93 protein-coding genes, 6 tRNA genes and 2 riboswitches (1 of these 101 running past the window's edge) are annotated in these 96044 nt (G+C 57.2%); of the genes, 12 read left to right on the plus strand and 87 right to left on the minus strand.

Translation table 11 applies throughout. The features are described 5' to 3' along the window. The 6 genes from HMPREF9166_RS05160 to serA all read right to left on the minus strand — a co-directional run. Positions 1-2784 carry the 5' portion of a glycoside hydrolase family 2 TIM barrel-domain containing protein gene (locus tag HMPREF9166_RS05160; protein WP_009443008.1) on the minus strand. The gene continues 348 nt to the left of window position 1, outside the view, so the window shows 2784 of its 3132 coding nt (coding positions 1-2784); it begins with the start codon at positions 2782-2784; its stop codon lies off the left edge, out of view. A gap of 54 nt (positions 2785-2838) precedes the next feature. Further along, positions 2839-4260 carry a glycoside-pentoside-hexuronide (GPH):cation symporter gene (locus HMPREF9166_RS05165; RefSeq protein WP_009443009.1) on the minus strand — a complete coding sequence of 474 codons (1422 nt, stop codon included), beginning with the start codon at positions 4258-4260 and terminating at the stop codon, positions 2839-2841. Between the two features lie 12 nt (positions 4261-4272). Beyond that, positions 4273-4878, minus strand: a complete 606-nt coding sequence (locus HMPREF9166_RS05170) for an AAA family ATPase (RefSeq protein ID WP_006689985.1) — start codon at positions 4876-4878, stop codon at positions 4273-4275. A 228-nt stretch (positions 4879-5106) separates the two neighbouring features. Then, positions 5107-5814, minus strand: coding sequence for a purine-nucleoside phosphorylase (deoD, locus tag HMPREF9166_RS05175; RefSeq protein ID WP_009443010.1), 708 nt, complete (start codon positions 5812-5814; stop codon positions 5107-5109). Between the two features lie 385 nt (positions 5815-6199). Further along, positions 6200-7069 carry a zinc metalloprotease HtpX gene (htpX, locus tag HMPREF9166_RS05180; protein WP_009443011.1) on the minus strand — a complete coding sequence of 290 codons (870 nt, stop codon included), beginning with the start codon at positions 7067-7069 and terminating at the stop codon, positions 6200-6202. 144 nt (positions 7070-7213) lie between these two features. After that, on the minus strand, positions 7214-8794 hold the full coding sequence (gene serA / locus HMPREF9166_RS05185) for a phosphoglycerate dehydrogenase (RefSeq protein WP_039981069.1): 1581 nt from the start codon (positions 8792-8794) through the stop codon (positions 7214-7216). A 255-nt stretch (positions 8795-9049) separates the two neighbouring features. Between serA and HMPREF9166_RS05190 the strand changes: the two genes are divergently transcribed. From HMPREF9166_RS05190 to HMPREF9166_RS05205, 4 genes are read left to right on the plus strand one after another with little or no spacing between them, the layout of a single operon-like run. Further along, the gene (locus HMPREF9166_RS05190) at positions 9050-9982 is read left to right on the plus strand and encodes an ABC transporter permease (protein ID WP_009443014.1); all 933 of its coding nucleotides are present in this window, start codon (positions 9050-9052) and stop codon (positions 9980-9982) included. Next, on the plus strand, positions 9976-10815 hold the full coding sequence (locus HMPREF9166_RS05195; RefSeq protein WP_009443015.1) for an ABC transporter permease: 840 nt from the start codon (positions 9976-9978) through the stop codon (positions 10813-10815). The genes HMPREF9166_RS05190 and HMPREF9166_RS05195 overlap by 7 nt, the downstream gene beginning before the upstream one ends. Positions 10816-10837: 22 nt before the next feature. Next, positions 10838-12355, plus strand: a complete 1518-nt coding sequence (locus HMPREF9166_RS05200; RefSeq protein WP_009443016.1) for an ABC transporter substrate-binding protein — start codon at positions 10838-10840, stop codon at positions 12353-12355. Beyond that, a complete protein-coding gene (locus HMPREF9166_RS05205; protein WP_009443017.1) occupies positions 12356-13975 on the plus strand; it encodes an ABC transporter ATP-binding protein in 1620 nt (539 codons plus the stop codon). A 23-nt stretch (positions 13976-13998) separates the two neighbouring features. Here HMPREF9166_RS05205 and HMPREF9166_RS05210 read toward each other — a convergent pair whose 3' ends face one another. The 13 genes from HMPREF9166_RS05210 to HMPREF9166_RS05270 all read right to left on the minus strand — a co-directional run bounded on the left by HMPREF9166_RS05210 (position 13999) and on the right by HMPREF9166_RS05270 (position 25825). Continuing rightward, entirely contained in the window at positions 13999-14676 is a 678-nt protein-coding gene (locus tag HMPREF9166_RS05210; RefSeq protein ID WP_254655007.1) for a hypothetical protein, read from the minus strand. 203 nt (positions 14677-14879) lie between these two features. Continuing rightward, positions 14880-16526 (minus strand): hydroxylamine reductase, encoded by a 1647-nt coding sequence (gene hcp, locus HMPREF9166_RS05215; protein WP_009443019.1) that lies wholly within the window; start codon positions 16524-16526, stop codon positions 14880-14882. Positions 16527-16632: 106 nt separating this feature from the next. Next, positions 16633-17445: an NTP transferase domain-containing protein gene (locus HMPREF9166_RS05220; RefSeq protein ID WP_009443020.1), complete on the minus strand. Its 813-nt coding sequence runs from the start codon at positions 17443-17445 to the stop codon at positions 16633-16635. A 15-nt stretch (positions 17446-17460) separates the two neighbouring features. After that, positions 17461-18387 carry a DMT family transporter gene (locus HMPREF9166_RS05225; protein ID WP_009443021.1) on the minus strand — a complete coding sequence of 309 codons (927 nt, stop codon included), beginning with the start codon at positions 18385-18387 and terminating at the stop codon, positions 17461-17463. Continuing rightward, the gene (locus HMPREF9166_RS05230) at positions 18387-19292 is read right to left on the minus strand and encodes a choline/ethanolamine kinase family protein (protein ID WP_009443022.1); all 906 of its coding nucleotides are present in this window, start codon (positions 19290-19292) and stop codon (positions 18387-18389) included. Before HMPREF9166_RS05230 ends, HMPREF9166_RS05225 begins: the two co-directional genes overlap by 1 nt. A gap of 53 nt (positions 19293-19345) precedes the next feature. Beyond that, positions 19346-19879, minus strand: a complete 534-nt coding sequence (locus tag HMPREF9166_RS05235; RefSeq protein WP_009443023.1) for an ECF transporter S component — start codon at positions 19877-19879, stop codon at positions 19346-19348. A gap of 121 nt (positions 19880-20000) precedes the next feature. Next, on the minus strand, positions 20001-20684 hold the full coding sequence (locus HMPREF9166_RS05240; protein WP_009443024.1) for a cytochrome c biogenesis CcdA family protein: 684 nt from the start codon (positions 20682-20684) through the stop codon (positions 20001-20003). 27 nt (positions 20685-20711) lie between these two features. Beyond that, positions 20712-21251 (minus strand): TlpA disulfide reductase family protein, encoded by a 540-nt coding sequence (locus HMPREF9166_RS05245; RefSeq protein ID WP_009443025.1) that lies wholly within the window; start codon positions 21249-21251, stop codon positions 20712-20714. Positions 21252-21264: 13 nt separating this feature from the next. Beyond that, on the minus strand, positions 21265-22008 hold the full coding sequence (locus HMPREF9166_RS05250) for a 16S rRNA (uracil(1498)-N(3))-methyltransferase (RefSeq protein WP_009443026.1): 744 nt from the start codon (positions 22006-22008) through the stop codon (positions 21265-21267). Continuing rightward, positions 22005-22958 carry a 50S ribosomal protein L11 methyltransferase gene (prmA, locus tag HMPREF9166_RS05255; protein WP_009443027.1) on the minus strand — a complete coding sequence of 318 codons (954 nt, stop codon included), beginning with the start codon at positions 22956-22958 and terminating at the stop codon, positions 22005-22007. Before prmA ends, HMPREF9166_RS05250 begins: the two co-directional genes overlap by 4 nt. Positions 22959-23149: 191 nt before the next feature. Then, the gene (locus tag HMPREF9166_RS05260; RefSeq protein ID WP_009443028.1) at positions 23150-23530 is read right to left on the minus strand and encodes a desulfoferrodoxin family protein; all 381 of its coding nucleotides are present in this window, start codon (positions 23528-23530) and stop codon (positions 23150-23152) included. Between the two features lie 143 nt (positions 23531-23673). After that, positions 23674-25260, minus strand: coding sequence for a glycosyltransferase family 39 protein (locus HMPREF9166_RS05265; protein WP_009443029.1), 1587 nt, complete (start codon positions 25258-25260; stop codon positions 23674-23676). A gap of 193 nt (positions 25261-25453) precedes the next feature. Beyond that, positions 25454-25825 carry a PTS glucitol/sorbitol transporter subunit IIA gene (locus HMPREF9166_RS05270; RefSeq protein WP_009443030.1) on the minus strand — a complete coding sequence of 124 codons (372 nt, stop codon included), beginning with the start codon at positions 25823-25825 and terminating at the stop codon, positions 25454-25456. Positions 25826-26100: 275 nt separating this feature from the next. Here HMPREF9166_RS05270 and brnQ point away from each other — a divergent pair, with 275 nt between their 5' ends. After that, on the plus strand, positions 26101-27489 hold the full coding sequence (brnQ, locus tag HMPREF9166_RS05275) for a branched-chain amino acid transport system II carrier protein (RefSeq protein ID WP_009443031.1): 1389 nt from the start codon (positions 26101-26103) through the stop codon (positions 27487-27489). 54 nt (positions 27490-27543) lie between these two features. On the opposite strand, the gene HMPREF9166_RS05280 is transcribed toward brnQ, so the two are convergent. From HMPREF9166_RS05280 to codY, 5 genes are all read right to left on the minus strand, one after another. Continuing rightward, on the minus strand, positions 27544-28149 hold the full coding sequence (locus HMPREF9166_RS05280) for a DedA family protein (RefSeq protein WP_009443032.1): 606 nt from the start codon (positions 28147-28149) through the stop codon (positions 27544-27546). Positions 28150-28230: 81 nt separating this feature from the next. Beyond that, a tRNA-Phe gene (locus HMPREF9166_RS05285) sits at positions 28231-28306 on the minus strand. Between the two features lie 11 nt (positions 28307-28317). Further along, positions 28318-28394: transfer RNA gene (locus HMPREF9166_RS05290), tRNA-Asp, on the minus strand. Between the two features lie 5 nt (positions 28395-28399). Next, positions 28400-28474, minus strand: a tRNA-Glu gene (locus HMPREF9166_RS05295). A 130-nt stretch (positions 28475-28604) separates the two neighbouring features. Then, on the minus strand, positions 28605-29435 hold the full coding sequence (gene codY, locus HMPREF9166_RS05300; RefSeq protein ID WP_009443033.1) for a GTP-sensing pleiotropic transcriptional regulator CodY: 831 nt from the start codon (positions 29433-29435) through the stop codon (positions 28605-28607). Between the two features lie 339 nt (positions 29436-29774). On the opposite strand from codY, the gene rpmB reads away from it, so the two are divergent. Then, positions 29775-29966: a 50S ribosomal protein L28 gene (rpmB, locus tag HMPREF9166_RS05305; protein ID WP_009752959.1), complete on the plus strand. Its 192-nt coding sequence runs from the start codon at positions 29775-29777 to the stop codon at positions 29964-29966. 154 nt (positions 29967-30120) lie between these two features. Further along, a complete protein-coding gene (locus tag HMPREF9166_RS05310) occupies positions 30121-30669 on the plus strand; it encodes a carbonic anhydrase (RefSeq protein WP_009752960.1) in 549 nt (182 codons plus the stop codon). A gap of 43 nt (positions 30670-30712) precedes the next feature. Here HMPREF9166_RS05310 and HMPREF9166_RS05315 read toward each other — a convergent pair whose 3' ends face one another. The 12 genes from HMPREF9166_RS05315 to HMPREF9166_RS05370 all read right to left on the minus strand — a co-directional run bounded on the left by HMPREF9166_RS05315 (position 30713) and on the right by HMPREF9166_RS05370 (position 42008). Continuing rightward, positions 30713-31447 (minus strand): M48 family metallopeptidase, encoded by a 735-nt coding sequence (locus HMPREF9166_RS05315; protein ID WP_009752961.1) that lies wholly within the window; start codon positions 31445-31447, stop codon positions 30713-30715. After that, on the minus strand, positions 31444-32349 hold the full coding sequence (gene hslO, locus HMPREF9166_RS05320) for an Hsp33 family molecular chaperone HslO (RefSeq protein WP_009752962.1): 906 nt from the start codon (positions 32347-32349) through the stop codon (positions 31444-31446). The genes HMPREF9166_RS05315 and hslO overlap by 4 nt, the downstream gene beginning before the upstream one ends. Before the next feature lie 6 nt (positions 32350-32355). Then, a complete protein-coding gene (gene yfcE / locus HMPREF9166_RS05325; RefSeq protein ID WP_009752963.1) occupies positions 32356-32919 on the minus strand; it encodes a phosphodiesterase in 564 nt (187 codons plus the stop codon). A 4-nt stretch (positions 32920-32923) separates the two neighbouring features. Further along, a complete protein-coding gene (gene ribE / locus HMPREF9166_RS05330) occupies positions 32924-33388 on the minus strand; it encodes a 6,7-dimethyl-8-ribityllumazine synthase (RefSeq protein WP_009752964.1) in 465 nt (154 codons plus the stop codon). Between the two features lie 12 nt (positions 33389-33400). Next, positions 33401-34018, minus strand: coding sequence for a DJ-1/PfpI family protein (locus tag HMPREF9166_RS05335; protein WP_009752965.1), 618 nt, complete (start codon positions 34016-34018; stop codon positions 33401-33403). Positions 34019-34035: 17 nt separating this feature from the next. Next, entirely contained in the window at positions 34036-35250 is a 1215-nt protein-coding gene (locus HMPREF9166_RS05340) for a bifunctional 3,4-dihydroxy-2-butanone-4-phosphate synthase/GTP cyclohydrolase II (protein WP_009752966.1), read from the minus strand. A gap of 222 nt (positions 35251-35472) precedes the next feature. Further along, a complete protein-coding gene (locus tag HMPREF9166_RS05345; protein ID WP_009752967.1) occupies positions 35473-36108 on the minus strand; it encodes a riboflavin synthase in 636 nt (211 codons plus the stop codon). Positions 36109-36117: 9 nt separating this feature from the next. Continuing rightward, positions 36118-37221, minus strand: coding sequence for a bifunctional diaminohydroxyphosphoribosylaminopyrimidine deaminase/5-amino-6-(5-phosphoribosylamino)uracil reductase RibD (gene ribD, locus HMPREF9166_RS05350; RefSeq protein WP_009752968.1), 1104 nt, complete (start codon positions 37219-37221; stop codon positions 36118-36120). Between the two features lie 308 nt (positions 37222-37529). Continuing rightward, positions 37530-37670, minus strand: a riboswitch (FMN riboswitch). Positions 37671-37706: 36 nt separating this feature from the next. Beyond that, complete coding sequence (dhaM, locus tag HMPREF9166_RS05355) at positions 37707-38093, minus strand: dihydroxyacetone kinase phosphoryl donor subunit DhaM (protein ID WP_006690129.1); 387 nt, start codon at positions 38091-38093, stop codon at positions 37707-37709. Position 38094: 1 nt separating this feature from the next. Beyond that, entirely contained in the window at positions 38095-38766 is a 672-nt protein-coding gene (locus tag HMPREF9166_RS05360; RefSeq protein ID WP_009752970.1) for a TerC family protein, read from the minus strand. A 10-nt stretch (positions 38767-38776) separates the two neighbouring features. Next, complete coding sequence (htpG, locus tag HMPREF9166_RS05365) at positions 38777-40726, minus strand: molecular chaperone HtpG (RefSeq protein WP_006690131.1); 1950 nt, start codon at positions 40724-40726, stop codon at positions 38777-38779. An 88-nt stretch (positions 40727-40814) separates the two neighbouring features. Continuing rightward, a complete protein-coding gene (locus HMPREF9166_RS05370; protein WP_039981632.1) occupies positions 40815-42008 on the minus strand; it encodes a glycosyltransferase in 1194 nt (397 codons plus the stop codon). A gap of 180 nt (positions 42009-42188) precedes the next feature. Between HMPREF9166_RS05370 and HMPREF9166_RS05375 the strand changes: the two genes are divergently transcribed. From HMPREF9166_RS05375 to HMPREF9166_RS05385, 3 genes are all read left to right on the plus strand, one after another. After that, positions 42189-42491, plus strand: coding sequence for a hypothetical protein (locus HMPREF9166_RS05375; RefSeq protein ID WP_009752972.1), 303 nt, complete (start codon positions 42189-42191; stop codon positions 42489-42491). Positions 42492-42574: 83 nt separating this feature from the next. Next, a complete protein-coding gene (locus tag HMPREF9166_RS05380; protein ID WP_009752973.1) occupies positions 42575-43309 on the plus strand; it encodes an SIMPL domain-containing protein in 735 nt (244 codons plus the stop codon). After that, positions 43296-44435 (plus strand): acyltransferase, encoded by a 1140-nt coding sequence (locus tag HMPREF9166_RS05385; RefSeq protein WP_039981076.1) that lies wholly within the window; start codon positions 43296-43298, stop codon positions 44433-44435. The genes HMPREF9166_RS05380 and HMPREF9166_RS05385 overlap by 14 nt, the downstream gene beginning before the upstream one ends. 64 nt (positions 44436-44499) lie before the next feature. Here the strand turns inward: HMPREF9166_RS05385 and HMPREF9166_RS05390 are convergent, their stop codons facing one another. The 25 genes from HMPREF9166_RS05390 to dapF form a co-directional block, all read right to left on the minus strand. Continuing rightward, complete coding sequence (locus HMPREF9166_RS05390) at positions 44500-45606, minus strand: DegT/DnrJ/EryC1/StrS aminotransferase family protein (RefSeq protein WP_009752975.1); 1107 nt, start codon at positions 45604-45606, stop codon at positions 44500-44502. Between the two features lie 26 nt (positions 45607-45632). Next, positions 45633-47252, minus strand: coding sequence for a glycosyltransferase (locus tag HMPREF9166_RS05395; protein WP_009752976.1), 1620 nt, complete (start codon positions 47250-47252; stop codon positions 45633-45635). Between the two features lie 15 nt (positions 47253-47267). Then, positions 47268-47462: a chloramphenicol acetyltransferase gene (locus HMPREF9166_RS12915; RefSeq protein WP_009752977.1), complete on the minus strand. Its 195-nt coding sequence runs from the start codon at positions 47460-47462 to the stop codon at positions 47268-47270. Between the two features lie 7 nt (positions 47463-47469). Then, a complete protein-coding gene (locus HMPREF9166_RS05400; protein ID WP_009752978.1) occupies positions 47470-48225 on the minus strand; it encodes a hypothetical protein in 756 nt (251 codons plus the stop codon). 17 nt (positions 48226-48242) lie between these two features. Then, positions 48243-49442 carry an acyl-CoA reductase gene (locus HMPREF9166_RS05405; protein ID WP_009752979.1) on the minus strand — a complete coding sequence of 400 codons (1200 nt, stop codon included), beginning with the start codon at positions 49440-49442 and terminating at the stop codon, positions 48243-48245. Further along, positions 49426-50505, minus strand: coding sequence for an acyl-protein synthetase (locus HMPREF9166_RS05410; RefSeq protein WP_009752980.1), 1080 nt, complete (start codon positions 50503-50505; stop codon positions 49426-49428). The genes HMPREF9166_RS05405 and HMPREF9166_RS05410 overlap by 17 nt, the downstream gene beginning before the upstream one ends. Beyond that, positions 50495-51910, minus strand: a complete 1416-nt coding sequence (locus tag HMPREF9166_RS05415) for an AMP-binding protein (protein WP_009752981.1) — start codon at positions 51908-51910, stop codon at positions 50495-50497. The genes HMPREF9166_RS05410 and HMPREF9166_RS05415 overlap by 11 nt, the downstream gene beginning before the upstream one ends. Before the next feature lie 32 nt (positions 51911-51942). Further along, positions 51943-52185 (minus strand): hypothetical protein, encoded by a 243-nt coding sequence (locus tag HMPREF9166_RS05420; protein WP_009752982.1) that lies wholly within the window; start codon positions 52183-52185, stop codon positions 51943-51945. Beyond that, positions 52182-53228 carry an N-acetylneuraminate synthase family protein gene (locus HMPREF9166_RS05425; protein WP_071586077.1) on the minus strand — a complete coding sequence of 349 codons (1047 nt, stop codon included), beginning with the start codon at positions 53226-53228 and terminating at the stop codon, positions 52182-52184. The genes HMPREF9166_RS05420 and HMPREF9166_RS05425 overlap by 4 nt, the downstream gene beginning before the upstream one ends. After that, a complete protein-coding gene (locus tag HMPREF9166_RS05430; RefSeq protein WP_009752984.1) occupies positions 53221-55026 on the minus strand; it encodes a thiamine pyrophosphate-binding protein in 1806 nt (601 codons plus the stop codon). The genes HMPREF9166_RS05425 and HMPREF9166_RS05430 overlap by 8 nt, the downstream gene beginning before the upstream one ends. Positions 55027-55046: 20 nt before the next feature. Further along, positions 55047-55529 carry a 3-hydroxyacyl-ACP dehydratase FabZ family protein gene (locus HMPREF9166_RS05435; protein ID WP_009752985.1) on the minus strand — a complete coding sequence of 161 codons (483 nt, stop codon included), beginning with the start codon at positions 55527-55529 and terminating at the stop codon, positions 55047-55049. A gap of 14 nt (positions 55530-55543) precedes the next feature. Then, on the minus strand, positions 55544-56632 hold the full coding sequence (locus HMPREF9166_RS05440) for an FkbM family methyltransferase (RefSeq protein ID WP_009752986.1): 1089 nt from the start codon (positions 56630-56632) through the stop codon (positions 55544-55546). 13 nt (positions 56633-56645) lie between these two features. After that, on the minus strand, positions 56646-57680 hold the full coding sequence (locus tag HMPREF9166_RS05445) for a 3-oxoacyl-ACP synthase III family protein (protein ID WP_009752987.1): 1035 nt from the start codon (positions 57678-57680) through the stop codon (positions 56646-56648). A 17-nt stretch (positions 57681-57697) separates the two neighbouring features. Further along, the gene (locus HMPREF9166_RS05450) at positions 57698-58462 is read right to left on the minus strand and encodes an SDR family NAD(P)-dependent oxidoreductase (RefSeq protein WP_009752988.1); all 765 of its coding nucleotides are present in this window, start codon (positions 58460-58462) and stop codon (positions 57698-57700) included. After that, positions 58459-59487 carry a 3-oxoacyl-ACP synthase III family protein gene (locus tag HMPREF9166_RS05455; protein ID WP_009752989.1) on the minus strand — a complete coding sequence of 343 codons (1029 nt, stop codon included), beginning with the start codon at positions 59485-59487 and terminating at the stop codon, positions 58459-58461. Before HMPREF9166_RS05455 ends, HMPREF9166_RS05450 begins: the two co-directional genes overlap by 4 nt. After that, positions 59487-59711 (minus strand): hypothetical protein, encoded by a 225-nt coding sequence (locus HMPREF9166_RS05460; RefSeq protein ID WP_039981080.1) that lies wholly within the window; start codon positions 59709-59711, stop codon positions 59487-59489. The genes HMPREF9166_RS05455 and HMPREF9166_RS05460 overlap by 1 nt, the downstream gene beginning before the upstream one ends. A 21-nt stretch (positions 59712-59732) precedes the next feature. Continuing rightward, complete coding sequence (locus tag HMPREF9166_RS05465; RefSeq protein ID WP_009752991.1) at positions 59733-60368, minus strand: transferase; 636 nt, start codon at positions 60366-60368, stop codon at positions 59733-59735. Then, complete coding sequence (locus tag HMPREF9166_RS05470) at positions 60365-62074, minus strand: B12-binding domain-containing radical SAM protein (protein WP_009752992.1); 1710 nt, start codon at positions 62072-62074, stop codon at positions 60365-60367. The genes HMPREF9166_RS05465 and HMPREF9166_RS05470 overlap by 4 nt, the downstream gene beginning before the upstream one ends. Before the next feature lie 96 nt (positions 62075-62170). Next, positions 62171-63355: a methionine adenosyltransferase gene (gene metK, locus HMPREF9166_RS05475; RefSeq protein WP_006690135.1), complete on the minus strand. Its 1185-nt coding sequence runs from the start codon at positions 63353-63355 to the stop codon at positions 62171-62173. 87 nt (positions 63356-63442) lie between these two features. Next, positions 63443-63549, minus strand: a riboswitch (SAM riboswitch). Between the two features lie 59 nt (positions 63550-63608). Continuing rightward, positions 63609-64811, minus strand: coding sequence for a bifunctional phosphopantothenoylcysteine decarboxylase/phosphopantothenate--cysteine ligase CoaBC (gene coaBC / locus HMPREF9166_RS05480; protein ID WP_009752993.1), 1203 nt, complete (start codon positions 64809-64811; stop codon positions 63609-63611). Between the two features lies 1 nt (position 64812). Further along, positions 64813-65043 (minus strand): DNA-directed RNA polymerase subunit omega, encoded by a 231-nt coding sequence (gene rpoZ, locus HMPREF9166_RS05485; protein WP_006690137.1) that lies wholly within the window; start codon positions 65041-65043, stop codon positions 64813-64815. Positions 65044-65058: 15 nt separating this feature from the next. Beyond that, positions 65059-65652, minus strand: coding sequence for a guanylate kinase (gmk, locus tag HMPREF9166_RS05490; RefSeq protein ID WP_009752994.1), 594 nt, complete (start codon positions 65650-65652; stop codon positions 65059-65061). Further along, the gene (locus HMPREF9166_RS05495) at positions 65649-65900 is read right to left on the minus strand and encodes a DUF370 domain-containing protein (RefSeq protein WP_009752995.1); all 252 of its coding nucleotides are present in this window, start codon (positions 65898-65900) and stop codon (positions 65649-65651) included. Before HMPREF9166_RS05495 ends, gmk begins: the two co-directional genes overlap by 4 nt. A 3-nt stretch (positions 65901-65903) precedes the next feature. Continuing rightward, positions 65904-66785, minus strand: coding sequence for a YicC/YloC family endoribonuclease (locus HMPREF9166_RS05500; protein WP_009752996.1), 882 nt, complete (start codon positions 66783-66785; stop codon positions 65904-65906). Further along, a complete protein-coding gene (gene dapF / locus HMPREF9166_RS05505; RefSeq protein ID WP_009752997.1) occupies positions 66782-67621 on the minus strand; it encodes a diaminopimelate epimerase in 840 nt (279 codons plus the stop codon). The genes HMPREF9166_RS05500 and dapF overlap by 4 nt, the downstream gene beginning before the upstream one ends. Before the next feature lie 373 nt (positions 67622-67994). Here dapF and HMPREF9166_RS05510 point away from each other — a divergent pair, with 373 nt between their 5' ends. Next, the gene (locus HMPREF9166_RS05510) at positions 67995-69749 is read left to right on the plus strand and encodes an NFACT family protein (RefSeq protein WP_039981082.1); all 1755 of its coding nucleotides are present in this window, start codon (positions 67995-67997) and stop codon (positions 69747-69749) included. Between the two features lie 63 nt (positions 69750-69812). Here HMPREF9166_RS05510 and HMPREF9166_RS05515 read toward each other — a convergent pair whose 3' ends face one another. The 14 genes from HMPREF9166_RS05515 to HMPREF9166_RS05580 all read right to left on the minus strand — a co-directional run bounded on the left by HMPREF9166_RS05515 (position 69813) and on the right by HMPREF9166_RS05580 (position 83481). Next, positions 69813-73577: a PolC-type DNA polymerase III gene (locus tag HMPREF9166_RS05515; protein ID WP_009753000.1), complete on the minus strand. Its 3765-nt coding sequence runs from the start codon at positions 73575-73577 to the stop codon at positions 69813-69815. Further along, the gene (locus tag HMPREF9166_RS05520; protein WP_009753001.1) at positions 73574-74143 is read right to left on the minus strand and encodes a lytic transglycosylase domain-containing protein; all 570 of its coding nucleotides are present in this window, start codon (positions 74141-74143) and stop codon (positions 73574-73576) included. Before HMPREF9166_RS05520 ends, HMPREF9166_RS05515 begins: the two co-directional genes overlap by 4 nt. After that, positions 74136-74738, minus strand: a complete 603-nt coding sequence (gene coaE, locus HMPREF9166_RS05525) for a dephospho-CoA kinase (RefSeq protein WP_009753002.1) — start codon at positions 74736-74738, stop codon at positions 74136-74138. Before coaE ends, HMPREF9166_RS05520 begins: the two co-directional genes overlap by 8 nt. A gap of 3 nt (positions 74739-74741) precedes the next feature. Next, positions 74742-77366: a DNA polymerase I gene (gene polA, locus HMPREF9166_RS05530; protein ID WP_009753003.1), complete on the minus strand. Its 2625-nt coding sequence runs from the start codon at positions 77364-77366 to the stop codon at positions 74742-74744. Continuing rightward, a complete protein-coding gene (locus tag HMPREF9166_RS05535; RefSeq protein ID WP_039981084.1) occupies positions 77363-77872 on the minus strand; it encodes a cob(I)yrinic acid a,c-diamide adenosyltransferase in 510 nt (169 codons plus the stop codon). The genes polA and HMPREF9166_RS05535 overlap by 4 nt, the downstream gene beginning before the upstream one ends. Before the next feature lie 79 nt (positions 77873-77951). Continuing rightward, a complete protein-coding gene (gene ndk / locus HMPREF9166_RS05540; RefSeq protein ID WP_009753005.1) occupies positions 77952-78365 on the minus strand; it encodes a nucleoside-diphosphate kinase in 414 nt (137 codons plus the stop codon). Further along, positions 78365-78895 carry a gamma carbonic anhydrase family protein gene (locus HMPREF9166_RS05545; RefSeq protein WP_009753006.1) on the minus strand — a complete coding sequence of 177 codons (531 nt, stop codon included), beginning with the start codon at positions 78893-78895 and terminating at the stop codon, positions 78365-78367. Before HMPREF9166_RS05545 ends, ndk begins: the two co-directional genes overlap by 1 nt. Positions 78896-78953: 58 nt before the next feature. Continuing rightward, positions 78954-80186 (minus strand): HD domain-containing protein, encoded by a 1233-nt coding sequence (locus HMPREF9166_RS05550; protein WP_009753007.1) that lies wholly within the window; start codon positions 80184-80186, stop codon positions 78954-78956. A 387-nt stretch (positions 80187-80573) separates the two neighbouring features. Further along, positions 80574-80650, minus strand: a tRNA-Ile gene (locus tag HMPREF9166_RS05555). Positions 80651-80763: 113 nt separating this feature from the next. After that, positions 80764-80838, minus strand: a tRNA-Gly gene (locus tag HMPREF9166_RS05560). Between the two features lie 4 nt (positions 80839-80842). Continuing rightward, positions 80843-80917 (minus strand) — tRNA-Gly (locus HMPREF9166_RS05565). Between the two features lie 219 nt (positions 80918-81136). Next, on the minus strand, positions 81137-81388 hold the full coding sequence (locus tag HMPREF9166_RS05570; protein ID WP_009753008.1) for a DUF86 domain-containing protein: 252 nt from the start codon (positions 81386-81388) through the stop codon (positions 81137-81139). Beyond that, the gene (locus tag HMPREF9166_RS05575) at positions 81372-81668 is read right to left on the minus strand and encodes a nucleotidyltransferase family protein (protein WP_009753009.1); all 297 of its coding nucleotides are present in this window, start codon (positions 81666-81668) and stop codon (positions 81372-81374) included. Before HMPREF9166_RS05575 ends, HMPREF9166_RS05570 begins: the two co-directional genes overlap by 17 nt. A gap of 94 nt (positions 81669-81762) precedes the next feature. Then, positions 81763-83481 (minus strand): methyl-accepting chemotaxis protein, encoded by a 1719-nt coding sequence (locus tag HMPREF9166_RS05580; RefSeq protein WP_009753010.1) that lies wholly within the window; start codon positions 83479-83481, stop codon positions 81763-81765. Positions 83482-83661: 180 nt separating this feature from the next. Between HMPREF9166_RS05580 and HMPREF9166_RS05585 the strand changes: the two genes are divergently transcribed. After that, the gene (locus HMPREF9166_RS05585; protein ID WP_006690154.1) at positions 83662-83991 is read left to right on the plus strand and encodes a hypothetical protein; all 330 of its coding nucleotides are present in this window, start codon (positions 83662-83664) and stop codon (positions 83989-83991) included. Positions 83992-84034: 43 nt separating this feature from the next. Here HMPREF9166_RS05585 and HMPREF9166_RS05590 read toward each other — a convergent pair whose 3' ends face one another. From HMPREF9166_RS05590 to kdsA, 12 genes are all read right to left on the minus strand, one after another. Beyond that, complete coding sequence (locus HMPREF9166_RS05590) at positions 84035-84820, minus strand: response regulator (RefSeq protein ID WP_009753011.1); 786 nt, start codon at positions 84818-84820, stop codon at positions 84035-84037. After that, complete coding sequence (locus HMPREF9166_RS05595) at positions 84813-86516, minus strand: sensor histidine kinase (RefSeq protein ID WP_254655009.1); 1704 nt, start codon at positions 86514-86516, stop codon at positions 84813-84815. Before HMPREF9166_RS05595 ends, HMPREF9166_RS05590 begins: the two co-directional genes overlap by 8 nt. Positions 86517-86647: 131 nt before the next feature. Then, positions 86648-88312 (minus strand): iron ABC transporter permease, encoded by a 1665-nt coding sequence (locus HMPREF9166_RS05600; RefSeq protein ID WP_009753013.1) that lies wholly within the window; start codon positions 88310-88312, stop codon positions 86648-86650. After that, positions 88309-89409, minus strand: a complete 1101-nt coding sequence (locus HMPREF9166_RS05605; RefSeq protein ID WP_006690158.1) for an ABC transporter ATP-binding protein — start codon at positions 89407-89409, stop codon at positions 88309-88311. The genes HMPREF9166_RS05600 and HMPREF9166_RS05605 overlap by 4 nt, the downstream gene beginning before the upstream one ends. A gap of 79 nt (positions 89410-89488) precedes the next feature. Next, positions 89489-90544: an extracellular solute-binding protein gene (locus tag HMPREF9166_RS05610; protein WP_009753014.1), complete on the minus strand. Its 1056-nt coding sequence runs from the start codon at positions 90542-90544 to the stop codon at positions 89489-89491. Between the two features lie 139 nt (positions 90545-90683). Further along, a complete protein-coding gene (lptB, locus tag HMPREF9166_RS05615; protein WP_009753015.1) occupies positions 90684-91403 on the minus strand; it encodes an LPS export ABC transporter ATP-binding protein in 720 nt (239 codons plus the stop codon). Between the two features lie 12 nt (positions 91404-91415). Then, positions 91416-92111, minus strand: a complete 696-nt coding sequence (locus HMPREF9166_RS05620) for an LptA/OstA family protein (protein WP_009753016.1) — start codon at positions 92109-92111, stop codon at positions 91416-91418. Next, complete coding sequence (gene lptC / locus HMPREF9166_RS05625) at positions 92108-92656, minus strand: LPS export ABC transporter periplasmic protein LptC (RefSeq protein WP_009753017.1); 549 nt, start codon at positions 92654-92656, stop codon at positions 92108-92110. The genes HMPREF9166_RS05620 and lptC overlap by 4 nt, the downstream gene beginning before the upstream one ends. Beyond that, the gene (locus HMPREF9166_RS05630; protein ID WP_009753018.1) at positions 92653-93570 is read right to left on the minus strand and encodes a lysophospholipid acyltransferase family protein; all 918 of its coding nucleotides are present in this window, start codon (positions 93568-93570) and stop codon (positions 92653-92655) included. Before HMPREF9166_RS05630 ends, lptC begins: the two co-directional genes overlap by 4 nt. A gap of 17 nt (positions 93571-93587) precedes the next feature. Next, positions 93588-94145 (minus strand): HAD family hydrolase, encoded by a 558-nt coding sequence (locus tag HMPREF9166_RS05635; RefSeq protein WP_009753019.1) that lies wholly within the window; start codon positions 94143-94145, stop codon positions 93588-93590. Continuing rightward, complete coding sequence (locus HMPREF9166_RS05640; protein WP_009753020.1) at positions 94145-95125, minus strand: SIS domain-containing protein; 981 nt, start codon at positions 95123-95125, stop codon at positions 94145-94147. The genes HMPREF9166_RS05635 and HMPREF9166_RS05640 overlap by 1 nt, the downstream gene beginning before the upstream one ends. Positions 95126-95134: 9 nt before the next feature. Next, complete coding sequence (kdsA, locus tag HMPREF9166_RS05645) at positions 95135-95962, minus strand: 3-deoxy-8-phosphooctulonate synthase (RefSeq protein ID WP_039981088.1); 828 nt, start codon at positions 95960-95962, stop codon at positions 95135-95137. Between the last annotated feature and the right edge of the window lie 82 nt (positions 95963-96044).

The raw sequence follows: 96044 nt of genomic DNA on the forward strand, positions 1-96044 counted from the left end.
GAGACGCGCACCGCGATGGCGGTCGGCGTAGTTCTCCTTCGGGCCATAGCCGTAGTAGCGGATGCGGTCATAGTCCGCCGCGAGCGTAAAGAGCATCGCAAAATCCGGCAGCGCGGGCATCCCGTCCGTCGGTTCGTAGTCCAGTGCGACATCCACCGCGCCCGCAGCGTCCACCGTATACGTGACCGTGCAATGGGCGGCGGGCTGTGCCGCGAGTGCATAGGTAAAGCGCACGGTAACGCGCGCGGCACGCCGCTCGCCTGTTCCCGTCTTACCAAAATAGCCGTCAATGACGGTGAGCGGCGCATCGTCCGTGCTCCACGCGATCTGCGTGCAGCGGCGGTAGAGACTCGCGAGCTTCCACTGCGCCGTATCCGCCGGCGCACCGCAGCCGTAGTCGTTATCCGTCGGCGCACGCCAGAAACTCGGCTGCGGCAGTTCCTCGATCAGCTCGCGCCCGCCATAGCGGTAGGAGACGAGATTTCCCTGCGCACTCGAGAACATGAGGGAAAAGCCCGCCCCCTGCACGCCGAGGTTGATGTCGCTCACGACGATGCGCAGATCTCCGCAGGCGCCAAGCGGCACGCAGTATGGTGCGGCATCACAGCTCTCGAGAACATCCAAGAGGCGCGTTGCCGCTCCTTCGGGCGGTACGACGACCGCCTGTCCAAAGGCAATCTCATAGCCGACAGGTGCCCACAGCTCCTCATACCTCAGGCAGAGCGACGCCGTCAGCACATACTCCCCTGCGCCGAGATACGGCATCTTGGAGAATGCCATATCAATGAACTTCGTCTCTCCGGGCGCCACGGAATGTCCCAGCTGCCGCGTCTCCCAGACCTTTCGCCCGTCGAGGAGGAGCGTCATCCGCAGCTCATAGAGAGCCGCATCGGAGAAGAGGCTCTTGTTCTCGATCTCCACCCCGTTCCATGCAGGGCGCAGGGTGAAGTCCTGATAGTTATACTTCACCTCCTGCAGCTTCGCCGTCGCTCGGCGGTCGGCAAAGAAAATGCCGTTGCCGCTGAAATTGTAGTCCGACGGACGGTCGCCAAAGTCGCCGCCGTAGAGGAATACCTCCTCCCCATCGCGTCCGCGCCGACGGATCGCCTGATCGCCGAAGTCCCAGATAAAGCCGCCCTGATAGAGCGGCTCGCGCTCTGCCAGCTCCGTGTACTTGTGCATGCCGCCGCAGCTGTTGCCCATCGCATGCGTGTACTCACACGCGATAAAAGGCTTGTCCCGATGCTTCTTCAGAAAGGCCTCGATGTCCGCCGCCTTCGTATACATCTGGCTCTCCATATCGCTCGACATCGGATAGCTGCGATCCCAGAAAATCCCCTCGTAGTGCACGAGTCGCGTGGGGTCAGCACGGCGGAAGTACGCGCTCATCTCGTAGATATTGCGCCCGCCGCAGGACTCGTTGCCGCACGACCAGATCAGGATGCACGGATGGTTCTTGTCGCGCTCGTACATCGACTGTGCACGGTCGAGCACGGCGGGCAGCCACTCCTCATGATCGCCCGGCAGACTGTTCGCATCCTTTTCGCACGCGCCGTTCCTCATCCACGAGCCATGCGTCTCGAGATTCGTCTCGTCGATCACATAGAAGCCGTAAAGATCCGCGAGCTCATAGAGGCGGCTGCTGTTCGGGTAATGTGACGTGCGGATCGCGTTGACATTGGCACGCTTCAGCGCGATGAGATCCTGCTCAAAGAGCGCAGGATCCATCGCCCGCCCATGGTCGCAGTCGAACTCGTGACGGTTGACGCCCTTGAACACAATGCGCTTCCCGTTGATCTGCATCAGTCCGTCGCGCAGGCAGAACTCACGGAAGCCAACGCGTATGCGTACGACCTCCTGCAGCGTCCCCGCCGCGTCGCGCACACGAATCAGAAGATGATAGAGGAAAGGATACTCTGCGCTCCACAGGTGCACACAGAAGGGCTCTCCCGAAATCGTATGCGTCTTTGCGAAGATGCACGCCTCATCCTCCCATATACAGTCCCCATCCTCGTCGCAGAGCAGGATCTCGACGTTCTTCTCTGCCGCATCACCGAACGTGAGGTGCACATCAAGCTGTCCGTCCGTGTATCCGTCCCGTTCCATCGGCATTGCACGGACAGCGACATCCTCGATGTGGTGCTGCGGCTTTGTATAGAGCGTGACATCACGGTAGATCCCCGAGAACCGCCAGAAGTCCTGATCCTCCAGCCAGCTCGCGCTCGCGTAGCGGAACACCATCGCCGCCAGCTTATTTTCGCCTGACACGAGATACGGCGTCAGATCGAAGTCCGACGGCGTGCAGCTGTCCTCGCTGTAGCCGACAAAATGTCCGTTGAGATAAAGGGCGAGTGCCGCATCGACACCGGCAAAGGAGATGAACACATTGTCCCAGCCCTCGGGTACGGCGAAGTACTTCACATAGCAGCCGACGGGGTTCTCCCGCGTCGGAATCTCCCCCGGCACGATGCTCTCGTGCCCGTCCCACGGATACGTCGTATTCGTATAGTGTGGGACGCCATGCCCCTCCATCTGGATGTGCGCGGGCACATGGATCGTCTCCCAGTCATGGCAGTCGTAGTCCGCTGCCGTAAAGCCCTGCGGGATGGCGTCGATGTTCCGTGCATAGGCGAACTGCCAGACACCGCCAAGCGCACGTTCAAAGGACGATACACCGCGCGCGAGCTCTGTCTCATCGCGGTAAAAACGATGATCGCTGTGGGCGGGCAGACGATTCTCCGCGAAATAACGCGGGTCGCTCAGTTTGCTGAAATCAAAGCTCATCAGAAACCTCCATTTGGCAAAGAAAGCGGCCGCAAACGACCGCTTCCCATCCTATTACTGATTCATCTCATGCCACTTGTCTTCGAGCTCCTCGACAATGCGTGCGTGCTCCGCCTCCGTCAGCGTCACCTTCGCGCGGTAGATCACCGTACCGATCAGGATGAGCATAAACGGAGCCGCAAACATCACGAGTTTGAAGTTGAAAAGGTTCTCCGGCGTAATCGTCGCCGCCGTCGCACCGCTCGTCATGCCGACCCAGATCGCCGTGATGCCGATGAGGCCACCCGTGACGGCGCCCGCAAGTTTATCCACCAGCGGACGCACGCAGAGGACAAGTGCCTCGTCACGATGTCCGAGCTTCAGCTGACCGTATTCCACCGTATCCGTGATCGTCATGAGCACGACGAGGAAGATCAGCGGCTGCGGGAGGGCGAAGAGACCGGCCGCAAAGAGCGTCATGATGACGCTCGTCCCCGCAAGCGCATAGAGGATGATGCCGATCAACATCACCGAAACCGAGCCGAAGAAAAGCCGCCGACGGCTGAACTTCATCGTAAGCGTCGGGAAGAGTGCCACGGCGAGCAGTCCAATGATAACATTGATCACGCCGAGGAACGAGAACTGCTTCGCGTCGCCGAGCACATAGATAAAGTAATAGAGGTTGAAATTATTGATGACATTCTGCCCAAGAACAAAAACAAGATACGCAATCGCCACCCAGAGCAGCTGATCATTCTTCAGCAGGATGGAGAACACATCCTTGAACGACGTCTCCGTCTTGTTCTCGCGCAGGGCGGAGGTCTCCTCCTTCGTCCCGAGGCCGAGGATCACCGCGCCGAGCGTTGCAATGCCGCCGCCGATCACGGCAAAGGCGAACCAGCCCGTCCCGTCGCCTGCACCGCCGTTTTCATTCAGCGAGAAATAGAGGACGACGGGCATGACAATCGCCGTAATCATCTGCGCGCCGAACACCGAGCCGATACGTGCATACGTCGCCGTGATCTCGCGCTCATGCGAGTCAAACGAGAGCGCGGGGATCATCGACCAGATCGCAACATCCTTTGCCGAGTAGAACACGTCCATGATGAGATAGATGAGAGCAAAGAGCACGAGGTAGAGCATCGGGTTCGACACCGTCAGGCCGCCCATATCCGTGAAGAGAATCGCGAGCGAGATCGCCGCAACGAATGCACCGACGAGCACCCACGGCTTGAACTTGCCCCAGCGCGTCTTGGTCTTATCAATCGTATTGCCGATAAAGGGATCAATGAACAGCTCGGCGATACGCAGAACGAGGATGATCGTCGTCACAATGCCGATCATATAGGCATCGTGCTCATGGTTGTCGGAGTGGAACAGATTGCTCGTGACGAAAATCATGAAGTACGTCGCCAGCATCATGTAGAACACATCGTGCCCGAACGTACCGCAGGCATAGGCGATGCGTGACCAGAACTTGCTCTTCGGAGATGCCATAAGAGTTCCTCCTTACCCCTTTACCGCATGCATATAGGCGATGATGCCGTCCGCGATCTGCGCAAGCGGTGCACGCCCCGTCTTGACCACGAGATCGTAGTTCGCGCCGTCGCCCCACTTGCGCCCCGTGTAGTAGTCGTAGTAGCGCGCGCGCTTCTCGTTCTCGCGGTTCAGCTCCTTCAGCGACTTCCCCTCGTAGACCGTCCGTCCGCGCTCCTCACGGAACTCATCATCTGCGCAGACGAAGATCGAAAAAACATCGTCGCGCTTGCGCAGTGCATAGTCCGCACAGCGGCCGAGGAAAATGCACGGGCCGTCATCTGCGAGCTTGCGCACGACATTCGACTCTGCCATGAACATCCCCTGACTCGACTCCCCCATCGCCATGCCAAAGGAATGAAACGGAATGAAGCGTGACGAGAGCGGTTTCACCGTATTCTCGAGTTCCAAGAGATCCCTCTCGTTCAGATCGTTGATCCCAAGCTTTGCCGCCGCCATGTGCACGATCTGACGATCGTAGAGATGCACGCCGAGTTTCTCCGCAAGAATCTCAGCGAGCTCACGGCCACCGCAGCCATACTGACGGCCGACCGTGATGATGAACTTCTTCTCCTCCATGCAGTTCCCTCCTTTAAATGGATGCAGCATCGTTATGCGCGCGATGTCGCTCCTTCCAAAACCGCTATAGTAAACGTTTACATTTACGGTTTTTATTATACGATATGTTTTTCAAAAATGCAAACGTTTTCTTTTTGAAATCGCGAAAAAATGATTACGTTTCCACACAAAAATAACGCACGAGAATCGCGTTCCCGTGCGCTGTTTGTGTGATGCTGTCTTTGTCTATTACCCGACTGCTGTCTCAAGGGCAATCTTGATCATATCGTTGAACGTCGTCTGCCGTTCCTCCGCCGTGCATTTCTCGCCCGTCAGCAGATGATCGCTCACGGTAAAGAGTGCGAGTGCCTGCCGCCCGTACTTTGCCGCAAGGGTGTAAAGTGCCGCCGCCTCCATCTCCACAGCGAGCACACCATAGGCGCGGAGTTTGTTGTTGTCGATCTCCTCATCGTAGAAGCGGTCAACGGAGATCACATTGCCGACGCGCACGGGGAGATTCATGCGCTTTGCATTCTCCACGGCGGCAGAGAGAAGCTCGTAGTCCGCGAGCGGCGCATAGTTGATCGAACTGCCGAAGATGCTGCGGATCATGCCCGAGTCCGTCGTCGCGCCCTGTGCGATGAACACGTCGCGCAGCTTTATCTTCTCATGCATCCCGCCGCATGTGCCGACGCGGATGAGCTTCTGCACGCCGTAGCAGTCCATCAGCTCATTCACATAGATCGAGATCGACGGCATCCCCATGCCTGTTCCCTGTACGGAGACGGGTACGCCATGATATGTCCCCGTATACCCGAGAATATTACGGATGGACGTGTACTCCTTCGCCCCATCGAGAAAATGTTCCGCGATGTACTTCGCACGCAGCGGATCACCCGGCAGCAGGATGCGCTCCGCGACCTCTCCCTTTTCGGCAGCAATATGCAGTGAACTCATTATCGTTCTCCTTCCTTAGTCCTCATCATCTGCGGCAAGCTCTGCCTCCTCCTTGATCCTTGGATCAACACGCGCATGCAGATTCGCCGATTTTGCGAGCATATACCATCCTCCTCCTGCTAGGCTTTCATTATATGATGATGTCAGGGCAAACGCAATAAAGGAAGCACTGATAAATTCAGCACCGTCATCTTAGCGCATCTTTTTTGCCCGCTTTTTGCCCGCGATCCTCCACATAGCTTTGGCTATGCGTCCGGTTTGCCTCCTCAATCGGACGAAAAAATCTACGCCAATCTGACGGACTTCATTTTATCAGCGATTCCTAAATGGAATGCAAAAAGTCTCGAACACCACAGGAATCGGTGTCCGAGACTCTTACATACACTCAGCGAATGTGCATCCGCTGTGCCTGCTCGCGCAGACGCGCGATGCGTTCCGCCGTCGCGGGATGCGTCGAGAACAGGCTCTTGAACGAGAAGTCATGTCCCGCGAACGGGTTGATGATGCACATGTGTGCCGTCTCCGGCGTCGCCTCTGGGAGCGGTGCGCCGTGCACGGCATAGTACTCGATCTTTTCGAGTGCCGCTGCGAGGTAGTTCGGGTTGCCGCAGATCTCTGCGCCGCCCTCATCCGCGCTGTACTCACGCGAACGCGAAATCGCCATCTGGATGAGCGCCGCCGCAATCGGGGCGATGATCGCCGTTGCGATCATTCCGATGATGCCGCCGCGGTCGTCGTCGCTCGAGCGTCCCGCGCCGAAGATCGCCGCAAACTGGGCGATGTTCGCCGCGTAGGAGATCACGGTCGCCATCGTCGCGGCGATGGTCGAGATGAGGATGTCGCGATGCTTGACGTGTGCCAGCTCATGCCCGAGCACGCCCGAGATCTCGTTGTAGTCGAGGACGCGCATCAGCCCCGTCGTAACGGCGACAGCCGCATGGGACGGATTGCGCCCCGTCGCAAATGCGTTCGGCGCGTCCTCATTGATGATGCAGACGCGCGGCATCGGAAGCCCCGCGTTCTCCGCGAGCTTCTCGACCAGGCCGTAGAGCTCCGGCGCATCCGTGCGGTCAATCTCCCGGGCATTGTACATGCGGAGCACCATGCTGTCGGAGAACCAGTACGAGAAGAAGTTCATACCAACCGCGATGATGAGCATGATGGTCATGCCTGTATGTCCGCCGAATACGCCGCCAAGGGCGACCATCAGCGCCATCAGGAGCGCCATGAGCATTGTTGTTTTCAGTGTGTTCATAGCTTCATTTCTCCTTTATCTGTCAAATCTTTGTCCTTTTGACTATATCATACAGTGCATTTATGGAAAAAGGCTGAAATCTTCGCAGGGAATCGCTGATAAAGGATACGCCAATCTGGCAGCCCCCATTTCATCAACGATTCCTTAAATTGCATCGAAATTGACCAACTTTGCATCAAAGATGCCCTCGACGGCGAGCACGCGCGCAAGTACATCGTCGGAGATGTCGTGATCGATGGTGAGTACCATGATGTTCATACCCTTGCGATCGGACTTTCCCACCTGCATAGAGGAGATGTTGATGCCTGCCGCGCCCATGATCGAGCCAATCGTGCCGATGACACCGGGGCGGTTGATGTGCGGGCAGATGAGAATGCGTGCGTGCGGGTCAACGTCGACACGGAAGCGGTTGATGCGAACGATGCGCCCCTCCTCACCGAAGAGCGCGCCCTGCACCTCGGAAGTGCCGCCTGATGCCGTCACGCGCACGGTGATGAGCGTCGAGTAGTGCGACGTCTCCTTCTCGCGAATTTCAGAGACCTTGATGCCGCGCGACTTCGCCACACTCGGTGCGTTGACGTAGTTGATCTCGCTCTCGAGGATGGGGTTGAGCATCCCCTTGAGAATGGCCGTCGTGAGGAAGCTCGTATTGACCTCAGTGATCTCGCCGTTGTAGACGACCTCGACCTGCGAGATGGGTCCCTCGGCGAGAGAGCACGCTGTACACCCGAGCTGTTCGGCGAGCGCGATGTAGGGGCGGATCACACGCATGACTTCCTTTGAGACAGGTGCCATGTTGACCGCCGCGAGCACTGGCTCACCGCGCAGTGCGGCACGGATGCCCTTTGCCACGTCCACTGAGACGCCGATCTGTGCCTCTACCGTGGACGCGCCGAGGTGCGGCGTGAGGACGATGCCGGGCACGCTGCGCAGGGGGCTGTCCTCCGCGAGCGGCTCACTCTCAAACACGTCGATCGCCGCCCCTGCGACGATTCCCTCGCGCACGGCCTCGGCGAGATCGTGCTCGTTGATGATGCCGCCGCGCGCGCAGTTCACGAGGCGGACGCCCTGCTTCATCCGCCGCATCTGCGCCATGGAGATCATGCCGCGCGTCTCCTTCGTGAGCGGCATGTGCACCGTGATGAAGTCCGCCTGCTCGATGATGTCATCGAGCGTCCCGACGGTCACGCCGAGTGCCTTTGCCCGCTCCTCGTTGATGTAGGGATCATAGGCGATCACATTCATGTCAAAAGCGAGGGCGCGCTTTGCGACGCCGCCGCCGATGCGCCCCATGCCGATGACACCGAGTGTCTTGCCGCGCAGCTCAACGCCGACGTATGCCTTGCGGTTCCACTGCCCCGCGTGCATGGTCGCATCCGCTGTCGGGATGTTGCGCGCCATGGCGAGCATCATCGCGACTGTATGCTCCGTCGCGGCAATCGTATTGCCGCCCGGCGAGTTGATGACGATGATGCCGCGCTCCGTCGCCGCCTTTACGTCAATGTTGTCCACACCGACGCCCGCGCGCCCGATGATCTTCAGTTTCCCCGCGCGTTCCAGGACGTCCGCCGTCACCTTCGACGCCGAGCGTACCATCAGCGCATCATAGTCTCCGATCACATCCAGCAGTTCCTCATGCGAGATCTTATCGCGCACATCGACCTCATAGTCCGTCAAAAGGCCGATTCCCTCAGGTGAAATCCCATCCGCAGCCAAAATCTTCATCCGTATGCCCTCCCCCGTCCTATCATACACAGTAACGCCCCTATTATAGACAAAAGAAGAAAACAGGTCAAATCTTTTCGGCAGACGACCGTACTCCTTCACAATATACATATCGTATTATTCTGAGAAGAATTATCAAATGGTATGGAATATTTTTATTTCTCGTTGACAATGTTCGACGCGTGACGATATACTAATTTTCATCTGGTAAGACAGGAAAACCTTCTATGATATTTCTCGTGGAAAGAGGCACACATGACATTATCCGCTCTCGTGCGCCGCTGCGCACAGTTTATTCCCGTATTCTTCGGCATCACCGTGCTCTCCTTCACGCTGATTCACCTTGCACCGAGCGACCCCGTCAGCGTGCGTCTCTCGCTGGGCGGCATCGCCGTCGATCCCGCAGCGGCAGCACAGATGCGCACGGAGATGGGGCTCGACCGCCCGCTGTCCGTCCAGTACGGCGACTGGCTCATGCGTTTTCTCCACGGAGACATGGGGACATCCTACCGCAGTGACCGCCCCGTTTCCGCTCTGCTCCTGCAGGCGCTCCCCTACACGCTCACTATAGCAGGCAGTGCGATGCTGCTCACGCTCCTCATCTCCCTGCCGCTCGGCATCGCTGTTGCCGCGTATCGGAACAGTGCGCTGGACTGCACCGTCCGTTTCCTCACCTTTATCGGAAATGCCGTGCCGAGCTTCATCGTCGGCATTCTCCTCATGTTTCTGTTCTCCTATCAGCTCGGATGGATCCCCGTGCTCGCCGGCAATTCCCCCATCGGCATGGTGCTGCCGACGGCGGCGCTCGCGCTCATCATGTCGGCACGCTACATTCGGCAGATCCGCGCGGTGGCCCTCGACGAGCTCGCCAAGGACTACATCATCGGCCTGCGCGCGCGCGGAATACCCGAACGCCGCATTCTATTTGGAAATGTCCTCAAAAATATCATGGGCGTCGTCATCACGCTGACCGCCATCTCCGTCGGCTCTCTGCTCGGCGGCGTGGTCATCATCGAGACACTCTTCAACCGCCCCGGCGTCGGCAGTCTCCTCATGGCGGCGATCAGCAGCCGTGACTACCCCGTCATCCAGGCGGCCGTCGTCTGGATGGCACTAGCCTACTTTGTCGTCAACCTGCTCACCGACCTCTCCTATCGCCGTTTCAACCCGAGGATCAGGGGATGTTGAGGAAGGCCATGCTTGCCGCGCATAAAGCCCCGCTTCTCCTGCGTCTCCTCGCGGTCGCATCGGTACTCATCCTCGTCGTCAGTCTTTTTGCAGCACAGCTCGCCCCATACGATCCGTACGCCACCGATCCGCAGCTGATCCTGCAGCCGCCGGCCGCTGCACACCCCTGCGGAACGGACAACTACGGCAGAGATCTCCTCTCACGCATCCTCTTCGGCGCAAGGACATCCATCGGCGCCGCTCTGCTCATCATCCTCATCGCAGGCACGGGCGGCAGTCTCATCGGACTCCTCGCCGGGTTCTTCCGCGGACGCACGGGTGCCCTGCTCATGCGTATAACGGACATCGTGCAGGCATTTCCGAGCCTCATCCTCGCGATCGCCGTCGCTGGCATCCTCGGGGGCGGACTGATGAACGCCATCCTCGCCCTCATGCTGACAACATGGACGCAGTACGCACGCCTCGCGCGCAGCATGACGCTGGCAGCAGCAGAAGAGACATACGTACAGGCGGCATGGCTCTCGGGGTGCAGCAGGATGCGCATTCTATTCGTGCACATCCTGCCGAACATCGCGGGGACGCTCATCACCACTGCCGTCATGCACATCAGTACGATGATGATGGGGCTTGCCGCGCTCTCCTACCTCGGGATCGGCGTCAAAATTCCCGATGCCGAGTGGGGCGCCATGATCAGCGAGGGACAAAAATATCTGCGGCAGGCACCGTGGGCAGCACTTGCACCGAGCATCGTCATGATCTCCGTCATGATGGTATTCAATCTCTTCGGTGATGCCCTGCGCGACCATCTCGACCCAAAGATGCGAAAGCTATGATTTTCCCACAGGAGGAAGAACAATGAACAAGATGCTCAACCGCCTATGCGCACTCGGACTCGCCGCGCTCTCCTTTGCCCTCCTCGGCTGCGGCACACAGAATGCGGCAACCGGGAAAAAAATCATCCATGTCGGCGGAACGCTCGACGTAACGGACAGTACGATGGATCCCGCAAAGGAGTGGGCAGGCTGGTTCGTTCTGCGCTGCGGCATCGGCGAGACACTGTTTCGTCTGGATGACGAGATGCGTCCGCAGCCATGGCTGGCAGAGCGTGCCGAAAATATCAGCCCAACCGACTGGCGCATCACGCTAAAAAATAACGTTGTCTTCTCCAATGGGGAAAAAATGACCGCCGAGAAAGTCGCTGCCTCTCTGCAGCGCACGGCGGAGATCAATCAGCGCGCCGCATGGCTTCGCGGGGCAGAGTACACAGCGGATGGAGACGTCCTCGTCATCCGGACAAAAGAACCGTATGCGACACTGGTGAACGACCTCTGTGACCCGTACGCCATCATCCTCGATGTCGCAGGCACGGAGGATTTTGACCAGGCGCCCGTCGCCACGGGGCCATTCACCCTCGCCTCCTACGAGCCGTACCTCTCCGCCGTCATGACACGCAATGAGCACTACTGGGATGGTACGGTACGTGCAGACGGGGTGACCTACACAAAGATTCCCGACCCTGCCGCCCTCGCCATGGCCCTCGAGAGCGGAGAGATCGACGCCGCCCTCGACCTCAGTCCCGAGAACGCGGAGACGATTGCCGCATCGGACAAATTCACCCTCGTCCGCACGCCGCAGACACGCGTCTACCAGCTCTATATGAACCTCGACCGTCTCACTGATCCAGCCGTGCGCACGGCGATCATGTGCGGCATCGACAAGGACATCATCGGAACGCAGTACCTCAAGGGTGCAATGACCGCCGCGAGCGGAGCCTTTCTCCCATCGACGCCCTACCGCGCCCCGGCGCCGCTTTCCTATGATCTCTCAAAGGCGCATGCATGCCTCGCTGCGGCGGGCTATCAGGACAGCGACGGAGACGGCATCGTCGAAAAGGACGGCGTTCCGCTCGTCATCGGTCTCAGTATCTACCGCCGTCTCTCCTCTGAGGCCATCGCTACGGAGATGCAGGCGCAGCTCCGCCGTGTCGGGATAAAGATCGAGGTGCATCCGCACGAGAAGTCCACCTTCTTTAGCAGCGGCGACTTTGACCTCGGTATCTACTCCGTCGTCACCATGCCGACGGGCGACCCCTACGCCTTCCTGCGTGATGCGGTGGGCAGTATGGGCGTCGCCAACTATGGGCACTACCGCAGTGCCGCCGCAGATCAGGCCCTGACGCAGCTCGCGGTCACCTTTGATCCCGCACAGCGCATCCAGCTCGTCAACCAGATCCAGCAGCAGGTGATCGACGATCGCGCGATGGACTTCATCGGATTCAACACCATGCAGGTCGGCATGGCAAAGGGTGTGAGCGGTCTCCTCTCTACTCCCTCGGACTACTATCAGGTCACCAAAGACCTGGACAAAGAATAAATGGCTGAAAAACTCGAATGTCATGGGACGCCTCCCCTCCTGCGCATCGACGGGCTATGCGCAGGGTACGGGGACAGTGCCATCCTGCACGACATCACCCTGCAAGTCGCGCCGGGCGAGGTGCTCGGCATCGTCGGCGCGAGCGGCAGCGGAAAATCCACCCTGCTCAAGGCAATCATGGGCATACGCGAAACGGGGCTTATCCGCCGCGCGGGCACGATCCGATTCGACGGGCGCGACCTGGCTGCGTGCACAGCGGAAGACTACCGCCGTTTGCGCGGGGCGGAAATGGGCATCGTATTTCAGCATGCAAATACGTCACTGAATCCGACGCGCCGCATCAGGACACAGTTTTCCGAGGCGCTGCGGGCACACGGCACATTCACAGATGCGGAGATCACGGAACGCGCGGCAGAGCTCCTGCACCGCATGGGCTTTACCGACGCCGATCACATCCTCGACGCCTATCCTTTCGCACTGTCGGGCGGGATGGCGCAGCGCGCCGCGATAGCACTCGCACTCGCCCTGCGGCCGCGCCTCCTGCTCGCCGACGAACCGACCTCGGCACTCGATGCCGCACTCCAGCGGCAGATGCTCCAAATTCTGCGCACCCTGCGCGACGAGGACGACACAGCGATGCTCCTCGTCACACACAATATCGGCGTACTGCGCCACATCGCCGACCGTGCCGCCGTCATAAAGGACGGGCGCATCATCGAACAGGGCGCAACGGCGGAGCTGCTGATCCATCCGCAATGTACGGACACGCAGAATCTGCTTTTCTCTATCCCCCGGATTGGCGATCCATCACCGAGTTCATCCCACACACAGGTCATCCCCCAAAAAGGCACGCCCTGTGCAAGGCCTCCGCTCCTGCGCTTTGAAAACGTCTCCATGCACTTTGATGAGGATGCCGCACGGACACAGGCAATCGATGCCATGACGTTCTCCCTATATGAACGCGAACGCCTCGGTCTCGTCGGCGCAAGCGGCAGCGGAAAGACCACTGCAGCGAAGCTCCTCACAGGACTGCTCACCCCGACAGAGGGACGCATCCTGCTCGCGGGGAAAAACGTCGTCGGCGCATCGGGCCGTGTGCGCAAAGAGCTCTGCCGCCGTATCCAGATGGTGTTTCAGGATGCACATGGCTCGTTCAACCCACGCCGCAGCATCGGTGCAGCGATCGGCGAGACCATCTGTAACCTCTGCCCGTCCGATACCCAGTCCGTCGACCGCCGCGTCGCCGCCCTCCTCAAGGAAGTGGAACTCCCGGCCTCCTACGCCGCGCGATACCCGCACGAGATCAGCGGCGGCGAATGTCAGCGCGCCGCCATCGCACGCGCGATGGCAGTATCCCCTGACATCCTCATCTGTGACGAAGCGACCTCGGCACTCGATACCTGTGTGCAGGAGAAAATCATCACGCTCCTCCGTCGCCTGCAAAAAGAGCACGGCATGAGCCTCCTCTTCATCTCCCACGACCTCCCCCTCGTCAGCTCCATCACCGATCGCATCCTCATCTTGCGGCACGGACGCATCATCGAACAGGGCAGAACGGCAGACATCCTGCGGGCACCGCACGAGAGCGATACCAGGGAACTGCTGCACGCCGTATTATAGGGAAGCACTGATAAACAAGCTCCCTATCTCCCCACCGCGTAAAAAATCACATGCGTGCCATCCTCAGAAATACCGATGATATCCGCACGCGGGCGGTCAAAATCATCGCTGCTGTTCCACACATAGAAGGCATACTTCCCCGTCAGCTCCTCCCACTTCGCCGGGTGCGGCGTATAGTCAAAGAAAATGCGCTGCCAAAGCGGAAGCGCGGCAAAGCGCGGAAGCACCTTGCTCTCGTCCACCACGATCCGCGGCACACGGATCGTATTGTTGACATAGGGATGCCGCGTGCGCAGTTCTGAGCGCTCGCGCCCCTGCAGCTCATATTTGCGGATATTTTCCTTCGTATCACCAAAGGAAAGATACGACTCATCCCATCCCCGCCCAAAGCTGACGCGGCTCCACACCGTGACATCATACGCTGTCGACGGAATCTCATGCGGGAAAAAATCGCGCCGTATCTCCGCATAGTTCTCCCGCCCATTCGGCGAGAAATCGGAATAGAAAAAATACCCGATAAAGATCGATGCCGTCATGGCTCCGACCACACAGAGCGAAAAAGCGATGCCGATCATCAACTGGCCCCAGTCGCCAAGCCTGCGCCCGAGGAAATAGACCAAGAGCGTGAGGAGCGCCATCAGGACAGCGACATAGGCAGAGCCAAAATCTTGGATAAATCCACAGCAAAAAAGACCGATCACCAAAAAGGCCGCTGGCGGACGAAATGCACGCAGATTCTCCCATAATATCTGTGCAATACGAAAAAACCTCCTGAACCTCTGCATAACCTCCTCCTTACATTTTCTAATCTCTCTATCATACGTATCATATCATAAACACAACAATAATAAAAGCGTCTGCCATGCACGACAGACGCTTTTTTCAAAAATCAATGATGGCTGGCTTATACCGCCGCACCCTCGATACCGAACGCTCTCATGTCATCCGCCACATTCGTGATGCCGCCGATGCCGAACGTCTCCACAAGCACCTTTGCCACATTCGGCGAAAGGAATGCGGGCAGCGTCGGACCGAGGTGGATGTTCTTCACGCCGAGGTGGAGCAAGGCAAGCAGAACGATAACCGCCTTCTGTTCATACCACGCGATATTGTATACCACGGGCAACTTGTTCACATCGTCGAGACCAAACACTTCCTTCAGCTTCAGTGCGATGAGGGCAAGCGAGTAGGAATCGTTGCACTGCCCCGCATCAAGCACACGCGGAATGCCGCCGATGTCGCCGAGATTCTTCTTGATGTACTTGTACTTCGCGCAGCCGGCCGTCAGGATCACCGTATCCTTCGGCAGTGCCTCAGCGAAGTCCGCATAGTACTCACGCGACTTCATACGGCCGTCGCAGCCCGCCATCACGACGAACTTTTTGATCGCGCCGCTCTTGACGGCCTCGACTACCTTGTCCGCCACAGCAAAGACCTGCTCATGGGCAAACCCGCCAACGATCTCGCCCGTCTCCAGCTCCGTCGGAGGTGCACACTTCTTCGCGCACTCGATGACAGGCGTGAAATCCTTCTCGCCGTTCACGAGGGGAATATGTGTGCAGCCCTCCACACCGACCGCCGCCGTCGTGAAGAGACGGTTCTTGTAGCTGTCCTTCGGCGGCACAACGCAGTTCGTCGTCATGAGGATCGGCCCGTTGAACTTCTCGAACTCCTCCTTCTGCTGCCACCACGCATTGCCATAGTTGCCGACGAGATTGTCGTACTTCTTGAACTTTGGATAGTAGTGCGCAGGGATCATCTCGCCGTGCGTGTAGACATCGACGCCCGTCCCCTTCGTCTGCTCGAGGAGACGCTCGAGATCCTTGAGATCATGACCTGAGATGAGAATGCCGGGGCGGTTTCTGACGCCAAGCTTCACCTTCGAAATCTCGGGGTTGCCGTAGCTCTCCGTATTCGCCTTGTCAAGGAGCGCCATGCCCGCAACGCCCCACTTGCCCGTCTCAAGGACAAGCGCCGTCAGCGCATCGCCGTCCAGCGAATCGTCGAGGAGTTTTGCGAGGGCGCTCTGCAGGAACGCATCCACTTCCTCATTCTCATAACCGAGTGCGTTTGCATGCTCCATGTACGCCGAAAGTCCCTTCAGGCCGTACATCGTCAGCTCACGCAGACTGCGCACATCCTCATTCTCCGTTGCGAGCACGCCGACCGTCTTGGCCTTCGCCGCAAAGTCCGCACGCGCGCCCGTCCACTGCGCCGCCGCCGGGAGACTCGACACATCGCCAAGCTCACGCAGGAGCTGTGCCTTCAGCGCGAGGCTCTCCTCGATCACATCCATGATCGCCTCGCGGTCAAAATTGGCATTCGTGATCGTCACGAACAGATTCATCGTAATGCGGTGATTCGTCTCCACTGAGACCTTCTTGCCCGCCGCACGCAGCGCCGTCGTCACCGCACCAAGCCCCTTCGTGACATAGACGAGGAGATCCTGCATTTCCGCGACATCCGGTTTCTTGCCGCAGACGCCCTGCACTGTGCAGCCCTTGCCGCCAGCCGTCTCCTGACACTGAAAACAAAACATCTTAGCATCCATAGATAACTCTCCTTTGCGAAAATCCACATTTCTTGTGTCCGATTATAGCAAAGGGAATACTCCATCGACGTAACATATGTTACTAGAGAATAATCAATAGTAGTTCTCAGTTTATGTAATAGTCCACTGGGAATCCTTCATCAAACGCCTGTATATCCGCCAATGTATCAAATTCATAAATGATGCCGTCCGGGAACTCACGCCGCTCAAGCGCGAGTTCCTCAATATGGCGCATATAGAACTGCTCCCAGAGCAGACCGCGCACGGATGGATCCTGCTCATACACCTCGCGCAGGAGCGCAGCAAAACGCGCGCTGAACGCCCGCGAGAAGTATGCCTGCCCGAGCATATACCATCCATGCGCTCCACCGATCTGCACCTCGGTGATGCGTCCATTGCCGTCCACGGTGAGATAGTACTCCTCGCTGGGTGTATCGCCATACACCGACGCATAGTAGGAGCGGTAGACATACGGTGTAAAAACATTCTCCGTAAAGTAATTGTCTGCCGAGCATATATAGGTATTATCGAGCACGTCGAGCACACGAAAAATGGACGACGTATTGTTGCAGCAATGATAGTCCTCATTGTCAACCAGATGAATGTGCGGATCCGATGCCAGATAGGAAAATTGTTCCTTCAGATATCCGACGACGAGAAATATGTCTGCAATTCCCGCCGCGCGGAGCTGTGCGATCTGACGCTCGACCAGCACCTCACCGCGGACGCGCAGAAGCCCCTTCGGCGTATGGTCTGTGATGGGCGCAAGACGACTGCCATAACCCGCCGCCATCAGCACCGCATTTGTCACGCGATAGGGGGCAAGGCGTTCCGCTGCCTGTGCCCGCCGCACGGCATCATCCGCATCAAGCGATGCGATTGCCGCATCAAATGCATCTTTGGTCATATCGTCTCCCATGCCTCAATCATCGGCTCATTCAGAATGCGGATACAGCGATACAAGAAGGACTCCGAGAAAGACGAGGCCGCAGCCCAGCACCATCTGTCCCGAGATCTCCGCCCCGGCAATGCCCCATTGCAGCAATACGCCCCATATAATATAGGTCGCATTCGTCGCCATACCGCGCGCACAGCCGATGGCACGATTGACCGCATACCAGAGAAAATAGGACGCGCCCGCAACAGCGCCCGCGGCGGCTAGGGTCATAAAGGACAGAGAAGCTGCGGAGAGTGCATTCAGAAGAGCATCGTCCGAGAAAAAGACCAGTGTGATCCCCAGCAAAACCATTCCTGAGATGCACTCACGCAGCGTGATGGCAAGATCCGGCTCGATGTCCGCCATGCCGCGTACAGCCAGCACAATCTCACCGCCCCAGCAGAGGGCGGCAAGGAGCGCACACGCCATCCCCGGGAGAAGGAGCAGCGGCGCACGATCCGGTGGCACAGCCCCCGTGATCACTCCGCCGGCAACAGCAAGAACGATACCAATCCCCATGCGCAGGGTGACCTGCTGATGCAGGAGCAGGCGCGCCAAAAGGCAGCCAACAACAGGATAGAGGGCCGAGAGCGCCAGCGCATAGGTCGGTCCCGCCCACAGGATGCCAAGGCAGTAGGAGAGTTGTCCAATCGGCCCGCCAAGCAGTGCGGCAGCACAAAGAAAAGCACCGGAACGGCTGATGACCATACGCATCGAATGCAAAGTGCCGCGAAAACCGTTCATAAGGAGCAGAAAAACTGCCGCGCTCGCATCATTGACTGCCGTACAGGCAAGAGGAAAAGCGATGCCGACGGCAAATCCCGCTCCTGCTGCCGTCGCACCAACATTATACAGATAGTTGTTGCATCCCCAGAGAAGCCCGCTCACAACGCCGAGCATCACCCACATCGGATACCGTACCATCACAGCATCTCCCACTCTTTCCGCGCTTTGACGGCGTATTCCTTAGCGAAGCGGAACTGACTCTCCTCGTATGGGCCGAACGTCACGCCGAGCGAGCTTTTATAGACACTCCAATCGTACCAGAGAAGTCCTCCCACCGCCATATAGGTATGGACACGTGCACGCAGCAGCGCATCAAAGCCCTCCGGGAAGTACGCCGCGATGAGCTGCTCTGTCTCATCTTCATGATAGTCGGCATAGATGGCGAACATGGCGATGTCAATCAGCGGATCCGACAGCCCTGCATACTCCCAATCGATCAGATAAGGCCGCTCCCTTCCCTCCACAAAGAGAAAGTTATCCGAAACTGCATCAATGTGACAGAGTATCTCCGCCCCCGCCAAAAATGAAGCAACAAAAGGGCGAAGAGAAAAGACCTGCTCGCGCACCGTGCGGTACACACTGCATCTGCATTTCTTCTCCGGCATCAGCGTCTCATAAAAGAGGAGCTCGGCAAACGGGTCAAATACTTTCACTCCGCGCAGCCTGCGCTCATGAAAAGAACGCAGTGCCTCCATGCAGGAAGTAACTTCCTGCTCATTATGGGGGTCACAGACATGGGAGTGCTCATAGTAACGCGAAATCTTATACCCCGGCTGCGTACTTAGTGTCACGATGCGCTCCGTGATGCCCGTGTCAGCCAGGAGCTCATAGACTGCCTTCTCGTTTTCGCGGTCGATCAGGCGCTCCGTCCCCTCTCCATTGCAGCGAAAAATATACTTTTTCCCATCCGCGGTAAAGAGGAACGAATCATTTGTCATGCCTTCCTTCAGCGGCAGAAGAATCCCTTTGGCGGCACTCTGCCCAAAATGCAGGCGAATCGTCCGTCGGATCAACTGCTCCTGTGACTCATTCATCGAATCCATTCCTCTTTCTTGCGCATTAGGGAAGCACTTTCCTGTACCCTACTGTTCCGCTGTCACCACCGCGGAATATGCTCTCGAAGGGCAGGCACCAGAAGGAGTGCAAGGATGCTGTTCGCGATACCCTCGGCAATGAGCCCCGGTGTGGAGGCAAGTGCCGCCGCCATGCCGTCGTAGAGGATGGCTCCTGCGAGGGTATATCCTGCCGCCATCCAAAGGCTTGCGAGGAGAAAGGCCGCCGCGCACCGCGCGCGTCCCGCCGGAACAGCACTGCTTCGTACCAAACGGCAGACGATCTCCGCCATGATGAGCTTGATGAGGATGGTCGGCCCTGCCCACAGTGCAAAGCCGCCGAAAATATCCGCCATCGCTGAGCCAAGGCACGCGGCGAAAAGGACGCTGCGGCGCGGTGCAAGCACGGCGAGCAGGAAGATCACGGCATCGCCGAGATGCGCGTAGCCGAGCGGAATCGGTATATGCGGCACATAGGTCGCCACAAAGACAAGAGCTGTCATCAGCCCCGTAAAGACAATCTCACGCATGGAAAATCCTGCGGCATTTCTTTCGTATGTTTTCATATCTACCTCCATGAATACACTGTCTATACTATACCATACCACACACTGTCTTAAACTTCAATGAGAAAACGGTCTCCCCTCATATTGAAGGAAGACCGTTGGTTCAAACAACATGGATAAAATTAGCGATTCCCTAAGACAAAATCCGAACGAGATAGCTTAGTCCATCCGCCCAGAGCAGAATACCAAGGAGGATAAGCACGACGCCCGCTGCCTGCTGAATGCGCGGCAGATACTGATAGAAGCCACGCAGCTTCATAATATGGCGCCGCCAAATCACAGCGAGGAGGAAAAACGGCACGGCAAAGCCCATGCTGTAGACGAGGAGCAACAGAGCCCCCGCCCCGACGGTCGCCGCGCTGCCTGCATAAAGCAGGATCGTTGCGAGCACAGGACCCGTGCACGGCGTCCAGCCGAGTGTAAAGCCACACCCGAGGAGGAATGCCCCGCCGACGCCGTCAAAGCCGCGCCGCTGAAAGGGGCGATACTCGCGCAGAAGGAGTGGGATGCGGATCCATCCCGTCATGAAGAGTCCCATGAGTATGACGAGCAGCGCCGCGCCCTGCCGCAAGATCTCCTGATAGGAGAAAAGCCATGCGCCGAGGAGGGATGCCGTCGCCCCAAGCAGGACAAAGACGACGGTAAACCCTGCCAGAAATGCCGCTGTATTGACGTAGAGACGCTGTGCCTCCCGCCCGTCCTGTCGGCTATTCTTCGCCAAAATCAGGGAAAAGGTCGGCAGAAGGGGCAGGACGCAGGGGGAGAGAAAGGAAAGCACGCCCGCGAGGAATGCGCCGCCGAGGAGGGTCAGTTCCATGCGGTGTGCCCTCCAACGACGAGGCTATCAGTATTTATTGATGACATCTTCCAGCTCCGCCTTCGTCACGCCGCCCGTCTTGCGGTAGATCACCGTTCCCTCTGCATTCACGACAACCGTTGTCGGGATGGCACGCACGCCGTAGAGCGCCGCCGCCTCCCCCTTTGCATCCAGTACAACGGGCAGCTCTGCCTGCCGCTCCGTCAAAAACTTCTGAACTGCGGGGGCCTCCTCCTGCAAGTTGACGGCATAGAAATCCACCGTCTCCCGATGCGTCGCATAGAACGCCGCGAGATCGGGGATCTCTGCCTGACAGGGAGGGCACCACGTCGCCCAGAAATTGATGATGTAGGGCTTGCCCTTCGCCTCGACAGCAACGTCCTCGCCCGTGAGATTCTTCACGGCAAACTTCGGTGCCGCCTCCCCCACGAGCCCGTGTCCTGCATTCTGCGCCTCCTGCGTCTGCGCGCCCGCAGCACGCCCTTCATCGGCCGCACTGCTGCTTCCGCAGCCCGTGAACACACTGAGTGCGACGAATGCCGCCAAACATATTGTATACTTCTTCATTGTTGTTCCTCTATTATGTATCAAGATTTCCAAGTTCATACTGCGTCACGGCGAGTGCTGTGAGCGATGCCGTCTCTGCCCGCAGAATGCGGTGTCCCAGTGAGACGGACTGCCCGCCAGCCGCCGTAACCGCCGTTGCCTCAGCGGGGGAAAAGCCCCCCTCCGCACCGACGATGAGCGTCACGCGCCGCGCCTCTGTTCCGCGCAGTACCGTGCGCATCGACTGCCGCTCCTCCTGCTCATAGCAGAAGACCGTCGCTGTATCCGCGGCATCGATGTACGCCGGATCCCGCAGCAGCTCCGTGAGTGAGACGATCGGCGCCACTCTCATCAACATCCTGCGTCCGCACTGCTTTGCCGCCTCATCGGCGATCTTTTGCCAGCGTGCCGCCTTTACCGCCGTCTTCTTCGCGTCATAGCGCACAACGACGTGCTCCGTCACGATGGGACACACGCATACGGCACCCAATTCCGCCGCCTTTTGGACGACAAAGTCCATTTTTTCTCCTTTGAGGAGCGCCTGCACAAGGATGACCTCTCTGCCCTCTGTCTCCACAGGCAATACGCGCTGCATACGGAGGTGCACGGCATCACGCGCGAGTTCCGTGACCGCCATCTCCGCTGCCTGTCCTGCCGCGTCGACAACCGTGATCACGTCGCCGATTTGGGCGCGCATGACACGGGCGAGATGATGGGCGTCGCCCCCCGTAATGGCAATATCCTCCGTTAGCACGCCGGGATAAAATACCTGTCTCATGCCTCTTCGAGATCCGCTGTACGGCGGATGATCATCGCCGCCCACTCCTTTTCACAGGTCATATCGAGCACGGTAAAGCCGTGTTCCTTTGCCGCCTGCTCCACATCGTCGATGCGGTCGTCGATGATGCCCGAGGCGAGCAGGACACCGCCCCGCGCCAGATGTTGGTCCAGCTGATCAAACAGGCGGATGATGATATCTGCGATGATGTTCGCCGTGATCAACTCGGCCGGCGCCATTCCACAACATACAGCGAGAAGATCGCTCTGCAGAGCGACGACGTTCGTGACGTGGTTTTGTTTGATGTTTTCCTCGGCGACGGAGACTGCAACGGGATCGTAGTCCATGGCGATCACCTCGCCCGCACCGAGTTTCGACGCCGCAATCGCGAGAATGCCCGAGCCGCATCCCACGTCATAGACGCGCATCCCCGGGCAGACAACGTGCTCAAGCCAGCGCAGACACATCGCTGTCGTCGCATGTGCCCCCGTTCCGAATGCCGCCCCGGGGTCGAGATCGATGACGATCTCATCCCCCAACGGCGTATATTCCTCCCATGTCGGGCGTACAACGATGCGCCGCCCGACCTTCTCAGTGTGGATATACGCCTTCCACGTCTCCGCCCAGTCCTCATCCGCGACAAAGACATGGGAAACTGTCCCTGCTCCGATCGGAGCATCGGCTCGACGCAGCCCTTCAATGCGCTCCGTGAGGGTGAGGAGACTGCTCTCGAGCCGCTCATCCTCAGGCAGATAGGCGCGCACCGTCACAGTTTCCGTGTCCTCGGCACGCGGCAGATCGGTATAGTCCCACAGCCCTGCATCGATGTACGTATTCACGAGAGACGGATCATCGATCTCCGTCCCCGCAGCGCCCAGCTCCATCAGAATATTCCCGATCAGATCTGCGCCCTCATGCGTCGTCACAACACTCACCTGTGCCCAGCGCATACCATCGCCCCCCGTCGCCGTTCTTCTGCATCGCTCATGCGATAATTTTATTATACATGAGTACAGAGAGAATTGCGACTGATTTTTCATTTGCACAATCCAAGGGGCTGTTTATCCGTGCTTCCTAAAACAGCCGCCGCACAAACGTGCAGCGGCTATCCATGTTCAAGAGATCACGGATAAACTAAAGCTCAGATCTCTGCCTGCCAGAGTCCATGGAGATTGCAGTAGGCAAGCACCTTGACCGGCGCATCGCCGTCAGCGAGACGAAACGTAACGGTCGGTGCATCCACTGCCGTGAGATTGACACGCTGCGTGCCGCGCTTCGTGACGAGCATCACCCAGTTGATGAGATGCTCCTCCGTCATCGGATGCGCCACCGAGCCAACGCTGACCGTCACCTCATGCTTCGCCGCATCGTAGGTCGGCACGGGAACATGCTTCTCCTGTGCCGCATCGACCGTGTTCGGCTTCAGCTCCTTCAGCGGCGTATCGCCGCACGCAAGAGAGAGTGCCTCATCGCCGTAGACCTCAACAACATGGGATTTTCCCGCAAGATAAAATACTGACATAAATATCCTCCTAAATAATTAATAATACACAGCAAAGTCCTAAATGTGGAGTATCAGATGCCATAGATATGATCTATTTCATCTTTCACAAATAATAATTCTCCACAAAATAGAATTATCCTTCTTTGGTTCAAAAAAATTTTTTATGGCCCGTCATCGCGGAAGATGCAGAGTCCATCCTTTTCCTCCACGAGCTGCCAGCGCTCCGCGCCGAGTTCCTTGATCTTGCGTTGGTACATAAAGTCACGCATGATGATGTACTTCGGGCGTGGATCGTCCCGTATCGCGGTGAGCTCCTCCGGCTGATTGACATCCGCCTCAAGTCCCGGGATATCCGTATAGAGCATCACGCCGGGGCGCAGCTGCTTATCGATGTAGAGGACGCGCCCCTCCTCCTCGGCGGAGGGATGATACGCTGCTGCGTAGTCGCGTGCAACCTGCTTGACGCTAAAAATTCCCTCGACAGCCGGCATCATGACGCCGAAGCCGATGACCATCGTCACCACGGCCATGATGACGTGCAGCCATGCGGCAAGCATGAGGCGATGCGAGGCGGTGATATGGTAGATGATCGCCGCACCGAGGATGAGTGTCAGCGTCCCCAGCCAAAGTCCGCCCTCCGCGAGCTGTGGAAGCCCGTCTCCCGCAAGCAGCCACCCAATCCCCATCACGAGAAAGAGAACGGCACTGCCGCCAGCCCAGCCGAAATGTGTCTGTCGCCAGTCGTCGAGCATCTGCGCGAGGTTCCAGCCGATGATGGTCGCAAGCGGCGGAACGAGGAGCAGCATATAGGAGACCTGCTTGGTCTGGGCAAACGAGAAAAAGACAAAGACGAAGATCCACCAGACTTGGAAGAACGCAAGCTGCTCCGCCTCCTCACCGAAGCTGTGACGATAGGCGTTCTTGACCGACTGAATGAGCAGCCCCGTCCACGGGAAAAAGCCGAGCAGTACGACGGGGATATAGAAATACCAGTGGTCGCGCACAGGATGGAGCGGATGCGCAAAGCGGCTGATGTTGTGAAAGCCGATAAAGTCGTGAATGAACGGCATCCCATGTACCGTATACATATAGACGTACCAAGGCATACCGACAAGCGCGGCAAGCAGCACGCCGCGCAGGACATGCATGCGGAGCAAAAGCTCCAGCTGACGCGTAAGCAGCAGGTAGAAGAAGATAATGCCGCCGGGGAAGACAATACCGATCGGCCCCTTCGTCATAACAGCAAGTCCGCAGCAAAGGTACATCAGCCAGTACTGCCGATGAATGAATAGGAAGAGTGCCGCCGTCATGAAGAAGAGCAGCGTCGTATCCGTGACGGACGCCTTTCCCATATACATGAGAAAGACGCTCGTCCCCGTGATCATGCCCGCCCAGAATCCCGTACGCGCACCGAAAATACGCGCCGACGCCAGTGCGGTCAGAAGAACGGAACCAATCGCCATAAACGATGCCGGCAGGCGTGCCGCAAGCTCACTGAATCCGCCGAACAACTTGAGCGACGCCACAACCAGCCAGTAGAAGATGGGCGGCTTGTCGTACCAGAACTCATTGTAGATGCGCGGCGAAAGATAGTCGCCAAAGCGGATCATCTCCTTCGCCGTCTCCGCATAGACCGGCTCATCGGGATCGAGCAAAGCCAATCCGCCGATGCCGTAAAAGATCTGAAACGAGACCACCGCGAGCAGGACAAGATAGACCGGCCACGCAAGATTTTTCTCATCGTTCATGCAGATATGCCCCCATTACATTTCAATCCCCTGCATTGTACCATAGAAAGATATGTTTTTGAAATCATTTGACGTCCCTACACCGGCGATACTCGCAAACCGCACGCAAATCATGTGCACTGTGCGTCGAGCATCTGATGTAGAATGCAAAAAGAAGCCGCCGCATCTGCGGCGACTCCCTTGGACGCATCGGTTAGTGGATTTCGATCGTCACGCCCATCTTGATGTCGTCCTTGACGAGAGGAGCATCGCCTTGCAGCATGATGCAGCCGGGGCGTTCGGGTGTATCGCCGCCCTTAAACGAAAGCGTGCAGTGTCCGAGCTCCCGCAGCGTGTGCAGCGCCTCATCACCGATCGCCGTGATTGTGAATACCTTATCGCCGATAATCAGCGTATCGCCGACAGCGGGATCCGCGTTGTAGTTCGCAGGCGTGTGCAGCACAGAGAATTCTGCCAGCTCCGCAGGTGCATTATTGTTAAAGATGATGATGAAGTTGGCATTCGGATCATCCAGGAAAAGAAGGGATTCCTCACCGATGCTCGTAATTTCGCAATAGAATTTCATACTGCCTACTCCTGCCTTTCACCATACGGGACAGAAACGTCCCCCTTACGCCTGTTTTACGTCACAACGTTTCTGGTCGAGACCAATCCTCTCCGTGGCAGGACCACAAATCAGATTATCATCGTTATCAGTTGTATCATACTATATATTCGCCGATTAGTAAAGGAACCACGGATAAAATGAAGGGATAAAGAGATAAAATTATTCACGGCATATCCCATGAAATGGCGTCGATGCTTTCTTGACATACCGACCCAATTCTGTAATAATGCAAATTGAACTATTTTATCGAAATTTTTGGATATGATTCGGAGGGATCAATCATAAACAAGTTAAATAAAAAGGATCTTTTGACGCTCGGATTTATGATGTTCTCCATCTACTTCGGCGCGGGAAATCTGATCTTTCCGCCCGCACTGGGACAGGCGGCAGGTGAGCATACCCTGCTTGCGATGATCGGCTTTATGGCGACGGGCGTCGGTCTGCCGCTGCTCGGCATCACGGCGATCGCACTGACAGGCGGGGAATATACGCCGTTGCTGCGCGAAAAGACATGGCCGCGCTTTGCGACGGTGCTGCTCATCCTGCTCTATCTCATCATCGGCCCGCTCTTTGCGATGCCGCGCACCGGCGCAGTCTCGTTTGAGATCGGTATCCGCCCGTTCCTCACGGAGGAGAATTTTGCACTAGGGCAGCTGATCTACACGGCGATTTTCTTTGCTGCGTCCTACTATCTCTCGTTGAACCCGAACAAGATCATCGACCGCGTGGGCAAGATGCTGACCCCTGCCCTACTCGTTGTTCTCTTTATCCTCTTTGCTCAGGCGTTCCACGCGCCGCTGGGGAACATCCTTGCGCCGACAGGCGCCTACCTAGAGGCGCCATTCGCACAGGGATTTCAGGACGGCTATCAGACAATGGATCTACTTGCCTCGATCGCCATCGGTGCACTCGTGACGAATGCGATTCAGATGCGCGGGATCACAGATCGCCATGCCATCGGCTCGGCCTGTCTGATCTCGGGACTGATCACGGTGACGCTCATGACGGCGGTCTATGGATCGCTCGCCTACATTGGTGCGACAAGTGCCTCGGTACTGGGGCAGTCAGAGAATGGCGGGCAGATCCTCGCGGGTGCCGTCGGGATTTTCTTCGGCGCATCGGGCAATCTGCTGCTCGCCGTCATCATCGGGCTGGCGTGTCTGACAACGTGCTGCGGCATCACGTCGAGTGCTGCCCTGTTCTTCAACAAGCTGCTAAAGGGCCGCATTTCGTACGAACGGCTCCTTCTGATCTCCATTCTGTTCAGCTTTGCCGCCTCGAACATCGGGCTGACCCAGATCATTACGCTTGCCGTGCCCTTCCTCGTCACGATTTACCCGCTCGTCATCGTCTTTGTGATTCTCTCGCTCTTTGATTATTTCATCGGCTGGCGCAAGAGCATCTATCAGGGAGCGATCTCCCTCACGCTCGTGTTCTCGCTGATCGATGGGCTGCATGCCGCGGGGCTGTGTCCGCCGGCACTGCATGAGCTGCTGCGTCAAACCATTCCCCTCTATGGGATCATGATGGGGTGGGTCTGTCCCGCCGCCATCGGTGCACTCATTGGACTCTGCGTCTCGCTCTTTCAGACAGCGCCGGCGCCCAAGGAAGCAGATACATAGACATAAAAGAGGGCTTGTTGTACGAAATTTGCAGTTTCGTGCAACAAGCCATTTTTATTTTCTATTCTTCTTTCTCCGCCAGCGCAGGTAGAGGACGACAATCACAATGACGGCGACAACGACGAAGATCATGCTCGCCTCGTGTCCGTATTCCATGAGGTCGGTCCAGCTCTCACCGAGCACCATGCCGGCGTAGAGGATCGCCGCCGTCCACGGGAGCGCGCCCGCAATCGTATAGAGGAAGAAGCGCTTCGGGTCGACGCGGGCGAATCCTGCCGGCAGCGAGATAAAGGTGCGCACGACGGGAAGCATGCGGCTGAAGAATACGGCCTTCAGTCCATACCGATCAAACCAATCCTGTGCGATGTTCACGTGTGACTTCTTGATAAGGAAATATTTTCCATACTTGTCCACGAAGGGACGTCCGCCGCGCGCACCGACCTCATAGGCAAAGAGCGAACCGAGGAGTCCGCCTGCCATCGCTGCGAGAAGTGCTCCCTCGAACGACATGTGCCCCGCAAAGATGAGATATCCGGCAAAACCAAGGATCAGCTCACTGGGAATGGGAATGCACGCGTTCTCCGCCGCCATAAGAATAGCGACAGCAACATAGCCCCACGAGGCAATGAATGAAAGAAATATCTGCGTAAAATGCTCCACAGGGATGCTCCTTCAAGACAGAGAACGTCCAACAAAAAATCCCCAGTGCGTACACGATGCACCGGAGACTCAGCTACAAGGTGGTGCCTCAGAGCGGAATCGAACCACTGACACGGGGATTTTCAGTCCCCTGCTCTACCAACTGAGCTACCGAGGCAAAAGGAAAAATGGCGACCCGAAGGGGACTTGAACCCCTGACCTCCGCCGTGACAGGGCGGCATTCTAACCAACTAAACTACCGGGCCGTTCCTGGTGACGCGTACGGGATTCGAACCCGTGAAGCCGCCGTGAAAGGGCGGTGTCTTAACCACTTGACCAACGCGCCGTATCCGCGCTGTGCGGCGGATGATCCTTGCAGACCATCCGCCGCACATTCACGAACGCCATTATATGGGATTTTACCCCACTTGTCAACAAATTTTATTTACAATCTACATACAATATAAAATCCGATCTCAGAGCGTCATCCCGCTGCCAAGATTCGCCCACTGAACATCAGCGGCGTACTCTTCGAGTTCCGGCAGTTTCTCCATGAGATACGAGTTCGTGACACGCACAAAGGTGCCCTTCATGCCGAGTGACTTCGACTCGATGACACCGGCGGACTCGAACTTGCGGAGTGCATTGACGATGACTGAGCGCGTGATCTTTGCCTCGTCGGCGATCCGCGATGCGATGAGCCTGCCCTCGAACTTCCCTTGGCTCGCGAGCTCCTGCAGAATCGCATGTGCCGCCTTGCGCTCAGAGTACGAGAGTGTCTCCACCGCAATCCGTACCGCCTCGCGCTGACGTGCTTCGATCTCGTTCTTCTGTGCCGTGTCGCGCAGCATCTCCATGCCGACGACGGTCGCACCGTACTCGCTGAGCAAGAGATCAGGGTCGCCGAACTCCTTCTTGGCATTCGACACAACGAGCGTCCCGAGACGACGGCGCGGTCCATAGATCGGTGTAACGACAATGTTCTGTTCATGGAACAGCTCTGCCATCTCTTTCTCGAAGGACGCGCCATCCGTTCCCACACGGATGTTGGAACGCGTCTCCTCAAGTCGGTTGAGCCAGTCCACGAACTTGCGCGGGAACTGTCCCAGCTCAATCGCCTCATTCGTCATGAGGTCGTCATTATCATCATAGAACGCATAGCCGCAGATGCGGCCTCCTTCGTCGGTGATATAAACGTTTGCCTCAAGGACGTTACTCAGTACACGTGAAATCCCGTCATACTCAACGCTTTCCGAACGTTGGAGCAGACGATTGATTTGCCGCGTCTTTCCCAGCAATGTAATCATCTGTATCCCCCTCTTTCCCGAGCTGCACCCTTACAGCTCTGCGAAACGATAACCACACCCCGCAAGATACATTTTTCCTTCATATTTATCATACTACATTTTTGTAAAATTTCAAGAAATACTTGAATGTTTTCCCTCTTCCATTGATAAAATTATTCTATCTCTTTATAGTTCAGTGTGATAATTTCGAAAAATCTGTCTTATTTGGGGTGGAGTTCATTCGATCAAGAATCTCTTAGAATTTTTTCTATGACACCTTGCTTAACGGAGAGAATCATAGTATAATGACACGGTGTTTGCGTGCGGCTTGAGTGAAGCCCACGTTGAGGAGGTGTAACAATGGCAAGTGTATGCGAGGTCTGCGGCAAAGGGATGATGAGCGGCAACAATGTGAGCCACTCCCATGTAAAGACGAAGCGTAAGTGGAAGCCGAACATTCAGCGCGTCCGCGCCCTGGTCAAGGGTGAGGTCAAGCGTGTCAATGTATGCACGCGCTGCCTGCGTTCCGGCAGCGTCGAGCGTGCTGTTTGAGCGAATACGCGCATAGAAAAATCCGTCTGTTTAAGAAATCGCTGATAAGATGAGGTATGCCGGTTTGGCGTGCAAAGTTTATCCGTGTTTTCTTAATTCGGGCGGTTTTTTTATAAGAAATTGCAGTGATATCGGAGAGAGAAGGGGTTCGCCAATGGGAACAAATGTCACAGAGATCCGTGCAGCAAATGAGCGCTACGTCGCCACATTCGGCGACAAAGGAGGGCTATCACACGATCCAACGCGGCGGTTTGCCGTCGTCACCTGCATGGACTGCCGTCTCGACCCGGCAAAATTTGCGGGGATCGCGGAGGGCGACGCGCACGTGATCCGCAACGCGGGTGGACGCGTATCGGACGATGTGATCCGCTCGCTGCTGATCTCCTACAAGATGCTCGGCACGAACGAGTGGTTCGTAATCCAACACACGCACTGCGGGATGCAGGGCCTCACCAATGAGGCGATATGTGCGCGATTCGAGGAGGATGCTGCCGCGCACGGCGGGGATGCCGTCGAGGCACACTACATCGACTTTATGCCAATCGCAGGAGAGCTTGAGGAGAATCTCGTCCGCGATGTGCGCCGCCTGCGCACGCATCCGCTCGTCCCCGCATCCATCGTGATTCACGGCTGTATCTACGACGTGCACACGGGACGCCTGATCGTCTCGGAGGAAGCGGAGAAGATCGGCGCAGCAAAATAAAAGGGAATCCGTGCAATAAAAAACGCTCCGAACGGAACGTTTTTTATTGCATCTCACTGTTTTCCCGAGCCCAAGTATTTAGTACCTTCTTTACTTCACCCCAGTCAGGGAAATAGCGATCCATGCGGGCGTAGAACTGCGCGTTGTGCCCGCGCACCCATAGGTGCGTGAGTTCGTGCATCATGACATAGCGCAGAGCACGCACGTCATACTGTACCAGCTGCAGATTGAGCGTGATGTAAGCCGTCCGCACATTGCAGCTGCCCCAGCGTGTCTTCATCGCGCGGATGCGCCAACGTTCGGCATGTTTTCCGACAATTGCCTCACAGTGCGGTGCTTCCCGTTCAATCGCCGCTGTGAGTTCACGACGGCAGAGTGCATCGACTGCCGCACGGCGCATTCGTGCATCTGCATCCACGGGCGCGTGGAGCACAATCATCCCGCCGACCCATTCGGCGTACGCCTTCCCGTGCACCAGCGGAGCATCGGCAATATGACAAGCTTTCCCCCAGAGATGCACAATATCCCCCGCCGCATAAAGCGACGGGGGCTTTTTTGCACGCATAGAACGCAGGCGCGCCTCAATCCACGCACGCCTGTGCCTGACGAAGTCCTCCATATCGCACAGCAATGTGCGGCGCGGCACACTGAGTTCGATGCGGCTGCCATCCGCACTGACGCGGAGGTAGAGGTTCTTGATGTTCTTGTAGCGGATGACGGCAGGAATCCCCGCCAGTGTCCGCTCCACCTCGCGCAGGATGCGCCCGTGCCCCTTCATTTTTCATGTCCTGTACGCATCGCACGCATCTTCTGCGCGACGTTATACATGGCGTCGAGTTCTTCCTGATCGAAGGTATAGACTGCACCGCAGAAGTGGCATTTCACCTCTGCCGTCCCATCGTCGCGGAGTGCGCGCAGATCTGCCTCACCAAGGGTCAGCAGACGGTCGGTGATGTAGTTCTTCGAACAGTTGCAGCGAAAGGCAAGATCGGTATGGGAAAGGATCTTTACATCGTCAAACCCGCCGAGGACGCTGCGGATGATGCCCTCCGCATCCAGACCGCCCTCCACCATGTGGGAGACAGAGGAAATTCCCTTCAGGTTCCCCTCAAGGCGATCAATCACCGCATCCGATGCGCCCGGCAGAGGCTGGACAAAGAAGCCGCCCGCGCCGAGGCACTGCAGCTCGGGGCTGACGAGGACACCGAGCCCGATCGAGGACGGTGTCTGCTCCGAGGTGTAGAGGTAGTGGATGAGATCGTCGGCGATCTCTCCGCTGACGATATTGACGCTGCCCGTCACGGGCTCTTTCAGCCCCGTGAAGCGCGTGACAGAGAGGATGCCCTGCCCAATGCCGCCGCCGACATCGATCTTGCCGTGCGCATTCAGCGGCAGATGGACATGCGGATGATCGACACAGCCGCGCACCGAGCCATCCGCCGTCGCATCCGCCGTCACCGTGCCGAGAGGTCCATCTCCCTTGAATTTGATCGTGACGGATTCCTTGTTCTTGAGATTTGCGGCAAAGAGGAGCGCGCCCGTCATCGTGCGCCCGAGTGCCGCCGCCGCAACGGGCCAACAGTCATGCCGCCGCATTGCCTCGGCGACCACATCCGTCGTCACCGCCGCAAATACGCGCAGCTGTCCGTTTGCCGCCGTTGCTTTTACCAGTTGATCCATATCGTCTTACCAGTCGAGCGCACGCTCATGCAGAACATCGCCCGTATCAATATCAAAAATCCGAATCGTGCCGTCCTCGAGGACAGCGACGGTATTGCGCCCGTCGGGGCGCTTCGAGAGCGCCGCCGAACCGGGGTTGAGAAACACCGTATTGCCGCGCTTTTCGAGAACGGTGACGTGCACATGCCCGCTAATAAAGAGATCAGCGCGCAGATGCTGCGCCATTTCATCTTTCTCCGCATCCGTCATAACGGCATCGCCGTGCGTGACGATGATGCGCCGCCCCTCCCACACGACGTAGGCGTAGGGAGACAGAACGGGAAGTGTGAGACAGCTCGCATCCACATCCGAGTCACAGTTTCCCTTGGCAATGATGACGGGGATCTCCGAGGCGTTGATGCGCTCGATCAGTCTCATCGGGTTGTAGTCCGCCTTCATCGGGTTGCGCGGGCCATGATAGGCAACGTCTCCCGCATGGAGGATGAGGTCTGCTCCCGTGAAAAATTTCTCGCACGCGCGCGTCCATGCGCCCTCATGTCCGTGTGTATCACTGATGATGCCAATCTTCATCGCATCACAGCTTTCCGAGGAGACTTGCCATCTCCATCGCCGCCATCGCGGCATCGGCGCCCTTGTTGCCTGCCTTCGTGCCCGCGCGCTCAATCGCCTGCTCGATGTTCTCCGTCGTCACGACGCCGAAGATCGTCGGCACGCCCGTCTGGAGGCCGACCTGTGCGACGCCCTTCGACACCTCGCTGCAGACGTAGTCGTAGTGCGTCGTCGAGCCGCGAATGACCGCCCCGAGGCAGAGCACTGCATCATATTTCCCGCTCGCCGCCATCTTCTTCGCCGCAAAAGGGATCTCGAACGCACCCGGCACCCACGCCACGTCAATGTCGCCATCCGCCGTCTCATGGCGGTGCAGCGTATCGAGTGCGCCGCCAACCAGCTTGCTCACAATAAACTCGTTGAAACGCGCCGCGACGATGCCGAATTTCAGCCCCTTGCCGCTGATGTAGCCTTCGATGATGTTCGCCATATTATTTTCTCCTTACTCCTCCATCATCTTCACAAATTGATTGTGTGATGATGCATTATAATACCCCAATTTATGCAGGCTGTACCAATCCTCGATCAGAGTTTCCTCCGCAGCATGGAGCGCAGTCAGAACTTCTCTGGCAAATTCCAGAGGTGCAGCCCCGTTTGCCGTAATGATGTTCTTATCGCAGATGGCTTGTCGCGCTTGAAAGTTCTCCGCTCCCTTGTACTTCGTCCCCTGCCATTCCTCGAGTGCAGACAAACGATTGCCCGTATGTTTGACCGAATCGAGCACACCGATGGATGCTAAAAACGCCGCCGCATCGCAAATCCCGCCAAGTATCTTGCCGCTTTTCACACAATGCTCGACCAATGGGATCATCTTCTGTGCACGCTCTTCGCGCCACCTCATACCGCCGATGAGGAGCAGAGCGTCGTAATTCTTCGGTGCAGAATCCACTGTATAATCCGCCGCCGCATGAATGCCGCCAATGGAGGTTATAGGTTCTTTCGAGAGGGAGACTGTCTTGACCTCAAATTTTCCCTGACCAAGCATATGAATTGCTGTCGACACGTACGCAGCTTCCCAGTCTGCATACTGTTCAAGAAGTGCCAGTAAAACCGTCTTCATCTCTCACGCCCTCGCACTCATTTCCCCAATTCCTCATCGCTGAGGATATGTCCCATCTTTTCCTTCTTCGTCTGCATGTAACGACGGTCATGCTCATTCGGATGGATGACCAGCGGTACACGCTCGACGATCGTCAGCCCATAGCCCTCAAGCCCCGCACGCTTTGCGGGATTGTTCGTCAAGAGACGGATGGTCGAAAGCCCGAGATCGGCAAGGATCTGTGCGCCGATGCCGTAGTCGCGGAGATCCGGCGCAAAGCCGAGCTCGACGTTCGCCTCGACGGTATCACGCCCCTGATCCTGCAGTGCGTAAGCGCGCATCTTGTTCGCAAGCCCGATGCCGCGTCCCTCCTGCCGCACGTAGAGGACGACGCCCTCGCCCTCCGCCTCGATGCGGCGCAGTGCCGTTGCGAGCTGATCGCCGCAGTCACAGCGCATCGAGCCGAGCGCATCTCCCGTCAGGCACTCCGAGTGTACGCGCACGAGAACATTTTCCTTGCCGCGCACATCCCCCTTGACGACGGCGAGGTCACAGCGTTTGTTGAGCGTGTTCTCATAGGCGATCAGTTTGAAATGCCCATACTTGCTCGGGAAGTCCACCTCCGAAATCCGATGCACAAAGTTCTCCGTATGCTTGCGGTACTCGATGAGATCCTTGATGGTGATGATGTTCAGCCCATGCTGTTTCGCAAACGCCTTCAGCTCAGGCGTACGCATCATGTGGCCGTCATCCGCCATGATCTCACAGCAGAGCCCCGCGGGGAACAGTCCCGCCATCCGCGCAAGGTCGGTCGTCGCCTCGGTGTGTCCCGCACGGCGCAGGACGCCGCCCTCGACCGTACGCAGGGGGAAGACGTGCCCCGGGCGGCGGAAGTTCGCGGGCTTTGCCGCAGGATCGAGCAGCATCTTGACCGTGTGGCACCGCTCGTACGCAGAGATGCCCGTCGTCGTGTCGTACGCATCGACACTGACGGTGAAGGCAGTCTCGTGGTTGTCCGTGTTGTTCTCCACCATCTGACCGATCTCGAGCTCGTCGAGACGGCTGCCGATGATCGGCGTACAGATCAGCCCGCGTGCATGCGTCGCCATGAAGTTCATGTGCTCCGGCGTCATCTTCTCTGCCGCAACGATGAGGTCGCCCTCGTTCTCCCTGTCCTCATCGTCCACGACGACGAGCATCTTTCCATTTTTGATATCCTCAATCGCCTGTTCAATCGTTGCAAAATCTGACATGCTATTTCTCCTAAAGTATTGTGAATATGACATCTCTGTGCTGCGAGTCCCACGCGAACACCTCGTTACGCAAGCGGTCGCATGCTTATCTGTCTAAATACCGGCGCACTTCTTAAACGCGCTGCGCTTGAACGAAAGAAGCACGCCGGGGACAGAACGCATGCTTCCCCCGCTTGCTTCACTAGGGTTCGCTTAGGGACATCGCACCCCACATCTACCACACTAAAACCCATGCTGCATCAGATATTCCCGCGTCAGCCCCGTCTTCCCCGCAGCAGAACTTTCACCCCCGAGCAGCTTCAGCGCATATTTTCCGAGGATGTCCGTCTCGATGTTGAGCAGACTGCCGATGCGCTTCGCGCCGAGATTCGTCACCGTGCGCGTGTGCGGGATGAGGCTGACGGTAAAGTCCGCCGCGCCGACTGCCGCCACGGTGAGGCTGATGCCGTCGAGGGCAACCGAGCCCTTCTCGACAATCCCGCGCAGAATTTCTGCATCGGCGGCGACCGTCATGAGAATTGCATTTTCCTCCTCGCGCATGGCTCGTATCTTCCCCACGCCGTCGATGTGCCCGCTGACGAAATGTCCGCCCATGCGCGTCGTCGGCAGCAGTGCCCGCTCCAGATTGAGCGGTGCGCCGCGTGTCAGCTCCGCGAGCGAGGTGCGCCGCACTGTCTCGGGCATCACGTCGGCAGAAAAGCCCTGTGCATCGAATGAGGTAACCGTGAGGCAGATGCCGTTCACGGCGATGCTGTCGCCGATGTGCGCATCCGACTGGACGAGATGTGCACCGATCGAGAGCACGCCGCCCGAGAGGCGGGCAAATGTACCGACCTCCTCGATGATTCCTGTAAACATATCCTCACCTCACTCCGCTGGTGTGTGCAGGCTGCCCGTCACGAGGAGATCCGCGCCGACCTGTTCAACGTGCATATCATGGAGGTGCAGCGCCTCCTGCGGCGCGTCAAAGCCCACACCGCCGACGGGTGTCGGTGCCTCCCCGCCGCCCATCAGCATAGGGGCGATAAAGGCGCAGATTCGATCCACATAGCCGCCTGAGAGAAATGACCAATTCACCGCAGCGCCGCCCTCGACGAGGAGGGACGTGCAGTCATGCGCGCCGAGCCAGTCGAGCAGGCGCGGGAGCTCCACGCGCTCCGCCCCGAGTGTCACCACCTCTGCGCCGCATGCGCGGAGGCGATCCACACGCTGCGGATCGGCACGCTCACTCACGGCGATCACCGTCGGAGCCGCTCCGTCCGTCACCAGTCTCGCATCATGCGGTGTGCGCGCCGCCGAATCCAGTACGACGCGCAGCGGATTCTTCCCCGCACGATGCGGCAGTCGCGTTGTCAGGCTCGGGTCATCCGCGAGCACAGTGCCGATGCCGACGAGAATCGCGTCGCTCGCATCGCGCATCTCATGCACGCGCAGACGTGCCTCCTCGCCCGTAATCCAGCGCGACGCCCCCGTATGACTTGCGATCTTCCCGTCGAGCGTCATCGCCGTCTTGAGCGTAACGAGGGGGCGCTTCGTTGTCACCCACGTGAGAAACGCAGCGTTCTGCCGCCGCGCTTCCGCCGCGCAGACGCCCGTCACGACCTCTATGCCCGCCGCCTCAAGCATCGCGATTCCGCGCCCTGCGACAAGCGGATTCGGGTCACGGAGCGCCACCACGACGCGCGTGATCCCCGCGGCGATCACCGCCTTGGCACAGGGGCCCGTCCGCCCCTGATGCGCACACGGCTCGAGCGTCACATAGAGCGTCGCACCGCGTGCCAACTCCCCCGCCATGCGGAGCGCGTGAATCTCCGCGTGCGGCTCGCCCGCCGCACGGTGCCAGCCGCTCGCAGCGACGATCCCGTCGCGTACGATGAGCGCCCCCACGAGCGGATTCGGCGACGTGCGCCCGCGCGCAAACTCCGCCAGATGCAGAGCCTCGCGCATATAGGATTCGTCCGTTTCGTTCATAGTAATCCCATTCTGTTCTTTACCTTCTTGAGGAGTTTATCTTGTGCTCCAGAAGTGAACCCTAGTGAAACAATCGGGAAAAGCGCACGGTACGCCCCTGCGGATTTCTTTCGTTCAAGCGCAGCGCGTTTAAGGAATCCGCAGGTATTTCAGCGTACAAGGGCGCGGCCGATTGTGTAACGAGGCGTTCACGAGGGAGCACAAAATAACAGTAAAAAAATAAAAACCGCCGGAAGAAACTCCTCCGGCGGCACATAAATCGTCCCAAGGAATCACAGATACATACCTATCCATGTTCCTATCATAGACGCGCCTTTTCTCATCCAGACTGCGAAAGCATCTGCCTTCTTCACTGTCGGCTCCGGAATTACACCGAATCATGCCGCTCTCACAAGCAGCTTGCGGGCTGTACCGCCGGTGGGGATTCTCACCCCGCCTCAAAGAGCATCATTCGTATGCTATTGTATCATTCTGTATTTGGACTGTCAATTGTAAATCTTGCACGTGCCGCGTGTCTCCTCAGCGCGGCGCACGACCTCATCGAGATCCGCCCCGCAGACCGCGGCAATCGCGGCGACCACACTGCCCTCAACGATGGGGCAGTCCGCCATGCGCACGCGGCTGCTGCGCATCTCCTCGATGATCGTCTCCGCCGTCAGCACAGAACTGCCCGCATCCGCGAGCACAACGACGCCGTCAGCGCTACAGACGCTGTCGATCGCTGCCGTAATGCGCGCATAACTCGTCCCAAAGCCGCCGTCCTCCATGCCGCCCGCCGTTGCGATATGCGCATCCTTTGCCATCATGCGGCACGTCTCCGCGATGCCATGCGCGAGCACGGCACTGTGCGTTACAATCACAAGTCCGACCATATCAGCCTCTCCGCCGTGTCCATGCCCCAATGCCGCACACCGCTCCCGCGAGTATCGCCGGCAGGAGATATGCCGCCTGCGGCAGTGCCGTCAGAATCATCACACCAACCGTACGGTCGTGCACAATCATCGAGCCGCCTGTCCAGCCCAGAATCGCCGCACCGAGCACAACGAGCACGGGATACTTTTCCATCAGCTTTCCGATGATCTGACTGCCGCTGACGACAATTGGAACACTGATGAGCAGCCCGAGCACCACGAGCAGGAAGTCGCCGTGCGACGCGCCCGCAATGGCAATCACGTTGTCGATCCCCATCGCCGCATCGGCGATGATGATCGTCTTGACTGCCCCTGCGAACGTCTCCGCCGCCTCGATATGCTCCTCGCCGTGGGCAGGGCGCAGGAGCTTCACGGCGATCGGCAGCAGCACCAGCCCGCCGAGTGCCTGTAGATACGGCACAGAGAGCAGCTGCACCGCAAAGAACGTCATGATGAGACGTACGACAATCGCGCCCGCCGTCCCGACATAGATGGCGCGCTTTCGAAGATGTGCAGGAAGGCGGTTGGACGCCATCGCAATCACGACGGCATTGTCCCCTGCGAGCACGAGATCAAGTACAATGATCGAGAAGAGTGCCACAAAGAACTGCGACGAGAAGAGTTCGACTTCCACAGCTTCTCCTTTACTTCGCCATCATCTTGGCAAGCTTCTGTGCAAAGGCGACGGGGTTCTCCGGCAGAATACCCTCGATGAGCAGTGCCTGCGTGTAGAGCAGATCACAGTAGTCTTTGAACTCCTCGCTGTCCTTGCCTGCCGCGTGCACCTGCTGCAGTTTTGCAAAAAGCTCATGATGCGGATTGATCTCAAGAATGCGCCGCGCCTTGAACATCGGATTATTCATCTCGGCAAAGGTCTGCTCCATTGAGAGCGACGGCCCCGCCTCATCCGCGACAAGACAGACGGCACTCGACCGCAGACGCTGTGATATCTTCACCTCAGCGACCTTGTCACCGATGGCTTCTTTTACGTCCTTGATGAGATCGTCGTTCGCCTTGGCGATGTCTTCCGTTTCCTTCTTCGCCGCCTCGCTCTCCGCATCACCAAGATCGAGGTCGCCGCGGCTGATCGAGTGGAAGTTCTTTCCGTCATACTCGCGCACAGTCTCAATGGCGAACTCATCCACCGGGTCGAGCAGAAAGAGCACCTCGAAGCCGCGCTCACGCAGCTGTTCCATCTGCGGCAGCTGCTCAATCGTCGTCTGATCCTTTGCCGTTGCGTAGTAGATGCTCTTCTGGCCCTCGGGCATCCGCTCAGCGTATTCCTTCAGCGAAACAAGCTTCCCCTCCTTCGAACTGTGGAAGAGCAGGAGATCCTTCAGCTTGTCCACCGTATCGCGGCCGGAGTACATGCTGTTGTAGATGCCGATCTTCAGTGCGCGGCCGTACTGCTCCCAGAACTTTTCGTAGTCCTCGCGGTTCTTGTCGAGCTTTTTGCCCAGTGCCTTGAGAATGTTCTTCTCCAGTGCGCGTCCGATGGTCTTCAGCTCACGGCTCTGCTGCAGCAGCTCACGCGAGATGTTCAGTGAGAGATCGGGCGAGTCAACGAGGCCCTTGACAAAGCGCAGGTAGTCCGGCAGCAGATCCTTGCATTTGTCCATGATGAAAACATGGCGCGAGTAGAGCTGAATGCCGGGCTCATAGTCCGCCTGATAGAGATTGAACGGAGCTCGCGCCGGGATTTCGAGGAGCGCTGTATACTCCACCGTTCCCTCCGCCTTTGTGTGGAACACCTCCATCGGCGCTTCCCACTCGTGGAACTGGTCGCGGAAGAAATCGTTGTACTCCTCGGGCTTGATCTCGGACTTCGCGCGCGTCCAGAGCGGCTGCATCGAGTTCAGCGTGCGCAGCTCCGTCTTCTTGATCTTCTCCGCACCCTCGATGATCTTTCCCTCATCATCGCGCGGCATCTCCTCCGTCGTCACGTTCATGCGGATCGGATAGCGCACGTAGTCGGAGTACTTCTTTACAAGGCTCTCGAGCACAAACGTATCCGTGTAGTCCGTCTCGCCCTCCGTGAACTCCTTCGCGAGGTGGATCGTCACCGTCGTGCCGCGCGACTCCTTCTCTGCATCCTCAATCGTATAGCTGCCGTCGCCCGCCGACTCCCAGCGCGTTGCCTGTGTCTCACCGGCACGGCGCGTCACGATCGTCACGCGCTCTGCAACCATGAACGCAGAGTAGAAACCCACGCCGAACTGTCCGATCAGATCCTTGTCCGGTGCGCCGCCGCTCTCCTCCTTCGCCTTTGCCAGCTGCTCCATGAATGCCTTCGTGCCCGACTTTGCAATCGTTCCGATGTTCTCCACGACCTCTGCACGCGACATGCCGATGCCGTTATCGGAGATCGTCAGCGTCTTGCTGTCCTTATCCGGGACGAGGAAAATCTCATAGTTTTCGTTGCCCTCAAGGATGTCACGGTTCGTCAGACTCTCAAAGTGGAGCTTGTCGATCGCATCCGACGCATTTGAAATCAACTCGCGCAGAAAAATCTCGCGGTTTGTATAGATCGAGTGGATCATCAGCTCGAGAAGCTGTTTTGTCTCTGCCTGAAACTCAAATGTCTCTTTTGCCATATATCGTTCCCCCTGTTTCTACGCACCACTAGATAAAGGTGATGCAAAACTATGTCTATCGTACACGAAAAATGACAAAAAGTCAAATTCATGTATGCTGTCCTTGTTGGGAGGCTAAAACTTCATCCATCAATGCTTCCCACCGTCCCCAAATAATCTCGGGCGCATAAGCACGCATGGATTCCCGGGCTGCATTCCCCATCCGCACGCGAAAATCGCGATCTCGCATAAGCACTGCCATCTTCTCCGCGAGGGGCATGACTCCATCTGCTGCAAGTAGCCCATTCACACCATCATCAATCAGTTCGGCGACCGAGACACAGCTTCGATAACCGATCAGCGGAAGTCCCATGCTCATCGCCTCGGTATGTGCAAGGCTGAATCCCTCGTATGCACTCGGCGCAACACAGAGATCAGAGCCCTGTAACACGCGCGGGATTTCCGTCGTCGTCCCGCAAAACAAAATGCGATTTTCCAAACCTGCCGCCGCGATCACCCGCCGCATTTCCTTTTGATAGCATTTGCTATCTTCCGCGCCCCAGAGTTCGAGCGTCCAGTCGGGGAACTCTGCGGCGATCTTGGTAAATGCCTCAATCAAAAGATGCGGACGCTTGTGGTTACGCACCATGCGCCCGACGAAGACGATCTTGTACATCACTTTTTCACGTGCTAAATTCGCCTGCTCCGCATACTGCGGAACAGCATTACCAATCACCTCAACGCGTGTATCTGGCAAATGATTCCTAAGATGTTGGGCAAAACTCGGCAGAAGTACTTGACACACGGCACTCCGTGCAAGTGCGGGCAGTTCGGCGGTCGGATAGGTATGAAAATAATCCTCAGGATCGCCATGCGACATCGTAATCACAGGAATATGTGTCTTTAGATCACAGAGTAGAGTTTTCGCAGAGGCGGGCTGAAATGCGATGATAATCTCGGGCTGTGTCTCCGTCAAAATCGTTTGAATATGCGGTAGGAGATACTTCTCCGTAAATTCATTATTGACGGCACGCCCGCACTTTTGACTAAACACGCGTAGAATCTCACGCCGCACCTTGTAACTGATAGGAAAGAGCAATGTCTGTCCGCGGAAGTGGCGCAAATTGTATGTGGCTACACGCTCATCCAACGGATAGAAAAAGTCACCCACACGATCATCGCTATATATCGTCGTCACCGTATGACCGTATCGCGCCATCTCATTGGCAAACGCAATGTTGACCTTGGCAAGTCCGCCGCTGTCACCGATCATCTTTGAAAAATTTGCGAGCAGTATTCGCATCGTTCCCCCCATTTCATTATCTTCCTTCACATTGAGCCATTGTAACAAACACACTATAGAATTGCAATCCGATCTCTTCAGAAACAGAACTACTCCCCTATTTGCATTTTACGGGCATTTCGCGTATACTCTTGGAAGTGATTGTTATCATTTTGTGTCACAGGGACAAGGAGATGTACCATGAATCAGGAGCAGAACACACAGCAGCCGCAGCAAGAACAAAATACCCCGCAGAAGCCGCAGACGATCATTGTAAAGTCGACGAAAAATGTCGGCCTTGCCGCTGGTCTCGGATTCTTCTTTGGTCCGCTTGGCATGTGCTACTCGACACTTAAGGGTGCACTCATCATGTTTCTCGTCAACATTGTCATCGGAATCTTCACACTTGGATTTGGTGTGTTCCTTACATGGCCGATCTGCGCGATCTGGGCATACGTGGCGGCAAAGAAATATAATGAGCAGCTATACGCTGAACTCGGTTAATGCTGATTTCATTGAACCTCTGCGAGATTATGCTATAATAAACACAGTTTTAGGCGTTTTGCTCTAAAGAAGGGAGGATTTTCATGAAGCAGATTTCGTTCACTTCGCTCGCGCGCACCTCTGTGCTCGCACTCGCACTTGCCCTGCCAATGGGAGCGGCATCCGCTGCCGAGACCACGGCACCCACGCCCGCGACGATCACGATCGGGGGAACGGGCACCGCCTACGTTGCCCCCGATACGGCGGAGATCACTGTCGGCGTTGTCACGGAGGAGGCGGATGCTGCACGCACGCACGCAGAGAACGCCGCACAGACGGCACGTGTCCACAATGCCGTTCGCGCACTCGGTGTCGCCGACCGCGACATTCAGACCGTGCACTATGACTTTTCACAGCGTTACGATATGCGCGACGGCAGCCGCAACGAAGTCATCGGCTATACGGCACAGAACTCCGTCGTCATCACCGTGCGCAGCCTCAACAATGTCGGTAAGATCATCGATGCAGCACTTGCAAATGGGGCGAACCGCATCGACTCGCTGAACTTCACGGCGAGCGATACGAGCGCCGCCAAAAATGAGGCTCTCACAGATGCGGTACGCGGCGCAAAAGAGAAGGCACAGGCGGTCGCCAGTGCACTTGGCGTCCGCCTCGTCCGCATCGCAAATGTCTACGCCGACACACAGGCAGACATGCCGCGCAACGAAAACTATATGCCAATGATGATGGCGAAGGGCGCATCGGCTGCAGCGACGCCGATCGCACCAGGCGAACTCTCGGTCGCTGCTACGGTCAACGTGACCTATGTCGTCGAGTAAGCGCCCGCGCGTATCTGCTGTCGAGGCAATTCGCGGCATCTCTATGATGGGCGTGATCGGCATCCACATCGGCGCGGAGTATCTCGCCAACCCATCGCCAAACATTCATCTGGTAGCGCTTTTCGATATCGGCACGCGCTTTAGCGTGCCGATTTTTTTCTTTATCTCGGCGTTCGGTCTGTTCTATGGAAGATCCCCATCCGGTCCGTTTTCCTATCGGGATTTCCTCACGCGCCGTGCCCATGCTGTCGTCATCCCCTACCTCATCTGGTCGCTCTTTTATCTTCTTCATGACGCATGGCACTACGGTGTCGGCTTTCCGCCTCTTCTGTCCATTCCGGGGATTCTCTTTTTCGGCAATGCAAAGTATCAGCTCTACTTCATGGTCATTCTGATCTGGTTCTACCTCTTGATGCCGCTCTGGCGCACCCTCCTGCGCCGCATGACGCTTCCGCTGCTCATGGGCATCCTCGCTCTCCAGATTGCCTTTGACTACTGGTCAAGCTTCGATACGGCGTTCAACCTCTACGTCTACGGACTGCCCGAGGGATCGCTTCTGCGTGCATTGCTCTTTTATCGGCTGAACTATTGGGTCGTGCATTACGTCTTTATCTTCCTCCTCGGCGGCTATATTGCCCTCCACTGGGAGACATTTCGTACGTGGATGCTGCACCGAGCGGGTCAGCTCTATGCATTCGGTATTCTGAGCCTCATCGCCCTCCTCGCATGGTACTACAAACTGCTCCTCGTGGACGGCTATACCCCGCTTGAGGGAATCTATACCGCACATCAGCTCTCACCGCTCGGCATCTTCTACACCATCGGCGCATCGCTCGCACTCTTTGCGTTCTTCACACGGCTGGGGACAGAGACTATGCCGGGGCGTGCGTTTCAGATCCTCGGAAAGCACTCCTACTTCATCTATCTCGCCCACCCGATGGCGATCACCTATCTGCTCGCTGTCCTCCATCGGACAGGACACATACTGACCGCCCCGCTCGCCCTCGCCATGTATGCGGCAGCGCTTCTGCTGTCGCTGTGCGGCGCGGTCATCATGCGGCGCATCGGGGAGCGTATCCCGCTGGTGAATGAACTGACCATCGGAATGAATCAGAAAAAGCAATAGGTGTTCTCACATGACAAGACCTCCATTGAAGCTGGAATACCTTCAATAGAGGACTTTTGTACTATTATGCCCTGCGGCAAGAAAGAATCATGTCACAGATGTGATCCACGTTACCTGCCTCCAGTGCTGCATAGAGTGGCAGAGTGAGCACGCGATTGGCAATATGCCGCGCAACAGGCGTTGCATTGACATCATACTTTCCATGGAAGCAGTCGAACGTATTCGTCAGCGGATAGAAATACTTTCTGCTGTAAACATCTGCCCGCTGCAACGCATCAAACACCTCGTTGCGCGTGCTGCCGAACTCCGCTTCGTGAAACACAACAGGGAAATAGGCATAGTTCGGTGTAACATCCGGCTGGATCGGATTCAGCTGTACGCCGCTTATCCCCTCCAGCCGCTCACGATATCGCTCCGCAACTACTTTCCGCTGTGCAATCTCGCCTTCGACATGGCGCAGATTGCACAGCCCCATCGCTGCACAGAACTCGTTCATCTTCGCATTCGAGCCCACCCCGTCGACGCACTCCGCATCACGAATGCCAAAATTCTTCAGGCGCGACAGCTTTTCCCCAAGCTCCCGGTCGTGGAAACACGCCGCACCTCCTTCGATGGAGTGAAAGACCTTCGTCGCATGGAAACTGAAGCACGACACATCGCCGAATACCGCCGTGCTCTTCCCCTGATAGCGCACGCCGAAGGAATGCGCCGCATCGTAGATCACCTTCACCCCGTACTTATGGGCAATGCGCTCGATCTCCTCTACGTTGCAGACATTCCCATAGACATGAACCGGCATAATGGCAGACGTACGGTCCGTGATAAGGCGCTCGAGCTTTGTCACGTCCATGGTGTAGTCATTCGGATCAATGTCGCAGAATACCGGCTCCAGTCCGTTGCGCACAATCGCGTGCGTTGTAGAGGCAAACGTAAACGGCGTCGTGATAACCTCACCCGAAAGATTCAGCGCCTGCAGCGAAAGCTCGAGCGCCATATGCCCATTCGTAAAGAGGTCGATATTCGGTGCGCCCAAAAACTCCTGCAATGCCGCTTGAAAAGCCTGATGCTTGACGCCCATATTCGTCAGCCAGCGCGACTCCCAAATATCGCTGATCTCTGCGATGTACTCCTCCATCGGCGGCATCGACGACCGCGTCACCATGATGCTCATGTTCTTCCTCCCCTCTGCATAAATTATCAGCCCTCATCCATATGCAGTGTGACCGTCGTGTCGATATCAAAGTCAATCCGGCAGTCCTTGCGAAGAGCCTCCGCCATCGCTGCATGCACGCACAGCAGATCCTTCAGTTCCGTATCCTCCCAAACTTCCGGAATCTTTGCTACGACTTCAAGTAACAGGCTCGCTATCACGAGCCACCCCGCAATTGCCATTCGACGTGTGCTGAGTTCATGGAGGAACAGATTTCGTTCAATCGCATGCCGAATCACCAGGGCCCAGCTGATCGTGCCACGGATACGGCTCTGTACACTCAGCTGCTCATTGCCGCCGTGCAAACGAAATTGACTGAGTGGTCGCGGGAAGTACATCATATTACTCTGACTGAGCATGCAAAGCCACGTTGGGAAATCCGATATGAGATATTTTCCCTCCCTGCCCGAAAACCCCAGATCATGTCCATCCAGCATAAATTTCTTTTTGAGCAGTGCCGTGGTCGGTTCGCCAACAAAATTAGTCAGATGGACAAGAATATTTGCTCCAATTGTTTCTCCGCTGAATTTTGTGAGTTCCTGAACAATTGGTCTTGTTGCAGGAAGATCCGGCAGCTTATTTCCATCCGCATCGATCAACTCCCGATACGATGTGACAAGGCTAAGATCGGGGTGTGCAAAGAAACAGTCCATCATGACCTCTATTTTATCCGGTAGGAAGAGATCGTCGTCCATCAACCAGTTGACATAGTCTGCATCTTTATTGTCGTATCTGCGGGCACGTGTCCAATTCTCCGGTGCCCCATAGGATGGATGATGTTCGTAGTGAATGCGCGGATCGCTTGAGAAATCGCGCCGCATCATATCTGCCGTCTCCGTATTATGGGAGTTGTCCGTGATAAAGATATCCAGGTTGCGGTAGGTCTGCGCTAGCACGCTCTCAAGTGCGAGGCGGAAGTAATGCGGTCGCTCAAACGTTGGAATAACGATCGAGACAAGTGGATAAACATCCTTTGAATACGTATCGAGAAACACATTGCGGCTTGCTTCATCTGCCACACTTTCCCTTTTACGTGTGAGCAGCCACGGAGCATCCTGCTGCGGAACCACCGTACGATACCCCTTACGGCGAAATTCGATGCACTGCGCTTCTGCAAAAAAGCAATTGCTATGGAAAAGGTCACTGCGCCATGGAATATCGTACTGTGTGGCGATCAGATCGCTGCTTACCGCCATGACCTCCTCCGTCGCCCTCTCGACCGCCGCTCCATGAAAGGCGGTATCATCGCTATAGAGCAGTCTGCCCTTGAGCATCGGAGATGCGCCAAGCTCCCCCAATGTCGAGAGCTGCGCTGTGCCAACGAGTCCCATAATGCCGATTGCGGGATCCTCTGCAAATACACGCAGCATCTCCGCAAAGAAATTCAGCCGTAGCAGAATGCTCCCCGGCGCAAGGTAGATCTTGTATTTCGCGTCGCTTGCTTCCATGGCGCGCTGGTATGTATCCGCAACATTCCCGTCAGGGCGCACCTCGATCAACTCCACTTCATAGCCATTGGGTATATCGAGCGCATCGATATACGGGCGTATGGCAGAGACGCCATTCGGATCGCACTGTGCAATGACTGCGATTTTCCTGTCATTCATACGCAACGTTCCCTTCTATCGCCAAAGTCCATGTCTTTGCAAAAACGCAGCCGGATCGTTCATAACATCCAGGTGCCCATGTATCTTTTCCAGCGGCCAGTCCCACCAGCGCAGATGCAGGAGGGCTTCAATCATCTCGGGAGGAAAACGGTACTTGATGATCTGCGCGGGATTGCCACCTACAATGGCGTATGGCGGTACATCCTTCACAACAACACTATCTGCCGCGATAACAGCACCATCCCCGACCGTCAGGATCCCACTGTCCCCCGCCGCCTTCAGGCGGCTGCCGCGTCCGAGCCAGACATCTGATCCAATGTGTCCCCCCCCCCGCATAACTCTTATACCCTAAAGAGGCACACCAATCCTTTCTGTCAAAATCCATACAGCCGGGATCATAAGTAGTGACGCGGCGATAGTCATGCTGATTGTTCAATCCGACCTCAAGGACAACGTGTGGACCAAAGGATGTATAGTTCCCGATGCGCACCTCCTGCACGCCGCCACGGTACCACCACTCGATCCGCGCACCACAGTAGCTCTTCGCACCGAGGGAGACCGTGCGCAAGCCATACGACCATACGCGCGGAATCTCCGCCCGCGTCACGTCTACGAAGTCTTCTTCCTGATCCGCAAGTTCCGCCTGAAGCGGCGCATAACCGACGTTTTCCGCAAAGAGACGCGGCACATCCAGCCCCGGCATCCGAAAAATGCGTCCATCCAGCAGCGCCGCGCGTGGAATCTCGGGCGCATACTGCCTGAGATACGCGATCATCGGATAGAGCTTCGAACATGAGAGCAATACACGCTCCGCAATCACCTCTCCCGACAGCCCCTCAAAGGAAAGCCCCTGCTCCGTACAGCTCGCATAGCCAACAATCGAAAGCGTCCCCTCCTGCTCCGCACGCCGATAATGAGGGACAAGCTCCTCATCCAGATCGCCGCCGAGAACAACGAGCACCTTTGTCCCCATGAGCGTCCCCCTTTCATTCAAATTGTCGAGATCACACGGCTCATCGTCCGGATGAGATCGACACCGTCCCAGACAAGCGCAAAGTCCATCGTGCGCCCCATCGGTACGATGCGGTCGACACCTGCGGGACGCATGGCGAGCACCGCCCGCAAAAGAGTCTCCCGCTCCACACCGTAATACGAAAGCGTCTGGCACGAAATGCCGCACAGCGGTCGTATCTCTGCAAGTTCCTGCGCCGCATACTCGATAAAAAAACCACTGCCCGCCTTATACGCGGCAAGCTCCTCTGTCAGATCCGCCACGCAGACACACGTAATAAGATTGTCCTCCATGGGAACTTGACGCGCGGCAGCGTGCGCGCCAATCCGATAGACCTGTGTCAGCTTGTCCACCGCTTGAACGCCTTGCAGTGTGTAGCGATCCTTCACAAGCGCGTGCAGTGTGCGCCAAAACAGATCCTGCGCCGCCTTGACCTTCTCTGCTGCGCCGAGCCATACGACAAAGCGGGGCGCGGTACAGGCGTTTTGATCGCTGAGATAGGTATCGTTGTAGAAGTCCTGCGCAATCCGTTCCTTGTCCTCTACTGCAAGATAGGCGTCGGCATCAATGACGGCAAGCGAGTGACGGTCGGCAAACGTAATTTCATTCGTACGCGGCGGAAGCACTGCGCGGCGTATCGCGTCAATCGTCGCATCCCCGCCCCATACAACACGGGTCTGGCACATCCGCGAATAGTGCTCGTTCACCTCCTGCACGTGTCCGTAGCGGACAAAGAGGAAGTACGGAAAGAGCGCTGGAAACTCCGCAAGCGTCTCTGCGAAAATCCGACAGAGGACATCGACCTGCGGGAAGTCCTTCGACGGCAAACGCACAATGCTCGCGTTTCCCGCAAGAAATGCCGCAAGGCATGAGTAGGCAAAGTTCACTGCTACATTCGAGGGTGCGATGTGAAAGACAATGCCGCGCCCGAGCCGATTCACTTCTGCTTCGTAGGTTCTCTGCATTTGCCGCAGCGCGGCGGGGCGACACCAAAAGCCGAGCGTCACGACGTCGGGGTACGCCTTCGCCTCCGCATCGGCAAGAATCCGTGCCGAGAAAGCGCTGAGAAAGACAACAGCTTCCGCCGAAAAAATGGGAAGCGGGCGAACATCCGCCATCTGCATTTCGATTTCCGCACTGCCGAGCGCATAGGTCACGCTGTCAAAATGCTGCCGCATAGGTATCACTGCACCCCCTCAGCTCCGCCTGCTTCAGCCTGCCGAGCACCTTGAAATACTTGCCCCTGCGCCCGCACGGGCAGTCGTCCTCTCCGAGCAGCACACCCTCATCCTCCGTCAGGAGGACATGACCCGGGTACGACTCCGGCAGGAGCGAGACGACCTCAAGGATGCCGCGCTCACCGAAAGCCGCCGCCGAAAAATCGAACGGACGACGGACAATGACATCGGCGTACGTACTCGCATGGAGGTGACCCTCTGCGCACTCAAGATAAGTGCAGCCCGTCTGCTCGACCATGCCGTAGTAGTCCGCAACATCAATATTGCCACAGACCTCGCACAGTGCCGCGCGAAACGCCGCAGGCGTAACCGCGTCGGCGGCGAGCTTCTTCCAGCCGCCGCCGTGAATCAATACGGCGTTCGAGAGGTCAAGCCGCTCGCCCGCCGCCCGCAGAGCATGATAGAAATACTGCCACACCATAAATGTGAAGCCAAAGAGCAGGACGCGCTGCCCTGCGTTCTCTGCAAGAAAGTCATGAATCGCATCCAGCTGCAGTTCCATCGCGTCATTCAGCGCGTAGAGCTTCTTTCGTCCGAAGATCGAAAAACCGAGGATACCCGCACCGCGTGCCGAGAACATCGCACGGTTCTTGACCACCGAAGGGCAGTCAATGATAAGCATCGGCATACGGCTTTTTCCCGTCCACTCGGAAACGATACGCACAAGCGTTTTCTGCTGGTTGGTCGCCGTCCTGCGGTCAAGGAAAATCCGCGATACCTGCTGTCCCGTCGTCCCCGACGAGGTCATCGTCTTGAATACATCCTCCTCTGCCACACTCCGCAGCTCCATCTCCTTAAAAAGGCGCACGGGCAGAAAGGGAATATCCTCCACCGAATGAACGTCCGCAGCAGAAAAGCCAATCGTCTCCATCATGCGCGCATAGGGCGCGCAGTGCGCTCTGTGATGCTCCGTCAGCTGCAACAGTCCCGCGCGCAGGAGCTCCTGCTTTTCCTCATGCGCGATGTCAAACGGCGGCAGGGCGAGCACGTCCTCATACGTCATAATACTGCTCCAAATCCCGATAGACCGTCTTGCCCGAAGCATTCTTCGGGATCTCCGCGATATACTTCGCCGTGAGCGCCGTATGGTGCAGCCCCAGCTTCGCGCTCAAAAACGGCACGATCTCGGGGACAAGTGACTCCTGCGCCATGAATACATAGAGATGATCGTCGACACCCGCACAGGCAAGGTCGATATCACCGAAATGCTGGCGCAGGATGTGCTCGACCTCCTGCAAATTCGTACGCTTCCCAAACATCTTCAAAAAGCGTCGCTTGCGCCCGACAACGGTATAAAAACCATCGTTGTCACGCTGTGCGAGATCACCCGTCTCATAGCGCCCATGACGCTCATCGCCGCGCACAAGATCTGCACCGCTCATCGCATAGCCAAGCGTGACATTCGCGCCGTAGTAGACCAGCTCACCGACCGTATACGTGTCTGTGATTTCCTTTCCCGCCTCATCGATGAGCTCAAACCTGCCGCCCGGGATCGCGACGCCCATCGCCCCGACTTTTTCAAGTGCATACTGCGGCGGCAGATAGCCCATGCGTGCCGTTGCTTCTGCCGCGCCATACATCACAATGAATTCCTTGCCCGTCTGTGCGGCATAGTCCGCGAACGCCGCATGAAGCTCCGGATCGAGCTTGCCGCCCGCCTGCGTCAGTGTATGCAGCGCAGGAAGATCCATGCGGAAAAAGCGCAACCGTTTCAACATCGCGTAGGTATAGGGAACGCCCGAAAAAGTCGTTACCTCTTTCTCCCTCATGAGCTGCCAAAAACTGCGGTCAAAGAGCGTCTTCTCCGTCACAACGACCGACGCCCCGACCGCAAGGTGCGTATTCAGAATCGAAAGCCCATAGACATAGTGCAGGGGCAGATTCGTCACGGCACGCTCCGTTTCGTCCAAATGCAGATATGCTGCAATGGACGCCGTATTGGCACGCAGATTCTCATAGCTCTGCCGCACGAGCTTCGGACTGCCCGTAGAGCCCGATGTCGTCATAAGAAGTGCAAGATCGTCATGCAGAGGAAAGGGGCTTTTCTCCTCCAAATCGAGCAGTACATACGCATCGTGCCGCAGAACCTCACGGCTCGGTTGAAACTCTTCCGCACGTTCCGCCGGAACCCACGCATAGCAGGGACGGTACGCCGCACGGAGCGCGGTGAGCAGCCCCGCATCGAGTGTGGCGTCGATCATCACGGGCACAATTCCGTTCTGCACGAAACCGACATAGCCCGCAATCGCGGCGGGCGAATTGCGGGCTAAAAGAAAGACAGGCGCTCGGGAGGGAATTGCCGATGCGATTTCCGTCGAAATCTCCGCCAGTTCGCGATAGGACAGACACTTCTGTTCACAGATGAGTGCTGTCCTTTCCGGAAACTGAGAAAAATCCCACATAATCATCCCCCCATCTCATAAAAAGGCTCGCCGCCCTCTCAGCTTTCGAAGTCGACGTTATACTTTTTCAGAATCTCGATGCCCTTCTCATAGGAATCAAAGTCGATGATATCATCCGTCTCCATCATGATATCAAATGTATCCTCAAGCGTGGACATGAGTGTCATATGCCCTACCGAATCCCACTCGATGATGTCCTGATAGTGCAGATTCTTGACCTCGTCCGCGCTTTTACCGAACATCTCCACAAAAACCTGCGTATACTTCTCCATGTTCTTCATCTGATACCATCCTCCAAAATATCATCTTCCTGCAGCAGCGTATCCTCTTTCACTGCACGCCGCAATGTTTTCCCTACCAGAAGCTCGATCCTGTCAGGCGGAATCCCCGTTCCCGGACGTTTCGCATAAAGATCCTCCGCGCAGAGTGTATGCCCTTCCGGAAGATCTTTCACCACGACAACGCTGCGGCGCATCTTTCTGCGCTGCGCAAGCTCCTCGGGAAACACCTCGCGCTCTTCTGAGCCAAGTCCCATTTGAACCATGCGGCATTTGTCGATCAGTTTACGGAACGGTTCCGGCTCCGTCGCCATGCCGTTATCCATGCCAACCTTGCTGCGATCCAGTGTCAGGTGCTTTTCGATGAGTGCCGCGCCCAATGTGACAGCCGCGACAGCGGCGGCATCGTCCTCCGTATGGTCGGAAAACCCGATGGGAAAATGCGGAAATTCCTTCCGCAGACCAAGGATATTGCGCAGGTTCAGCGTCTCCACCTTCGTCGGATAGATAGAGATGCAATGCAGCAAACAGATTTCCTCCGCGCCGGCATCTTCCAGTGTCTGCGCAGCACGTCGGATTTCCTCCATCGTCCCCATACCGGTCGACAGGACCAGAGGAACCCGCTTCCGACCAATATAGGATAGAAATCTAGGATTATTCAGTTCCATGGAGGCAATCTTCAAGAAGGGTGCCCTGCACTCCTCCAAGAGGAAATCAACTTCCTCCTCCGAATACGGCGTTGAAGAAAATTCAATTCCTTGAGCGCGCGCATAGTCCGCCATTTCCTTGAGTTGGGTTGATGTCAGTGCAAATCGCTCCACGAATCGTTTCGCAATCGGATTCTCGTCATAATAGGTTTTAGAGTACAGACTCGCGGCAGACCATGACTGGAACTTGACACAGTCCGCGCCAATATCTGCTGCGGCATCAATCATCTTCCGTGCAGTCTCCACATTTCCATTATGACTGCTGTTGACCTCCGCAACGAAGTAGGGCACACCATAGTCACTGACAATGCGCCCATCCCGAAAGCTGCATTCACTCATGTGCATCCCCCTCCCTGTCAAAATACAATTTTTCCCGCGCGAATTTCTCCCGCTCCATAAACGGGGACAAATCCTCAAGCGGACGATGCTCCAATCGGCGCTGTTCATTCAGCGCATAGGACTGATGCAGATATTTCTGCTCCGGCGTACATATAACCTCACAGAGCACATTGCCATCCATACGCAAGACCTCATCGATCCGCATGGATAAATCACGCACGTCCACAATCTTCGCATAGGCGAACCCGGTGCTTGCCGCCATCTGAGAGAAATCAGGTGCCGGCACACCATCCGAGGGGTCATTGCCAATCGTCCTCTTGCGGAACAAATCCTTTTGGCGTTTGCGAATAACAGCGTACATATTATTGTTGATGACAAAAATTTTTACCGGAACTCGGTGCTCCGCGATGATATAGAGTTCCTGCATATTCATCATGATAGAGCCATCGCCTACAATGGTTATGATGTTCTTTTTTCCTGCGAAATATGCTCCCAAAACAGCCGGGATCGCGTACCCCATTGCTCCCTGTGCCGCAGGAAAGAGGCATCGCTGCCCCAAACGATAGGGAATCACCGCGGGAACGATAAGCTCTTCGAGCCCTGCATCCGTGATAACGGTTGCATCTTCCGGAAGGTGTTTCCCCAACTCATAGGAAAATCCATAGAGCTCGATTTCATTCTGTGCTGCATGTTGTTGGACGAATGCCTCTTCCGGAACCGCAAATACACGCTTCCAGTGGAGGCACTGCCCCTGCCATTCCTCTCGCACGGAAGAAAGTTCCATCGAACAAAGTGCTTGAAGAAAATCCCCCGCATCTGCATGAAGGAAAACCGTACGCCGAACTCCTGCTTTGCGATGTTCCACCGCATCGATATCGACAATATCAATCCGTGCACAGGGCGCAAATGGAACATCTTTTGCGCCGGTCACCTGTGAACAGAGTTTCGTCCCAACAGCCAGTATGTAGTCCGCATGCTGCAAAACGAAATTCCCCGCCCGACTGCCGCCGATACTGCCGACAGCACCAATGGACAGCGCATGCGCGGAGCCGTACGCATCCGCCGCAGCCGGTGTAAAGACGACTGGAATATGTACCTTTTGGACGAACTCCGCAGCAAACTGCTGCGCTCCTGCCGAACAAACACCGCCCCCCAAGAGGAGAATCGGACGTTCCGCCTCGCTCAGTCCCGCAATGATCTCCGACATTTCCCCCGCAGCAATTCTGGGGCATACATCTTCCAACGCACATCGTTCTAATTTCTCCGAATCGATCCGTGCGTTTTGCAGATCGAGAGGTATATCAATCCATACGGGTCCCTTGCGCCCCGTCATCGCAAAGTGAAATGCCTTGTCGATTTCGACCGCAATATCCTTTGCATCCTGCAGCATGACCGCATTCTTCGTAATCGGCTTTACGATGCTGATGATGTCAGCCTCCTGCGAACCGTATGTACGAATCGGCAGCTTCGTATATGCAGTGGTCTCATGAAGCATGTGCTGACCGGAGATAAAGATCACAGGAACATTGTCCTGCCATGCGCAAAGAGCTGCAGTAACGGCATTTGTCGCGGCACATCCGGTGGAGACAAGGCATGCACCCAGTCCCTCTTTTGCCTGCGCGTAGGACATAGCCGCATAGGAGGCGCCCTGCTCATGATAGGTTGGAACAGGAGTCAGCCCCTCTTCCTTCGCAAGTGCGTCCGTGAGGAACAGAATTCCCCGTCCTGTCACCAGAAAAACATGCCCCACACCTTCCTCATGCAGTCGCCGCATGACATAATCCGCAACACGTTCCACGCCAGCCTCCCATCAACGAATCATTTGCCGCCCACCGGCCGATACTGTAGCATCACATCCGGAATCGCAATCTGAAGCTCTGCCTGACAGGCAAGCTCCCCTTTCACGTACCCCTTGGAAATCCCTTGTGCCAGACCGCGCCTGAAACGATGAAGCTCCGCCTCCACATCGAGGCGATTGCCGGGAACAATCTTCTTGCGGAAACGGCTCTTTACCTCGATGAATCCCGTCTTTTTTCCCTTGTATTCCGGGATCGTCAGAAACGTCATCAGGAACACCTGCGTCAGTGCCTCAATCTGCACAAAGCCCGGTACATTCGGCTCATCTTCAAAATGCGCGGGGAAGAACCACTCATTGTAAGTAAAATTTTTATATCCCTTTGCCGACTGCCCCGGCACCGCTTCCTCGATTTCATCCACGAACAGGAGCGGATACCGGTTTTGCTGATACTGCTGAATGACATAGGCGTCAATATGTGTCAGTTTTTCTGTGATCCCGTCCATTCTTCATCTCCTCCTCATCGACGCTCCGGCAATGCGTACAAATCAAGTTCCATCTCGCTGAATATCTGATGCTTGCGCAGACAGAAACGGTATTTCACGTCCTTTGTCTCAAACGTCTTGATGTACTGCGGAATGGTCACAAGATCCTCCGCCTTGTGATAGACGGCAATCGCAAGTACGGGATGGCAGCGTCGTATCGTTTCCTGTGCGCCGGAAAGCGCATGCATCTCCGCGCCCTCAATATCCATCTTAATCAAATCCACATCCTGATGGAGTAGGTTGTCAAGCGCATCCACGCGAACCTCATCTTCACTCTCCGTGTCAAAATGTGAGCTGGATCCTTCCTTGATCCGAAAATATAGGGTATCCGTCTCGGACCACGCCCCGACGGGATGCGTTTCCACAGAGAACGGAAATGATGCGACTCGCTTCTTCAGCAGTTCATAATTGCATGCGTCAGGCTCAAGCGCAACGATTCCTTTGCACGAACCACCGGACCAACGGGCAAACGCGTCTGCCGTATCGCCGGTAAATGCTCCGCAGTCCACGAATGTTCCACCCCGACAAAGATCTGTCACTTCATTGAAATACTGATCCGGCTCAAACACCTCAAAATTAAAGCGTACATCCCCGCTCAGTTTCAAATTAATGTATGCCTGCATCGTCTTGCGGGACAAATCATCCGAAAGCAGTACGTATGTTTCCTGAAACTTTTCTTCATTGTTCTTTAGGAAATCATAGTCCATCGGCGCAAACTTTCCATAGGGCGACGTATGGGCAACCCGTCGCCCCCGCGGATCTTCCATGAAAGCACGGACGCGTTCACCGGGCTGACCGATGCCGAGCAGAAAAAGATAGCGATCCGCTTCCTGCAACAGTTCCTCATAGCAACAAACCGACGTCCCGCCGACGGTCATACCGCCTTTGTAATAGGCGCGATCTACAGCATACACATACGATTCAATCCCATGTTCTTTGAGCAGCCCCGCAGTCAATCTTCCGATCTCACCAGCTCCGTAAATGACGATCGGACGCCCATCTGCCTGAATATCCTCATAAATGTGATCCTGCAGATTGCGTTCATAATGTGGTATGTGCAGCATACTCTTATTCCTCTTATCGTTCAATCGCGTGGAAAATCCGGGTCTCGGCAAGGCTCGTCGTCATCGCCGCAGCGGAAAGCCCCGAACCGAAGCCCGCCAAGACGGCGCGCTCCCACGGCTCATGTTCCGCCTCCGCTGCATGGCAGAGCGCAAGCACGAGTGATGCACCGCCGATGTTGCCCGTTCCATCAATATCGAACAGGACTTTATGCTTATCGAGCTTCATTGCGCGGGCCAAGCTCTTCAAAATAAAATCGTTCGCCTGATGCAAGGCATAAACATCGACATCCGAATGTGTCCAGCCGCTCTTGTCGAGCACCTCGTTGATGCGTGGAGGAACTTCGTTCATGACGAACCGCATGACTTCCATGCCGTCCATATACTCATCTTCGAGTGTACGGACATTCTCCTCGGCGTCCGTCTGCGGGATATCTGTTACACCGCGTTCTCGCGGCATCCGCTCCCCGCTCGCCGGCGTATAGAGGTATTTGAGCCCGTCGCCGTCGTGATGAAATGCATACTGTGACGGCACGCTGCCGCCGCCCGTCACGAGCGCCGCCGCCCCGCCGTCACCGATGACCATACGCATCGCGCGGTCCTTCGGATTGAGATGGTGCGACGACGTATCGCCGCAGCATACGAGCACATTCTTGCAATCGCCTGCCCGTACAAAGAGGTCGGCAAGGTAGAATCCATAGATCATGCCCGTACAGGCATGAGGCATATCCACCGTAATGCAGCGCTTCGGGATGCCAAGCGCACTTTGGATGACGCTGCTGTTGCCCGGATAGGAATAGTCCGGATGCGGGGTGGCAAAAATAATACCGTCCACATCCGCAGGTTCTGCCTCCGTCTTATCAAAAATCTCCTGTGCAGCACGTAGGCAGTAGTCCGATGCGGTGCGTTCCATCGGTGCATAACGCACCGCATGAACGCCCGTCAGCTTCATCGTCCGACACGTCGTCTCCGCATCAAAGCCGAGATCCATAATATCCACTTGTTCTTTGGGTATCGCCGCCGACAGTGCGGCGATTCTCGCTATTGGCATAACCTAAGCCTTCCTAATCAGTTCCACGCGCCGCGCATATAACCGCCGTCGACGACAAAATCTTGCCCCGTGACCCACTCTGCTCTGTCACTCAATAGGAATAGAGCCATACCTGCCACATCCTTCGGCTCGCCTATGCCGAAAAGATGTCCTTTTATGACATTCTCAGGTACGCCCATATCTCCTTCGGACTGTCTTGTCATTCCCGTCCGTATATAGCCGGGACTGATTGAATTGATTCTCTTTCGATCCCGCGCCAGATCATGTGCGAGTGACTTTACCCCAGCCATGACCGCAGCCTTTGCTGCGGAATAGGCAAAGAGCCCCTTTTCTCCTGTGAGTCCTGCCACGGAAGAAAACAGGATAAACGATGCACGTTCCTGCGAGATCCTTTTTTTCGTCATAACCTGAAGCGCGCGAATTGCCCCCCAAAAACTCGTTTCCATAACGCGATAGGCAAACGCTGTGTCAAATCCCCGCAACGGTGTCGCTCCGGATATGCCCGCCGTATACACGCCGCCATGGAGCTTTCCATGCTGCTCAACAAATCCCTCAATCACAGCTGTCCAATCATCTGCAGATGCCGTCAGGACGTCAAGAATTGCCGCATGGATGAGCGGCGAAGCATTTGCCAACTCCTCCAATCGCGTTTCATTTCGCGCAACGGCAAGAACATGCGCGCCGCTCTCTGCAAGTTCGAGTGCAATCTGCCGACCAAGTCCGGACGAAGCGCCGACCACGACGAAATTCTTTCCTTTGAAATCAAACTGCACATCACTCATATCGCATTCGTCTCCAAAACCTGCGCCCGCGAAAAATCCATGAGAAGAGATGCGATCGACATGCCAACGCCGAATCCAGAGAGCAGGAATCTGCCGCCCTCATACGTTCCCAATCGCGCCATCTCCGCAAGACATACGGGAATCGACGCCGAGCTTGTATTGCCAATCCGCCCGCTCATAAACGGCACACACTCCTCCGCCATGCCAATTTTTGCGGCAAGCGTCCGCACGATCATGGCGTTCGCCTGATGGAGGATCGCACGGTCAATCGCAGCAATATCCAACGTGGCGAAGTTGAGCAGCGCACGGATGTTGTTCGGAACCTCATCAATCGTGAAGTTCATGACCCCCATCCCGTCCATGACGACATAATTATCCCTGTGAAGGGATAGCCCCGTCTCATCCGCGATGCGGGGTGCACGATAGCCGCCGCGCGCAACGAGAAGATAGTCTGCCATCTCCCCAAAGCTCTCAATATGATAACAGAGGTCGCTGCCCTGCATCGGAGCAACGACAGCCGCAGCCCCTGCATCGCCCGCAAGCGATAGCATAGAGGAGTCCTCCGGATGGACGTTGCGGCTCGATGTATCCCCACAGCAGATGAGCACCTTGCGCCCGCCGAGCGCGGGCAGTAGGGTTCCGGCGAGAAACACGCCGTAGCAAAAGCCTGAGCAGCCGAGATTGACGTCGAATGCGAGAATATCATGCGGAAGACCAAGCCTGTCCTGCAGATAGTAACTTGTCGCAGGCGTCAGATAGTCTGCCGTCTGCGAGATAAAGATGAGCGCACCGATTTCACTTTGGTCTATTTCGGCGAACAGCCTTTGCGCACTGTCAAAGCACAGATCCGAGGTGCAGATCTCCGGCGGCGCAATGCTCAGCGCCTCAATGCCCGTTCCGTGCGCGAGGCGCTTCGCTTTCTTTTCCGACATCAGATCTTTCAAAACTTCTTCTACCGGCACGCAGTTCTTTGCCACGGTCGCCGTCAACGCCTCAATGCCTACGTCTTTAAGAAGCCCGATCATTATTTTGCTCCACAAAGCAACCCGTAGAGATCACGCATGGTCTGCGCCTCCTTTACGTCTGCCGGTGCGACCTTTCCGCCCGCCTTTGTCGCAGCAAACGCCATAAACGCCACATGACTCAACGAGTCCCATTCCTCGATATCGGAAAGGGCAGTATCCATGGAAAGTTCCTCTTCTGTATCCATAAGATCCGTCATTTCTTCTAAAAACATCTGTTCTGTCACGGGTAAAACCTCCCATTACAATCAAATTGGCAGCGCAGGATTGCCAAAGACCTTCGCACCTGCCCTTACATGCTTGAACACGACGCTCGCGACACCGACCGTCGCATCGTCATCGATGCGACTGTGCGGAAGTGCTCGGGATCCGCTCCCCCAAAACGTTCGCTTTCCTGCCCGCACGTAGCCTGTTATATCAACTGCCGACATCACACTGCTGTAATCACCGATCTGTGCATCATGCCCCATGCCGGAGCGCCCGTTGAAGGTGACGAAATCTCCAACCCTCGCATGGTCGAGGATGTGCACGAGCGGACAGAGGATATTGCCTCGTCCCATCTGCACCGTCGGGTGGACAATAGCAGTATTATGGATTACATTGATAAATTCGCCGCCACGTAACAAAATCCTTTGCACAAGTTTTTCCTTCACTTTCGGACTGCCGATTGCACAGATAAAGCAGTCGTTTGTTTGTATCACATACGAATCTACATCTCCGAGCACTGGCAATGGAAGCTTTTCATATTCCTCCGCCGCCAGTTCCACATCTCCGTCGAGAAAGCCTTTGATGTCCCAGTCCATACCATACCCAACAGAATCATGTGCGTTCCAAAAAAGCTCCCGTGCAAAACCGCCGACACCTATGATAATTAAATGCTTCATACGCTTTCCTCGGTAAGTTTCGCCTTTTCCACATCAAAGTCACTCGATGTCCATAGCGGATAGCGCGAGTAAGATGACGACTTTCCCTCACCCGTCTTGGCGCGACCATTGCCATCGCAATCAAGGAACGCGATGCCCTTCATCCCCTTCAGCGTCTCTGTATTGGGAAACTGCCCATTCTGCAGCATATACTCAACCAGCTCGCCGCAGACCATTTCGCCCTCTCCGATAACACATACGTCCACCCCCCCCCCGCGACAGAGGCAATCCTCCGGATCGATCGTCGGATGCGGACCACCTGCCACAATCGGCACATGCGGAAAGAGTTTTTTGAGCTCAGTGATGACGGCGACAAAGAAATCCTTATAGTACGTCAGCGTGCGCAGCATGAGGAGATCCGGTTGAAACTCCTGGACATATTCGCGCAGTTCCCCCATCGTATCTACATCGACGCCTGTCTTGACGATCTCGCCGTAGATACGATCCCCATATTGTTGATTCAAATAGGAGAGGATCGCCATACAGCCGAGGGGCGGCTCGACGGCTTGAATCTCATTCATGCGGTCAGCGGAAAAGAAGTAGCTCGCATCGACGAACAGAATGCGGCACGCCCCCTTTGCTGTCTTTTCGGTGCGCTTTGGATAATGAATATGAGGAACCTCCGCCTTCGGCATCTTCGATACGTCGATGGATTCCCGCTTCAACCTCGCTAGGCGAAGGATATCGTCAAGTGTCTCGACATGCGTTGGGAAGATCGTACGATACTTGTAGATCAGCTCCTCCTCGTTCATGACAGCAAGCTGCTCTTTGAGCACGTAGCGCAGGCGCTCCGGATTTAGGATGTACTTATGTACAAACGTCAGACGCAGACGGCGGGAGAAATCATGATCCAGCTTGATGGTCGGCGGGATAATATGGTACGGCAGCGTCAACGATTCCTCGATCTCCTGCTTCGTCACGCCATTTTCGAGTGCGACCTGCTCGAGTCTGGAGTTCGGGAAGATACGCACATTATGCAGCTGGGCAAAATGCAGCCACTTCACCTGCATGACGAAGTCCACTGTCGCCTGCGCCTCTTCCTCCGTTTCCGTAGGAAAGCCGTGCATCGCATTCAATCCAATAATAATTTGCGGGTATGTACGGACGATGTAGTCGAGATTCTCACGCAGTCGCTCGATGCGAAGATACTTGCCCATGAGCTTTTGGAGACGCGGCGACGCGCTTTCGAGCGACAAATTCATGCTCTTCGTTCCGCCCTCCACCATGAGGTCAATGGCTTCCTCATCGAGCAGATCGCCGCGCAGCCCGCTCTGGAAATAAAAGCTCATATCCATCTTGGAATCAATGACCTTGCGGAAGAACGCCTTGAACTCCTTGACGTTGACGTTGAATGCATCGTCGATGAACTCGCTCTTGCGAACACCGATATCATGCAGATATTTCACCTCATCGAATACGTTCTGTACGGAACGACGGCGATGCATGGGGGTAAGATGCTGCACATCACAGTAGAAGCAGCGATAGGGACAGCCGCGTGTCGCCTGCATTGTCATTTCGTAACGAATGCCACTCTGCCCTACAAACTGATGGTATTTGCGATAGTCTACCAGACTTCGATCCCAGCGCGGAAGGGCATTGAGATTCTGAATCTGTTCCTGCCGCCCCGTTTGAATGATATTTACGCCTGTGATATCGGTCTTCGGCATAGATTTCCCTCCGATATAGGAAAATGGACCGCCATACGAATTTCTCACTTCGTACAGCAGCCCAATTTATAGCTTAGGCTACATCAGTTTAGTGCCTTACAGCCCGGCTTCCTTCTTCAGAAGTGCCGCCTTGTCCGTGTGCTCCCACGGCAGATCGACGTCCGTACGCCCGAAGTGTCCGTACGCTGCCGTCTGGCGGTAGATGGGACGGCGCAGATCGAGCATCTTGATGATGCCCGCAGGGCGCAGATCGAATGTTTTCTTGACCAGTGCGACGATTTTCTCCTCATCGACCTTGCCCGTGCCGAATGTCTCGACCATGACGGAAACGGGATGTGCCACACCGATGGCGTAGGCAAGCTGGATCTCTACACGGTCAGCGAGCCCCGCCGCGACGATGTTCTTCGCCACATAGCGCGCCGCATACGCTGCACTGCGGTCCACCTTCGTGGGATCCTTGCCCGAGAAGGCACCGCCGCCGTGACGCGCCCAGCCGCCATAAGTATCGACGATGATCTTGCGCCCCGTAAGGCCCGAGTCGCCGTGCGGGCCGCCGATGACGAACTTGCCCGTCGGATTGACGAAATACTTCGTCTCCGCACGCAGGAGTTCTGCCGGGATGATCTCCTTAATGACCTTCTCGATCATGTCCTTGCGGATCGTTGCGAGATCAACAGCCTCGTCGTGCTGGGTCGAAATGACAACCGTATCAACATAGACGGGCTTGCCGTCCTCATAGGCGACGGTGACCTGCGTCTTTCCGTCGGGACGCAGGTATGGAAGCATCCCGTTCTTGCGCACCTCGGTCAGGCGGCGTGCCAGCTTGTGAGCGAGCACGGTCGTGAGCGGCATATACTCGGGCGTCTCGTTCGTCGCATAGCCGAACATCATGCCCTGATCGCCGGCGCCGATCGCCTCTGCCGCGTCCATATCGCCCTCACGCGACTCAATCGCGCGGTCAACGCCCTGTGCAATATCCGGCGACTGCTCATCGAGCGAAACGAGGATGCCGCAGGTGTCAGCGTCAAAGCCATAGCTGGCGTTCGTGTAGCCGATCTCGCGCACGGTCTGACGGATGATCTTCGGGATATCGACATAGCACGAGGTCGAGATCTCACCAACGACGTGTGCCTGTCCCGTCGTGACGAGCGTCTCACAGGCAACACGTCCCATCGGATCCTGTGCAAGGATCGCGTCGAGGATGCTGTCCGAGATCTGGTCGGCGAGTTTGTCCGGATGTCCTTCGGTGACGGACTCGGACGTAAAGAGCATTTTCTTCATGTAGAACCTCCCCTAATTCGTAACTCCCTCTCCATATCCCATAAGAAAAGCCTCCCGCTGAGATGTGGGAGGCTGTGATTTCTGCCGCTCTCATCTCATAGGCGCTCCGCCTATAGGAATTGGCACCGTTGGCACACATTGCCATGGTTGCCGCAGCTTCATCGGGCCATTCCCTCCACTGCTCTGGATGAGGTATATTCATTTCTATGTAATGTATTATAGTGAACGCCATTCACTTTGTCAAGGACGAATTTCACGGCGTGCAGATTGCTTCCTCCAGTCGATCGAGGATCACGCCCGCGAGCGCGGACTTTGCCATCATGGGGCACTCCTCCATGCGTCCATCTGCGTAGAAGATCTGGGCATGATTCGTCGGCGTGCCAAAGCCTGCATTCTGCTCCGCGACGTTGTTCGCCACGATGAAGTCAAGGTTCTTCTTCTGGAGTTTGGCACGTGCATACGCCTCGACGTTCTGCGTCTCTGCCGCAAAGCCGACGAGCACCTGATGCGTCTTTTTCTGTCCCAGCTCATAGAGGATATCGGGGTTGCGCGTCAGTGTGAGCGTCAGTGTGCCCTCCGATTTCTTGATCTTCTGCTCCGCTGTCTCTGCAGGACGATAGTCAGCAACCGCCGCCGCCTTGATGACCGCATCCACGCTGTCATAGTCGGCGAGCACTGCCGCATACATCTCGCGCGCCGTACGCACGTCCACGCGCCGTACACCTGCGGGCGTTTCGAGCGGCGTGGGACCGGAGACAAGGATGACCTCTGCGCCGCGCTGTGCTGCCTCTGCCGCAATGGCGTAGCCCATACGTCCCGTCGAGCGGTTGCCGAGGTAGCGCACGGGATCGAGCGGCTCCTCCGTCCCCGCTGCGGTCACGAGGATGCGCCGCCCTGCGAGGCTCTGCCCACGCGCAAAGTACTCCTTGACGACGCGTACGATCTCCTCCGGCTCGGGCAGGCGCCCTGCGCCCGTCGTGCCGCAGGCAAGCATCCCTATGGCGGGAGGGATGATCTGGACACCGCGCGCAGCGAGCCGCCGCACATTCTCCTGCGTCACAGGATTCTCCCACATGACGGTATTCATCGCAGGAGCAAAGAGAAGAGGAGCACGCGTCGCGAGCAGCGTCGTCGTCAACATGTCGTCGGCAATGCCCGCCGCCGCCTTCGCGAGAAAATTTGCCGTGGCGGGCGCGACGATCACCATCTCGGCAAAGGACGCCAGAGAGATATGCGCCACGTGATGCTGCGGCGCCCTCCACATGGTCTCTGCCACGGGTGCATTGGCGACCTCACGGAAGGTGAGCGGCGTGACGAAGGAGGCTGCCGCCCGCGTCATGACAACGCGCAGCTCGGCTCCCTCCTTGCGCAGAAGGCTCGCGACCTCGACCGCCTTAAAGGCGGCGATCCCGCCCGTCACGCCGAGAATAATGCGCCGTCCTGCGAGCGCGCCCATGTCAGACACTCTCCATGCAGAGGTTGTAGCTGATCTTGCCCTCGGCAATCTCCTCAAATGCATTCGTGACATTTTTCGTCGAGCGTGCACGCTCAGACTTGATGGGATCTCCCTCAAGAATCTGGCGCGCACGCTTTGCCGCGAGCACCACCATCCCGTAGCGGCTGTCCACCTTCGTCATCAGTTCATCCGTCGAAGGGTTGACCATGCCGATTTCTACATTCGTCTTCATTGTTATTTCTGCCTTTCATATATCAAACTGGCTTGGATTCATATCTGCACGCAGCCGCTCCGCCGCAAGGATCGTCTGAATCTGTGCCGCCGCATTCTCCACTGTATCATTGAGTACGGCGTAACGGTAGCGCCTGCCGAGTCGGATTTCGTCGCGTGCCGCCGCAAGGCGCCGCGCAAGACTCTCCTTGGATTCTGTGCCGCGCCCCGTAATGCGGCGGCGCAGCTCCTCAAGGGAGGGCGGCAGGAGGAAGATAAACGTGCCGTCGGGGCAGCGCTCCATCACATTCAGCGCGCCCTGCGTGTCGATCTCAAGCAGGATGTCCTCGCCCGCACTGCGGCGTGCCTCAATCGGAGCGAGCGGCGTGCCGTAGTAGTTGCCGTACACATCCGCGTACTCGAGAAACGCCCCTTCTGCGATCATCGTCTCGAACTCCGTGCGCGTGCGAAAATAATACTCGCGTCCGTCCTGCTCCCCCTCACGCGGGGTGCGCGACGTGGCAGAGACCGAAAAGGCGACACCGCGCTCACGGGCGAGGAGTTCCTTGCAGACCGTTCCCTTGCCTGTGCCCGATGCCCCCGAGATCACAATCAGCAGCCCTTTTTTCATGTCTCCTCCTCCTTTCGCGTTCCCATGCGTCCTGCAATCGTCTCCGGCAAAAGCGCCGAGAGGACGATGTGCCCGCTGTCCATGACGACGACAGCACGCGTCCGCCGCTTGTATGTCGCATCGATCAGCCGTCCCGCGTCGCGCGCATCCTGCACCATGCGTTTGGCGGACATGGAGGTCGGCGCGACGATGGCGACCATGCGTCCCGTCAGGACGATGTCGCCGAATCCAACATTGACCGTCTCCATCTGTCACTCCAAATTCTGCACCTGCTCGCGCAGCTTCTCCACCTCGTTCTTCATCGCGACGACCACCTGCTGAATGGCTGCGCTGTTCACTTTAGCGCCGATCGTGTTCGTCTCGCGGTTGATCTCCTGCAGCAGGAAATCGAGCCGCCGTCCGACAGGCTCATCCTCTGCGAGAATCGTGCGGAACTGGGCAAAGTGACTCGCCAGCCGAACGAGCTCCTCCGTCACATTCACGCGGTCGGCATAGAGTGCCGCCTCCTGCATGATGCGCGTCTCATCGGGCGTAACGGTGCGAAACTCCGCCAGCACCTCCGTGAGATGGGCACGGTAGTCCGCCACGATCTGCGGCGCATGCCGCTTCACCTCTTCGCGCTGCTCCTCGAGGCGCGCGAGACGCTTCTCAAAGTCGCGCACGATATGCGCACCCTCAGCGAGGCGCATGACATCGAGCGCGTCGAGGGCGCGTGCGGCAGCATCCAGAAAGACCGTGCGCGCTCCCGAAAGATCTGCATCCTCGCTGATCGTGATGACGCCCTCGTACGCCGCCGTCATGCGCATGCCGTCCGACAGCGGTGCATCCACGGCATGCGCCACACGGCCGAGCGCCGCGTAATAGGCGCGGGCGAGCCCCTCGTTGACATGAACGGCATAGCGTTTCTCACTGCGATCCTCAAAGCTGACGTAGACATCGAGCTTGCCGCGCGCCACGCGCGTACGGATGAGCTCCCGCAGATCGCCTTCCCATGCACCAAAGGCACGCGGCATGTGCGGTGCGATCTCAAGAAAACGCTGATTGACCGCCTTCATCTCGACCACGACACGATAGTCCGCCGTCTCCGCCGTCCCCGCACCGTAGCCCGTCATACTCCTGCGCTGCGTACTCATCGTACCCCCGGCCACTCGCCCGTGAACACCTGCTCGGCAGGCCCCGTCATCACAATATGTCCGTCCTCGCGCCATGCCACATGGATCACGCCGCCATCCACCTCAATCGCCGCCTCACGGTCGAGTACATCATTCAGCACACCCGCCGTCAGCGTCGCACACGTCCCTGTCCCGCAGGCGAGCGTAATGCCTGCGCCGCGTTCCCAGACGCGCATGCGTGCATGGCGGCGGTCGCGCACCTCGACAAACTCCGTATTGATCCTATTCGGAAACGCCGCATGATGCTCAAACTGCGCACCGAGCTGCTTCAGAGGAAAGCCGTCTGCATCATCCACAAAGACCACGCAGTGCGGGTTGCCCATCGAGACACAGGTCATCGCGTATTCCTTGCCCGCGACCGTGATGGGCTGCGCCACAACGCGCTCCGTACCGAAGCCCGCCACGGGGATACGCGCCCCCTCAAGCACGGGAATACCCATATCCACAGCGACCGCCGACACGGTGCCGTCCTGCACAATGACGCGCGGCACCATCGTCCCCGCCAACGTCTCGACGGTGAACTCGTCCTTCGTCACGTACCCCTCTTCGTAGAGCCAGCGCGAAAAACAGCGGATGCCGTTTCCGCACATCTCCGGCTCCGTCCCGTCGGGGTTGAACTCGCGCATCCGCACATCCGCCGTCTCCGAGGGGCACGCCGCCATCAGGCCGTCCGCACCGACGCCGAAATGACGGTCGCACATCTCGCGCGCGAGGACAGCGAAGTCCACTGGTTCATGATCAAGAAAATCCACAATCACAAAATCATTGCCGCAGCCCTGCCATTTGCTGAATTTCATAAAGTCCCTTTCCTTATCGTATGATATCCCCCATTATAGTATGAATGACCTCTGTGCGCAAGGCACGCAGCCTGCCCTTTCTGCGATAATTGCGGAGACAGCATGCCACCTAGGAAAGCCCCGATAAAATGAAATTCGCCGACTTGCACATCATTTTTTTGACGTGTACAGGAATCACTGATAAAATGAGGTCTGCCAGATTGTCGTAGATTTTTTCGTCCGAACGAGGTGGAAAACCGGACGCAGAGTGGTGCTCTGTGGAGGATTTTCCGCCGAAGTGCGGGCAAAAAAGATGCGTCAAGATGGTTGTACCGAATTTATCAGTGCTTCCTATAATTTTCCTCATCAGACCAAGCGAAAGAAAGGTGATACGATGAGCCTCGACGGATTCTCCATGTCCGCCCTCGTGCGTGAGCTCGCAGGCGCTCTCACGGGCGGACGCATCGACAAGATCAATCAGCCGAACAAGCAGTCCATCGTCCTCGGCATCCGCCAGCCGGGACAGAACCTGCTGCTCTATATCAATACAAATGCGGGCAACCCCTCGGCGCACCTCATCGATACGGCTCCCGAGAACCCGGCTGAGCCGCCGACCTTCGTCATGCTCCTGCGCAAGCAGCTTGAGACAGGGCGCATCGCCGCCGTGCGGCAGGAGGGGCGTGACCGCATCATCCACCTCGACATCGACGTCATCGCGGGCGGCGGCCGCATCGTCACGCGCACGCTCACACTCGAGCTCATCGGCAAGTACAGCAACATCATCCTCCACGAGGACGGCATCATCACCGAGGCACTGCGGCGCATCGGCGAGAACACGAGCCGCGTGCGCACCGTCTACAAGGGGCTCCCCTATGTTCTCCCGCCCGCACAGGAAAAATGCGACCTCCTCACGGCAGACACAGCGGAGATTCTCGCGCGCGTCCGTGCAGCGGGGGAGGCAAAACTCTTTCAGGCACTCATCGGCGCCGTCCTCGGCTTCGGCCCCGTCTCGGCAAAGGAAGCGGCCTTTCTCGCCGGACTCACGCCGAACATCCCTGTCGCTCAGCTGGACGATGCGGACTTCGCCGCGCTCGCAGATGCACTGGTCGAACTGCGCACATGGATGGAAAAGCCCGCCCCCTCTCTGCGCCTTGACGAAAACGGCAAAGTCACGGCGATGGCGGCGTTCCCGCTCAGCACTCTGCCGAAAACGACACTCCTCTCCTATCCCACGGTCAGCGCTCTCATGATTGACGCGGATCGGCGCCTTGGCAGCTACGTCATCCCCGACCGCGAGCGCTTTCGCCGCCTCGTGCGCACGGAGCTCTCCCGTGCGCGAGAGAAATATGAAAAGCTCGGCGCGGAGATCGCCGCCGCCGAAAACGCCGAGGAGCAGAAGATCGCCGCCGACAACCTCATGACCTATCAGTACAACTATGCGGATCATGCCGACGATGCGGTCACGGTCACGAACATCTACAGCGAGACAGGAGAAGCGCTCACCATCCCGCTCGACCGCCGTCTGAACATCATCCAAAACATGCAGGCATACTATAAGAAGTACGACAAGCTGAAGCGCGCGCAGAAGCTCCTCGCCGTCCAGCAGGATGCGTGCCGTGCGAACATCCGCCATCTCGAAAGCATCGAGGCATCGCTCGACTCCTCCACGCGGCTCGCTGAGATCGCGGAGATTCAGGAAGAGCTGATTGCCTCGGGCTATCTGCACGAGAAGATGCCCAAGAAGAACAAGGATCGCCGCGCGCAGCCCTTCTCCTTCACCGCCCCCGACGGCATGACGATCCTCGTCGGCAAGAACAACATGCAGAACGACGCGCTCACCTTTCGGACGGCCGCACCGACAGACCTCTGGCTGCATGTACGTGATATCCCCGGCTCACACGTCATCCTGCGCACGGGCGGTGGGGCGCCGAGCGAGGAGACGCTCCACCTCGCCGCACAGATTGCGGCGCATTTCAGCAAGGCACGCGGCTCCTCGACCGTCCCCGTCGACTACACCGCCATCCGCTTCGTCAAAAAGCCCTCGGGATCCGTCCCCGGCTTCGTCCGCTTTACCCATGAGAAAACGCTCTTCGTCACCGAGGACGAGGAGGCTCTCGCACCTATCCTCGCACAGAATCCAGCAATATAACAAAAAAGAGGTCTGGTACGAAGTTTCTCGCTTCGCACCAGACCCTTTTTTTTCTATGAAATTTTACGCAAACAGCTCAACCTGATTGCTCTCCATCATGCCGTCGAGGCAGCCGTGCGTACGCAGCACCTCGATGGCAGGCGCGGGCACATGAGCGCGCGTCGCGAGATCCTCGACGGAGATGAACCGTCCATCCCGCCGCGCCTCGACAATCGCCTGCGCCGCCTTCTGTCCCACGCCCGGGATCGCCGTAAAGGGCGGCAAAAGGGAGTTTTCATGCAGGATGAATTTCTCCGCATCGGAGGCGTAGAGATCGACGGGCTCACAGGAGAAGCCGCGCAGGTACATCTCCCATGCGAGCTGCAGGACAATGAGCGTGTCCTGCTTCTTGTTGTCCAGCTTGCCGCGGTGCTCACGCGCCTCGGCGAGGAGCGCGTCGATTGCCGCACGCACGGCATCCTTGCCCTTCGAGATGATGTTTGCATCGAACTCTGCGGCGCGGATGGAGAAGTAGGCGGCGTAGTATGCGAGTGGATAGTGCACCTTGCAGAACGCAATACGGTAGCCCATCATGACATACGCGGTCGCATGGGCGCGCGGAAAGAGGTATTTGATCTTCTGGCAGGACTCGATATACCACTCGGGGATCCCGCCCGCGCGCAGTTTCTCCACGACATCGGGCGCGATACCTCTGCCCTTTCGCACATTCTCCATGGTCTTGAACGAGAGCAGCGGCTCGATGCCGTTCTGCATGAGGTAGTTCATGATGTCGTCACGCGCGGAGATCGCGTCCTTCAGCGTACTCGTGCCCGCCTTGATGAGATCCTGTGCGTTGCCGAGCCAGACGTTCGTCCCGTGGGAAAAGCCCGAGATCCGCACGAGATCGGCAAAACAGTCCGGGTTCGAGTCGTCGATCATCTTCTGCGTAAATGACGTGCGGAACTCCGGGATGCCGTACGTCCCCATATTCGCCCCGAGATCTTCAGGCGTGATGCCGAGCGCGTCGGTCGAGGTGAAGATGGACATGGTCGCGGGATCGTCAAACGGGATGGTCTCGGGGTCGCGGTGCGTCAGCTCCTCAAGCATCTTGATGACCGTCGGATCATCGTGTCCGAGAATATCGAGCTTGACGAGACGCTCACTGATGGAATGGTAATCGAAATGGGTCGTGAGTGTATCCGACTCCATATTGTTCGCAGGGCGCTGGATAGGCGTGAAGTAGTGCACGTCCATGTCGCGCGGCACGACCATGATGCCGCCCGCGTGCTGTCCCGTCGTCGCCTTGACCCCCATGCAGCCGCGCATCATGTGCTCGATGTAGGGGCGCCCCTTTGCCTCGCCCTGATCCTCGTAGTAGTGCATGGCATAGCCGTAGGCATTCTTGTCCTGGAGGCCTGCGATTGTACCCGCACGGAATACATTCATCTTGCCGAAGAGAACTTCCGTGTACTTGTGCGCGACGGGCTGATAGTCGCCCGAAAAGTTCAGATCGATATCGGGCACCTTGTCCCCGTCAAAACCGAGGAATACGGCGAACGGGATGTTATGTCCGTCCTTGATGAGCGGCGTGCCGCAGACGGGACAGTCCTCGGACGGCAGATCAAATCCGCTCCCAACCGAGCCGTCGTCGATGAACCGATTGTACTGACAGTGCGGGCAGCGATAGTGCGGCGGCAGCGGGTTGACCTCGGTGACGCCGATCATCGTCGCGACAAAGGAGGAGCCGACCGATCCGCGCGAGCCGACGAGATAGCCGTCATCGTTGGATTTTTTCACGAGGCGCTGGGCGATGATGTAGAGCGCGGCAAATCCATGCCGCAGGATCGGCTTCAGCTCGAGCTCGAGACGGTCGGAGACGATCTTCGGCAGATTCTCGCCGTAGAGTTTTCGCGCGCGTGCGTAGGACATCTCCTGAATCTCGCGATCTGCGCCCGGTACCATCGGCGCATAGAGCTCATCGGGGATTGGGAGAAAGCGCTCCGTCTCCTCCGCGATGCGGCGCGGATTCGTTACGACGCACTCGTAGGCGCGCTCCGCACCGAGATAGTCGAACTCCGCGAGCATCTCCTCCGTCGTGCGCAGATAGAGCGGCGGCTGACGCTCGGCGTCACGGTAGCCATTCGCCTTTTGGATCATGGCGCGGTAGACGGCATCCTCGGGATTGAGGAAATGCACATCGCAGGTCGCGATCAGCGGCTTGCCGAGTTTGCGTGCCAGCTCGTCCACCTTGCGGTTGATGTCCCTGAGATCCTCGTCCGTCTGCATGGGAAAGCGGTCGTCAAATTTCAAAAAGTCATTGTTGTGAATGGGCTGGATCTCGAGGAAGTCGTAGAACTTCGCCATCTCCTCCAGCTCCGCATCGGGACGCCCGGCGACGATGCCGCGGATCAGCTCGCCCGCCTCGCAGGCAGAGCCGACGATGATCCCCTCGCGGTACTGCTCTAGGACGGCACGCGGCACACGCGGCCGACCGCGCTTCTTTGTCCCGCGGAAGTAGCGAATATGCGAGAGCGAGACGAGCTTATAGAGGTTATAGAGCCCCGTCTTATTTTTCGCCAAAAAGATGATGTGAAAGGCACGGGCGTCGTCCTCTCCGTCGACGAGATAGCCCTCCATGCCATAGATGATCTTGATGTCGATGCCCTTCTTCGCGAGGGCGCGCGCCGTATTCATCGCCTCGGGGAATGCCTGCACGACGCCGTGGTCGGTGATGGCGACCGCCGGCCAGCCCCAACGCGCCGCCGTCTCGACGAGCACCTTGGGCGGGACGACGGCATCGAGCGCGCTCATCTTCGTATGCGCGTGCAGCTCAACGCGTTTTTCCTCCGCTGTATCCTCACGCTGCGGGACGCTGCGCCGCTCCATGCTGTCGATGAAGAGCACATAGTCGCTGATGAATTTATCGTATTCGATTTTCCCTTGGATGCGCACCGCACCGCCCTTGCCGATCGCCTTGATGATGCGTTCGACCTCGGCGTCAATCTCCTCCTGCGTCGTCTTGCCGCGCGCGGAGAAAAACTTCTTGCAGCTGATTCCGTTCGTCGCATCGGCAAATTTGATGGTGAGGATATAGGCACCGGACTTCAGCTGGTTCGCCTGTGAGTCAAAGACCTCGCCCTCGAGGACGACGTTCTTGACCTCGTCCTCGATCACGCCCAACGTGCGTGCCTCGCCCGAGACGCCGCGCCCCATAATGACATTGGCAGGGAGCTCCTTCACCTTGGTGTTTTTCGCCGCGCGCGCCAGTGCGGCGGATGGTGTCGCCTTGGTTGGTGCAGCGGCAGGCACGGCGGGCGGTGTCCAGTCTGCGCTGGGGAGTGCGCCACTGAGCGCAGACTCCTCGCAGACGACGCGGCAGGCGCAGCCGACATGCGTGCGCACGGCATGCTCGATACGTCCTGCCGTACTGCTCTGCGCAAAGAGCTCTGCGCCGAATGCACCGGGCGCAGAGATACGGATGACGTTGCCGTCCACAGCGTAGTCCGCCTGCAGCAGCGTATGATAGAGGACGGCATCGCCCGCGGCAGCATCGCGGACGATCTGCTCCCAGAGCGGCGCGACCGCCGGGGCAAGCGCGACGAGATTCTGCTGGATGAGCACCTGCGAGAGCTGATAGTTCGCCGCCACCTGCGCCGCGATGCGCTCGATGAGAGCATCATCCATGACCGTCTGCGTTCCGACGACAATCTCCCACGTATCGCCGCATACCTCGACATGACGGACGACGCAGGCACGCAAAAGAGCCCGCTCCTCCTCGGTGAGGGCGAGCCCATGCAGCAGGCGCAGCAGCAGATCTGCCGCACATGAAAGGATTCGATAGGTCTTCATTCGTCGTACAGCCTCTTGTACTGTTCCCTGTCCTCAAGCACGCGGCGCACGTAGAGCCGCGTCTCGGGGTAGGGAATCGCGTCGATTTCGTCGAACTGATCGGTCCAATGACGGCGCTCCATCCAGTCGCGCACATTGCCGCGCCCCGCATTGTACGCTGCGAGCGCGAGAATGTCGTTGCCGCCGAACTCGCGCTCCAGTTCGGCAAGATACCATACCCCGTAGCGGATGTTAAGGGCGGGATCGTAGAGGTAGTCCTCCGTGAACGGTTCCCCGAGCTGCCCCGCGATCCATGCAGCGGTCTGCGGCATGAGCTGCATCAGCCCAACCGCACCGCCGTCCGAGCGTGCTGTCGTCTGAAACTTGCTCTCGTGCTTGATGACAGCCGCAACGAGGAATGGATCCGTGCGCTGCTGCGCGGCACTCGTCTCGATGTAGCTGCGGTAGTCATAGGGGTAGAGCCACGTCCGTTCGAAGATCGTCCAGCCGCCAACGAGGGCAAAGGCGATTAGTGCTGCGACAACAAGACGCAGCAGCAGCCACAGCCGAAGCCGCAGATTACGCACGCCCGAGGTACGTCTCCCATAGTTTTTCCACACGCTCTTTCGTCTCTTCCCTTGTCCCACTGTTATCGATTACCACATCCGCCCGCATGCATTTCTCGGCGAGCGGCATCTGCGCAGCGATACGTGCACGCGCCTCTGCCTCGTCCATCGTATGATCGCGCGCAAGGAGACGTGCCAGCTGCTCCTCGGGCGGGAGGGTAACCACCCACGTATCGTTCGTGAGGGCATCCCAGCCCGCCTCAAAGAGGAGCGGCACATCGAGCACCACAACAGCAGTGCCGTCCATGTGGGCGGCATCCAGACGATCCTCTGCAGCCGCGCGGATGATCGGGTGCACGCGGGCGTTCATCTTGTCGCGCAGTACTGTGTCAGAAAAGACACGCCGTGCGATCTCCGCGCGGTCGAGCGTCCCCTCGGGAGTCACAATCTCCGGCCCAAAGAGCTCCACATAGGCGTGAAAGATGGGCTGATTTGGCTGAGAGAGTTCATGGGCTATCGCATCTGCATCCACAATACATGCGCCGCAGTCCTTCAGCATCTTGCTGACCGTAGATTTTCCGCAGGCGATTCCGCCCGTCAGTCCGATGATCCTCACGCGTTACTTTGCCTCCGCCCAGTTCTTCCCACTATGCACATCGACGGCAAGCGGCACAGCCAGCTCTGCCGCCCCGCTCATCGCTGTGCGCAGGAGCTCCGTGACCGTCTCCGTCTCTTCTGTCGTGACCTCTAGGACAAGCTCATCGTGCACCTGCAGCAGGATGCGGCTCTTTACGCCCGCCGCCTGCAGTGCGTCGTAGGCGCGCACCATCGCGATCTTGATGAGGTCGGCCGCTGTCCCTTGGATCGGCGTATTCATCGCCATGCGCTCCGCGAAGGAACGCTGCATATAGTTGCGGCTCGCGAGCGCGGGAAGAGCGCGCCGCCGCCCGTAGAGCGTCGTCACATAGCCGTTTGCATGCGCATCCGCCACAATTTTATCGAGGAAGGTGCGTACGCCGTGATAGCGTTCAAAATAGCGGTCGATGTAGCCGCCGGCCTCCCTGCGTCCGATGCCGAGATCGCGCGCCAGCCCAAAGTCGCTGAGCCCGTAGACAATGCCGAAATTGACCGCCTTGGCACGGCGTCGCTGCTCCGGCGTCACCGCGTCCAGCGGCACGCCGAACACCTCCGCTGCCGTGCGCGCATGGATGTCCTGCCCCTGACGGAACGCATCGATCAGCGTCGCATCGCCCGACATGTGCGCGAGGATGCGCAGCTCGATCTGCGAGTAGTCCGCCGAGAGCAGTGCGTCATAGCCTTCCCCCGGGGTAAAGAGAGCACGCACGGCGCGCCCCTCCTCCGTCCGCACGGGGATGTTCTGGAGGTTCGGGTCAGAACTCGAGAGCCGCCCCGTCGCCGTCACGGTTTGGTTAAAGCTCGTATGGACGCGCCCCGTGGCGGGGCGGATGAGTGCGCCGATGCCGTCGAGATAGGTCGAGCGCAGCTTCGTCCACATACGGTAGGTCAGTACCTTATCAATGATGGGATGCTGATCACGCAGCCCCTCCAAGGTTTCCGCATTGGTCGAGTAGCCCGTCTTGGTCTTTTTGACCTTCCCGTCGCCGAGCCCGAGCTGCTCAAAGAGGATCTCCCCGAGCTGCTTGGGGGAGCTGATGTTGAACTCCGTCCCCGCGAGTGTATGAATCTCACGTGCCAGTGCGTCGATGCGCTCTGTCGCTGCCGCGCGCTCATGCTCCAGTGCCGCACGATTCACGCATACGCCCGTCTGCTCCATCGCCGCGAGTACGGGGACAAGCGGCAGCTCCACCGTACGATAGAGATGCATCAGTTCCTGCGCCGCAAGCTCCGTCTCCATGATGGGCTGCAGGCGCGCAGAAAGAAGCGCCTCGTGCACAGCATACGCCTCAGGTGAGAGTCCCTCTGCCGAGGTCGTATCGCCAAGGAACGCAAACGCCGCGCGTGCCATGTCGCGTCGGCTCTCCTCGGGGTGCAGCAGATAGTCCGCCAGCTCCAGATCAAAGATCTGTGCCGTCCCCCGCAGTCCTGCCTGTACGTAGCGCTTCGCATTCCAGAGTGCGACGGAACGCTCCGCCAAGCATGCCAAAATGGCGGCAAAATGCGGAGACGATGCAGACAGGATGCGCCGCTCCCCATCCATGACGAGGGCGAGTGTCGTGACCTCCACGAAGGGCGGCGTACCCGCAAAGACAGCACCGACGGCGACCTTTTCCGCCGTGCGCAGCAACTCCATATCGGCATCACAAAATTCCGCTGCCGTGAGATCGGCGGCAGGTGCAGGCGCGCCAAAGAGCGACTGCTGCGCTGCGGCGGAAGCCGGTGTCTCAGCCGCCCCTATGTACTCCGACAGAGCACGCCAGACCGTGCGCAGCTCATAGGCATGACAGAATGCCTCGAGCGCAGCACGATCCGGCTGCATGCGGAAGGCCTCCGCATCGTAGTGCAGCTCCGGCACATGACATTCGATCGTGGCGAGTTGCTTGGAGAGCAGTGCCTGCGCGCGATATTTCGCGAGCGACGTACTGAGCTTTTTCCCGCTGACCTCTGCGGCATGGTCGAGAACGTTCTCGATGCTCTCATAGGCGAGCAGAAGCTTTGTCGCCGTCTTCGGGCCGACACCGGGCACGCCCGGAATGTTGTCCGAGCTGTCGCCCATCAGCCCCTTCATATCGATCAGGCGGATCGGCGGGAAGCCGTACTCCTCCTCGAATATTGCCGTATCATACGCCTTCGTCTCGCTGATGCCCTTCTTCGTCAAAAGGACGGTGAGCTGCGGGCGAATGAGCTGCAGGGCATCGCGGTCGCCCGTAATGACGCGCGTCTCCACGCCCTCTGCCGCCGCCTGCACCGCGAGCGTGCCGATGATGTCGTCCGCCTCGTAGTCATCAAGTTCGAGAAACGAAATGCCGAGTGCCTCCGCCAGCTCCTTCAGCAGCGGGATCTGGGCGATCAATTCTTCCGGCGTTTTGTCCCGCGTTCCCTTGTAGTCGGGATAGAGAGCCGTGCGAAATGTCGTACGGCTCTTGTCGAATGCGATGACGATCTGTGTCGGCGACAGCTCCTTCAGGAGCTTTACGAGCATCATGGCAAAGCCATGTACTGCATTCGTATGAATTCCGCGCGCATTCGGCGGGAGCTGCAGCGCATAGAACGCGCGAAAGAAGAGGCTGCTCCCGTCAATGACGGCAAATATTCCGCTGCTCACAGGTTCGGCTTGTCCTGATCCTCAAGGCGCATGAGGATGAAGATATAGTCCGAGAGACGGTTGAGATAACGCAGGTCGATCTCTGCCACAGAGCCGCGCCGCGCCAAGGTCCACGCATGACGCTCCGCCGCCCGTGCCGTCGTGCGCGCGAGATCGAGCATTGCACTCGACTTCTTGTCGCCCGGGATGATGAACTCCTGCAGCTCGGGCAGGCTCTCCTCAATGTCCGCGATCGACTTCTCAATACCTGTGACCATTTCCTCTGTGATGCGCGGTGCCTTGTTGCGGCTCGCGAAGTCCGCCATCAGCACACCGAGCTGCTTCTGCAGATTGTAGATACGCTCCTTGACCTCGGAGCTCGTCACGAAGGCACGCGCCATTCCGAGGGTCGAGCCGAGGCTGTCCACGGCTCCATAGACCTCCACGCGCATATCATCCTTCGCGATGCGCTCCCCCGTAAAAAGGCTCGTCATCCCCTGATCGCCGGTTTTTGTTGTTACACTCATCGCATGTTCCTCCTCTGCCGATAAATGCACCCGATCATACCGTGTATGATCGGGTACAGCAAACATCATTAATTAATTTCTAGAAGATCTCCGTCTCACTGAAGAAGATATGCACCTCGCGCGCCGCACTCTCGGGACTGTCGGATGCGTGAACGGCGTTCTCACTCCCATTTTTCGCAAAGCGCTTGCGGATCGTTCCCTCAGCCGCGTTCGCAGGATTCGTCGCGCCGTGCAGCTCACGCACGCGCGCAATCGCATTGTCCCCAGCGAGTACCATCGCCACGAGCGGCGCCGAGGTCATGAACGCGGCGAGCTCTCCGTAAAACGGCTTTTCAAGATGCTCTGCATAGTGGATGCGTGCGATGCGGTCCGTCATCTGCATCATCTTCATCGCGCGGATCTCAAGCCCTGCCTCCTCGTACGCCTTCGTAATGTCCCCGATGTGATGGGCACCGACAGCATCCGGCTTAATGAGAACCAATGTCCGTTCCATTACTTCATCTCCTCAATGATACGTTTATACTCTTCTCCAAGGTCGGCGTAGTTGAGTGCCGCCGCCTGAAGTGCCTCGATTTCATCGTCGCGCAGGGCGCGTACGATCTGTGCGGGATTGCCGAACACAAGAGAATTCGATGGAATCTTTTTATGCTGCGAGAGGAATGTCCCCGCGCCGATCACAACGTTTTCGCCGATCTCGGAGTAGCCCATGATGATCGAGCCCATGCCGACCAGCGTATTAGCCCCAATGTGGCGTGCATGCACCACGGCATTGTGTCCGATGATGACACCATCGTCGATCCGTACGGGTGCATCTCCCATAACATGGATCGTCGCGTTCTCTTGAATGTTGGTGTTCTTTCCAATCGTAATCGGCTGAAAATCTCCGCGCACCACAGCACCAAACCAGACACTCGAACCGGCTCCGATGGTCACGTCGCCGATCACGGCCGCCGTGGGCGCGATAAACGCCGTTTCATCGATAACGGGAGTCTTCCCGCGATAGGGCAGAATGATTTTGTCCACCTATACGCGCCTCCTTCGTACAGATCATCCAGCATCATACAAACGTATTATAACACGCTTATTCCTTCTCCAACAAGAGTTTTTTCAGGATGGCGATGTGCGCCGTACGCAGCCATGCACCAATTTCCGCACCGCGCAATGCAGGCGGCGCGTCACGCCCCGTAACCGTGCGCATCGCTGCAAGATATGCCTCTCCGCAGCGGAGATACCGCGGCAGACTGCCGTGATCGGCACGAATCACAACGTTAAAGTCCGTGACAGAGAGCCCTGATGATTCAATTCCAAACAGGAGATCCACGATCTTTCCGGGATGCGTCAGGCGCGGCGCACGCATGTGCTGACGGATCACAAACGCCGCCGCCTTTTTCCAATCATGGGGAAGTGTCATGCGTTGATTCCATGATGCGAGTGCCTCAAGCCCTGTTTCTTCATGCCTGTAGTGATGCGGCAGCATCTCCTGCGGCGTCCTCCCCTTGCCAAGATCATGCGCAAGCGCAGCGAAACGAACGATGATATTGTCTGACCTCTCCGCGACAACATCGAGCATCGCCATCGTATGAGCATAGGCATCGCCCTCGGGATGAAACTCCGTCGGCTGCGTCTGCCCGATGAGTGCCGCAACCTCGGGGAACGTCACTGTGAGGAGATCGGCCGCACGCAGCACGCGGAAGAACACCGAGGGGCGCGGCGTCATCAGTGCGCGCCGCAGCTCCCCCATCAGACGCTCAGACGGTTCATGCTGCAGCTCCTCCGCACAGGCCCGCATCAGAGCCAGCGTCTTCTCCTCCACCGTGTACCCGAACTCCGCCGCCTGCCGTGCCGCACGCAGGGCACGCACGGGATCCTCTAAGAAATGCGGCGATACGGCACGGATGATCCCAGCCGCAAGATCTGCCTGTCCGCCGTAGGGATCGAGCAGTGTGCCCGCCGGCAGCTCCACCGCCATCGCATTCATCGTCGTATCGCGGCGATAGAGATCCTCTTCGATGGTCACGGTCGGATCAAACGTCACGTCAAAGCCGCGGTACCCCGCCCCCGTCTTGCGCTCTCTGCGTGCAAAGGCGACCTCGGAACGCACGCCGCCAATGCGCACATGATAGACGGGAAACCCCTTGCCGATCTTCTCCGCCCGCGGGAAAAGCACACAGAACTCCGCTTCCGTCAGCCCCGTGACAACATAGTCCACATCCTTCGGCGGCACACCGCGGACGGCATCACGGACACAGCCGCCAACGCGGAAAACATGCGCTCCTGCGCCGCGCAACTCCGCCACGAACGCCCCCTCTGTCATGCGTTCACCTCCTCGCACATAAAGGAAGCACTGATAAATTCGGTACAACCATCTTGACGCATCTTTTTTGCCCGCACTTCGGCGGAAAATCCTCCACAGAGCACCACTCTGCGTCCGGTTTTCCACCTCGTTCGGACGAAAAAATCTGCGCCAATCTGGCAGGCCTCATTTTATCAGTGATTCCTAAAATAAAAAGCACCACTTAGAGAAGTACGGATACACGCGAGGCTCCGCCTTGGCACATCTTTTCGCGCGGTCTTTATCGACAAATCCTCCACATAGCTCTTGCTATGCGTCCGATTCGTCTTCTTGACCGAACAAAAATCTGAACCAATCTGACGGACTTCATCGTATCAGCGATTCCCTGTGTGATGCACTCATGTCGATTGGTGGGCCCACTTGGACTTGAACCAAGGACCGACCGGTTATGAGCCGGTTGCTCTAACCAACTGAGCTATAGGCCCCAAACAAAGTGGAGCATACCGTCCGGGAAACACTGCTTCCATCAGCGATCTCCCAAGAGCTTCTGCGCTTCACTTTCAAAAAAACCTGCGCAGAGCGCAGGTATAAAAAACGATGGAGCGGAAAACGAGGCTCGAACTCGCGACCCCCACCTTGGCAAGGTGGTGCTCTACCACTGAGCTACTTCCGCGGAATGGAGCGGAAAACGAGGCTCGAACTCGCGACCCCCACCTTGGCAAGGTGGTGCTCTACCACTGAGCTACTTCCGCATCCTGACAGTGCTGTCAATCAACGGATACTATTCTAACAAGAGACAGGATTTCTGTCAAGGAGGAATTTTAGCGCAATAAATCTTCCTCGCGCAGCTCTTCCATGAAAAGTGTTTCAAAGCCTGATATTTCCTGCTCCAAGATGGCACGTAGCGACTTCTCGAGAAGCGGAATGTCTTCCTGTACAATACTCCATATGATCTCAAAGTCTACATGCCCCTAGTTATGCCGCAACCCACGCATCTGTTTCCATGGGAGCTCGTTATACCGTTCTTTGAAGGGTTCCGTCAGAGACCTCGTCATCTCACCCATCTGCAGGAGATAAAAGCACACGGCATCCCTCTCCACAAACTTATCGGCGGAGATAAAGGCATCGTAATCCTGCCCGATCTTCTGCAGAGCGATGCGAATGCGTACACAGTAGAGGAGCACATGATAAATACGTTGGAGATCCTTATCCCGAATGACCATAGACCTGAACCTCTTCACTGCGAATGCTCTGTAAAAATTTTTTAGAAAGCTGTCGCGTTGTCATAATATCAACCCGTCTGCCAAGTGCATCCTCCACATCCGCATAAAAGCCGGCGACATCCAGCCCTCTCAACATGTCCCCCAAGTCGACACGTAAATCAATGTCACTCTGTTCCGTCGCCTCGCCACGCGCGTGTGACCCGAAAAGAAACACCTTATCTACGCTATAACGGCGACACACGGGATCAATCTTTTTCTTAATCTCAGCAACAGAGTCCATAGCACACCTCCGCTATACTGATAGTATGCCATACAACAGGAAAATCGACAAGAAAAATCCGCGCTGATTTTCAGCGCGGATTCCCTTCATCCATTTACACCTTGAACTTGTCCGTCTCCGTCTGCAGATCGTTTGCCATGTTGGCAAGGCTGCGGCTCGAGGAAGCGATCTCCTCCATGCCGGCTGCCTGTTCCTCCGTCGCGGCGGATACATTCTGCGACTCACTGCCAATGTCCTTGGCAGAATTATCCACCTCGCCCATGCCGTCGACAATCGAGCCCATATTCTCACGCAGTTCGAGCACACGCTTGCTGACCGCAAGCGAAGCCTTCTTGACATCCTCCACCATCTTCAGGATCTCGGAGAAGCTCTCGCCCGTTGCCGTGACGTTCTCCTTGCCCTTTTCGGCCTCACGGCGTCCTTCCTCCATCGAGGCGACTGCCTGGTCCGTCTCATCTTGAATGCTTTGGATGAGCTCAGAGATCTTCTGCGATGCGTTCTGCGACTCCTCGGCGAGCTTGCGCACCTCCTCGGCGACGACTGCGAACCCGCGCCCATGCTCGCCGGCACGTGCCGCTTCAATCGCCGCATTGAGAGCAAGCAAGTTTGTCTGTCCCGAGATATTCGAGATGATTTCGACGATGTTGCCGATCTCCTTTGAACGCTCACCTAGCTTGCTGACGATCTCACTCGTCTGCTGAACCGTCTGTGCAATGGAGTTCATCTGCTCGACGGTCGACTGGACAAAGGCATTTCCCTCTGCCGCCTTCTCTGCCGTCGCCTGTGTCTGCTCACGTGCATGACGCTGATTGGTAATTGCCTCTTCGAGGCCCTTCTGGAACTCTTCAATCGTCTCATTGCTCTTGTGGACAATGTCCACCTGTTTCTCTGCCGCCTCGGCAACCTCCGTGATGGACTGCGCCACGCTCTGCGTCACCTGTGCCGACTGGTTTGCATTCGCCGTCAGTTCCTCGGAGGAGCCTGCCACATCCGTTGCCGTTGTCTTGATCTTGCGGATCATCTTCTGCATGCTCTCGACCATCGTATTAAACTGATGTGCAATATGTGCAAATTCATCATCGCCGTCCAGCTCGATCTTCGAACGAAGATCGCCGCCGGCAATATGACGTGCCCCATCCAGAATCGTATCGACCGACCTCTTGATGCTGCGAAGGAGCAGGACGAGGGTAATAATCGACAGGATAACAACGATCACGAGCGCAATCAGTGTCGTCGTCTTAACCCCTGAGAAAACATCCTCACTGTACGCCATCTCCGCGCGCGCGAGACGTACGCTGTCCGCCTTGTCCTCCTCTAAGAGTTCGGTCATACGTTTATAAACATCAGACTGATCATTGAGAGCCAAAGTGATTGCCGCATCATGATCGCCTGCATCCATAAGATCCGTCGCACGCTGACGCACATCGGCATACGCCTTGCGCTCTTCTTTCAGCTTATTGAGACGTGCCAGTTTCTGTGAACGATCCGACTCGTTAGAGAATGGTGCCTCCTGGATGGCCTGCTCATACTCTTCGTACGCCTTATTCAGCTTCGGTGTGAGTTGGGATATGAGCCCTTCCGCACGGGAACGCTCTGCTTCGTTCGGCGCCATAATGCGCATCAGCTCATACTCACGCCCGTCGGCCGAGAGAGCCTGCACCTGGCTGCCCACATTGATAACATGCGCCCACTTGAATACGCTGACCGTATTTTCATTCAGCGTACTGCTTGAATGATTCGCATAGAATCCGTAGGCAGCAAACATAACCACCAGGAATCCGATGCTCAGCACAATTTTCTTTGCTACTGACATTTCTCAAACCCCTCCACAAAACCCGCACAGGGCTCATCTCCCCGTGTCCAATGATACGGTCTTCCTCAGATGATTTTCATTATAGCATCATCCCTGCCGAATTACCATATGGCAATAAAGATTTTTCTATGATATACTAACATTATTACAGCAAATAAATAGACAAGAGGACGAATACTTATGGCAAAAATGTTAAAAAAGCTGCAAAGCAAGACAGCGCCGCAACAGGAAGAAAAACAACAGCGTCCGCCGGGCAAGGACTACGTTCTCCTCATTCTGATGGCGATGTCCGTAATCCTCGTCATCGCGGCATGGGACACTCTTGATACGCTGACGATCACCATGTACATCCTGCTGACGCTTTCACTCGGGCTAACATACACGCGCCGCCATGCGGCAGATCGCCTCACTGAGACACAGATGATGCTCGTCACACGCGGCAGCATGGTCACCATCGGCATCGCAGGCGCACTGTTTCTGCTGGATGCCTACTATCGCTACATCGCATAGAACCGATGCGAAAGCCCCGCCCTGCACTGGGTCGGGGCTTTTTCTATTCATCTGCCGCATCCCGTTCGCTTCGCGTGCGAAATTGTCCCGGTGTGCAGTTCATGTATTTCTTGAACACGAGCGTAAAGTACTTATAGTCCTGAAACCCGACGCGTGCACCGATCTCATAGATTCGCCCGTCTCCCGCACGAAGATATTCCGCCGCCCGCAGAATGCGGTAGCGGTTGAGGAAATCGTTAAAGGTGTACTTCGTATCCTGTTTGAAACACTTCTGCAGATATGTCTCGGACACACCGTACTCGACGGAAATATCCCGCAGCGACAGTCGTTCTGCATAGTCCACGCGAATGCGGCGCAGGAGTTTTCCCGTATATTTGCCGACCGGTGCCCCCGCCGAGGGAAAAATCTCCACTGGTGCAGATGCGGCATGTTCCTGCGCCAGCCGCCGTGTCTCTGCCCTCCTCCGCAGGCGTTCCTTCGCACGTACAAGGCTCTCATGAAGCGCATCGAAGTCCACGGGCTTCAGCAGGTATTCCGCGACATCGAGAGAGATTGCGCGTTTGGCATAGCTGAATTCATCGTACCCCGAAAGAATGATCGCCTCATAGCCGCGATCTCGGCTCTGCTCGAGCATCCCGAGCCCATCGAGGTACGGCATCTTCACATCAGTGATAACAATATCCGGACGGAGTGTATCGATTTTTTTCAGTCCGTCTATGCCGTCCATTGCCTCGCCGACAACCACACAGTCCTCCTTCAGCCAATCCACCGCATAGAGGAGTCCGCGACGAATGATATCTTCATCCTCAACGAGCAAAACTTTATCCATGTTCTTCCCCCTGCTGCAGCGGCATCCGCAGGATGACCTTCAGCCCGTTTCTATACTCCGCAATCGTCACGCCATAGGCACCGCCGTAAAGCAGGCGGAGCACCCGATGCACGTTGTAGAGGCCGATGTGTTCCGGCTCGGCCGACGCCGACGCGAACATGGCGCAGATCTCTGTATACTTTGCCGAGGTCATGCCTGGACCGTCGTCTATCACGCACAGCAGCAGATCTCCCTGTTCCGCGCGGCACTCGACGCGCAGGCGCAGTTCACGCGTCTGCTCCAGTCCATGGACAATGCTGTTTTCAACGATCGGCTGAAGGAGCAGCTTTGGCACACGGCAGCTGCGCAGCTGCGCAGGGAGCACAATATCGTAGGTCAGCCGATCGCCGTAGCGCATCTTCTGGAGGGTCAGATAATCCTCCACATAGCGGATGTCCACGGCAAGCTCTGCCATGTCCCCGCTCGCACGAATGCCGTAGCGCATCAGGCGGGCAAAGGCGACAACCATCTCTGAGGCGCGCTTTGGATCGATGAGGATCTCATAGCGCAGTGCCTCCATTACGTTAAAGACAAAATGTGGATTGAACTGTCCCTTAAGCTGACGTACCTCCATACGGCGCTTGCGCTCGGCGAGCTCTGCATTGCGTGCGAGCAGACGTCGGATGCGCGCAAGCATCGCATTATAGTCTGCATAGAGGACGTCAAACTCATAGAAGCTCTGCGGCAGATCCTGCGGTCCCATATCGCCGTCCCGACACGCACGTACTGCACGCAGAAGCCCGTCGACAGAGCGCAGGCTGCGCTCCGTCACCCTGCGCGTGAGCACCGGCATGGAGAGAAGGAGCAACACACTGAGCGTGAGCAGAAAGACTGCCCCCGTCGCGGCAAGCTGCTGCTGCCGCAAGAGCGAGGTCATCGTGACAACGCGCACACGCCCCTGCGCACAGGACTGCACAGCGGCATAGGCAGGCTGCCCATCTATTTCCGTTCTGCCGCTCTCCTCCACCGATGCCGTAAACTTTCCAAGCGTCTTTTCTGTCAGGCGATCCGTTGCGAAAATCACATGGTCAAATGGGTCCATCAGTACAACCTGGTCGGCGCCGCCGCGTATGGCGAGTGCATGGAACGCCTCGGTCCGCAGGGCAAAGACGAGATAGCCTGCCGTTCCGCCGTCCTCGCCAGGCACAACAGCAGAAAAGGCATACACTGCCCCCTGATCGTAGGCAAGCGGCAAAAGTACCGTGCTGCTCACTGCTGCATCCGGCGTCCGGTTCAAACGCAACAGTTCCCTGCGGATACCATCATGACGGGCAAAACTGTCACTGTTTACCGCGTAAAGATTCGACGCGCATACTGTCCCGTCCTCCCGCAGCAAGGCAAAATCGGCGCGCAAAGGGCCTGCGAACGAGAATGCATAGAGACGGCGGTATGCCTCCGTAACTGTCTGCCCATCCAATGCACCGCGTACATCCTCCATGCGGGCAAGGCTTTGTACCCCCGCATCATAACGCTGCCACTCGGCATCCGCCACCGCTGCGATCGCCGCGCATTCCTGCTCCGTCTCACGAACAACGCAGACTTCATAGTATAAAACGACAAACACAGCATAGCTGACGAGCATCAGTGCAATAAAGGCAAGGATGGAACGCATGAAAAGGCGGCGGATATACGCACGAAAGCGAACCGACTGTGCCACAGATCCTCCCACCTTCTCCTCCAATATTATCAGCCTTTCCGAAATATTATAAAACGAGAGCACTGCAAATGCAACGCTCTCGTTTTCAATCGTATCACCGGCGTCTGACCGGCACGATCAGAAAGAGTGGATCAGATACTGATATCGCGCCGCCCTGTCACTTTGTAAAAGAGCAGCAGGGAGAGGATGGACGTGACCGTGAGGATGGTCGCATAGGCGGAGGCATTCCCATAATTGCCGCGTATGACCTCCGTATAGATCGAGACAGTCAGTGTTTGATTGGCATTAGTATAGAGGATAATCGACGAGCTCAGCTCACTGATGATCGTCACCCAGCTCATGATCGCACCCGCACAGACCCCCGGAAGCATCATTGGAACGGTCACGCGCGCGAACGTCGTCATCTCCGATGCGCCGAGCGACACCGCCGCCTCCTCGATGCTCGGGCTGATCTGTCCGAGGGCAGCAGCACTCGATCGCACCGTATACGGCATCCGTCGTACACTGAACGCGATGATCATGATGAGCATTGTCCCGCTGATGACAATCGGCGGACTGTTGAACGCGAAGAGGAAGGCAATGCCGAGCACCGAGCCCGGGATGATAAAGGGAAACATCGTAATCGTATCGAGCGCATTGTTGACCGCATTTCTCTTACGCATGCTCAGATAGGCGACGAGAACACCGATCACGACAACGACGGCAATGCTGAGTATCCCAAGCAGATAGGTGTTCAGCACCGCATCGTTATCCTTCGCAAAGAGCGTCGCCTCATAGCTCTGCAGCGCATAGCCGCCCGTAAACACCTGCCCGCCGTTGCTGCGGAGGAACGACGTATAGATCACGACGACCTGCGGCAGGATCGCAAGCCCTGTTACAAGATAGGCAAAGCCATGGGCGGCGATATTGCGCAGCCCCGCCGCACGCTCTGCACTCATCGGCTTGAGTGCCGTCATGGCATAGGTACTCCGCCGTGCCAGTATCCGCTGAGCGAAGAACATGGCAAGGGTCAGTCCGATCATGATGACGCAGATCGCCGCGGCGAATCCATCGTCGCCGCCGACCTCTCCCATGAACTGTGTATAGACGAGGACAGGCATCGTCTTGTAGCCCTCGCCGATCAGCATAGGCGTACCAAAGTCGGCAAAGACGCGCATAAAGACGAGCAGTGAGCTTGCGAGCAGCGTCGGCATCACGAGCGGCACGATAATGCGGCGAATCCGCCCGATGCGACCGCAGCCGAGGCTCTCCGCCGCCTCATTCAGCGAGTTGTCCATATTCTTCAGCGCGCCCGAGACATAGATATAGACGAGAGGGAAAGACTGCAGCGTAAAGACGAGCAGGATCCCCGCAAAGCCGTACACACCGTCAAAGGAAAGACCGAAGGCACTGTTCACCAGCTGCGTTATGACACCATTGCGCCCGAGCAGCTGAATCCATGCGTATGCGCCGATGAACGGCGGCGAAAGATAGGAGATGACGATGAGAATGTTGAGAAAACTGCTCCCACGTATTTTCACACTGCGCATCAAATATGCCATGGGCAGACCGAGTGCTGCCGAGAGCAGCGTCGCGCAGACCGTGACACAGAGGCTGTTCACCATCGTCTCCCAATAGAATCGCTTGGTGAAGAACCGTGCAAAGTAGTCCCATGTCACCCCGCCGGAGACTGGATCGACGAAACTCTTATAGAGGACAAGCACAAGCGGATAGAGGACGAAGATGCCAAATGCTGCGAGGATGAGAATACTGAGGATCGACCATACCGATAGATTTTTTCCCGCGCCGCCCTTCATGACAGATCACCTTCGATCAACGTCGTCTCCGCATCAGCGCGGAAAACATTGATGCGCTCCGCCTTGACGCGCAGCGTAACGCGTGTGCCGTCGGCGAGCAAGGCACCGTCTTCCTGACCGCGGATCGCTTCGACTGCCCGCCCCTGCGCCGTTTCGAGAAAATAGTGTGTTGTCAGGCCAAGGAATACACTGCTCTTTACAACAGCGGGGATGCCATCCCCCTCGCCCTCCGTTATGATAAATTCCTCCGGGCGAACGGAGACGACCACCGCTTGTCCGTCAAACGCCTCAGCGGCAAGATTCTGCATTGGCACGCGGTAGTCCGGCAGAAGCTCAACTGACTTGCGGTCGGCCTCTGACCGCACGACCCCGTCAAAGAGATTCGAGAGGCCGATGAAGGTCGAGACAAAGACATCGGCAGGACGGCGGTAGATCTGCTGCGGGCTGCCGATCTGGCGGACAACGCCGCCCTCCATGACCGCGATACGGTCGGAGACGGCAAGCGCTTCCTCCTGATCGTGTGTAACATAAACGGTCGTTATGTCGATCTGCCGCTGGATCTGCTTAATCGCGTTGCGCATCTCCACACGCAGCTTCGCATCGAGATTGGAGAGCGGCTCATCCATGAGCAGAACCTCTGGTGCGATGACAATGGCACGTGCGAGCGCGACACGCTGCTGCTGCCCCCCTGAGAGCGCCGTCGGCATACGGTCACGCAGTGCATCGATCTTCACCACACGAAGGATCTCGTCGACGCGGCGGTCGATCTCCTCTGCGCTGACACCGCGCATCTTCAGACCAAATGCGACATTATCGCGCACTGACATGTGCGGGAAGATGGCGTAGTTCTGAAACACCATTCCCATGTTGCGCTGATTCGGCGGGACATCGTTGATGCGACGGTCGCCGATCCGTATTTCACCGCCCTCAATCGAATTGAAGCCAATAATCATGCGGAGCAGCGTCGTCTTTCCGCAGCCTGATGGTCCGAGCAGTGTAAAGAATTCACCCGGCCGAACATCGAGAGACAGCCCGTCGATGACGGTGTGATCACTATATTTTTTTACGACATTGTCAATATGAATGGATACACTCACCGTGTTTCCCCCCTTTCCCGAAAAAAGCGAATTGCACACGCCTTGCGGCGGCAGCAAGTCGCTCCTGTCAGGCTGTCTGCTACTGTTTGAAATTCTCGAGATGCTTATTCCACATTGCAACGATCTCATTCTTATGCTGTGCTACCCATCCCTCGTCATAGTTCGGGAAGAGTGCAATGTCCTTCATCGGCGTCATATAAGATGCGAGCGGCACATCCTTGCGCAGGGGGCGCACCGTCAGCTCCTTGCCGGCTGCTTCCTGAATTTTCTGCGAGAGCATATAGTCAACGAACTTCTTCGCATTTTCCGGATGCTTGCAGTCCTTGATGATCTGTACTGACTCACCGGGGAAGATCGCACCTTCCTTGGGGAAGACCACACGCACAGGAGCACCATTTTTCACATAGGTTGCCGCAGGATCCTCCCACGTGAGACCAACCGTATACTCACCGTCCGCCACACCCTTGTGGACGCCGCCCGAACTGTTCAGTATCTTACCGTCGAGATTTGCGATGAACTGATCGACGTATGCCCATGCTGTATCCGACATGGGGTCACCGTTCGTCCCCTTGGCATAGAGCATGGCGATCAGTGACTGCAATGCCGAATTCGATGCTGCTGGATCACCGAAGGCGATCTTCCCCTTCAAGGCAGGATTGAGAAGATCCTCAAAGCTGTCGATCTTCATATCTCCCGCCAGGTTCTTATTAACGATCATGACGGTCGGATCGGCAAAGGCAGGAGAGAAGTATCCCGTCTTATTGCGAAACGCCTCCATCATATTCGCATCCTCAGGGGAGACATACTCCATAAAGAGATCCTTCTGCGACTCGAGCGTCATCTGATCCGATGCCCAGAGAATATCCCCCTGTGGGTTCCCCTTCTCCGAAGCCACGCGCTTGAGGAGCGGTCCCGTCCCTGCAACAATGACATTGACCTTGATGCCCGTGTCCTTTTCAAAATTTGGGATGACGAGATTATTTAGGCTCTCACTGCGTGCTGTATAGACCGTGAGCACCTTCTCCTCCTCGCCGCCTGCCGCCTTCTTGTCCGTGCCGCCACCACAGCCTGCAAGCATCGTTCCCGCGACTGCAGCCACCGCCAAGACGGACAGCCACTTCTTCATCCGTTTCATTCTTCTTCCTCCTTACAGCAGTAAAATTCTGTTAATTATGATTTTATCATATTCTACGAATTTGTATATCCACAAAACAAAAACACTATCCAAAATACGAAACAAAACAACCAACCTGCATACACAGATTGGTTGTTTTTTACAAACTAAAATTCTCTCCGAGATAGAATTTACGTGCAATAGGGCTCTCGGCGATGGTCTTGCTGTTGCCTTCGAGGAGGAGCTTTCCCTCGCTGAGGAGGTAGACACGGTCGACGATGTGGAGCGTCTCACGGACATTGTGGTCGGTGATGAGGATCCCCATGCCGCGCTGGCGCAGATATTCGATGATCTCCTGAATGTCCGCAACGGCAAGCGGGTCGACGCCCGCGAACGGCTCGTCGAGCAGGATGAACTGCGGTTCGAGCGCAAGGCAGCGCGCGATCTCGACGCGCCGCCGTTCGCCGCCCGAGAGCTCCGTTCCGCGGCGGTCGCGGACGTGTCCGATGTGGAACTCCTCGAGCAGGGCATCCAGCTTGTGTTTCTGCTCCGCTGCCGAGAGCTTTGTTGTCTCCAAGATAGCGGCAATGTTCTCCGTGACAGTGAGCTTACGAAAGATGGACGGCTCCTGCGTGAGGTAGCTGATGCCGAGTTCGGCACGGCGGTACATAGGATAGTCCGTGATGCAGATATCGGAGAGATAGACATCTCCGTGCGTCGGCTTCTCCAGACCGACGATCATGTAGAACGTCGTCGTCTTGCCGGCGCCGTTCGGTCCGAGGAGTCCGACGATCTCGCCCTTGTCGATGCACACAGAGATGCGGTCGACCACGGTACGGCTGCCGAACTTCTTGATGAGACTGCGGGATTCAAGATGCATTGCACTCGCTCCTCACTGGGTCACAGCGGTGCCGTCATCGGCGAGGTAGACGGTCATGTGATTGCTGCGCGCTGTATTGTTGCCCTGATATACCCACGCATTCCCATCCAGCTCGACGTAGGGTCTTGGGTCATTACCATAGTAGTCCATGCGGTCGCCGCCGCCCTCAAGATCACGCGCGGGACTCGTGACATGCGCGTTTCCGATCCCCGTAAAGCGGCTCTGCTTCAGCCATCCCTCAAGATGATCCGCTGAGAGTGTACCGTCGGGGCTCGTGATCGTCCCGCCCGAGGAGGCGACAATGTGATCATCCTGTGCGGGATAATAGTCCACCAGAGGACCCGTAAAGGTGCGGCCTGCCTTTGCCATGTGGACGCTGCCGCTCGCCTGCCAATGCTCCTGCCCTGCGGCAAGGAGGCGATCGCAGGAGAGGTTCATGTCCTCACGCTGTGCGCGAACATTTCCCTCAATGGTGCCCTCCTGCGTCTTTGTGTTGTAGGTAGCACGTGCACCCTCGATGTTCCCCGTGCCCTGATCCACGTGTACGCCGCCTTCGGCGGTGACCACGCCCGTTCGCGTATCGTAAGTCAGACGATCCGCCGTGAGATTCGTCGGATCTGCGTTCTGCGGTGCCGCCAGTCCTGTCGTGCAGACCGCGCCTGCCGCAAGCAGGAGCAGTCCCCCGCGGCAAATAGTCCTCTTCGTCATTTTACGTCCCTCCCCTTAATAATGTGCGCATTCCCCTCGATGGCAAATTTCTCAAATTCATCCGCGCTCGTAATACGATCCCCGCTCGCGCACAGATCATCACGTGTGAGGACGGCGCTCCCCTCCGCTGCCAGCTCTTTTTTCGCGGCGGTCCAGTGCAGGGCGTTCGCGCGCAGGGTGATTCCGTTGCTGGTCTCGGCATATATGCCGCCTGTGAGGACAACGTCACGCGTCGTGCTGTCCATGTGCCCCGTATCGGCTTTCAGCGAGAGTGTATTCCCGTCCTCGCTGTAGAAGGTTCCCTCGATCCCCTTCATTGTCGTGTCCTGCGTATCGATATCCACACTCATATTCTGTGCGGTAAGCGTCCAGACCGTGCGCCCATCCTGCTCCTCATGGAGCGTGTTGTCCTCATAGGACATGATGCGCGGTCCCTGCTGTTCATCCGTCTGTTCGGGCGGCTTCGGCACGGAAAGCACAGCCCAGAGGACAAGCCCGAGGAAGGCAGCCGCCAGAACGCCGCCGATGATTTTATTCCGTGTCATCCGACCTTCTCCTCCTGCCCTGCCGACACATGATGCTTTCCTGTCTTCTGCTCCTCTGGAGACGTATTCCATCGCTTTTGAAACCAGATCCACTGCGTCGGATTCTCGCGGATGATCCGCTCGACGATGGCGGTCATCTGCACGGTAAACTCATGGAGATCGCGGTCACTATCCCCCGTATTCGGGCAGCGCATGATCTCCCCGACAATGACTTTATGCTTTCCATTCGGCTGGCGCAGGATGAATGCGGGCACGACGGGGGATCGGAATTTGCGGGAAAAGACCGCCGGTCCGAGCGGGGTCGATGCCGTGCGTCCGAGAAACTCGATGAAGGCACCGCCGGGGCCGCCGTCCTGATCGGCAAGAAAGCCGAGCAGTTTGCCGCGCTTCAGCGCACGCGCCGCCGTGATCAGCTCACTCGTTCCGCGCGAGAAGATCTCCACGTGAATCGTTGCACGCAGATCGTCGAGCACACGCGTATACTGGATGTTCGGCTGTGGCTTGGCAATCGCACTGACGGGCATCCCATTCAGCGTAAATGCTGCCGAGAGCCATTCCCAGCAGCCGATATGGCCCGTGAGGACGACGACGCCATGTCCCTCGGCGAGTGCCGCCTTCATGCGCTCAAGATGGTCGATCTCGATGTAGTCTCTGAAATTGCGCTCGTTCAGCATGGGCATCGCAAGAATATCGAGAAAATTTCGCGCCATATTGATAAAGGAGGCACGTACAAGCTTTTTCGCCGCTGCCTCGTCGATACCGAGCGCGGGCATCATGTGCGCGACGGCCCGCCGCCGCATCTTGGCGATGATGAGGTAGTAGAGGTTACCGAGCACCCAGCCGAGTGCCAGCAGAATGGGACGCGGCGTGTGGCAGGCAACGCGGCTCATCAACATCAGCGTGCGATAGAGCATGACCACACCTCCTCTTTCTACTGTGCTAGTCCATCAACGTCCTCATAAAAGCCTGCAAGAACACAATCCCACAGCCCCTGTGTCTTCAAAATGATCTCATAGACTTCGCGCACCGCACCGCGTCCGCCGGGCTGCACGGCGATGATCTGTGCGATCTCCTTGACCTCGGGGACGGCGTCCCCGACGGCACAGGGCAGACCGACCTGGCGCAGGATCGGCAGATCGACGAGATCATCTCCGACATAGGCAAACGCCTCATCGGAGAGCCCTGTCTGAGCCTTGATGTCCGCATACGCCTCGCGCTTATCGAGGCGTCCCTGATAGACGAGGTCAATATGCAGTTCTTTCGCACGATTCGCGACGATGGGCGAGGCGCGCCCCGTAATGATCGCCGTTTTCAGTTCCACCTTGCGGGCACGCGTGATCGCAAGCCCGTCACGGGCAAAGAACGGCTTAAATAGCTCGCTTCCGTCTGGTGCGACGTAGATCCCTCCGTCCGTCAGCACACCGTCCACATCGAGAATCACACATTTTATCTTCTTTGCACGCGCAATCGCGTCTTCTCGTATCGGCATCAGACCACCCCCTGCCGCAAGAGATCCGTCAGATGAACAATTCCCACGGGAACACCCGCATCGTCAATGACAGGCAGCACTGTGACGGGGCGCGGCTGATGCTTTTCCATGACGGAGAGTGCCGCCGCCGCCATCTTGTCCGGTGCAATCGTGAGCGGCGTGGCGAACATGATGCTCTCCACGTCCTTGTCGAGGAACGTGTAGTCCTTCGCGAGCGCGCGGCGGATGATGCCGTCCGTGACAAGCCCGATGAACTTGCCGTCCGCATCCACTACGGAGACCGCGCCGAGCCCCTTGTCCGTCATGACAAAGAGCGCATCCTTTGCCGTCGTATGATACGGCACGACGGGATTCTCATCGCCCGTATGCATGACGTTCGCCACGGTGAGCAGGAGCTTGCGCCCGAGCGCACCACCCGGATGAAAGAGCGCATAGTCCTCCTTCTTGAAGTCCCGTGCCGCCATGAGTGCCATTGCGAGTGCATCCCCCATCGCAAGCGTCGCCGTCGTCGATGCGGTCGGTGCGAGCCCCAAAGGACACGCCTCGCGTTCGACACCGATGTCAATGTAAAAGTCCGCACTGCGGCCGAGCTGGGACTTTCGCCGCCCACTCATAGCGACGATGCGCGCGCCGATGCGATGGATAATCGACAAAATGTTGACGACTTCGTTCGACTCACCGCTGTTCGAGATGGCGATCACGATGTCATCCGCCGTCACCATGCCGAGATCCCCGTGGAACGCCTCCGCTGGATGCATGAAGAAGGCGGGCGTTCCCGTACTCGCAAGTGTCGCCGCGATCTTTCGTCCGACGTGACCAGATTTTCCCATGCCTGTCACGACGACGCGCCCCTTGCATGCAAGGATCGCCTCTGCTGCTGCCTCAAAGTCATCATCAACGCGATCCGTGAGACGCGCGACGGCGTCTGCCTCCAGTTTCAGCGTCTCAACTGCCTTCTGTCGGATGGTACTCTCTTGCATAGCGTTCTCCTAGTTCAGCTTTTTACGCACGACCTCATAGATGGCGAGGGCATCCTTCAGCAGCTCTTCGAGTTTGTCCAGATAGACCATGTTCGCCCCATCCGAAAGTGCCTCGGCGGGATTGTCATGTACCTCGAGAAAGAGTCCATCGACCCCCGCGCCAACAGCAGCGCGCACGAGATACTCCACGAACTCGCGCTGCCCCGAGGAGCTCGTCCCCGCGCCGCCCGGCAGCTGTACGCTGTGCGTTCCGTCAAAGATCACGGGGTAGCCAAAGCTGCGCATGATGGGCAGCGCACGCATATCGACGACGAGATTGTTGTAGCCGAAGCTCGCCCCGCGCTCTGTCAGCAGGATGCGCTCGCTGCCGCTCTCGTGGATCTTGTCCACGACGTTGCGCATATCGTTCGGCGCGAGGAACTGCCCCTTCTTCACATTGACGACCGCACCCGTCTGTGCTGCCGCGTGCAGCAGATCGGTCTGGCGCGAGAGAAAGGCGGGGATCTGGAGGATGTCCACGACCTTCGCCGCCGGTTCCGCCTGACACGACTCATGGATATCGGTCACAACGGGAACTCCGAGTTCCTTCTTGATCTGCCCCAGCATCTTCAACCCGTCCGTGAGCCCCGGCCCACGAAAACTGTGATAGGCGGAGCGATTTGCCTTGTCAAAGGATGCCTTGAACACGTAGGGGATGCCGAGCCGGTCTGTGATCTCTTTGATGCCGCGTCCGATCATGAGTGAGCGTTCCAGCCCTTCCAGGACGCATGGCCCCGCGAGAAGGACGAGCGGCTCGCCGCCGCCAATCTCAAAATTCGCCAGCTTCACTTTGTTCATGTTCATAGCTCCTTTCAACTGCTGTGCGCACCGCCATACGCTCGTGCTGCATCTGCATTCTACCAGAGTTTCCTGGGGAATC

Source organism: Selenomonas sp. oral taxon 149 str. 67H29BP (assembly GCF_000146365.1).
Taxonomy (GTDB): Bacteria; Bacillota; Negativicutes; order Selenomonadales; family Selenomonadaceae; genus Centipeda; species Centipeda felix.

What these genes read in the sequence shown, in the direction of transcription:
- HMPREF9166_RS05400 (WP_009752978.1), bottom strand. Translation starts at nt 48,225, where the DNA reads ATGGGGACAAAGGTGCTCGTTGTTCTCGGCGGCGATCTGGATGAGGAG.
- HMPREF9166_RS05620 (WP_009753016.1), bottom strand. Translation starts at nt 92,111, where the DNA reads ATGACGAAGAGGACTATTTGCCGCGGGGGACTGCTCCTGCTTGCGGCA.
- HMPREF9166_RS05385 (WP_039981076.1), top strand. Translation starts at nt 43,296, where the DNA reads ATGTCGTCGAGTAAGCGCCCGCGCGTATCTGCTGTCGAGGCAATTCGC.
- HMPREF9166_RS05630 (WP_009753018.1), bottom strand. Translation starts at nt 93,570, where the DNA reads ATGCTCTATCGCACGCTGATGTTGATGAGCCGCGTTGCCTGCCACACG.
- HMPREF9166_RS05575 (WP_009753009.1), bottom strand. Translation starts at nt 81,668, where the DNA reads ATGGACTCTGTTGCTGAGATTAAGAAAAAGATTGATCCCGTGTGTCGC.
- kdsA (WP_039981088.1), bottom strand. Translation starts at nt 95,962, where the DNA reads ATGAACAAAGTGAAGCTGGCGAATTTTGAGATTGGCGGCGGCGAGCCG.
- HMPREF9166_RS05250 (WP_009443026.1), bottom strand. Translation starts at nt 22,008, where the DNA reads ATGAGACAGGTATTTTATCCCGGCGTGCTAACGGAGGATATTGCCATT.
- ribD (WP_009752968.1), bottom strand. Translation starts at nt 37,221, where the DNA reads ATGAACGAAACGGACGAATCCTATATGCGCGAGGCTCTGCATCTGGCG.
- HMPREF9166_RS05265 (WP_009443029.1), bottom strand. Translation starts at nt 25,260, where the DNA reads ATGAACGATGAGAAAAATCTTGCGTGGCCGGTCTATCTTGTCCTGCTC.
- yfcE (WP_009752963.1), bottom strand. Translation starts at nt 32,919, where the DNA reads ATGAAGATTGGCATCATCAGTGATACACACGGACATGAGGGCGCATGG.
- ndk (WP_009753005.1), bottom strand. Translation starts at nt 78,365, where the DNA reads ATGGAACGGACATTGGTTCTCATTAAGCCGGATGCTGTCGGTGCCCAT.
- hcp (WP_009443019.1), bottom strand. Translation starts at nt 16,526, where the DNA reads ATGGATGCTAAGATGTTTTGTTTTCAGTGTCAGGAGACGGCTGGCGGC.
- deoD (WP_009443010.1), bottom strand. Translation starts at nt 5,814, where the DNA reads ATGAGTTCACTGCATATTGCTGCCGAAAAGGGAGAGGTCGCGGAGCGC.
- htpG (WP_006690131.1), bottom strand. Translation starts at nt 40,726, where the DNA reads ATGGCAAAAGAGACATTTGAGTTTCAGGCAGAGACAAAACAGCTTCTC.
- HMPREF9166_RS05420 (WP_009752982.1), bottom strand. Translation starts at nt 52,185, where the DNA reads ATGAAGAACATGGAGAAGTATACGCAGGTTTTTGTGGAGATGTTCGGT.
- HMPREF9166_RS05390 (WP_009752975.1), bottom strand. Translation starts at nt 45,606, where the DNA reads ATGAGCATCATGGTGACGCGGTCGTCGATGCCGCCGATGGAGGAGTAC.
- HMPREF9166_RS05510 (WP_039981082.1), top strand. Translation starts at nt 67,995, where the DNA reads ATGAGCCTCGACGGATTCTCCATGTCCGCCCTCGTGCGTGAGCTCGCA.
- HMPREF9166_RS05230 (WP_009443022.1), bottom strand. Translation starts at nt 19,292, where the DNA reads ATGGATTCGATGAATGAGTCACAGGAGCAGTTGATCCGACGGACGATT.
- HMPREF9166_RS05440 (WP_009752986.1), bottom strand. Translation starts at nt 56,632, where the DNA reads ATGCTGCACATACCACATTATGAACGCAATCTGCAGGATCACATTTAT.
- HMPREF9166_RS05220 (WP_009443020.1), bottom strand. Translation starts at nt 17,445, where the DNA reads ATGGGAGACGATATGACCAAAGATGCATTTGATGCGGCAATCGCATCG.
- HMPREF9166_RS05570 (WP_009753008.1), bottom strand. Translation starts at nt 81,388, where the DNA reads ATGGTCATTCGGGATAAGGATCTCCAACGTATTTATCATGTGCTCCTC.
- HMPREF9166_RS05165 (WP_009443009.1), bottom strand. Translation starts at nt 4,260, where the DNA reads ATGGCATCTCCGAAGAGCAAGTTCTGGTCACGCATCGCCTATGCCTGC.
- HMPREF9166_RS05200 (WP_009443016.1), top strand. Translation starts at nt 10,838, where the DNA reads ATGAACAAGATGCTCAACCGCCTATGCGCACTCGGACTCGCCGCGCTC.
- coaBC (WP_009752993.1), bottom strand. Translation starts at nt 64,811, where the DNA reads ATGGGCGCGCTCGCAGGACGGCGCATTATTCTCGGCGTGACGGGCGGG.
- HMPREF9166_RS05550 (WP_009753007.1), bottom strand. Translation starts at nt 80,186, where the DNA reads ATGACAGAGGGGGCGTTCGTGGCGGAGTTGCGCGGCGCAGGAGCGCAT.
- hslO (WP_009752962.1), bottom strand. Translation starts at nt 32,349, where the DNA reads ATGGATCAACTGGTAAAAGCAACGGCGGCAAACGGACAGCTGCGCGTA.
- HMPREF9166_RS05435 (WP_009752985.1), bottom strand. Translation starts at nt 55,529, where the DNA reads ATGGACGGGATCACAGAAAAACTGACACATATTGACGCCTATGTCATT.
- HMPREF9166_RS05425 (WP_071586077.1), bottom strand. Translation starts at nt 53,228, where the DNA reads ATGAGTGAATGCAGCTTTCGGGATGGGCGCATTGTCAGTGACTATGGT.
- HMPREF9166_RS05315 (WP_009752961.1), bottom strand. Translation starts at nt 31,447, where the DNA reads ATGAAGGGGCACGGGCGCATCCTGCGCGAGGTGGAGCGGACACTGGCG.
- HMPREF9166_RS05640 (WP_009753020.1), bottom strand. Translation starts at nt 95,125, where the DNA reads ATGCAAGAGAGTACCATCCGACAGAAGGCAGTTGAGACGCTGAAACTG.
- HMPREF9166_RS05635 (WP_009753019.1), bottom strand. Translation starts at nt 94,145, where the DNA reads ATGCCGATACGAGAAGACGCGATTGCGCGTGCAAAGAAGATAAAATGT.
- HMPREF9166_RS05370 (WP_039981632.1), bottom strand. Translation starts at nt 42,008, where the DNA reads ATGCGAATACTGCTCGCAAATTTTTCAAAGATGATCGGTGACAGCGGC.
- prmA (WP_009443027.1), bottom strand. Translation starts at nt 22,958, where the DNA reads ATGCGCTGGGCACAGGTGAGTGTTGTGACGACGCATGAGGGCGCAGAT.
- HMPREF9166_RS05470 (WP_009752992.1), bottom strand. Translation starts at nt 62,074, where the DNA reads ATGCCGAAGACCGATATCACAGGCGTAAATATCATTCAAACGGGGCGG.
- HMPREF9166_RS05260 (WP_009443028.1), bottom strand. Translation starts at nt 23,530, where the DNA reads ATGTCAGTATTTTATCTTGCGGGAAAATCCCATGTTGTTGAGGTCTAC.
- HMPREF9166_RS05225 (WP_009443021.1), bottom strand. Translation starts at nt 18,387, where the DNA reads ATGGTACGGTATCCGATGTGGGTGATGCTCGGCGTTGTGAGCGGGCTT.
- gmk (WP_009752994.1), bottom strand. Translation starts at nt 65,652, where the DNA reads ATGAAAAAAGGGCTGCTGATTGTGATCTCGGGGGCATCGGGCACAGGC.
- HMPREF9166_RS05380 (WP_009752973.1), top strand. Translation starts at nt 42,575, where the DNA reads ATGAAGCAGATTTCGTTCACTTCGCTCGCGCGCACCTCTGTGCTCGCA.
- HMPREF9166_RS05245 (WP_009443025.1), bottom strand. Translation starts at nt 21,251, where the DNA reads ATGAAGAAGTATACAATATGTTTGGCGGCATTCGTCGCACTCAGTGTG.
- HMPREF9166_RS05170 (WP_006689985.1), bottom strand. Translation starts at nt 4,878, where the DNA reads ATGGAGGAGAAGAAGTTCATCATCACGGTCGGCCGTCAGTATGGCTGC.
- HMPREF9166_RS05585 (WP_006690154.1), top strand. Translation starts at nt 83,662, where the DNA reads ATGGCAAAAATGTTAAAAAAGCTGCAAAGCAAGACAGCGCCGCAACAG.
- rpmB (WP_009752959.1), top strand. Translation starts at nt 29,775, where the DNA reads ATGGCAAGTGTATGCGAGGTCTGCGGCAAAGGGATGATGAGCGGCAAC.
- rpoZ (WP_006690137.1), bottom strand. Translation starts at nt 65,043, where the DNA reads ATGAAGACGAATGTAGAAATCGGCATGGTCAACCCTTCGACGGATGAA.
- HMPREF9166_RS05340 (WP_009752966.1), bottom strand. Translation starts at nt 35,250, where the DNA reads ATGTCAGATTTTGCAACGATTGAACAGGCGATTGAGGATATCAAAAAT.
- HMPREF9166_RS05240 (WP_009443024.1), bottom strand. Translation starts at nt 20,684, where the DNA reads ATGGAACTGACCCTCCTCGGCGGCGCATTCCTCGCGGGCGTGCTTTCC.
- lptB (WP_009753015.1), bottom strand. Translation starts at nt 91,403, where the DNA reads ATGCATCTTGAATCCCGCAGTCTCATCAAGAAGTTCGGCAGCCGTACC.
- HMPREF9166_RS05415 (WP_009752981.1), bottom strand. Translation starts at nt 51,910, where the DNA reads ATGATTATGTGGGATTTTTCTCAGTTTCCGGAAAGGACAGCACTCATC.
- HMPREF9166_RS05405 (WP_009752979.1), bottom strand. Translation starts at nt 49,442, where the DNA reads ATGCGGCAGCATTTTGACAGCGTGACCTATGCGCTCGGCAGTGCGGAA.
- HMPREF9166_RS05235 (WP_009443023.1), bottom strand. Translation starts at nt 19,879, where the DNA reads ATGGAGGTAGATATGAAAACATACGAAAGAAATGCCGCAGGATTTTCC.
- HMPREF9166_RS05610 (WP_009753014.1), bottom strand. Translation starts at nt 90,544, where the DNA reads ATGAAACGGATGAAGAAGTGGCTGTCCGTCTTGGCGGTGGCTGCAGTC.
- HMPREF9166_RS05195 (WP_009443015.1), top strand. Translation starts at nt 9,976, where the DNA reads ATGTTGAGGAAGGCCATGCTTGCCGCGCATAAAGCCCCGCTTCTCCTG.
- HMPREF9166_RS05410 (WP_009752980.1), bottom strand. Translation starts at nt 50,505, where the DNA reads ATGACGTATGAGGACGTGCTCGCCCTGCCGCCGTTTGACATCGCGCAT.
- HMPREF9166_RS05395 (WP_009752976.1), bottom strand. Translation starts at nt 47,252, where the DNA reads ATGAATGACAGGAAAATCGCAGTCATTGCACAGTGCGATCCGAATGGC.
- HMPREF9166_RS05450 (WP_009752988.1), bottom strand. Translation starts at nt 58,462, where the DNA reads ATGAGTGATGTGCAGTTTGATTTCAAAGGAAAGAATTTCGTCGTGGTC.
- HMPREF9166_RS05345 (WP_009752967.1), bottom strand. Translation starts at nt 36,108, where the DNA reads ATGTTTACAGGAATCATCGAGGAGGTCGGTACATTTGCCCGCCTCTCG.
- HMPREF9166_RS05580 (WP_009753010.1), bottom strand. Translation starts at nt 83,481, where the DNA reads ATGTCAGTAGCAAAGAAAATTGTGCTGAGCATCGGATTCCTGGTGGTT.
- dapF (WP_009752997.1), bottom strand. Translation starts at nt 67,621, where the DNA reads ATGAAATTCAGCAAATGGCAGGGCTGCGGCAATGATTTTGTGATTGTG.
- HMPREF9166_RS05515 (WP_009753000.1), bottom strand. Translation starts at nt 73,577, where the DNA reads ATGAAGACCTATCGAATCCTTTCATGTGCGGCAGATCTGCTGCTGCGC.
- lptC (WP_009753017.1), bottom strand. Translation starts at nt 92,656, where the DNA reads ATGACACGGAATAAAATCATCGGCGGCGTTCTGGCGGCTGCCTTCCTC.
- HMPREF9166_RS05335 (WP_009752965.1), bottom strand. Translation starts at nt 34,018, where the DNA reads ATGAAGACGGTTTTACTGGCACTTCTTGAACAGTATGCAGACTGGGAA.
- HMPREF9166_RS05535 (WP_039981084.1), bottom strand. Translation starts at nt 77,872, where the DNA reads ATGAGTGTAACAACAAAAACCGGCGATCAGGGGATGACGAGCCTTTTT.
- HMPREF9166_RS05270 (WP_009443030.1), bottom strand. Translation starts at nt 25,825, where the DNA reads ATGAAATTCTATTGCGAAATTACGAGCATCGGTGAGGAATCCCTTCTT.
- HMPREF9166_RS05445 (WP_009752987.1), bottom strand. Translation starts at nt 57,680, where the DNA reads ATGCCAATAGCGAGAATCGCCGCACTGTCGGCGGCGATACCCAAAGAA.
- HMPREF9166_RS05205 (WP_009443017.1), top strand. Translation starts at nt 12,356, where the DNA reads ATGGCTGAAAAACTCGAATGTCATGGGACGCCTCCCCTCCTGCGCATC.
- HMPREF9166_RS05590 (WP_009753011.1), bottom strand. Translation starts at nt 84,820, where the DNA reads ATGGATAAAGTTTTGCTCGTTGAGGATGAAGATATCATTCGTCGCGGA.
- metK (WP_006690135.1), bottom strand. Translation starts at nt 63,355, where the DNA reads ATGAAGAAAATGCTCTTTACGTCCGAGTCCGTCACCGAAGGACATCCG.
- ribE (WP_009752964.1), bottom strand. Translation starts at nt 33,388, where the DNA reads ATGGCGAACATCATCGAAGGCTACATCAGCGGCAAGGGGCTGAAATTC.
- HMPREF9166_RS05600 (WP_009753013.1), bottom strand. Translation starts at nt 88,312, where the DNA reads ATGAAGGGCGGCGCGGGAAAAAATCTATCGGTATGGTCGATCCTCAGT.
- HMPREF9166_RS05465 (WP_009752991.1), bottom strand. Translation starts at nt 60,368, where the DNA reads ATGAAGCATTTAATTATCATAGGTGTCGGCGGTTTTGCACGGGAGCTT.
- HMPREF9166_RS05375 (WP_009752972.1), top strand. Translation starts at nt 42,189, where the DNA reads ATGAATCAGGAGCAGAACACACAGCAGCCGCAGCAAGAACAAAATACC.
- codY (WP_009443033.1), bottom strand. Translation starts at nt 29,435, where the DNA reads ATGATTACATTGCTGGGAAAGACGCGGCAAATCAATCGTCTGCTCCAA.
- serA (WP_039981069.1), bottom strand. Translation starts at nt 8,794, where the DNA reads ATGAAGATTTTGGCTGCGGATGGGATTTCACCTGAGGGAATCGGCCTT.
- HMPREF9166_RS05310 (WP_009752960.1), top strand. Translation starts at nt 30,121, where the DNA reads ATGGGAACAAATGTCACAGAGATCCGTGCAGCAAATGAGCGCTACGTC.
- HMPREF9166_RS05455 (WP_009752989.1), bottom strand. Translation starts at nt 59,487, where the DNA reads ATGATCGGGCTTCTTAAAGACGTAGGCATTGAGGCGTTGACGGCGACC.
- htpX (WP_009443011.1), bottom strand. Translation starts at nt 7,069, where the DNA reads ATGAACACACTGAAAACAACAATGCTCATGGCGCTCCTGATGGCGCTG.
- dhaM (WP_006690129.1), bottom strand. Translation starts at nt 38,093, where the DNA reads ATGGTCGGACTTGTGATTGTAACGCACAGTGCCGTGCTCGCGCATGGC.
- HMPREF9166_RS05495 (WP_009752995.1), bottom strand. Translation starts at nt 65,900, where the DNA reads ATGGAGACGGTCAATGTTGGATTCGGCGACATCGTCCTGACGGGACGC.
- HMPREF9166_RS05190 (WP_009443014.1), top strand. Translation starts at nt 9,050, where the DNA reads ATGACATTATCCGCTCTCGTGCGCCGCTGCGCACAGTTTATTCCCGTA.
- HMPREF9166_RS05500 (WP_009752996.1), bottom strand. Translation starts at nt 66,785, where the DNA reads ATGAGTACGCAGCGCAGGAGTATGACGGGCTACGGTGCGGGGACGGCG.